94 protein-coding genes and 4 pseudogenes (1 of these 98 running past the window's edge) are annotated in these 115,343 nt (G+C 66.0%); 40 read left to right on the top strand and 58 right to left on the bottom strand.

The genetic code is table 11. From position 1 onward, the window contains the following. The 3 genes in view from ABIA30_RS21845 to ABIA30_RS21835 are tightly spaced (at most 26 nt apart) and all read left to right on the top strand, a layout consistent with a single transcriptional unit that may run on beyond the window. A protein-coding gene (locus tag ABIA30_RS21845; protein WP_370069250.1) for an FAD-binding protein crosses the window boundary here: on the top strand, positions 1 to 1,018 show its 3' portion. The gene continues 527 nt to the left of window position 1, outside the view; 1,018 of the gene's 1,545 nt are visible here — the last part of the coding sequence; its start codon lies off the left edge, out of view; its stop codon occupies positions 1,016 to 1,018. 26 nt (positions 1,019 to 1,044) lie between these two features. Continuing rightward, the gene (locus tag ABIA30_RS21840; protein WP_370069248.1) at positions 1,045 to 2,130 is read left to right on the top strand and encodes a 2,3-butanediol dehydrogenase; all 1,086 of its coding nucleotides are present in this window, start codon (positions 1,045 to 1,047) and stop codon (positions 2,128 to 2,130) included. Next, complete coding sequence (locus ABIA30_RS21835) at positions 2,127 to 3,248, top strand: Rieske 2Fe-2S domain-containing protein (protein WP_370069246.1); 1,122 nt, start codon at positions 2,127 to 2,129, stop codon at positions 3,246 to 3,248. Before ABIA30_RS21840 ends, ABIA30_RS21835 begins: the two co-directional genes overlap by 4 nt. Positions 3,249 to 3,309: 61 nt before the next feature. On the opposite strand, the gene ABIA30_RS21830 is transcribed toward ABIA30_RS21835, so the two are convergent. The 3 genes from ABIA30_RS21830 to ABIA30_RS21820 all read right to left on the bottom strand — a co-directional run bounded on the left by ABIA30_RS21830 (position 3,310) and on the right by ABIA30_RS21820 (position 5,140). Then, the gene (locus tag ABIA30_RS21830; RefSeq protein ID WP_370069423.1) at positions 3,310 to 3,777 is read right to left on the bottom strand and encodes a YkgB family protein; all 468 of its coding nucleotides are present in this window, start codon (positions 3,775 to 3,777) and stop codon (positions 3,310 to 3,312) included. A 132-nt stretch (positions 3,778 to 3,909) separates the two neighbouring features. Then, complete coding sequence (locus ABIA30_RS21825) at positions 3,910 to 4,800, bottom strand: LysR substrate-binding domain-containing protein (RefSeq protein ID WP_370069244.1); 891 nt, start codon at positions 4,798 to 4,800, stop codon at positions 3,910 to 3,912. Positions 4,801 to 4,885: 85 nt separating this feature from the next. Beyond that, positions 4,886 to 5,140 carry a hypothetical protein gene (locus ABIA30_RS21820; protein ID WP_370069242.1) on the bottom strand — a complete coding sequence of 85 codons (255 nt, stop codon included), beginning with the start codon at positions 5,138 to 5,140 and terminating at the stop codon, positions 4,886 to 4,888. Positions 5,141 to 6,205: 1,065 nt separating this feature from the next. Here ABIA30_RS21820 and ABIA30_RS21815 point away from each other — a divergent pair. Continuing rightward, on the top strand, positions 6,206 to 7,069 hold the full coding sequence (locus ABIA30_RS21815; RefSeq protein ID WP_370069240.1) for a Stf0 family sulfotransferase: 864 nt from the start codon (positions 6,206 to 6,208) through the stop codon (positions 7,067 to 7,069). 6 nt (positions 7,070 to 7,075) lie between these two features. Here the strand turns inward: ABIA30_RS21815 and ABIA30_RS21810 are convergent, their stop codons facing one another. The 3 genes from ABIA30_RS21810 to ABIA30_RS21800 all read right to left on the bottom strand — a co-directional run bounded on the left by ABIA30_RS21810 (position 7,076) and on the right by ABIA30_RS21800 (position 9,981). Further along, positions 7,076 to 8,161 (bottom strand): SDR family oxidoreductase, encoded by a 1,086-nt coding sequence (locus tag ABIA30_RS21810; RefSeq protein ID WP_370069238.1) that lies wholly within the window; start codon positions 8,159 to 8,161, stop codon positions 7,076 to 7,078. Positions 8,162 to 8,200: 39 nt separating this feature from the next. Further along, the gene (locus ABIA30_RS21805) at positions 8,201 to 8,947 is read right to left on the bottom strand and encodes an SDR family NAD(P)-dependent oxidoreductase (protein WP_370069236.1); all 747 of its coding nucleotides are present in this window, start codon (positions 8,945 to 8,947) and stop codon (positions 8,201 to 8,203) included. Positions 8,948 to 9,066: 119 nt separating this feature from the next. Then, positions 9,067 to 9,981 carry an alpha/beta hydrolase gene (locus ABIA30_RS21800; RefSeq protein ID WP_370069234.1) on the bottom strand — a complete coding sequence of 305 codons (915 nt, stop codon included), beginning with the start codon at positions 9,979 to 9,981 and terminating at the stop codon, positions 9,067 to 9,069. Between the two features lie 124 nt (positions 9,982 to 10,105). Here ABIA30_RS21800 and ABIA30_RS21795 point away from each other — a divergent pair, with 124 nt between their 5' ends. Next, positions 10,106 to 11,593 (top strand): amino acid permease, encoded by a 1,488-nt coding sequence (locus tag ABIA30_RS21795; protein WP_370069232.1) that lies wholly within the window; start codon positions 10,106 to 10,108, stop codon positions 11,591 to 11,593. A 69-nt stretch (positions 11,594 to 11,662) separates the two neighbouring features. Further along, on the top strand, positions 11,663 to 13,021 hold the full coding sequence (locus ABIA30_RS21790) for a wax ester/triacylglycerol synthase family O-acyltransferase (protein WP_370069230.1): 1,359 nt from the start codon (positions 11,663 to 11,665) through the stop codon (positions 13,019 to 13,021). Here ABIA30_RS21790 and ABIA30_RS21785 read toward each other — a convergent pair. Together ABIA30_RS21785 and ABIA30_RS21780 are read right to left on the bottom strand one after the other, a co-directional pair. Then, positions 13,018 to 14,286: a septum formation family protein gene (locus ABIA30_RS21785; RefSeq protein ID WP_370069228.1), complete on the bottom strand. Its 1,269-nt coding sequence runs from the start codon at positions 14,284 to 14,286 to the stop codon at positions 13,018 to 13,020. The genes ABIA30_RS21790 and ABIA30_RS21785 overlap by 4 nt on opposite strands. Before the next feature lie 151 nt (positions 14,287 to 14,437). Further along, a complete protein-coding gene (locus ABIA30_RS21780; RefSeq protein ID WP_370069226.1) occupies positions 14,438 to 16,630 on the bottom strand; it encodes an acyl-CoA dehydrogenase in 2,193 nt (730 codons plus the stop codon). Positions 16,631 to 16,720: 90 nt separating this feature from the next. On the opposite strand from ABIA30_RS21780, the gene ABIA30_RS21775 reads away from it, so the two are divergent. Both ABIA30_RS21775 and ABIA30_RS21770 read left to right on the top strand, forming a co-directional pair. Further along, a complete protein-coding gene (locus tag ABIA30_RS21775) occupies positions 16,721 to 17,944 on the top strand; it encodes an alpha/beta hydrolase fold domain-containing protein (protein WP_370069224.1) in 1,224 nt (407 codons plus the stop codon). Between the two features lie 24 nt (positions 17,945 to 17,968). Beyond that, positions 17,969 to 19,390 carry a wax ester/triacylglycerol synthase family O-acyltransferase gene (locus tag ABIA30_RS21770; RefSeq protein ID WP_370069222.1) on the top strand — a complete coding sequence of 474 codons (1,422 nt, stop codon included), beginning with the start codon at positions 17,969 to 17,971 and terminating at the stop codon, positions 19,388 to 19,390. 9 nt (positions 19,391 to 19,399) lie between these two features. Here ABIA30_RS21770 and ABIA30_RS21765 read toward each other — a convergent pair whose 3' ends face one another. The 4 genes from ABIA30_RS21765 to ABIA30_RS21750 are packed head-to-tail and all read right to left on the bottom strand — an operon-like array spanning position 19,400 to position 24,360. After that, positions 19,400 to 20,815: an FAD-binding oxidoreductase gene (locus ABIA30_RS21765; protein ID WP_370069220.1), complete on the bottom strand. Its 1,416-nt coding sequence runs from the start codon at positions 20,813 to 20,815 to the stop codon at positions 19,400 to 19,402. Beyond that, a complete protein-coding gene (locus ABIA30_RS21760) occupies positions 20,785 to 22,011 on the bottom strand; it encodes an alpha/beta hydrolase fold domain-containing protein (protein ID WP_370069218.1) in 1,227 nt (408 codons plus the stop codon). Before ABIA30_RS21760 ends, ABIA30_RS21765 begins: the two co-directional genes overlap by 31 nt. Continuing rightward, on the bottom strand, positions 22,001 to 23,605 hold the full coding sequence (gene fadD12 / locus ABIA30_RS21755) for an acyl-CoA ligase FadD12 (protein ID WP_370069421.1): 1,605 nt from the start codon (positions 23,603 to 23,605) through the stop codon (positions 22,001 to 22,003). Before fadD12 ends, ABIA30_RS21760 begins: the two co-directional genes overlap by 11 nt. Positions 23,606 to 23,616: 11 nt before the next feature. Next, entirely contained in the window at positions 23,617 to 24,360 is a 744-nt protein-coding gene (locus tag ABIA30_RS21750) for a lysophospholipid acyltransferase family protein (protein ID WP_370069419.1), read from the bottom strand. A gap of 157 nt (positions 24,361 to 24,517) precedes the next feature. Here ABIA30_RS21750 and ABIA30_RS21745 point away from each other — a divergent pair, with 157 nt between their 5' ends. After that, positions 24,518 to 25,297: a crotonase/enoyl-CoA hydratase family protein gene (locus tag ABIA30_RS21745; RefSeq protein ID WP_370069216.1), complete on the top strand. Its 780-nt coding sequence runs from the start codon at positions 24,518 to 24,520 to the stop codon at positions 25,295 to 25,297. Between the two features lie 7 nt (positions 25,298 to 25,304). Here ABIA30_RS21745 and ABIA30_RS21740 read toward each other — a convergent pair whose 3' ends face one another. From ABIA30_RS21740 to ABIA30_RS21725, 4 genes and pseudogenes are all read right to left on the bottom strand, one after another. Further along, complete coding sequence (locus tag ABIA30_RS21740; RefSeq protein WP_370069214.1) at positions 25,305 to 25,763, bottom strand: hypothetical protein; 459 nt, start codon at positions 25,761 to 25,763, stop codon at positions 25,305 to 25,307. Positions 25,764 to 25,805: 42 nt separating this feature from the next. After that, positions 25,806 to 26,288: a hypothetical protein gene (locus ABIA30_RS21735; protein WP_370069212.1), complete on the bottom strand. Its 483-nt coding sequence runs from the start codon at positions 26,286 to 26,288 to the stop codon at positions 25,806 to 25,808. 101 nt (positions 26,289 to 26,389) lie between these two features. Continuing rightward, a pseudogene (locus ABIA30_RS21730) lies at positions 26,390 to 26,833 on the bottom strand (acyl-CoA dehydrogenase family protein); the annotation flags it as partial. A gap of 573 nt (positions 26,834 to 27,406) precedes the next feature. After that, positions 27,407 to 28,525: pseudogene (locus ABIA30_RS21725) on the bottom strand (acyl-CoA dehydrogenase family protein); the annotation flags it as partial. An 86-nt stretch (positions 28,526 to 28,611) separates the two neighbouring features. On the opposite strand from ABIA30_RS21725, the gene ABIA30_RS21720 reads away from it, so the two are divergent. Beyond that, entirely contained in the window at positions 28,612 to 29,139 is a 528-nt protein-coding gene (locus ABIA30_RS21720; protein ID WP_370069417.1) for a dihydrofolate reductase family protein, read from the top strand. Here ABIA30_RS21720 and ABIA30_RS21715 read toward each other — a convergent pair. Further along, complete coding sequence (locus ABIA30_RS21715; RefSeq protein ID WP_370069210.1) at positions 29,136 to 29,762, bottom strand: TetR/AcrR family transcriptional regulator; 627 nt, start codon at positions 29,760 to 29,762, stop codon at positions 29,136 to 29,138. The two genes, ABIA30_RS21720 and ABIA30_RS21715, sit on opposite strands and share 4 nt — an antisense overlap. Continuing rightward, positions 29,762 to 29,896, bottom strand: a complete 135-nt coding sequence (locus ABIA30_RS21710) for a hypothetical protein (protein ID WP_370069208.1) — start codon at positions 29,894 to 29,896, stop codon at positions 29,762 to 29,764. The genes ABIA30_RS21715 and ABIA30_RS21710 overlap by 1 nt, the downstream gene beginning before the upstream one ends. Positions 29,897 to 30,049: 153 nt before the next feature. Here ABIA30_RS21710 and ABIA30_RS21705 point away from each other — a divergent pair, with 153 nt between their 5' ends. Then, a complete protein-coding gene (locus tag ABIA30_RS21705; RefSeq protein WP_370069206.1) occupies positions 30,050 to 30,838 on the top strand; it encodes a crotonase/enoyl-CoA hydratase family protein in 789 nt (262 codons plus the stop codon). 60 nt (positions 30,839 to 30,898) lie between these two features. Here ABIA30_RS21705 and ABIA30_RS21700 read toward each other — a convergent pair whose 3' ends face one another. The 3 genes from ABIA30_RS21700 to ABIA30_RS21690 form a co-directional block, all read right to left on the bottom strand. After that, positions 30,899 to 31,120 (bottom strand): hypothetical protein, encoded by a 222-nt coding sequence (locus ABIA30_RS21700; RefSeq protein WP_370069204.1) that lies wholly within the window; start codon positions 31,118 to 31,120, stop codon positions 30,899 to 30,901. A gap of 150 nt (positions 31,121 to 31,270) precedes the next feature. Continuing rightward, complete coding sequence (locus ABIA30_RS21695) at positions 31,271 to 32,743, bottom strand: aldehyde dehydrogenase (RefSeq protein WP_370069202.1); 1,473 nt, start codon at positions 32,741 to 32,743, stop codon at positions 31,271 to 31,273. Positions 32,744 to 32,846: 103 nt separating this feature from the next. After that, a complete protein-coding gene (locus tag ABIA30_RS21690) occupies positions 32,847 to 33,629 on the bottom strand; it encodes a class I SAM-dependent methyltransferase (protein WP_370069200.1) in 783 nt (260 codons plus the stop codon). 33 nt (positions 33,630 to 33,662) lie between these two features. On the opposite strand from ABIA30_RS21690, the gene ABIA30_RS21685 reads away from it, so the two are divergent. Further along, a complete protein-coding gene (locus ABIA30_RS21685; RefSeq protein ID WP_370069198.1) occupies positions 33,663 to 34,850 on the top strand; it encodes a glycosyltransferase family 4 protein in 1,188 nt (395 codons plus the stop codon). Positions 34,851 to 34,882: 32 nt separating this feature from the next. Here ABIA30_RS21685 and ABIA30_RS21680 read toward each other — a convergent pair whose 3' ends face one another. Beyond that, positions 34,883 to 36,526 (bottom strand): hypothetical protein, encoded by a 1,644-nt coding sequence (locus ABIA30_RS21680; RefSeq protein ID WP_370069196.1) that lies wholly within the window; start codon positions 36,524 to 36,526, stop codon positions 34,883 to 34,885. A gap of 35 nt (positions 36,527 to 36,561) precedes the next feature. Continuing rightward, positions 36,562 to 37,767 (bottom strand): DUF3068 domain-containing protein, encoded by a 1,206-nt coding sequence (locus ABIA30_RS21675; RefSeq protein WP_370069194.1) that lies wholly within the window; start codon positions 37,765 to 37,767, stop codon positions 36,562 to 36,564. A 218-nt stretch (positions 37,768 to 37,985) separates the two neighbouring features. Between ABIA30_RS21675 and ABIA30_RS21670 the strand changes: the two genes are divergently transcribed. Next, entirely contained in the window at positions 37,986 to 39,095 is a 1,110-nt protein-coding gene (locus tag ABIA30_RS21670; protein WP_370069415.1) for an acyltransferase family protein, read from the top strand. Here ABIA30_RS21670 and ABIA30_RS21665 read toward each other — a convergent pair. Next, on the bottom strand, positions 39,061 to 43,227 hold the full coding sequence (locus ABIA30_RS21665; protein ID WP_370069413.1) for an alpha-(1->3)-arabinofuranosyltransferase family protein: 4,167 nt from the start codon (positions 43,225 to 43,227) through the stop codon (positions 39,061 to 39,063). The genes ABIA30_RS21670 and ABIA30_RS21665 overlap by 35 nt on opposite strands. 13 nt (positions 43,228 to 43,240) lie before the next feature. Next, positions 43,241 to 43,414, bottom strand: a complete 174-nt coding sequence (locus tag ABIA30_RS21660) for a DUF2613 domain-containing protein (RefSeq protein WP_370069192.1) — start codon at positions 43,412 to 43,414, stop codon at positions 43,241 to 43,243. 93 nt (positions 43,415 to 43,507) lie between these two features. On the opposite strand from ABIA30_RS21660, the gene ABIA30_RS21655 reads away from it, so the two are divergent. Both ABIA30_RS21655 and ABIA30_RS21650 read left to right on the top strand, forming a co-directional pair. Further along, positions 43,508 to 44,683 (top strand): glycoside hydrolase family 3 N-terminal domain-containing protein, encoded by a 1,176-nt coding sequence (locus tag ABIA30_RS21655; RefSeq protein ID WP_370069190.1) that lies wholly within the window; start codon positions 43,508 to 43,510, stop codon positions 44,681 to 44,683. 25 nt (positions 44,684 to 44,708) lie between these two features. Further along, on the top strand, positions 44,709 to 45,323 hold the full coding sequence (locus ABIA30_RS21650; RefSeq protein ID WP_370069188.1) for a TetR/AcrR family transcriptional regulator: 615 nt from the start codon (positions 44,709 to 44,711) through the stop codon (positions 45,321 to 45,323). An 82-nt stretch (positions 45,324 to 45,405) separates the two neighbouring features. Here the strand turns inward: ABIA30_RS21650 and ABIA30_RS21645 are convergent, their stop codons facing one another. After that, positions 45,406 to 46,242, bottom strand: a complete 837-nt coding sequence (locus tag ABIA30_RS21645; protein WP_370069186.1) for a MaoC/PaaZ C-terminal domain-containing protein — start codon at positions 46,240 to 46,242, stop codon at positions 45,406 to 45,408. A 2-nt stretch (positions 46,243 to 46,244) separates the two neighbouring features. Further along, the gene (locus tag ABIA30_RS21640; protein WP_370069184.1) at positions 46,245 to 47,633 is read right to left on the bottom strand and encodes a 3-oxoacyl-ACP reductase; all 1,389 of its coding nucleotides are present in this window, start codon (positions 47,631 to 47,633) and stop codon (positions 46,245 to 46,247) included. A 111-nt stretch (positions 47,634 to 47,744) separates the two neighbouring features. Here ABIA30_RS21640 and ABIA30_RS21635 point away from each other — a divergent pair, with 111 nt between their 5' ends. Beyond that, the gene (locus ABIA30_RS21635; RefSeq protein ID WP_370069182.1) at positions 47,745 to 49,046 is read left to right on the top strand and encodes an acetyl-CoA C-acetyltransferase; all 1,302 of its coding nucleotides are present in this window, start codon (positions 47,745 to 47,747) and stop codon (positions 49,044 to 49,046) included. Between the two features lie 103 nt (positions 49,047 to 49,149). Here the strand turns inward: ABIA30_RS21635 and ABIA30_RS21630 are convergent, their stop codons facing one another. Further along, positions 49,150 to 49,956 (bottom strand): alpha/beta fold hydrolase, encoded by an 807-nt coding sequence (locus ABIA30_RS21630; protein WP_370069180.1) that lies wholly within the window; start codon positions 49,954 to 49,956, stop codon positions 49,150 to 49,152. A gap of 121 nt (positions 49,957 to 50,077) precedes the next feature. On the opposite strand from ABIA30_RS21630, the gene ABIA30_RS21625 reads away from it, so the two are divergent. After that, positions 50,078 to 50,656 (top strand): TetR/AcrR family transcriptional regulator, encoded by a 579-nt coding sequence (locus ABIA30_RS21625; protein WP_370069178.1) that lies wholly within the window; start codon positions 50,078 to 50,080, stop codon positions 50,654 to 50,656. On the opposite strand, the gene ABIA30_RS21620 is transcribed toward ABIA30_RS21625, so the two are convergent. Continuing rightward, a complete protein-coding gene (locus tag ABIA30_RS21620; RefSeq protein WP_370069177.1) occupies positions 50,650 to 50,985 on the bottom strand; it encodes a DUF488 domain-containing protein in 336 nt (111 codons plus the stop codon). The two genes, ABIA30_RS21625 and ABIA30_RS21620, sit on opposite strands and share 7 nt — an antisense overlap. Then, positions 50,982 to 52,097 carry a TDT family transporter gene (locus ABIA30_RS21615; RefSeq protein ID WP_370069175.1) on the bottom strand — a complete coding sequence of 372 codons (1,116 nt, stop codon included), beginning with the start codon at positions 52,095 to 52,097 and terminating at the stop codon, positions 50,982 to 50,984. Before ABIA30_RS21615 ends, ABIA30_RS21620 begins: the two co-directional genes overlap by 4 nt. A gap of 82 nt (positions 52,098 to 52,179) precedes the next feature. Here ABIA30_RS21615 and ABIA30_RS21610 point away from each other — a divergent pair, with 82 nt between their 5' ends. Continuing rightward, entirely contained in the window at positions 52,180 to 53,097 is a 918-nt protein-coding gene (locus ABIA30_RS21610) for a TIGR03564 family F420-dependent LLM class oxidoreductase (protein WP_370069173.1), read from the top strand. Between the two features lie 60 nt (positions 53,098 to 53,157). After that, positions 53,158 to 53,871, top strand: a complete 714-nt coding sequence (locus ABIA30_RS21605) for a VIT family protein (RefSeq protein WP_370069171.1) — start codon at positions 53,158 to 53,160, stop codon at positions 53,869 to 53,871. A gap of 3 nt (positions 53,872 to 53,874) precedes the next feature. Here the strand turns inward: ABIA30_RS21605 and phaZ are convergent, their stop codons facing one another. The 3 genes from phaZ to ABIA30_RS21590 are packed head-to-tail and all read right to left on the bottom strand — an operon-like array spanning position 53,875 to position 57,918. Further along, positions 53,875 to 54,708, bottom strand: a complete 834-nt coding sequence (phaZ, locus tag ABIA30_RS21600) for a poly(3-hydroxyalkanoate) depolymerase (protein ID WP_370069169.1) — start codon at positions 54,706 to 54,708, stop codon at positions 53,875 to 53,877. Beyond that, positions 54,705 to 56,393 (bottom strand): PHA/PHB synthase family protein, encoded by a 1,689-nt coding sequence (locus ABIA30_RS21595; RefSeq protein WP_370069167.1) that lies wholly within the window; start codon positions 56,391 to 56,393, stop codon positions 54,705 to 54,707. Before ABIA30_RS21595 ends, phaZ begins: the two co-directional genes overlap by 4 nt. 1 nt (position 56,394) lies before the next feature. Beyond that, the gene (locus ABIA30_RS21590) at positions 56,395 to 57,918 is read right to left on the bottom strand and encodes a long-chain fatty acid--CoA ligase (protein ID WP_370069165.1); all 1,524 of its coding nucleotides are present in this window, start codon (positions 57,916 to 57,918) and stop codon (positions 56,395 to 56,397) included. Between the two features lie 111 nt (positions 57,919 to 58,029). Between ABIA30_RS21590 and ABIA30_RS21585 the strand changes: the two genes are divergently transcribed. Further along, a complete protein-coding gene (locus ABIA30_RS21585; RefSeq protein WP_370069163.1) occupies positions 58,030 to 59,229 on the top strand; it encodes a PucR family transcriptional regulator in 1,200 nt (399 codons plus the stop codon). Positions 59,230 to 59,282: 53 nt separating this feature from the next. Here the strand turns inward: ABIA30_RS21585 and ABIA30_RS21580 are convergent, their stop codons facing one another. Together ABIA30_RS21580 and ABIA30_RS21575 are read right to left on the bottom strand one after the other, a co-directional pair. Next, positions 59,283 to 61,118, bottom strand: coding sequence for an acyl-CoA dehydrogenase (locus ABIA30_RS21580; protein WP_370069161.1), 1,836 nt, complete (start codon positions 61,116 to 61,118; stop codon positions 59,283 to 59,285). Positions 61,119 to 61,480: 362 nt separating this feature from the next. Next, positions 61,481 to 72,487: a type I polyketide synthase gene (locus ABIA30_RS21575; RefSeq protein WP_370069159.1), complete on the bottom strand. Its 11,007-nt coding sequence runs from the start codon at positions 72,485 to 72,487 to the stop codon at positions 61,481 to 61,483. A 329-nt stretch (positions 72,488 to 72,816) separates the two neighbouring features. Here ABIA30_RS21575 and ABIA30_RS21570 point away from each other — a divergent pair, with 329 nt between their 5' ends. The 3 genes from ABIA30_RS21570 to pe all read left to right on the top strand — a co-directional run bounded on the left by ABIA30_RS21570 (position 72,817) and on the right by pe (position 78,428). Further along, positions 72,817 to 74,229, top strand: a complete 1,413-nt coding sequence (locus ABIA30_RS21570) for a condensation domain-containing protein (protein WP_370069157.1) — start codon at positions 72,817 to 72,819, stop codon at positions 74,227 to 74,229. A gap of 93 nt (positions 74,230 to 74,322) precedes the next feature. Continuing rightward, the gene (locus ABIA30_RS21565; RefSeq protein ID WP_370069155.1) at positions 74,323 to 77,301 is read left to right on the top strand and encodes an RND family transporter; all 2,979 of its coding nucleotides are present in this window, start codon (positions 74,323 to 74,325) and stop codon (positions 77,299 to 77,301) included. Continuing rightward, a complete protein-coding gene (gene pe / locus ABIA30_RS21560; RefSeq protein ID WP_370069153.1) occupies positions 77,298 to 78,428 on the top strand; it encodes an acyltransferase PE in 1,131 nt (376 codons plus the stop codon). Before ABIA30_RS21565 ends, pe begins: the two co-directional genes overlap by 4 nt. Positions 78,429 to 78,481: 53 nt before the next feature. On the opposite strand, the gene ABIA30_RS21555 is transcribed toward pe, so the two are convergent. Together ABIA30_RS21555 and ABIA30_RS21550 are read right to left on the bottom strand one after the other, a co-directional pair. Continuing rightward, on the bottom strand, positions 78,482 to 79,117 hold the full coding sequence (locus ABIA30_RS21555; RefSeq protein ID WP_370069151.1) for a GAP family protein: 636 nt from the start codon (positions 79,115 to 79,117) through the stop codon (positions 78,482 to 78,484). Between the two features lie 11 nt (positions 79,118 to 79,128). Then, positions 79,129 to 80,841 (bottom strand): AMP-binding protein, encoded by a 1,713-nt coding sequence (locus tag ABIA30_RS21550; protein WP_370069149.1) that lies wholly within the window; start codon positions 80,839 to 80,841, stop codon positions 79,129 to 79,131. A 153-nt stretch (positions 80,842 to 80,994) separates the two neighbouring features. Between ABIA30_RS21550 and ABIA30_RS21545 the strand changes: the two genes are divergently transcribed. The 8 genes from ABIA30_RS21545 (at position 80,995) to ABIA30_RS21510 (ending at position 86,192) form a co-directional block, all read left to right on the top strand. Next, the gene (locus ABIA30_RS21545; RefSeq protein WP_370069147.1) at positions 80,995 to 81,297 is read left to right on the top strand and encodes a WXG100 family type VII secretion target; all 303 of its coding nucleotides are present in this window, start codon (positions 80,995 to 80,997) and stop codon (positions 81,295 to 81,297) included. 2 nt (positions 81,298 to 81,299) lie between these two features. Then, a complete protein-coding gene (locus tag ABIA30_RS21540; protein ID WP_370069145.1) occupies positions 81,300 to 81,587 on the top strand; it encodes a WXG100 family type VII secretion target in 288 nt (95 codons plus the stop codon). A gap of 108 nt (positions 81,588 to 81,695) precedes the next feature. Further along, entirely contained in the window at positions 81,696 to 84,068 is a 2,373-nt protein-coding gene (locus ABIA30_RS21535; RefSeq protein WP_370069143.1) for a hypothetical protein, read from the top strand. A gap of 1 nt (position 84,069) precedes the next feature. Then, on the top strand, positions 84,070 to 84,333 hold the full coding sequence (locus tag ABIA30_RS21530; RefSeq protein ID WP_370069141.1) for a hypothetical protein: 264 nt from the start codon (positions 84,070 to 84,072) through the stop codon (positions 84,331 to 84,333). 39 nt (positions 84,334 to 84,372) lie between these two features. After that, a complete protein-coding gene (locus ABIA30_RS21525; protein ID WP_370069139.1) occupies positions 84,373 to 84,543 on the top strand; it encodes a hypothetical protein in 171 nt (56 codons plus the stop codon). Between the two features lies 1 nt (position 84,544). Continuing rightward, positions 84,545 to 85,006, top strand: a complete 462-nt coding sequence (locus ABIA30_RS21520) for a hypothetical protein (RefSeq protein WP_370069137.1) — start codon at positions 84,545 to 84,547, stop codon at positions 85,004 to 85,006. A 34-nt stretch (positions 85,007 to 85,040) separates the two neighbouring features. Continuing rightward, positions 85,041 to 85,640 (top strand): maleylpyruvate isomerase family mycothiol-dependent enzyme, encoded by a 600-nt coding sequence (locus tag ABIA30_RS21515; RefSeq protein WP_370069411.1) that lies wholly within the window; start codon positions 85,041 to 85,043, stop codon positions 85,638 to 85,640. A gap of 66 nt (positions 85,641 to 85,706) precedes the next feature. Continuing rightward, positions 85,707 to 86,192 (top strand): flavin reductase family protein, encoded by a 486-nt coding sequence (locus tag ABIA30_RS21510; RefSeq protein ID WP_370069135.1) that lies wholly within the window; start codon positions 85,707 to 85,709, stop codon positions 86,190 to 86,192. Positions 86,193 to 86,233: 41 nt separating this feature from the next. On the opposite strand, the gene ABIA30_RS21505 is transcribed toward ABIA30_RS21510, so the two are convergent. Next, the gene (locus tag ABIA30_RS21505; protein ID WP_370069133.1) at positions 86,234 to 86,665 is read right to left on the bottom strand and encodes a CGNR zinc finger domain-containing protein; all 432 of its coding nucleotides are present in this window, start codon (positions 86,663 to 86,665) and stop codon (positions 86,234 to 86,236) included. A 133-nt stretch (positions 86,666 to 86,798) separates the two neighbouring features. Between ABIA30_RS21505 and ABIA30_RS21500 the strand changes: the two genes are divergently transcribed. Further along, on the top strand, positions 86,799 to 88,220 hold the full coding sequence (locus tag ABIA30_RS21500) for an MFS transporter (protein ID WP_370069131.1): 1,422 nt from the start codon (positions 86,799 to 86,801) through the stop codon (positions 88,218 to 88,220). Positions 88,221 to 88,233: 13 nt separating this feature from the next. Here the strand turns inward: ABIA30_RS21500 and ABIA30_RS21495 are convergent, their stop codons facing one another. The 5 genes from ABIA30_RS21495 to ABIA30_RS21475 form a co-directional block, all read right to left on the bottom strand. Next, the gene (locus ABIA30_RS21495) at positions 88,234 to 88,392 is read right to left on the bottom strand and encodes a hypothetical protein (protein WP_370069129.1); all 159 of its coding nucleotides are present in this window, start codon (positions 88,390 to 88,392) and stop codon (positions 88,234 to 88,236) included. A 182-nt stretch (positions 88,393 to 88,574) separates the two neighbouring features. Next, complete coding sequence (locus ABIA30_RS21490; RefSeq protein WP_370069127.1) at positions 88,575 to 89,327, bottom strand: succinate dehydrogenase/fumarate reductase iron-sulfur subunit; 753 nt, start codon at positions 89,325 to 89,327, stop codon at positions 88,575 to 88,577. 3 nt (positions 89,328 to 89,330) lie between these two features. After that, positions 89,331 to 91,235 (bottom strand): fumarate reductase/succinate dehydrogenase flavoprotein subunit, encoded by a 1,905-nt coding sequence (locus ABIA30_RS21485; RefSeq protein ID WP_370069125.1) that lies wholly within the window; start codon positions 91,233 to 91,235, stop codon positions 89,331 to 89,333. Positions 91,236 to 91,287: 52 nt separating this feature from the next. Beyond that, positions 91,288 to 92,115: a hypothetical protein gene (locus ABIA30_RS21480; protein ID WP_370069123.1), complete on the bottom strand. Its 828-nt coding sequence runs from the start codon at positions 92,113 to 92,115 to the stop codon at positions 91,288 to 91,290. 112 nt (positions 92,116 to 92,227) lie between these two features. Beyond that, positions 92,228 to 92,515 (bottom strand): hypothetical protein, encoded by a 288-nt coding sequence (locus tag ABIA30_RS21475; protein ID WP_370069121.1) that lies wholly within the window; start codon positions 92,513 to 92,515, stop codon positions 92,228 to 92,230. A gap of 111 nt (positions 92,516 to 92,626) precedes the next feature. On the opposite strand from ABIA30_RS21475, the gene ABIA30_RS21470 reads away from it, so the two are divergent. The 4 genes from ABIA30_RS21470 to nirD all read left to right on the top strand — a co-directional run bounded on the left by ABIA30_RS21470 (position 92,627) and on the right by nirD (position 96,941). Further along, positions 92,627 to 93,385 (top strand): isocitrate lyase/phosphoenolpyruvate mutase family protein, encoded by a 759-nt coding sequence (locus tag ABIA30_RS21470; protein ID WP_370069119.1) that lies wholly within the window; start codon positions 92,627 to 92,629, stop codon positions 93,383 to 93,385. Positions 93,386 to 93,434: 49 nt separating this feature from the next. Next, positions 93,435 to 93,842, top strand: a complete 408-nt coding sequence (locus tag ABIA30_RS21465; protein ID WP_370069117.1) for a hypothetical protein — start codon at positions 93,435 to 93,437, stop codon at positions 93,840 to 93,842. A gap of 189 nt (positions 93,843 to 94,031) precedes the next feature. Next, the gene (nirB, locus tag ABIA30_RS21460) at positions 94,032 to 96,542 is read left to right on the top strand and encodes a nitrite reductase large subunit NirB (protein ID WP_370069116.1); all 2,511 of its coding nucleotides are present in this window, start codon (positions 94,032 to 94,034) and stop codon (positions 96,540 to 96,542) included. Between the two features lie 9 nt (positions 96,543 to 96,551). Continuing rightward, positions 96,552 to 96,941, top strand: a complete 390-nt coding sequence (nirD, locus tag ABIA30_RS21455) for a nitrite reductase small subunit NirD (RefSeq protein WP_370069114.1) — start codon at positions 96,552 to 96,554, stop codon at positions 96,939 to 96,941. Between the two features lie 37 nt (positions 96,942 to 96,978). Here nirD and ABIA30_RS21450 read toward each other — a convergent pair whose 3' ends face one another. The 11 genes from ABIA30_RS21450 to ABIA30_RS21400 form a co-directional block, all read right to left on the bottom strand. Next, complete coding sequence (locus tag ABIA30_RS21450; RefSeq protein WP_370069112.1) at positions 96,979 to 97,797, bottom strand: hypothetical protein; 819 nt, start codon at positions 97,795 to 97,797, stop codon at positions 96,979 to 96,981. Positions 97,798 to 97,809: 12 nt separating this feature from the next. After that, positions 97,810 to 98,493: a sirohydrochlorin chelatase gene (locus tag ABIA30_RS21445; RefSeq protein WP_370069110.1), complete on the bottom strand. Its 684-nt coding sequence runs from the start codon at positions 98,491 to 98,493 to the stop codon at positions 97,810 to 97,812. Further along, positions 98,490 to 99,638 carry a uroporphyrinogen-III synthase gene (locus ABIA30_RS21440; RefSeq protein ID WP_370069108.1) on the bottom strand — a complete coding sequence of 383 codons (1,149 nt, stop codon included), beginning with the start codon at positions 99,636 to 99,638 and terminating at the stop codon, positions 98,490 to 98,492. The genes ABIA30_RS21445 and ABIA30_RS21440 overlap by 4 nt, the downstream gene beginning before the upstream one ends. Positions 99,639 to 99,701: 63 nt before the next feature. Next, the gene (locus tag ABIA30_RS21435) at positions 99,702 to 100,268 is read right to left on the bottom strand and encodes a GNAT family N-acetyltransferase (protein ID WP_370069106.1); all 567 of its coding nucleotides are present in this window, start codon (positions 100,266 to 100,268) and stop codon (positions 99,702 to 99,704) included. Between the two features lie 46 nt (positions 100,269 to 100,314). Further along, on the bottom strand, positions 100,315 to 101,208 hold the full coding sequence (locus ABIA30_RS21430; RefSeq protein ID WP_370069104.1) for a 5-oxoprolinase/urea amidolyase family protein: 894 nt from the start codon (positions 101,206 to 101,208) through the stop codon (positions 100,315 to 100,317). Then, on the bottom strand, positions 101,205 to 101,864 hold the full coding sequence (locus ABIA30_RS21425) for an allophanate hydrolase subunit 1 (RefSeq protein ID WP_370069102.1): 660 nt from the start codon (positions 101,862 to 101,864) through the stop codon (positions 101,205 to 101,207). Before ABIA30_RS21425 ends, ABIA30_RS21430 begins: the two co-directional genes overlap by 4 nt. A gap of 74 nt (positions 101,865 to 101,938) precedes the next feature. After that, positions 101,939 to 102,625 (bottom strand): queuosine precursor transporter, encoded by a 687-nt coding sequence (locus ABIA30_RS21420; RefSeq protein WP_370069101.1) that lies wholly within the window; start codon positions 102,623 to 102,625, stop codon positions 101,939 to 101,941. Between the two features lie 127 nt (positions 102,626 to 102,752). Next, a complete protein-coding gene (locus ABIA30_RS21415) occupies positions 102,753 to 103,730 on the bottom strand; it encodes an ABC transporter substrate-binding protein (protein WP_370069099.1) in 978 nt (325 codons plus the stop codon). A gap of 61 nt (positions 103,731 to 103,791) precedes the next feature. Next, positions 103,792 to 104,445, bottom strand: a complete 654-nt coding sequence (locus ABIA30_RS21410; RefSeq protein WP_370069097.1) for a hypothetical protein — start codon at positions 104,443 to 104,445, stop codon at positions 103,792 to 103,794. Positions 104,446 to 104,490: 45 nt separating this feature from the next. After that, positions 104,491 to 105,825: an aldehyde dehydrogenase family protein gene (locus ABIA30_RS21405; protein ID WP_370069409.1), complete on the bottom strand. Its 1,335-nt coding sequence runs from the start codon at positions 105,823 to 105,825 to the stop codon at positions 104,491 to 104,493. Positions 105,826 to 105,836: 11 nt separating this feature from the next. After that, positions 105,837 to 106,925, bottom strand: a complete 1,089-nt coding sequence (locus ABIA30_RS21400) for a phenazine antibiotic biosynthesis protein (protein ID WP_370069095.1) — start codon at positions 106,923 to 106,925, stop codon at positions 105,837 to 105,839. A gap of 695 nt (positions 106,926 to 107,620) precedes the next feature. Between ABIA30_RS21400 and ABIA30_RS21395 the strand changes: the two genes are divergently transcribed. Next, the gene (locus ABIA30_RS21395) at positions 107,621 to 108,190 is read left to right on the top strand and encodes a hypothetical protein (RefSeq protein WP_370069093.1); all 570 of its coding nucleotides are present in this window, start codon (positions 107,621 to 107,623) and stop codon (positions 108,188 to 108,190) included. Between the two features lie 168 nt (positions 108,191 to 108,358). Next, positions 108,359 to 108,775, top strand: a complete 417-nt coding sequence (locus tag ABIA30_RS21390) for a DUF732 domain-containing protein (protein ID WP_370069091.1) — start codon at positions 108,359 to 108,361, stop codon at positions 108,773 to 108,775. Between the two features lie 3 nt (positions 108,776 to 108,778). Here the strand turns inward: ABIA30_RS21390 and ABIA30_RS21385 are convergent, their stop codons facing one another. Then, positions 108,779 to 109,822: a patatin-like phospholipase family protein gene (locus tag ABIA30_RS21385; RefSeq protein WP_370069089.1), complete on the bottom strand. Its 1,044-nt coding sequence runs from the start codon at positions 109,820 to 109,822 to the stop codon at positions 108,779 to 108,781. A gap of 302 nt (positions 109,823 to 110,124) precedes the next feature. Between ABIA30_RS21385 and ABIA30_RS21380 the strand changes: the two are divergent. Both ABIA30_RS21380 and ABIA30_RS21375 read left to right on the top strand, forming a co-directional pair. Further along, a pseudogene (locus ABIA30_RS21380) lies at positions 110,125 to 110,889 on the top strand (L,D-transpeptidase); the annotation flags it as partial. A gap of 154 nt (positions 110,890 to 111,043) precedes the next feature. Further along, complete coding sequence (locus ABIA30_RS21375; protein WP_370069087.1) at positions 111,044 to 111,265, top strand: hypothetical protein; 222 nt, start codon at positions 111,044 to 111,046, stop codon at positions 111,263 to 111,265. 147 nt (positions 111,266 to 111,412) lie between these two features. On the opposite strand, the pseudogene ABIA30_RS21370 reads toward ABIA30_RS21375, so the two are convergent. The 3 genes and pseudogenes from ABIA30_RS21370 to ABIA30_RS21360 all read right to left on the bottom strand — a co-directional run. Beyond that, positions 111,413 to 112,268, bottom strand: a pseudogene (locus tag ABIA30_RS21370) (endonuclease domain-containing protein). A gap of 110 nt (positions 112,269 to 112,378) precedes the next feature. Further along, positions 112,379 to 115,258, bottom strand: a complete 2,880-nt coding sequence (locus ABIA30_RS21365; RefSeq protein WP_370069085.1) for an RND family transporter — start codon at positions 115,256 to 115,258, stop codon at positions 112,379 to 112,381. After that, positions 115,255 to 115,343, bottom strand: an 89-nt coding sequence (locus tag ABIA30_RS21360) for an MmpS family transport accessory protein (RefSeq protein WP_370069407.1), incomplete at its 5' end; no start/stop codon positions are given. The genes ABIA30_RS21365 and ABIA30_RS21360, both read right to left, overlap by 4 nt.

Below are 115,343 nucleotides of genomic sequence, written 5' to 3'. Positions count from 1 at the left end.
GATCGCCCGGTTCCTGGTGGCACTGCAGCAATACCCCTCGGCCACAACCGAACTCAATACCGCGCTGGTCGAGTTGGTCACCGAGGGCGGTCGGGTGGTCGGTGCGATCGTCGAGACCGACGGTCAGCGCCGGGCCATCAAGGCGAACAAGGGCGTACTGCTGGCAGCCGGTGGCTTCGAGGGCAACGACGAGCTGCGCCGTAAGTACGGGGTGCCCGGTGAGGCGCGAGACACCATGGGGCCGTGGGGAAACCTGGGTCAGGCCCATGAGGCCGGCATCGCCGTCGGCGCCGACACCGACCTGATGGAGCAGGCCTGGTGGTCGCCCGGCATGACCCATCCGGACGGCCGGAGCGCGTTCGCACTGTGGTTCACCGGCGGCATCTTCGTCGATCAGGACGGCAAGCGGTTCGTCAACGAGTCCGCCGCCTATGACCGGATCGGCCGGATCATCGTCGACCGAATGGCCACGGGCGAAATGACGTTGCCGTTCTGGATGATCTACGACAACACCGACGACGGTGTGCCCCCGGTCAAGGCCACCAACGTTTCGATGGTGGAAACCCAGAAGTACCTGGACGCCGGCTTGTGGCACAGCGCCGACACTCTGGAGGAGTTGGCCGCCGAGATCGGGGTGCCCGCCGATCAACTCGTCGCTACCGTCAAGCAGTTCAACGAGTACGCCGACGCTGGATCCGACCCGGATTTCGGTCGCGGCGACGAGGCCTACGACCGCGCCTTCTCCGGTGGCGCCTGCCCGATGGTCCCGATCGACAAAGCCCCGTTCCACGCCGCCAAGTTCGGCATCTCCGACCTGGGCACCAAGGGTGGTCTGCGCACCGATGTCACCGGCCAGGTGCTGGATACCGCCGGCAACCCGATCCCCGGGCTGTACGCGGCGGGCAACACCATGGCCGCTCCGAGCGGATACGCCTATCCGGGCGGCGGCAATCCGATCGGCACCAGCATGGTGTTCTCCCATTTGGCCGTGCTCGACATGGTCGGCCGGCCCACGTGACCGTGAAGAGCGTGAAGAGGTAGACGATGCGAGCGTGGCGCTTACACGGTGCGGCCGATGCGCGACTGGACGAGGTCCCCGAGCCCGAGGTCGCCGCGGGCACGGTCAAGATCCGTGTCGCGTGCAGTGGCATCTGCGGATCGGACCTGTCCCTGTACGAAACCGCGCCGGTGCTGGTGGACTGGCCGCATCCGCTGGTCGGGCAGCCCGGCCCGCACATCCTCGGTCACGAGTTCGCCGGCTATGTCACCGAGGTCGGTGACGGGGTCGACGGCGTGCCCGTGGGCGCGCTGGTCGCGGTGCAGCCGAGCTTCGAGGACGGCAGCTGCGCCGCGTGCCGGCGTGGGGAACCGAACCTCTGCGAGCAGTTCGGGTTCCTCGGGGTCAACGGCGGCGGCGGGGGCTTCGCCGAGTACGTGGTCGCCGCGGCCGACAAGGTGTTCGTGCTGCCCGACGGATTCACCCCGGAGACCGGTGCGCTGGTCGAGCCGCTGAGTGTCGCGCTGCACGCCGTACGGCTCAGCGGTGTCGCCACGGGCTGCAGCGCGCTGATCGTGGGCGCCGGACCCATCGGGCTCGGTCTGCTGCTGTGTCTGAAAGCGCAAGGAGCGCAACGCGTCATCGTCAGCGAAACCAGCCTGGTCCGGCGTGAGCTGGCGGCTGCGCTCGGCGCCGACGTCGTCGACCCGCGCGATGTCGATCCCGTCGGGTATGCGCGTGAACTGACCGGCGGCAATGGCGTGGACGCGTCCTTCGATGCGGCGGGAGCGGGCCAGGCGACATTCGACACCGCCCTCGATGCCCTGCGCAAGGGTGGCACCAGCATCGTGGTCGCGATGTACCACTGCGGCGTGGACGTCAACCCCGGGGTGTTCATGCTCACCGAGAAACGTGTCACCGGAAGTTTCGCGTATACCCGCGACGACTTCCGTACCGTAATCGACATGATCGCCGATGGTCGGCTGGATCCTGCGCCGCTGATCACCAGTCGAATCGAACTGGCCGACGCGCTCGAAAAAGGAATTCACGCCCTGCAGTCGACGGGCCGAGATACCGAGGTAAAGATCCTGATCAACCAGGGTTGGACGAATTCGGAAGGGACACAACGATGAATGAGGCAGAGGTCCGGCACATCGACGCCGGTGAGGCAATGACGCGGTTCGCCCGCGGTTGGCACTGCATCGGACTGGCCGAGTCGTTCCGCGACGGCGAGCCGCATTCGATCCAGGCCTTCGGCTCCAAGCTTGTGGTGTTCGCCGATTCGCAGGGTGAACTCAAGGTGTTGGACGGCTACTGCCGGCACATGGGTGGCGACCTGTCCCAGGGCACCGTCAAGGGCGACACCGTGGCCTGCCCGTTCCACGATTGGCGCTGGGGCGGCGACGGCAAGTGCAAGTTGGTGCCATACGCCAAGCGAACCCCGCGGTTGGCCCGCACCCGGGCCTGGCAGACCACCGAGGTCAACGGTCAGCTGCTGGTCTGGCATGATCCGGAAGGCTCGACCCCGGGTCCGGAGCTCACCCCGCCCACGATCGAGGGGTATGACGAGGGGAAATGGTCGCCGTGGCAATGGAATTCGCTCCACATCGAGGGGTCGCACTGCCGGGAGATCGTCGACAACAACGTCGACATGGCGCACTTCTTCTACATCCACCACGCCTACCCGACGTACTTCAAGAACGTGATCGAGGGCCATACCGCCAGCCAGTTCATGGAGTCCAAGCCGCGGCCCGACTATGCCACCCGCGAACTCTGGGACGGGACCTACTTACGTTCGGAGGCAACGTATTTCGGCCCGGCGTACATGATCAACTGGCTGCACAACGATCTCGCACCGGATTTCACCGTGGAGATCGCGTTGATCAACTGCCATTACCCGGTGACGCACGATTCGTTCGTGCTGCAGTGGGGCGTGGCGGTACAGAACAATCCGGCGCTGCCCGCGGAAAAGACCGAGAAGCTCGCCGCGGCATTGAGCCGCAGTTTCGGCGACGGCTTCATGGAGGACGTCGAGATCTGGAAAAACAAGACCCGTATCGAGAATCCGCTGCTGACGGAGGAGGACGGCCCGGTCTACCAGCACCGTCGCTGGTACCACCAGTTCTACGTCGACGTCGCCGACGTCCTGCCGGACATGACAGCGCGGTTCGAGCAAGAGGTCGACACCACGCACGCGTTCGGTCTGTGGAAGGAAGAGGTAGAGCGCAACCTCGCCGAGCGCACGCACTGATCGACACGCAGAAATGAGGGCCGGGTACGCGCGTACCCGGCCCTCAATTTCTGTCGGGCGGTCAGTCTCGCCGGTAGGCCGAGCGGATGGCGTCCGATAACGTCCAGAACGAGAGTCCCAGGAGCGGAACATCTTTCAGTAGAAACTCGCCCAGCAGCGAGATGGCTGGGAAGCCGCCGCCGGCGGGTTCACCGATGCCGGGCGTGCTGAACAAGAAGCTGATGGTGTTGACGAACAGCAGGATCGACAGCACGCTGCCCAGGATCGAGATCTTCGGGGCGAACGGTTTGACGGCCAGCAAGATGGCCGCGCTGACCTCGAAGAAGCCGAGCAACGTCGAGAACGTGCGCACCGGGAAGATGTCGTAGAGCCAGCCCATCAACGGTGCGTGCGCGACCAGTGGCTGGATCTGGTGTGCTTCGAAGTTCATGAATTTCAGGGCGCCGATCCAGCCGATGACAGTTACCAGGCCGTAGCGGCCCAACACGCTCGCGATGGTGTCGACGACGGGAAGCTTGGCGATCAACAGTTCCTTCTGAGTTGTCACGGTGCGGTCCTTCCGGTTCGGTGAATGTCCTGCACCGCAGAACGCCACCGTAACGACCGGAAATCCGGTGTGCCATCGGGTTTTCCGATGGACCCCATGCTCCGTGCCGATGGGTCAGAGTTCGCCGAATGCCGCGATGAAGGTGCCGATGTCGCGGCGGTGCGAGTTCGCAGGCCAGACCGCCCAGGTCCGCCGGATCAGCGGATGCCCGACGAGCGGTTGCCACACGACGGCATCGGGAATCGGATGCGACCAGTCGGGTGGGGCCAGCGAGAATGCCCCGCCGGCAGCAACGGCCGCGATCTTCACGTCGGCGATGGCCGCCGCGGCACCCGTCGTGCCGGCCTCGGGTTGCAGTCCGTGACTGCGGAAGATGGCGATGATCTCGTCGTACCAAGCTGGGCTGCCCGAGCGCGGGAAGCCGGTCCAGTCGAGTCCGGTCAATGCGTCGAGTCGTATCCCGGCCGACTCACCGTTGTGGGCGGCGAACTCGGCGGATACCAGCACGCCGAGCTGTTCGCGCGCCACCAGGAACGCGTCCAGCTCGCGATTGGTCGGGTGCTCACGCACCAGACCGACGTCGAGTTCCCCACGGCTGAGCGCGGTGAACTGATCGACGGTGGACAGGTGTTGCGGAAGAATGCGGGTTTCGGGATGCTCGGCGGTCAATGCCGCCAGTGGCGCGACCAGTAGATCAGTCGGTAGTTCCAGTGGAACACCAAGGCGCAGAGTGCAATCCGCTGATCCGGCGTGTCGGGCCAACGCGGCGATCGCCTGGTCGTGCCGTGCCAGTACAGCTCGGGCTTCGGTCATGAGAATGAGCCCGACTTCGGTGGGCGAGACTCCCGAGCTGCGCCGGGTGAGTAGCTGCACGCCGAGTTGGCGTTCCAGGCCGGCGATGGTCTGTGACAGCGCGGGCTGGCTGAGATGTAACCGCCGTGCGGCAGCGGAGAAGCCGCCTTCTTCGGCGACGGCCAAGAATGCGCGTAACTCCCGGATCTCCACGAGAGGATTATCGCGCTTGGTGGGCCGGTGACGGGGCCTACTGCGACCTCGTCACCGGTCGGCCCACCTCATTGTGGACGTGTGATCAGCGACCGGTGGGCGAGAGTTGCGGCACCGTCAGGTTCGAGGTGATGCGCCCCAGCTGGTCCAGGTTGGGGTAATTCACCGTCGTATCGCTGGAGAACGAGGGAATCACCGGGTTGGGCGGGTTGTCTTTGACAACGCCGAGCGTCAGGAACGCGGCTACGCCGAGGCCGGCGGCGGTCATGATCAGTGCCGCGGTCGAGCGACGGGCCATCTCTCGGGCGGGCCCCACGTGAGTGGTCGTGTTGGTCGTCACTGCGCTGCCCCTTTCTTCCGATATTTGCGACCGTCCGGCCGCCTGGCATGTTCAACAGCTTGCCCCTGCGGTTCCATCCCGCGCAAGTATTTAAATAAGCTATCAAAACTTCAAAAATAGTATCCCACCTGCGGAAACTTTGATTAGATTATATGCACTAAGTAACGAAGGTCACTGCCCGTTGGGGTCAGCGGCGGGATGGTCCGGCCCGGCGATGAATCTGCACGGTCGGCTGGGCGCGTCGGTCGGCCGTGGGTGGCGTCGGCGGCGCCGGTAGCGGGCGTCGGCGGGGAGGGGGGTCCGGCCGGCCGGTGCGAAGCTCCGAATCGATACACAGCGAATCCATATAAATTCCATATCGAAAAACAAGATACGGAATGTAAAAGTATTGAGGATAACTGTCGGATTCATCTCGTATTGAACGCAGGAATTGGTCGCCCGAATTAGGTCGAACCCGGTCTGGTAAAAGACTCCCCCGGTGCCGATAAGCGCCGAGATGGAATGGCGCTTGCGCCGCCGTTTCGTGCTGAATGTAAACCACGCATGCCGTCGTCGGTGTGGGCGATGATTCGGCTTCGGCGGCCGCGCGTCATTGCTAAAACCCTAGCCTAGCTGTGAAAACGCTATGGCAGTTCTCGGTCGACCGTGGGGTTTTCCCTAGCGAAGCGGGCCTGCTAGAGAGGCTGTTGGGTTGCTGAGGTGATCTGTGGTTCGTCGATGGCGATGGGCCATTGCTGAAGACTGCCTATGAATTGATAATTCAGCGAGGAACGCGATAGGCAATGTCCCGCATGGGTCGGTGCGGTACCGTCGACTTGCCGTCGTGACCGTGCGACTTTGCTGTCACAGCAATTTATATGGCCTGAACTGTGCGTAACACAGTAACCTCCGTTTTCCCGGCCAGGAGCCTGTGAGAATTGTCGGAGCGTGATACCATTGACAGCGAATTCGAATTATCGTAGACGCCGATATTGATTGCGCTACGGCCGATGTTCGCCAATGCACAGGTTGGCGCCGGACGTGCGCGCGCATGCGGAGTCGCGAGGCAAGGGATGAGATCGGATCGTGGTGACCGTAGCGCCGCTCATGTTCAGCCCGTGGAAGATGACCGCGGCCAAGCGACTGATCCCTGCTGCCGATCTCATTGATGCGCAATACGACACGGTCGGCGACGTTCCCACGACTGATGTGCTGGTCCTGCTGAGTACGCCGCGCAGCGGCAGCACCCTGCTCTGTGAACTGCTACGCCTCAACGACGGTTGTCTGGCGCACGAATATTTCCAGCCGTTCCAGTACATGCAGATCCTGGCCCAGCGGTGGGGGTGTGTCACGGGCGGAATCTTCAACGACGCGGCCTATGTTCGGGCGCTGCGCAAGCATCGGACGTCGCCGAACGGATGGCTGGGGATCAACGTGCACGGCAGCCACCTGAAGCATTTCGCCCGGATCTCGAAGCACTTCTCCGACGTGCGGTTCCACTACGTTCACCTGGTGCGTGAGGATCAGGTCGCCCAAGCGGTCTCGTATGAGATGGCCACGCAGAGCAAGCAGTGGAGCAGTCAGTTCGAGAAGCGGTCGCATGCCCAGTACTCGTTCCGCCGGATCCTCTCCAAGCTGCGGGTGATCCAGAACCAGAACGCCCTGATAAAGAGCTACCTGATCGCCTGCGGCGCATCGTCCCGGACCATCTCCTACGAGGACCTGGTCGGTGACACCGAGGGCACACTGCGGAGTTTCTCGTGTATCGCCCCCGACCGGGAACTCATCCTCACCCCGCCGCTGCAACGCCAGGCCAGCGACCGTTCCACCCGCTGGAAGGAACGGTTCGCCGCGGACGTCCTGGCCGACCAATCCGTGCCCGGGCTGGGCTGGCGTCCCACGGACCGACTCCGCAACGTAATGAATCTCCCACGGCTGCGGATCCGGTAACAGGCTTTAATTCGGCGTGGGTAAAAGGCCCTGAGCCATCATCGTCTGCAGAGCCCGCTGGAACGACCGCGCGGTGTCGACCGCGCCGGTGAATCCCGCCTGGCGCAGCTTCACCGTGCTCACGAAGGCGCGCGGGCCCTCGGGTGCGCCGTACGCGAAGGCGAAATCGGCATGCTGGTCGCCGGCTCCGACCAATTCGTCCAAGGTTCGCATGCGCAATCCGTGCTCGGCGGCGATCTTCTCCCACACCTCAGAGTTGGCGGCCAGATACTCGGCCACGCTCGTCGGTGCGTCGGATCCAATTGCGGCACCGAGGGTTTCGGCCAGGGCCGGCCACAGGTTGCGCCACTCGAAGACGTCACCGTTCGTCACGTTGAACGCCTGGTTGGCGGCCTGTGGTGACTGGGCGGCCCACACCAGTACGTCGGCGACCAGATCGGCGTCGGCGGCCTCCCAGACGAATGACGGGCCGCCGGGAAAGCTGAACGGCTCCCCCTTGGCACGTCGAACCGCGGCATAGGCGCCGATCGCGGCCAAGACGTTGAGGGCGCCGGGCGTCGGTCCGGTGACCAGTTGTGGTCGCAGCGCGGTGAAGCTGAACCCGTGCAGCGCGGCCATCTCGGTCAGGTAGTCCTGCTGGTCGTGGAAGAAGTTCGGGTGGTCGTCCCGGGGATCGTCCTCCCTGGCCGGAATCGCAATCGGATGCAGGTGCACGCCGTAGTACTTGGTGCCCTGCAGGATGCTGACGTGCCGGAGGCCCGGCGCGCTGGCCACCACCGGTTCGACGGTGTTGCGCAGCATGGCGTTGTTGATCGCGATCTGTTCAGGGTCTGACCAGCCGGCGACCAGATCGGCCTTCTCGTACAACGCCGTGTACACGATGTGCGTGACGTCGGTCAGCGTGCCCAGCGCCACGTGGGCCAGCCCGCGGTCGCGCAGATCCACCGGGACGAAGTCGAAATCGCGTCCGCTGGGCAACTCCGGCTTGCGCCGGGAGATGCCCACCACGTCCCAGCCGGCGTCGAGGAACTTCTCGATCGCTGCGATGCCGATCAGCCCGCTGGCGCCGGCGATCAGGACCCTTTGACTCATGTCGTCAATCCTTCGTATGAATATGGTTGTGGGACAGGGCTATACAGCGGTGCGGCCGCCGTCGACCGCCAGCACCACACCGTGGATGTAGCTCGCGGCATCGCTGGCCAGGAATGCGATGGCATTGGCGATCTCGTCGGCCTGGGCGGGCCGCCCGGCCGGGGCCGGGCCCACCAGCTGATCGAGGCCCTCGCCGAATGCGGCGGTGCCCTCGGTGTAGGTCGGGCCGGGGCTGACCGCGTTGACCCGGACGCCGCTGGGGCCGTATTCGGCGGCCCAGGTCTTGGTCAGAGATTCGACGGCCGCCTTGCTGGCGGCATACAAGCTGGTGCCGACGTTGCCGTAGGCGGCGACCATGGTGCTGAGGTTCACGATCGCGCCCTTTCCGGCGGCCGCCATCTTCGGTGCCAGCTCGGCGACCAGGAAGAAGCTGGCCCGGACGTTGACGTCGAAGACGGAGTCGAAATCGTTCTCGGTCATGTCTTCGGTGCGCCCGAACGGATAGACGCCGGCATTGTTGACCAGCACGTCGACATGGCCCAGCCGGCTGACGGCGGTGTCGGCCAGGGTCCGCGCCGAAGCCGCGTCGTGCAGATCGGCGGCGATGAATTCGCCTTTGACCCCAAGCGCTTCGATCTCCTCGACGACCTGGCGTCCGCGCTCGGCGTTGCGGCCCGAGACTGCGACGTCGGCGCCCAGGCGGGCCAGGGTGATCGCGGTGGCGCGGCCGATGCCGCTGGTGCCTCCGGTGACCAGTGCGGTGACTCCGGACAGTTCGTGTGTCATGGTGCTCGTTCCTTCCGATCGACGATGTTGCCGGGGTCAACGCCGTCGTCGTGGTGAGCACTTCCACCGGAACAGAGCAGGTACTTCTGGCCGCTATAAGCGTGGCTTAACGGCCGAGGTCACGCCCCAGCCGGCACCAGGACAGATCGCAGGAATGCCGCCTGGCTGTTGAAAAATGACTGGGCCACTGGGGTTTTCGGGGCGATCGCGTCGAATCCGTGGAACGCGCCGGGTACCACTTCCAGCTCGCACCGGACCCCGGCATCGCGTAGTCGTTCGCTGTAGGCGACATCCTCGTCGTGGAACAGGTCCAGCGTGCCAACCCCGACCCAGGCCGGTGACAGGCCGGACAGGTCTGTGCTCCGTCCGGGCGCTGCAATCTCGGGATTGGCGCCGCCGAGGTAGGACGACCAGCCGTATCGGTTCGACTTCTTGTCCCACAGCCGTTGGCCCGGTTGGTCGGGAGCGGCGCGGGTGGCCGACCGGTCGTCGAGCATCGGGTACACCAAAAGTTGTGCCTGCAGGGCGATCTCACCGCGGTCGCGGGTCAGCTGGGCCAGTGCGGCCGCCAGGCCGCCGCCGGCACTGGCACCTCCGATGGTGATCAGCGCCGGATCCACCGTCGGCAGCGTGGTCAACCACTTCAGCGCGGTGTAGCAGTCCTCCAACCCGGCCGGGTAAGGATTCTCCGGTGCCAGCCGGTACTTCACCGCAGCGACGGTGATCCCGAGATTCTCGGCGAAGCGTCTGCACTGCGCGTCGTCCTGGGCGGGGCTGCCGATCACATACCCACCGCCGTGAATCCACAACAGCGCGCCGCCGCGAGCGATGCCGGCCGGCGGACGGTGCAGCCGGATGCCAACACCGGAAGAGAGCGTCAGCGCCTCCGCGTCGCCCGGACCGCGCAGGCTCTGCAGCGCCTCGACCCGGCGAATCCACTTCAGTGACCGCGGGCCGACGACGGTGCGTGGGATGAAACGGGCCGCTTTGACCAGATCGGGGTGAATCGCGGAACTGTGAGCTTGGGTGGACACCTGTCCGACAATAAATCGTGATCCGGTGTCCCGTGAGGGTTTCGCTGGCCGGCACCGGCGGCCGTTGCTGTCTAACGTCGCGTTCCGATGCGCGAGTCGGCAGTGAGGTGTTCACTGAATCGCGATGACGAACACTTCGGGACCACCAACGAGTACGGCGGCACTCGCCGTAGAGGACCAGGGTTACCACAAGGGCCTCAAACCGAGGCAACTGCAGATGATTGCCATCGGCGGTGCCATCGGCACCGGCCTGTTCCTCGGCGCCGGCGGGCGGTTGCACAACGCCGGGCCCGGGTTGTTCCTGGTGTACGCGATTTGCGGGGTCTTCGTCTTCTTCATCCTGCGGGCGCTGGGCGAACTGGTGCTGCATCGGCCCTCGTCGGGCTCGTTCGTGTCGTATGCGCGCGAATTCCTCGGCGAGAAGGCGGCATTCGTCGCGGGGTGGATGTACTTCCTGAACTGGGCGATGACCTCGATCGTCGACTCGACCGCGATCGCGACGTATTTTCATTTCTGGTCGGCGTTCAAATCGATTCCGCAGTGGCTGATCGCGCTGCTGGCGCTGGCGCTCGTGCTGTGCGTCAACCTCATCTCGGTGAGCGTCTTCGGTGAGCTGGAATTCTGGGCGGCCCTGATCAAAGTTGTTGCGCTGGTGACGTTTCTGGTCGTCGGCACGGTGTTCTTGATCGGCCGGTTCAAGATCGAAGGCCAGACGACAGGGCTGCCCGTGATCGCGAACCACGGCGGGCTGTTCCCCACCGGACTGCTGCCGCTGGTGGTCGTCACCTCGGGTGTGGTATTCGCCTATGCCGCAGTCGAATTGGTGGGTACCGCGGCCGGGGAGACAGCTGAGCCGGAGCGCATCATGCCGCGCGCCATCAACTCGGTGATCTTCCGGATCGCACTGTTCTACGTCGGTTCGCTGGTCTTGCTCGGACTGCTGCTGCCGTACTCGATGTACCAGGCCGGCGAGAGCCCGTTCGTCACCTTCTTCTCCAAGGTTGGTGTGCACGGAGCCGGCACCATCATGAACGTCGTGGTGCTGACCGCCGCGTTCTCCAGCTTGAACGCCGGGCTGTATTCGACCGGCCGCATCCTACGGTCGATGGCCATGAACGGCAGTGCGCCGCGGTTCACCGGCGTGATGTCCAGACGCGGCGTGCCCTATGGCGGCATCTTCTTGACCGCGAGCATCGGCCTGTTGGGCGTGGTGCTCAACGGTGTAGTGCCCGCCCGGGCGTTCGAGATCGTGTTGAACGTGGCGGCGCTCGGCATCATCGCCTCCTGGGCGACCATCGTGATCTGTCAGATCCAGCTCTATCGCTGGTCCCAGCGTGGCTTGATGGAGCGCCCGGCGTTCCGGATGTGGGGAGCGCCGTACACCGGCTACCTGACGCTGGCCTTCTTGGCCGGGGTCCTTGTCCTGATGGCCTTCGACCCGCCGGTCGGCAGTTGGACGGTGGCCTCGCTGGTGCTGATCGTCCCGGCGTTGATCGCCGGCTGGCATGCGGTGCGGGGCCGCGTCTTGGCGATAGCCAACGAGCGGATGGGCTTCACCGGGGAGTTCCCGCTCATCGCGAACCCGCCCCCACCGGGCGAGCGGCAGCCCTGAGAGGTGACCCGAACCGCCCGGCGCGGCAAATGGCTGTGCGTGGCCGTCCGGTCGCGTATTACTTAGCCAGTGGAGATCATCTCGCCCACCGATGCGATGTTCCTGCTCGGCGAGTCCCGTGAACATCCGATGCATGTCGGCGGCCTGCAGTTGTTCACGCCGCCGGAGGGCGCCGGACCGGAATTCGTCCAAGAGATCTATCGGGACATGTTGTCCCACACGCACTTCAATCCGACCTTCCGCAAACGCCCGGCGCGCCTGCTGGGTGGAATCGCCACCTTCGGCTGGTCCTATGACGACGAGGTCGACGTCGACTACCACTTGCGACGCTCGGCGTTGCCCACCCCGGGGCGGGTGCGTGAGCTGCTGGAGCTGACCTCGCGCCTGCACACCAGCCTGTTGGATAGGCACCGTCCACTGTGGGAGACCTACCTGGTGGAGGGACTCGAGGACGGCCGTTTCGCGGTGTACTCGAAGTTCCACCATGCCCTGATCGACGGGGTGTCGGCGCTGCGTATGACCATGCGCACGCTGTCCGAGGATCCGACCGAGGTGGACATGCGCGTGCCGTGGGATCTGCCGTCCCGCAAGCGCGATGCGGCATCCTCCTCATTGATCGGTTCGGCGCTCGGTGCCGCCGGAGCGGCATTGGGGCTGGCTCCGTCGACCTTCAAAGTTGCCCGGGCCGCTTTGCTGGAACAGGAGCTGACCAGGACCTTCAGTGCTCCGAAGACCATGTTCAACGTCAAGATCGGCGGCGCCCGACGGGTGGCGGCGCAGTCGTGGCCGCTGACCCGGATCAAGGCGATCAAGCAGGCGGCCGACGGCGCCACCGTCAACGACGTCGTGCTGGCCATGTGCGCGGGGGCATTACGGGCCTATCTGTTGGAGCAGAACGCGCTGCCCGACGCGCCGCTGATCGCGATGGTCCCGGTCAGCCTGCGCGCGGAGTCCGAGGCGGACGCGGGCGGCAACCAGGTCGGGGCGATCCTGTGCAGCCTGGCTACCGACGTCGAAGACCCGGCGGATCGGCTCCGCGGCATCGCCGCGTCGATGCGTGGCAACAAGCAGGTGTTCGCCGGGCTGTCGAAGGTCGAGTCGATGGCGTTGTCGGCGCTGCTGCTGTCGCCGATCGCGCTGGCCACGGTGCCGGGGTTTATCGCCGCTACGCCGCCGCCGTTCAACATCGTCATCTCCAATGTGCCGGGGCCGCGCGTACCGATGTACTGGAAGGGTGCGCAGCTCGACGGCAACTACCCGCTGTCGATCGCGCTGGACGGGCAGGCGCTCAACATCACGCTGGTCAACAACGCCGGCAATTTGGACTTCGGGCTGGTCGGCTGTCGGCACAGCGTGCCGCATCTGCAGCGACTGCTCGGCCATCTGGAGGACTCGCTGGCCGCGCTGGAGCTGGCGGTCATCGGCTAGGGGGCTAGCGGGACCGGGCCGTTGTCGGGTGCTTCGGGCATGACCGGAACCGTGACCGGGGCCAGCCCGGGAATCTGGATCACCTCGTGCGCGGGGGCCTGGGGACCGGCGGGGATTTGGCTGACCACGGCCGGACCGCCCGGCGCCGACTGGCCCTCCGGCCCACCTGCCGTCGTGGCGGTACCGGAAGTCGTTGCCGTGCCTGATGTTTCCGACGGCTGCGAGGCATGGGTGATCGCGGGCTCCGGCTCGGGCTCGGCGGAATGCCCGTGGGAGGCTTCGATCCTCGGCGTGGATTCGCTTGGTGCCGAGTCGCTTTCATCGACGGCCGGGTGGTAGGACTTGGCCGGCCCGGAGATCGGTCCCGGCGTCTTCGCGCCCAGGGAACACACGGCCTGCCTGCTGCCTGCGCCCCAGCTGGTCGGGTTGATGGCGTGGTACTCCACCGCCAAGCCGGTCGACATCACGGTCTTGGGCGCGAGGTAGGCGGCGGCCAGGTGGTCGCACTCGCCGCGTAGTTCGGTGGTCTGGTCGGCATCGTCCGGTAGGGCCCCGTGGAACCGGGCACCGAGATCGACCGCGCCGATGACTTCGACGGCGTGCGGTGCAGCGCAGTCGATCACCGTATCGGTGGCGACCGAGGTCTTCGGATCGATGCCCAGACAGGTGCCGGGCGGCCACACCTTGGACTGGTCGGTCTCGGCCACCGACCCGCGGAAGGGGATGAGATGACCGTCGGGTCCGGACAATTGCAGGCCGCACAACGCTTTTCGACTGCCGCCGGCGGATTGGTCGGAGAGGGACAACTCACCGGGGCGAAACTTGCTGTTCGGATCGAAGTGGTCGCCCAGATAGTGGCGTACCGCAAGATCGCACGGCTCGTTGGCAGCGGAATCGATGGCCTGGGCCACCTCGAACATGTGCGGCGTGGTGCATTGCACGAATGCCGGACGGTCTGGTGTTTCGGGTTGCCACACCAGGCAGCTACCCGGATGGGCGCTGAGGTAGACGTTGTCGGACGGGTTGTCCCCTGCAGCCTGCGGTCGTGACTCGGGATTGGCGGTGGCGACGGCGAGCGCGCCGCCGAACAGCAGTGCGCACAGTGTTACGCCGAGCAGGGTGCGGTGGGACGATCGCGGATGTCGCGCGCTGGTGGCCTGCCGGGGACCCCTGCCACGCAGGGCGGCCACCGCGGTGTCCAGATCCGCCGAATCACCATCGATGGGCGCGGCGGATGACGTCACAGAATCCGGGGTCGAGCTCACCGGTCTCGCCCCGGCAGCTTTGCCGGTGGGGCCGGACACGGCATGACCAGCCGTGAGCTGAGTTTGCTGGTCATGCCATCCAGCCTGACACAGCCGCCCCGGGGCGTGCCACGCCGCATGCCGATCGCTATCGACTCGTGACCCCCATCGGCTACTTCAGCAGCGGGTCGCGCGGCAGTCCGAGGATTCGTTCGGCGATGGTGTTCCGAGTGATCTCCGAGGTGCCGCCGGCGATGGTCATCGCGCGATATCCGAGGTAGGACTGTGTCAGCGCGGGCAGCTGACCGACCACTGCGGCCGGGCCCGCCAGCTCCATGGCCAACTCGGTCAGGCGCTGCCCCTGCTCGGCAACCACCAGCTTCGTCACGTTGCCCTCTGGGCCGGCCTCGGCGCCGGCGATGGCCCGGCTGATCCGACGCAGATTCAGCAATCGGAGGGTGTGTCCTTCGGCCAGTACCTCACCGGCTCGTCGCACGTAGCGGTCGCCCTCGGGCGTGGAGTCCAGCAGCGCGATCAGGTCGTCGGCGGTGAACCCGGTCTGCGCGCCCGAACCACCGCCGATCGACATGCGCTCGTTGCCCAGCGTCGCGCGCGCGACCAGCCAGCCCTTGTTCACCTCGCCCACCACATCGGAGTCCGGCACGAACACCTCGTCGAAGAACACCTCGTTGAAATGCGCGTGACCGGTCAGGCCCTTGAGCGGATTCACCGTGACACCAGGGGCTTTCATGTCGATCGCCATCATGGTGACGCCGGCGTGCTTGGGGGCGTCGGGGTCCGTGCGGACCGTGGCCAGGCCCCACTGGCAGATGTGCGCCAGGCTGGTCCACACCTTCTGTCCGGTCACCAGCCACCCGCCGTCGACCTTCTTGGCACCGGTGCGCACCGCGGCGGCGTCCGAGCCCGCGCCTGGTTCGGAGAACAACTGGCACCACATGATCTCGCCGCGCAGCACCGGTTCGACCCAGCGCTGCCGCTGGTCGTCGTTGCCGGCCTGGGCGATAGTCAGGGTGACCCAGCCGGTGATGCCCAGGTCGGGCCGCTGCGTGGCTTCGCGGTCCCCCCCGCTCGCCACGCTCGTGCCCCCTGGGCCGAACTCCTCTTCGATGGCCAGCTGTTCCAGCACGCCGGCGCCGCGACCCCAGGGGGTGGGCCAGTGCGGCACCAGATACCCCGAGTCGACGAGGTAGTCGCGGCGTCGGTCCTCCGGCAGTGCGCGCAGCGCCGCCACCGCCTCGCGGGCCGCGGCCCGATATTCCTCGGCCTCGGCCGGGAGCGCGAACGACGCTCCGTGGGCTTGCCCGGCGCGCTGGGCCTCGACGACGTCGATCAGTGGGTCAGCCCCGGCGGCGGTCACCGCGGCCAGGGTGCGGGCCCGCCGCAGGTACAGGTGCGCGTCATGTTCCCAGGTGAAGCCGATGCCGCCGTGCAGCTGAATGTTGTTCTCCGCGTTGAAGATCTGGGTCCGAATGGCATGTGCGGCGGCAACCGCCGCACCGAATCGCGCGTCCTCCAGATTGTCGGCGCGGGCTGCATCCCAGACGGCGGCGGTGGTCAGCTCGGCGTTGACCAGCATGTTGGCGGCGTGGTGCTTGACCGCCTGGAAGGTACCGATGGTACGGCCGAACTGTTCACGCACCTTTGCGTATTCGACCGCCATGTCCAACGCGGCCCAGCTGACCCCGACCGCTTCGGCGGCAGCCAGGATGCGAAATGCGGTGTGTGCCTTGGCTGCAGCCCCACGAAGCACCGCGACGGCAGTGGCGCTGTCGAGCGCCACGCTGCCGATGCTGCGTGTGGTGTCCATCGAGTCCAGTGCCGTGATGCTGACCCCGGGGTCCGCGGCGTCGACGATGACGACGTCGTCACCGGCGACCAGGACCAGCAGCGCGGCATCCGGTGCGCCCAGCACCGCGGGGCTCTTGCCGAACACGGTGTCGCTGTTGATGTGTATGTGGCCGGACAGCCCCAGCGCGGCCACCGTGCTGCCCGCCGCCAGTCCCGGAAGTAGTTGGGCGCGTAGCGATTCCGGCGCACATTCGGTGATGACCGTGGCGGCAGCCACGGTCGGCAGGAAGGGGCCGGGGCACAGCTCGCGTCCCTGGGCCTCCAGCACCACGGCCAGCTCCGGTAGCCCGAAGCCGGACCCGCCGTACTGCTCGGGGATGGCCAGCCCCTGCCAGCCAAGTTCGGCCGCGGCGGTCCACAACTTCTCCGGGTGGGCAGGCGCGCCATCCAAGGTGGCGCGGGCGGCGGCCCGACTTCCGGCCCGGTGCAGTAGGCCGACGGCGGCGTCGGCCAGATCGCGGTGTTCGTCGGTGATTGCCAGCGCTGAGGTGCCCACGGCTCTAACTGTAAACACGACGGGAAGGCCCTGGTTGGGACCTCCATGGCTGTGAGATGGTTCACAAAGGGCCGGGTGTACGCTCGCGCAATGACGGCTCGACCGGACAACGGCTACCCCGCCCCGACGCTGGCCACTCGGCTTCGCTGGTTTATGCGGGCGCGACCTTCCGACCACATGTTGGCCATGAGTGTCGCGGCGGCGAACTTGCCGGTGATCGGCAAGCACCTCCAACCCCTGGGCGGGGCCACCGCAATGACCCTGTGGGGGATGCGGCACGTGCCGGGCTTCTGGGCCTCGACGACGCATTCACTGTTCACTCCTGGCGTGGCCGAACTCCGCCAGCAGGAACGGGACTGCACCAACGAGGTGACCCGCGCCGCACTGCACGGCGTGGTGCCCGATGAGGCGCTCGACATCGAGTGGCCCGAGCCCGAGCGCACCCCGCCGTTCTGGAAGGCGTTCGAGCACCGGCGCAACGTCTACCGGACGTCGGTGCAGTACGGCGACAGTCCGTCGCAGTTGCTGGATGTGTGGCGCTCGGCCGAATTGCCCAACGAGCCGGCACCGGTACTGATCTACCTGCCGGGCGGGGCCTGGGTGCACGGCAGCCGGCTGCTGCAGGGTTATGCGCTGATGAACCACCTGGCCGAGCAGGGTTGGGTGTGCTTGTCCATCGACTACCGCGTGGCGCCGAATCACCGTTGGCCGCAGCACCTCACGGATGTCAAGAGCGCGATCGCCTGGGCCCGGGCCAACGTCGACAAGTTCGGCGGCAACCGTAACTTCATCGCCATCTCCGGCGGCTCGGCCGGTGGGCACCTAGCCGCTCTGGCTGGGCTGACCCCCAATGATCCGGAGTTGCAGGCCGATCTGCCGGCCGGTTCGGACACCTCCGTCGATGCGGTGGTCGGCATCTACGGCCGGTACGACTGGGAGGACCGTTCCACCCAGGAGCGGGCGGACTTCGTCGACTTCCTGGAGCGCGTCGTGGTCCGGCGCAGCATCGACAAACATCCGGAGATCTTCCGGGCCGCCTCGCCGATCGCCCGGGTACACCGGGATGCGCCGCCGTTCCTGGTGATCCACGGCAGCGGCGACACCGTCATTCCCGTGCAGCAGGCCCGCGACTTCGTCCAGAAACTCAGGTCGGTTTCGGAGTCCGCGGTCAGCTATGTCGAATTGCCCGGTGCGGGTCACGGTTTCGACATGACCGACGGCGCGCGGACCGGAACGATGGCCACTGCCATAGGGTTGTTCCTCAGTGAGGTGCACCGTAACCAGGCTGAGCAGTCTGTCGAAGCCGCTATCTAGCCTCTCCAGTAGGGGGTTCTGCCTGTGAAGCGACTGAGTGGCTGGGATGCGTTCCTGCTGTACACGGAAACGCCCAACGTGCACATGCACACGCTCAAGATCGCCGTCATCGACGTCTCCGCGATGGGTGACCGCAAACTCGGGATCGACGAGTTCCGAGGGGTCATCGCCGATCGGCTCTACAAGCTGGACCCGTTCCGCTATCAGCTGGTGGACATCCCGATGAAGTTCCACCATCCGATGTGGCGGGAGAACTGCGACGTCGACCTGGAGTACCACATCCGGCCGTGGACGCTGCCCGCGCCGGGAACCCGGCGTCAGCTCGACGAGGCCATCGGTCAGATCGCCAGCACTCCGCTGGACCGCAGCCGACCGTTGTGGGAGATGTACTTCGTCGAGGGCTTGGAGAACGGCCGGATCGCCGCCGTCGGCAAGGTCCATCACGCGCTGGCCGACGGCGTTGCCTCGGCAAACCTGTTGGCGCGCAGCATGGATCTGTGGGACGAGGGCCCGGAGACCGACGACCACTCGTATGCGACCGACCCGGCGCCGTCTAGCGGTGAGCTGATCCGCTCGGCGTTCGCCGACCACATGCGGCAGATCAAGAAGTTCCCGGGACTGATGAAGTACACCGCCGACGGTATGGGCCGGGTGCGCAAGAGCAACCGTAAGCTCTCGCCGGAACTGACCCGGCCGTTCACCGCGCCGCCGAGTTTCATGAACCACGTACTGACACCCGAACGACGTTTCGCCACAGCGACTTTGGCGCTCGCCGATGTCAAGGAAACCAGCAAGAAACTGGGCGTCACCATCAACGACCTGGTGCTGTCGATGTCCTCGGGTGCGCTGCGCGAACTGCTGCTCAAGTACGACGGCGTGGCTGACCATCCACTGCTCGCGTCGGTGCCGATGGCCTTCGACTTTTCACCAGATCGTATCTCCGGCAACAGGTTCAGTGGTGTGCTGGTGGCGTTGCCGGTCGACGTCGACGACACCGCCGAGCGGGTTCGGCAGGCACGGCGTGCAGCCGACCTCGCCAAGGAGGGGCATCACCTGGTCGGCCCGGAACTGGTGGCGCGGTGGGCGGCGTACATGCCGCCCGCGCCGGTGGAGGCGATGTTCCGGCGGCTGTCGGCGCTCGACGGGCAGAACAAGGTGCTGAACCTGAACATCTCCAACGTCCCCGGGCCACGGGAACGTGGTGAGGTCGGTGATGCGGTGATCACCGAGATCTACTCGGTGGGACCGCTGACCGCGGGCAGTGGGCTGAACATCACGGTGTGGAGTTACGTGGACCAGCTCAACATCTCGGTGCTCGCCGACGGTGCCACCGTCGACGACCCACACGAGGTGACCGACGCGATGATCGCCGATTTCAAGAAAATCCGTTCTGTGGCAGGACTTTCCGATGAGCTGACGGTCGTCGAGACCGCCATGGCGCAGTAGCGGCCGGTGTCAGCGTAGGACGGCGCCGGGGTTCAGGATGCCAGCCGGATCCAGCGCATCCTTGATCCGGCGGGACAGCGCGATCACTTCATCGCCGACCTGTCGGGGCAGCCAGTCGCGCTTGAGCCTGCCGACCCCATGCTCGCCGGTAATGGTGCCGCCCAACGTGATTGCCAAGCCGATGATCTGGTCGAATGCCGTCTGGGCGCGTGCGGTCAGGGCCGGATCGTTCTTGTCGTACACGATCACGGGGTGGGTGTTGCCGTCGCCGGCGTGCGCCACGACGCCGATGAGGACCTGGCATTCGGTGGCGATGCGGTTCACACCGGTCAGCATCGCGGGCAGTGCCGGCAACGGGACGGTGACGTCCTCCAGGAGGTAGTCGCCGAGTGCCATCAATGCCGGGCCGGCCAGTCGCCGGGCCGCCGTGAAGGCCTGCCCTTCATCGGCGTCGTCGGTGGCAAAAACCTCTGTGGCATGGCATGTTTCGCAGGCTGTGACGATGTGCTGCACCTCTTCGGCAGCCGCTCCGGGTGCATCGGACTGAACCAGCAGCAGCGCCGCAGCGGTGCGGTCCAGGCCCATACTGCGGTAGTCCTCGACGGCGTTGATGCAGGTGCGGTCCATCAGTTCCAGCATGGACGGGCGAAACCGGCCGGAGATCATGACCACGGCATCGGCAGCGTCCTGTACCGAATTGAACAGTGCGACAACGGTGGAGGCCGGTGGCCCCGTCGGGATCAGCCGCAGGGTGACTTCGGTGATCACCCCGAGCACGCCCTCTGAGCCGACGAACAGTTTGGTCAGTGACAGTCCCGCAACGTCTTTCAGTCGCGGGCCGCCGAGCCGCACCGCCGTCCCATCGGCCAGTACCACCTGCAGCCCCAGCACGTAGTCGCCGGTGACGCCGTACTTGACGCAACACAGTCCGCCGGCGTTCGTCGCTGCGTTACCGCCGATCGATGAAATGTCCACCGACCCGGGATCCGGCGGGTACCACAGGCCGTGCTGTGCGGCCGCCCGCTTGACTTCGGCATTCATGACCCCGGGTTGCACCACTGCGGTTCGGGTGGCCGGGTCGATGCAAATCCCTTGCATCCGTTCGGTACTCAGGATCATCCCGCCGTCGACGGCGGTGGCTCCACCGGACAGCCCGGAACCGGCGCCGCGCGGCACGACGGGGATGTGATGGACGCTGGCCCACCGCAGCACCGCCTGGACGTCCTCGGTGCTGCCGGCCCGGATCACGGCCAACGGCCGGCCGGCATTCGGATCGGCGGCGGCGTCGCGGCGATACGCTTCGACCAGGTCGACATCCGTCAGGACCGTGCCCTCAGGCAGTTGGCCGATCAACTCGACCAGGCGGGAGTCCTCGGCGTGCCCGGCCACCGCGGTCAGCTTTCCGCCCGGCCCGCCCGCACCCATTCCAGAAAACGTCCGATCGCCTGGGCGGTGTAGTGCCCGTGTGCCGAACCGAACACGTCGAAGGCGTGCTGGGCGTACGGAATCTCCGCGTACGCCACCGGAGCCTTGGACACCTGGCGCAGGGCGGTCACGAAATTACGCCCTTCCTCGACTGGGATCAGCGTGTCGTTGGTGCCGTGGAGCACGAAAAACGGTGGGGCGTCTGGGTTCACCCGCGAGATCGACGATGCGTCCAAGAAGGTTTGCGGGTCGGCGGAATATTTCTTCTTGACGATCAATCGCTGCAAGACGTGCATCATTTCCTTGCGGCCGACGCCGTCGAAGCTGAACCAGTCGTACCGGCCGTACACCGGGACCGCGGCGACCACCGAGGTATCGGCATCCTCGAAACCGGGCTGCCACTGGGGATCTCCGGGCGTCAGTGCCGCCAGCGAGGACAGATGGCCGCCTGCCGAGCCACCGGTGATCGCCACGAAGTCGGGGTCGCCGCCGTACTCGGCGATGTGTTCTTTGACCCAGGCCAGCGCCTGCTTCACGTCGATGATGTGGGCCGGCCAGACATGCTTCGGGCTGACTCGATAACCGATCGACACACAGATCCAGCCCCGCTCGGCCAGATGACTCATCAAGGGGTACGCCTGCGGTCGGTGGTTGCCGAGCATCCAGCCGCCACCGGGCACCTGCAACAGCACCGGCGCCTTACCGTCCCGCGGTAGATCGGGACGGCGCCAGATGTCGGCGACGTTGGCCTTGTGCGGGCCGTAGTGCACGGTGTCACGGACGTAACTGCGTCTGGTCAGGGTGGTACGCACCACGCCGCCCGGGCGGGGCGCCTTGGGGTCGGTCAGTCCGTGATAGCCGTCGCCCATCAGTTCGCGCAAGGGCTCTTCGAAGGCGGAGCGTGAGCGCCGGCCCCGGTTGATGATGAGCAGCAGGATGGCCCAGGCAATTGCGGTGATGCCCAAGGAAATCCGGCCGCTGGTGCCGGTGAAGGCGCCGCGCCGGCCACGGCGCACGGCGTCGAGCGCGGACGCACCCAGCACGACGTTGGCGGCCTCACTGGTCGGCCAACCGTAGGCAAAGACATACAGGCCAAGAGTTCCCGAGCGGCTCAGCGGTGCGGCCGCGTTGATGGCGTTGACCAGTTCGGCAACGGCGCGCAACAGGGTGAGGCGCCCGGAACGCTTACGCGCCATCGGCCAGTGCCTGCAGTTCGCGGCGGTCGATCTTGCCGGTGCTGTTGCGAGGAAGCTCGGGCAGCACTGTGATTGACCGGGGCACTTTGTAATTCGCCAGATTTTCCCGTACGTAGGCCTTCAGTGCGTCCGGTGTGGTGTCACCGGACAGCACGACGAATGCCGCCAGGCGCTGGCCGTACTGCTCGTCGTCCACACCCAGCACGGTAGCCTCGGCCACATCAGGGTGGGTGGACAGGGTCTTCTCGACCTCTATCGGGTAGATGTTCTCGCCACCGGAGACGATCATCTCGTCATCGCGGCCCACCACGAACAACCGGCCGGCGGCGTCGAGATATCCGACATCGCCCGAGGACATGTAGTCGTGGTGGAAGTCCTTTGTGGCGCCCGAGGTGTAACCGTCGAACTGGGTCGAGTTACGCACGTAGATGGTGCCGACCTCGCCGGTGGGCAGCTCGTGGAAGTCGGCGTCCAGGATCCGGATGTCGGTGCCCTCGGCGGGGCGGCCCGCGGTGTCCGGGGCGGCCCGCAGATCGGCTGGGGTCGCGGTGGCGATCATGCCGGCCTCGGTGGCGTTGTAGTTGTTGTAGATGACGTCGCCGAACTGGTCCATGAACGCGATGACCACGTCGGGGCGCATCCGGGAACCGGAGGCCGCGGCGAACCGCAGTGAGCGTCCGCTGAAGCGACCCCGCACCTCGTCGGGCAGTTCCATGATCCGGTCGAACATCACCGGCACCACACACAATCCGGTGGCCTGATACTTGTCAACCAGGGCCAGCGTGGCCTTCGGGTCGAACTTGCGCCGGGTGACGATGGTGCATGCCATCGAGGCGGCGAACGCCAGTTGCGAGAAGCCCCAGGCGTGGAACATCGGCGCGACGATCACCGTGGTCTCCTCGGCGCGCCACGGCGTGCGATCCAGGATGGCCTTGAGAGTTTCCGGCCCGCCGCCGGAATGCTTGGCGCCCTTGGGGGTTCCGGTGGTTCCGGACGTCAGCAGGATGACGCGGCTCTTGATCCCGGAGCGCTTGGGTGTGAGGCCGGCGTATTCGGCGATCAGGCCTTCGACTGTGTGGCCGTGGTCGTCACGGTCGGTCCAGGCGACGATCCGGGTGACCCGCCTGCCCTCTACGGCGCGGTCGACGGTGGCGGTGAACTCTTCGTCGAAGATCACCACGTCGACGTTTTCGCGGCTGACCACCTCGGCCAGTGCCGGACCGGCGAAAGAAGTGTTGAGCAGCAACACATCTGCGCCGATACGGTTGGCCGCGATCAACGATTCGACGAACCCGCGGTGGTTGCGCGCCATGATGCCGATGACCTTGGCCGACGGCAAGGACTGCAGCGCCGCAGCCAATGCGTCACTGCGCCGGTCGATCTCGCTCCAGGTCAGGGTGCCTAACTCGTCGATCAGTCCCGGACGGTTCGGGCAGCGCTGTGCCGCACTGGCGAAACCCGAGGTGATGCCCATGTTTTCCCGGGCCATCGCCGCGGCGATGCGCAGATACTTGTCCGGCCGTAGCGGAGCGATGATGCCCGCCCGGGCCATGGTGCTGACCAGACCGGCAGTCGTGGAGAGTCGGTCGACGATGGCCACGGTCGTCAGCCCACCACTGGGAAACGACGTTCTTCGGCGAGTGCGTCGAGTGCCTCCTGCATGACGGCACGGACCTTGGCGTCGACCGCATCGATGTCGGGGTCCTCGCCGAACTCGGCCTCGATGTCGATGGGCGGCAGCACCTGCATGACGATCTTCGAGGGCAGCGGCACGTTGAAGGGGAGTACCGCAGACAAGCCGAACGGCAGGCCGAGGGACAGCGGCACGACCTTGGTGCGGGCGGCCCGGGCGATCGGGCCGAGGGCCTTGGCGATGCCCTCGCCGCGGGTCAGGAACAGCTGGGTCTCCTGGCCGCCGATGCCCACCATGGGCACGATCGGGACGCCGGCGTTGATCGCGGCCTTCACGTAGCCCTTGCGCCCGTCGAAGTCGATCTTGTTGGCGTCGACCGACGGCCGGTAGGAGTCGTAGTCCCCGCCGGGGAACACCACGACCAGACCGCCCGAGCGCAGCGATTCGTCGGCATTCTCATGGCTGGCGAGGATGAAGCCGGTCTTGCGGAAAAAGTCGCCGGTGGGGCCAACCATCAGCATGGCGTGGCTGAGGGTGTAGACCGGCCGCTCGTAGCCGTACTTCTCGTAGAAGTCGGCCGCGAATATCGGTACGTCCATCGGCAGCATGCCGCCGGAATGGTTGCTCACCACCAGGGCGCCGCCCAAGGGAACGTTCTCCAAGCCACGCACCTCAGACCGGTGATAGGTCTTCAGGAAGGGGCGGAGAATTCCCATGACCTTCTCAGTTAGACCCGGGTCGAATTTGGTGATTTCAGGTAGCTTGACCACGGGTTTCCTCCAAGAACTCGGTCAGAACTAGAACACGTTCTAATTTAGCCATGTTATCGGGCTGACGGACGCTGATCAGCCACGAGTGACTAGCATCACCGCGGTGACTGAAGAAGCCAACCGCGACGACGCTGTTCTCGTTGAACAGCGCGACCGCATATTGATCATCACCATCAACCGCCCGGAAGCCAAGAACGCTGTCAATTCAGCGGTCAGTCAGGGCTTGGCGGCCGCCATGGACCGCCTCGACGAGGACCCGACGCTGTCGGTCGGCGTGGTGACCGGAGCGGGCGGTTCGTTCTGCGCGGGCATGGACCTGAAGGCCTTCGCCAAGGGCGAGAACATGTTGGTGCCGGGCCGTGGCCTGGGCTTCACCGAACGCCCGTCGGTCAAGCCGCTGATCGCTGCCGTCGAGGGCTACGCCCTGGCCGGGGGTACCGAGCTGGCACTGGCGACGGACCTGATCGTGGCGTCGAACGCATCGGCGTTCGGTATCCCCGAAGTCAAGCGCGGCCTGGTGGCCGGCGGCGGTGGCCTGCTGCGACTACCGCAGCGCATCCCGTACGCCATCGCCATGGAGCTCGCCCTCACCGGTGACAGCCTGACCGCCCAGCGCGCTCACGAGCTGGGCCTGGTCAATGTCCTCACCGAGCCCGGCGCCGCGTTGGAAGGCGCACTGGCGTTGGCGGAGAAGATCACCGCCAACGGCCCGCTGGCGGTGGCTGCCACCAAGCGGATCATCGTGGAGTCCCGTGATTGGTCCGACGAGGAGAAGTGGACCAAGCAGATGGCCATCCTCGGGCCGGTCTTCATGTCCAAGGACGCACGGGAAGGCGCCGTGGCCTTCGCCGAGAAGCGCGCCCCGAACTGGATTGGCAGCTGACGCCGATCTATACCGGGCAGACCTTTTCCACCCAATTGTTGATCGTCTTGCTGTAGTCGTTCTTCTTCGGGTCGGTCTGCTTGAGGCCGCCGGTGCTGACGAAGTGCTCGACCGCCTCCCGGACGTTGTCGGGGGGACTGAAGCTCTCGATGGTGTCGGCGGCCTTGCGGTTGTCGTCACTGTTGGCGCCCGACACCAGGTTGAGGGTGGCGCCGGTGAGTTTGAGGCAGTCGCCGCCGCTCAGCTGCCCGGGTCCCGGTGGCGGCGGAGGTGCCGGCCGGGTGGCGGAGATCGACGGCGGGGACGCCGCATCCGTGGGGGCGGTCTGCGCCGGTGTCGGGGCCTGGCTCGGACTCGCGGTGTCCGGTGGAGTCGAGCTGGGCGCGGTTGGGTACTTGTTGCCGGAGCAGCCGGCCAGTAGGAGTGCGGCCAGCGCCGCTGCGGTGATCTTCGCCCGATGGGACATGTGCTTTTTCTACCGGGTGCGGGCCGGGCTCGGCCAACAGGGTCAGACGGCCGCGATGAAATTAGTGCTGTAGAACTCCCGCGGCGCCTGCGAATGCGCCGACGGTCGATCGACCGCGATCCACATGCCGGTGGTGCCGGGGGCGATGGCGGTCTGCAGCGTGGTGCTGCCGACGCCCATCTCGTCGGTGTTCAATGCACTGCTGGTGATGCCTGGGTCGCCGGTCCCGCAGCCCAGCGCGGCGTACGGCGCGGGAATCAGTCGGACGATGTACTGCGCATTGACGGTGCCGGCGGTCATGTCGACGCGCGCCACGGCGGTATGGCCGTCAGAGGTGATCTCGGCAGCGAGCGGTGAGGTCATGCCGGCGAACTTCGCGTATTCGACCTGTTGGAAGCTGCAGCTGCGCATGTTCGCGAACAGGGTCATCCGGTGGGTTTGCGCTGCGGAAGCGGGGGCGGCGAGCGCTGTTGGAACGGTGGTGCAGACAGCGAGCGCAGCGATCGCGCCGCTCAATTTAGACATGTGTCGAGTTTTCCCTGGTACGGCCGGTACCGCAGTTGCCGCCGTCACAAGTCGGCGCATCACACGTTTGCGTCAGATAATGACTTAGGTCACAACACCTTTCATACTCGGCCCACCGTCACATCCCACGGGTCTGCCGCCGTCACCAACTCTGCCAATCGGCGCGCATGCCACCGGGTGCTGCCGAATTCCCCGGCCCAACTGCGGGCGGCCATGGTGGACCGCCACAGCGGATGCTCGGCGGTGGTCCCGATGGCGCCGTGCAGTTGGTGGGCGATGGTGGTGACCGGAGCGACGGCGCGGCCGACCGCGACCTTGGCTGCGTGCACCGCGTAGCTGGTGCGGGGGTTGGCGAAGCCGTAATCATCCGCCGCAGTTGTCGCCAATATAGTTGCCGCACGGGCATATTCGATCTCACCGAGCATCGCGGCCAACGAATGCTGGACGGCCTGGAACGCTTCGAGTGGACGGCCGAACTGTTCGCGGGTACCGACATGTGCGACGGTCCGCGCGGCGGCCGCATCGAACGCCCCGACGATCTGGACGCAGCGGGCCCACGCCCCGCGGATCTGCAGTTCGTCGGCCACGGCAAGGGCCAGTTCGGACGTGTCTGCGGTATCGAATTGCATGGTGGCACAGGGTTCGCCGGCGAGATTGACGTGGTCGGCGGTGATCCGGCCGGCGTCCAGGAGCGCGACGTGCAGCGTGGTCGATCCGCGGGCCGCCAGCACCACCGGACCGCAACGGGGCCAGCGGACATCCGTTGCGAGGCCTGAAGATCCGTCGGCGATCGCGACGGTCAACGGTCCGGCTTCCGGGACGGTCAGCCCGGCTTCGGTCGCCAACCAGCTTGCCAGTACATCAGTTTCGGCCAGCGGTACCGCGGCTGCGTGTCGGGCGAGTGCGCCCAGCACCACGGCGGAGGCGGCGGGGCCGGCGTCCTCGGTGCTGCTGAGCCGGGTCAGTCCGGAGTTCTCGAGGTTGCGCCACACGGTGTCGTCGAATGCGACCGGACGGGTGCGGTTGTCCGATCCGCGTTGACCGATCTGGTCGGCAAGCTCGTACAGTTCGAGGTGCGTACCGGAAATCGGTTGTCCAACTGCTGATTTCGCCGCGTCCTTGGCGACGATGCCGCGCAGCACCTCGTTGGTCCCGCCGCGCAGGGTGAACAACGGCGCGTGCACCCGCGCGGTGTCGAGCAGAGCCAGCAGCCGCGGCCGGTCGGGGCCGTCGTAACAGTCCAGGAGGTCAGCGGCGATCTCGACGGATTCTTGCTCGAATCGGGTGCCCAGGTCTTTCACCTGTGCGGCGCGGGCCGCGGCATCGTGACCTGCGGTCAGGTCTCGGGCGACCGACACCGACAATTGTCGCAGGGAGATCAGCCGCGCCACCAGTGCGCCGATCTCGGCGTCGGCTGTGTTGCGCAGTGCCTTCGTGACGGCGAAAAGCATTGTGGCAGTCGATAGGAAGCGCTCAGGCCCGCTGCGCTCGTAGCCTAGCTCGGAGGTGACCTGATGCCATCCGTCACCGACGTTGCCGAGCAGATCCGCGTCGGTCAATTGGACGTCGTCGAACATCACCTCGTTGAAGTGGTGCTCGCCGTTCATCTGGATGATCGGGTCGATGGTGATACCTGGCGCGTCTGTCGGCACGATGAACTGGCTGAAACCGGCGTGCCGGTGCTTGGGGTCCGATGCGCTGGTGCGGGCCAGTACCACGATCTGATGGGCGAGATGGGCGCCGCTGGTCCACACCTTGGTGCCGCCCAGGATCCAGCCGTTGTCGGTGCGGGTGGCGCGGGTGCTGATCGCGGCCAGGTCTGATCCGGCGCCGTGCTCGCTCATGCCGATCGCCGAATAGAGTGTGCCGGAGGCAATTCGGGGCAATAGCCGACGGCGCTGGTCCTCGGTTCCGTAGGCCAGCAGGCCCGGCGCCACCTGGCGGTCGGCGATCCAGTGCGCAGCGACCGGCGCGCCGTGGGCGAGCAGTTCCTCGGTCACCACGTAGCGGTGCAGGTGACTCAGTCCGTGTCCGCCGTATTCGGTCGGGATGGTCAGCCCGACGAAACCGGCCCCGGCCAGGCGGACGCTGAAATCGGCGTCCCACCGGGACAGCCAACAGTCCACCTCGGGATGCCAGCCGAACTGGTCGGCGTCGTCGGCCAAGAACTCACGTATCCGGTCCCGCAACCGGGCGAGATCGCCGTCATCGGCCCGCAATACGTCGAAATCGGTCACGGAGCGACAGTAGTCGTGAGTGGCCCGAACTGTCGGGGGGTCACGGCATACTCGCGTGGATCGATCGTATGGAAAGGCAAGTGTCAGTGGCGACCGTCTATTACACCGCTTCGAGCCTGGACGGCTACATCGTCGACGCCGCCGGCAGCCTGGATTGGCTGCTGTCGCGGGATATCGACGCCGATGGTCCGTTCGGCTACCGCGCATTTCAGGAATCCGTGGGCGCTCTGGTCATGGGGTCGGCCACCTACGAGTGGATTGCCACCAACCAACCCGGCGACTGGCCTTATGAGCAGCCGACGTGGGTGCTCACCAGTCGGCCCGACATCACCGCGGCGGGGCACCCGGTGCAGACCTTCAATGGTGATGTCGCACAGTTGCATCCGGAGTTGGTGGCGGCCGCCGCGGGTCGTGATGTGTGGGTGATGGGCGGTGGGGCCGCCGCGGCGCCTTTCGTGGCAGCCGGGCTGGTCGATGAGCTGGTGGTGTCCTACGCGCCGTGCACGTTGGGCGCCGGTTCTGCGGTACTGCCCGTGCGTTCGGAATGGCGGTTGGTGGAGTCGGTTGTCAACGGCGACTTCGTGTGTGCGCGCTGGGCCCGGGCCGGCGGCTAACCACGGCCGGTGGGCACGCCGTTGCGATGGACGAATTCCTTTGCCTTGATGAGGAATTCGAGCTGGCCGGCGACGTCGTACAGCGGTTGCGCGGTGCGCGTCGACCGGCACAGCACCACCGCGCCCTCGAGCGCGGCGAGGCAGGTCACCGATACTGCTGCGGCGTCGACGGCGTCGAACCCTTCGCCGGTGAAGGCCCGCGAAAGTGCCTCGCGCCAGCGGTCGAAGATCTCCCCGGCCACCGGCGTCAAAGCGTGGGCTTCATCGGCCGAGCCGATAGCCGCGGCGACGACGGGACAGCCGGCAGTGAAATCGCTTTCAGCCAGGGCGTTTTCCCAGAATTCGACGAATCGTCGAACCAGTGCGATACCCCCGCCCGCTGCGGCGTCGTCGATCAGTGCGGTGATCGATTCGCCGGCGAATTGCAGTGCTTCGAGCAACAGCTGGCTACGGCCTTCGGGGAAATGGTGATACACCGATCCACGCGGGGCGCTGCTACGGGTGAGCACTTCGTCGATCGTGACGCCCGCGGCGCCGCGCTCGCGTAGCACCCGAGCGGCGCTGCGCACCATGCGCGCGCGGGTGGCGCCTCGCTTGTTGGTCGGCTTATCGGCCGAAGCCATCAGTTGGCGGTCCGATGGTGCCGGAGGCGGTCGAGCTGGTGTGCCGCATCGCGGGCGACCGCCCTCAGGCGCTCGGCGCCCAGCAGCTGGTGGGTGAAGCGATGGCCTTTGACGTTGAGCTCAACGACCCACATCACAACCTCCTTGTTATGCCTTCGAGCATAAATCTTGGGCCACATTCGACCAAGTCGTGTGGCTCAGATCACCCGATTGAGCCCGTTGGGCAGGACACCGGGCCAAAAATATGCCCTCTTGCATAATTTCATGATTGCGCGTTCACTGCCTTCATGACCACGGACCTCGATACCGTCACCTTGCAGCGTGACGGTCACGTGCTGGTGATGGGCCTCAACCGTCCCGAGAAACGCAACGCCTTCAACCGGGCGATGCTGACCGACCTATCCCGGGCCTACGGACTGCTGGAATCCGACGACACGTTGCGGGCAGGCGTGCTGATCGCCCACGGCGACCATTTCACCGCCGGCCTGGACCTGATCGACGTGGCTCCCGCCATTGCTTCCGGGCAGGACCTGTTCGCCGAGGGCGGTCGCGATCCCTGGCGTCTGGACGGGCACTGGACAAAGCCGATCGTCGCGGCCGCCCAGGGGCGCTGCCTGACCTTGGGCATCGAACTACTGCTGGCGGCCGACATCAGGATCGCCGCGGCCGACACCCGGTTCGCCCAGATCGAAGTGCTGCGCGGTATCTACCCGTTCGGAGGGGCCACGCTGCGGCTGCCGCAGGCCGCAGGCTGGGGTAACGCCATGCGCTGGCTACTTACCGGCGACGAGTTCGATGCCGCCGAGGCGCACCGGATCGGTCTGGTCCAGGAGGTCGCGGCCACGGCAGCCGACGCTGCGGCCCGGGCCCGCGTGATCGCCCACACCATCGCCGACCAGGCCGCCCCTCTCGGCGTGCGGGCCACACTGGAGTCGGCGCAACTGGCGCTCACCGACCAAGCCGGCGCCATCGACCGACTGCGGCCCGAGGTCAGCCGACTGTTCGCCACTCAGGACGCCGCCGAGGGGGTGCAGTCGTTCGTCCAACGCCGGGCCGCGCAGTTCCACGGAAGGTGAGTCGAAAAATCAAGGGGCCCTGGGCGTTTACGCACCCAGGGCCCCCGTGGCGAGCGTGAACTAGCCGGCGTTCTCCAGCGCGACCAATGCGGCAGCCAGCTTGAAGAACTTGTTCGACCCCAGATCCCGGATCGTCTTGACGTGGAACGACTCGGCCAAGATCTCGGCGTGCTTGTCGGTCAGGCCCGCCAGTGCCGCGGGCGACGCGTCCAGGATGTCCTTGAGCGACTTTTCCTCGAACGCCTTGTCGAGCGACTTCTCCAGATCCACTGATACGGCCATGGGTTACCTCCCAGAATATTTGCCAACGACCTTCGGACGGGCGCGAGGCTACCAGCGTTCTCCTTCGGTGCACACGGAAACGAAAACCATTGATTTGAAAGGCAAATGGCCACCTGCGTGGACGCAGGTGGCCATTCGGTGAAGCAGGGGTTACTCGGGGGTGTAGCCGAAAGGCATGAGGACGCTCTTTTGCTGACAGTAGGCCTCGATACCCTCCGGCCCGTTCTCCCGGCCGATGCCCGAGTTCTTGTAACCGCCGAACGGGGCGCCCGGGTCGAATGCGTACATGTTGACCGCGTAGGTGCCGGTGCGGATCTGCGAGGCGATCTTCATCGCCTTCGGGATATCAGTGGTGTAGACGCTGCCGGCCAGGCCGTACACCGAGTCGTTGGCGATGCGGATCGCGTCCTCTTCGGTGTCGAACGGGATGATCGACAGCACCGGGCCGAAGATCTCCTCCTGCGCGATGGTCATCGAGTTGTCGACGTCGGCGAACACCGTGGGCTGCACGAACCAGCCGGAGTCCAGACCCTCGGGACGGCCGCCGCCGGCGGCGATCCGAGCACCTTCCTCGACACCCTTCTTGATGTAGCCCTCTACGCGCTCGCGCTGCTTCTCGCTGATCAGCGGGCCGATCATGGCGCCCGGATTGTCGGGCAGGCCACACTGCATGGCTGCGGCACCGGCGGCCACCTTCTCCACGACCTCCTCGTAACGCGACCGTGGAGCCAGGATGCGGGTCTGGCCCACACAGGCCTGGCCGGCGTTCATCAGCCCGGAGAACAGCAGCATCGGCAGCGTGGAATCCAGGTCGGCGTCCTCGAGGATGATCGCCGCGGACTTACCGCCCAGCTCCAGCGTGCAGGGCTTGAGCCGGTCGGCGGCGACCTTGCCGATCTCCTTGCCGACCGCCGAGCTGCCGGTGAAGGTGAACTTGTCGATCTCGGGGTTGGCGGTCAACGCCCGGCCGGTCTCGGGGCCACCCGGCACGATCGACAGCACTCCCTCGGGCAGGCCGGCGTCGGCGAACGCCTGCGCCATGGCGAACACCGACAGCGGGGTTTCAGCGGCAGGCTTGAGCACGATGGTGCAGCCGGCCAGCAGCGCCGGACCCAGCTTGTTGGCGGCCAGGAAGAACGGCACGTTCCAGGCGGCGACGGCGGCGACCACGCCGATCGGCTCGCGGGTCACCAGGCTCTGGCCGTAGATGCCGTCGCGGATGTCGCTCCACTGGAACTTGTCAGCGGCGCCGGCGAAGTAGTTGAACGACGACATCGCAGCGCCGTACTGCATCATGTCGACGATCATCATCGGCTGGCCGGTCTCGGCGGCCAGCAGGTACTTGAATTCGTCGGCGCGCTCGGTCATCAGCTTGGATGCCTCGGCGAGCACGGCGGCGCGGTCAGCGGGCGACATCTTGGGCCACGGGCCCTCGTCGAAGGCCTTGCGGGCGGCTGCGCAGGCGGCGTCGACGTCGGCCTTGCTGGCCAGCGGCACCTTGCCGACGAGTTCACCGGTGGCCGGCGAGTGCACCTCGATGACCTCACCGGTTGCCGGGGCCGCCCACTTACCGCCGATGAAAAGCTGGTCCCACTCGGTTCTGAAGGCAGTGCTCTGGGTCATGCGTGTGCTCCTCGCGTGCTCTCGTCATGCGTCTGTTCCTCGCGTGCGCATGTCATGCACGTCACACTACCCAGATTCTGCAAAAACGAGAACCTGTTGCAGTTCACCGCTGGAGAACAACCACCAAGTTACTCGTCAGGAACTCCCGCAACCCTGGTATGCGTAGTACCCACCAGGCCCATCGCGGGTGGTAGCGAGGGAATGCGGCCAGCAATCTCCCCGTGCTGCGGGCCCAGTTCAGCCCCGCGGCGGCGGACACGGCGAACAATGACGAGCCGTAGTCGTTCTTGGGTCTGTGGCCGTGCTTTCGGGTGTACATCTGGGCTGCGCGCCGGCCGCCGAGGTAGTGCGTCAACCCCATCTCGTGCCCGCCGAACGGGCCCAGCCACACGGTGTACGACAGGATCACCAGCCCGCCCGGCCGGGTGACCCGCAACATCTCTTCGCCCATCAGCCAGGGGTCGCGGACATGTTCGGCGACATTGGAGGACAGGCAGATGTCGACGCTGGTGTCGGCGATCGGCAGGGCCATGCCGGAAGCCCGCACGAATGCGCCTGAGCCGCCGCGGCCGGCCGGACCCGCGTGCATCTCGCGGGGGTCCGGTTCCACGCCGATGTAATGCATGCCGTGGGCCGCGAACTCGGTGGCGAAATAGCCGGGGCCGCCGCCGACGTCCAGCACGGTCGCGTTCGCCGATGACGTGCCGTGGGTGTCGCGCCAGAGCGCCTCGACCAGCTCGACGGTGTCGGTGGCCAGCGCGCCGTAGAACCGGGCGGGGTCGGGTTGTTCGTATCTGAACTCGCGCAGCAGCCGCACCGAGCGAGCCAGGGTAGCCCGTCGAGCCGTCCGGGCCGAGGTGGCCCGTCGGACCACAGCGCTGTGCATCCGGCAACCGTACTGGCCGGTACCCTTCATGGGATGCCTGACCGCCCCGATCAGCTGACCGGACCTCGTGCCGAGATCCGGTCTGTTCTGCTCCTCTGTTGGCGCGACACCGGCCATCCGCAGGGCGGCGGCAGCGAGACGTATCTGCAGCGCATCGGTGCCGTCCTGGCCTCCTCGGGTGTGGCGGTCACCTTGCGCACCGCGCGCTATCGCGGTTCGGTGCGTCGTGAAGTGGTCGACGGGGTGCAGATCAGCCGCGGTGGTGGCCGGCACTCGGTGTACATCTGGGCCGGTTTGGCCATGGTGCTGGCCCGTATGGGCCTGGGCCCGCTGCGCGGAGCGCGCCCCGACGTGGTGATCGACTCCCAGAACGGCATCCCGTTCCTGGCCCGGCTGGCCTACGGTCGGCGCTCGATGATCCTGGTGCACCACTGTCATCGTGACCAGTGGCCCGTGGCCGGCCGATTGATGAGCAGATTCGGCTGGTTCGTCGAATCCCGATTGTCGCCGCGGCTGCATCGGCACAATCAGTACGTGACGGTGTCGCTGCCCTCGGCGCGTGATTTGGTGGACCTGGGTGTCGAAGCGTCCCGGATTGCGGTGGTGCGCAACGGCGTTGACGCCGCGCCCACGGGTTCGCTGGCGTTGGAGCGTTCGGCTGGGCCGCGGGTGGTGGTGTTGTCCCGACTGGTGCCGCACAAGCAGATCGAGGACGTGCTGGACGCGGTCGCCGGGCTGCTGCCGTCGATGCCGGACCTGCGTCTGGACGTGGTCGGCGGCGGTTGGTGGTCCGACCGCCTGGTCGCCCACGCCGATCAACTAGGTATCGGCTCCGCTGTGACCTTCCACGGCCACGTGTCCGAATCGGTCAAACATGAACTGCTGCAACAGGCGTGGGTGCATGCCCTGCCGTCCCGCAAGGAGGGCTGGGCGCTGGCGGTGATCGAGGCCGCCCAGCACGGGGTGCCGACAGTCGGTTACCGGTCGTCGGGCGGACTGACCGATTCGGTGGTCGACGGTGTCACCGGGCTGCTGGTCGATGACCACCGCGGTTTGGTCGCGGCTTTGCAGATGCTGCTGACCGATCCGGTGTTGCGTGAGCAACTGGGCGTCAAGGCGCAGCTGCGATCGGCTGAATTCTCCTGGCCGCAAAGTGCTTCGGCCATGCTGTCCGTCGCTTCGGCGGTGCGGGACGGGGAATTCGTCAGCGGGATCGTCTGACCCCTGCCGCGTCGGGGAGGTGAGTTGCCGCCTCAGCGCGGTTCCGGGCCGGGGTGGCGGGAAACCCGAGCCCACGTCATGCCCGCCAGTCCGCCGACCAGCAGCCCCAACCACACCAGGTGCGCGGCTATCAACAAACCACGGCCGGCGGCCGCCGGGGCTGAGCCGCCCACCCGATACAACGCAATATCCTTGTCCTGGTAGACGGTTGGCAATTGCAAAGCCGGCGCATGGCCTTCGACCACCACCCAGCCCACTCCCGCCCTGGCCAACCGTTCAGCGTCCGCGCCGCGGATCAGCATTTCCTGCACGGCCCGGGCCCGAGCTCCCTCGCCGGGCACCGTCCGCCCGTTGATCACCAGATCGCCGGTGGCGAGCACGTCGGCGGACACCCAGCGGGGGAGTGGATCGAGCACGGGTGCCGTTCCGGCCCAAGGAAATTGGCGGATCACATCGGGTGGCAGTACGGCCACCGGCCGCGGATCGGCGTTGACCTGAGCCGCGACCGCGGACCAGCCGGCCGGATACTGCACCGACCGCAGCTGACCGCCGACCCCCCACACCAGGTCCGGTAGCGCGATCAGCACCACCAGGCAGCATCCGAGTGCGGCGTAAACCGAAGGCAGCCAACGTTGCAACGCCGGAACCGCTGACGCTGCCGCCAGTGCGTAGCCCGGCATGGCCAGGGCCACCCACTTCTGGCCATCGCGCAGCACGCCGGTACCCGGAGCCAGCCGGATCAGCCAGTCCAGAAACGCCAACCCCGGCGCCGTCGCCAGCAGTGCGGGCGTGACCACCGCGACGACGGCCAGTACCAGCAGCGGCCGGGCGTCGGCGGCGTCCCAGGCCCGCCGCGCACCCGTGCCGACCACGGCCAGTAGCGCCACCGTCCCGACCACGGCGAAAAGTGTGGTCCGAGAGGCCGGTACGGTATCGCCGTTCCAGATGCCGCCGAGTCCGGCCAGGCTGCCCAACGTTCCCAGGCCCGGCTCCGCGCGCGCCGCGAACGCCGGAACGCCCGCGCTGGCCACCGGCAACACCGAGCGTGCCACCACGGTCGCCACCAACCACGGCAGCGCCGATCCGGCAGCCGCCGCAAGGGCCACCGCCAGCACGCGCGAGGACCGGCAGCACACCAACGCTACGACCAAGGCGAGCAGTAGTCCGGTCGGCGTCAGCCCGGCCAGCGCGATCCAGAACACCAGATTCGGGAGCGCGCCGCAGCGCGCGCCGAGACGAAGTGCGCCGAAATTGCCGGCACGCAGCGCCGAGAGGGCGACCCAGGGCAGACAGCCGTAACCGACCAGCAGGCTCCAATGCCCCTGCAGCAGGCGCTCGGCGACGTACGGATTCCACGCGGCCACCGTGCACGCCACCAATTGCCCGCCAAGGCCCGCGTCCAGTGCCGCCGCGGCCAACCGCGCCGCGCCCCAACCGGCGAGCCACAGCCCGCCGATCGTCAGCGCTTTGACCACTACGCCGCCGTCGACCACATGCGACAGCACCGCGACCAAGAAGTCCTGCGGAAGTGCCCGCGGCGCCGCCTCGGACAACCCCAGCGCCGCGTCGGACAGATACGACCGCGGGGTGGACACCGCGTCGCGCAACAGCAGATAGCCGGGCGCCAACAACGGCGCCGTTACCGCAAGCGTCAGTACCAGCGCGTACGCCGGCACCGCCCAGTGACGGAACCTGAAGGGACGGAGCTCGATCAGACCGGCCGGTCCGGCGGCAGATCGCTGGGCCGCTGGATGGTCAGCTTCTCGGTGGCGGCCTCAGCAGCCGGCATCGGCCCGGTATCGGTGGGCCGTCGGCCGAAGAATCCGCGTCCCGACTCTTCCAGGGACGGATCGATCAACGCGGCCTGCGAGCTCAGGCCGTACCAGGCCAGTGCCACGCCGCCGACCAACGTCACCAGGCCCAGCGCGACGAAGGTGATCGGCAGGATGCGGTCCCACAGCGCCAGCTTGTCGCGTTCGGCGTGGGCGGCCGACACCTGCGACTCGACCGTGGACTCGGTCGAGGTGACGGTGTAGTCGGCGAACGTCACCTCGGGCTTGAGGGCGTCACGCGAGTAGTAGTGGAAGCCGTGGTCCTTCTGCTTCAGGATGGTGCCGGACACCGGATCGACCCAGAAGGTGCGCTGCGCGGCGTAGTAGCGCTGCATGGTGATCGGCTCATCGGGATCACCCGGCAGCCCCCACAGTGACGCCCGGGCGGTCACCTGGCTGTCCTCGCCCTTCTCGAACAGGGAGGCGTACTTGACCGGTTCGACCAACTTGCCGTCGGCGTCATAGCCGACGTTCTGGGTGAACTTGTAGGCACTGAGCCCGTTGACGTCCTCTTCGCCCTGGAAGTTGGCGTCATAGGTCTTCTGGGCGATCGGATCGAAGAACGGGTACGTCTTCTTCTCGGTGTCGAACGGGAAGCGGTAGGTCAGACCCTGGTGCGCCAGCGGGATCGGGGTCGGCACGCTCTGGTCTTCCATGGTGCGGGGCTTCTGCACCGAACCGCCGGGGTTGTTGTCCGAGGACACCGCCATCGCGGTACGCCGATTCATGGTGACGGTGTCGACGAGCGCCAGCAGCAGACCGTTGTCCTGCTGCTTGTCGGTACGTCGCACGGTGCTGCCGACCTGAAGGGTCACCACATCGGCGTTGGCCGGGGACTCGACACTGATCTGCTGCTGCATGGCCAGCGGCACGTTCTTGTTGACGATGAACTTCTCGCCCAACAGGGACGCGGGATCCAGTGCCGTTCCGGTGCCATTGCTGACCAGCGTGGTGTCGATGTCCAGCGGGACCTTGGCGATCCTGCTGGAGGTGTAGGTCGTCAACAGCAGCGAAGCAATCAGCAGGGCGGCACCGAGCCCCATCAAAACGCAGGCCGCAATACGCAACCCCACAGCGCGGTTCAAACCGTGCTCCTTACTTCCTCTACCAGCCTCACAGCAACCCGCTTGACCCTAACAGCAGAAGGTAAGGCGAGCGCCCAGACCATGAGGCCCGGACGCCGTGGCGCCGGCCGGCGGATTCGGAAGTCTGCGCCGGGCCCGGCACACTGGAGGCTGTGGACAGCGGGACCGACGACACAGGAGTCAGCGGCACCCGCAGCTTTTTGCCCGCGGTCGAGGGCATGCGAGCCTGCGCGGCGATGGGTGTGGTGCTGACCCACGTGGCGTTCCAGACCGGGAACAGCAGCGGCTGGTATGGCCGGCTGTTCACCCGATTCGACCTGGCTGTCGCGGTGTTCTTCGCGCTGTCCGGCTTTCTGCTCTGGCGCGGTCATGCGGCAGCGGCGCGCGGTCTGCGCCGCCGCCCGCCGACCGGGCACTACCTGCGGTCACGGCTGGTCCGGATCATGCCGGCGTATGTGGTCGCAGTTGTGGTGATCCTCACGCTGCTGCCCGACGCCGATGCCGACCTGACGGTGTGGCTGTCGAACCTGACCCTCACGCAGGTCTATGTGCCGCTGACCCTGACCTCCGGACTGACCCAGATGTGGAGTCTGGCCGTGGAGGTCAGTTTCTATCTGGTGTTGCCCATCCTGGCGCTGCTGGCGCGGCAGTTGCCGGTGCGTGCCCGGATTCCGGTCATCACGGCCCTGGCGGTGGCCAGCTTCGCCTGGCCGGCGTTGCCGTGGCACCTGCCGTTCGGGGTGAATCAGATGAACTGGCTGCCTGCGTTGTTCTCCTGGTTCGGCGCCGGCATGGTGCTGGCCGAGCTGACCGTCGAGCCGGTCGGCCCCGTGCATCGCCTGGCGCGTCGGCGGTGGGTGATGGCGGCGATCACCGTGGCCGCATTCGTCATCGCCGCGACACCACTGGCCGGCAACATCGGCCTGGCCCCCGGCACGGTCAGCCAGGTGGTGGTCAAGACCTCGATGGGCGCGGTGGTCGCGGCGACACTGCTGGCGCCACTGGTGCTCGACGCGCCGGGCACCAGTCACCGCGTGCTGGGCAGCACGCCCATGGTGACGCTGGGCCGGTGGTCCTATGGGCTGTTCATCTGGCACCTCGCGGCGCTGGCGATGGTGTTCCCGGTGATCGGCGAATTCCCCTTCAACGGGCACATGCCGACGGTGCTGGCGCTGACGCTGGTGTTCGGCTTCGCCATCTCCGCGGTCAGTTATGCGCTGATCGAATCGCCCTGTCGCGAGGCGCTACGCCGTTGGGAATCCCGCAGGGCCCCGGTCGTTTTGGACAGCTCGATCACGGATCTTCCGGAGCCGGCCCCGGCCCGGTGAACACAGAAGCCGCGACGGCCGCCACCGAGATCAGCGCCAACAGCTGAACTCCCCACTCGTGGCCGATATAGCCGTCGACGGACCGCCACGGGTAAACGCTGAGGATCGCGCCGGCCAAGGTGAGGCCGGACGCGGCGGCGCCGATGGTCAGGCCGTCGAGCAATTTCGGCCGGTCGCGCAGCAGGTAACGCAGTCCCATCATGGCGGCCATCACACCGGCTCCGGCTGCCCCGGCGATCAATGTCCCGATCGCGAGCAGCGCAGCGCCAACGACCACTGGCGGCGGTTGCCACGGACGCGACGGGGCGTCCGAGGACGGCCGTCGGGTCGGCCACAGCGCCAGCAAGGCCACTACCGGCAGCAGCGCCAGCCCACCGAACACTCCCACGCGATATTGCACGTTGGAAGCGAATTGCATTGTCACCGTGCCTGATAGGCCCGCGGGCAGGATCCAGCCCTGCTGCCAGCCGTTGACGGTGACCGGGGTCAGCGACGTGCCGTTGGCGGTGTGCGCGGACCAGCCCGGGTTGATGCTTTCGGGCACCACCAGCACCCGCTGCACCGGTGACGGCGGCAGCCGCACCTCGCGATGATCGGCCGTCCAGGCGCCGAGTGCCGCGGGAGTTGTTGTGGCGCGGTGGATCTGGTCCGCCAACGGGGTGGCGAGCTGTACCCCGAAGAGGGTGAACACCGAGCCGGGGCTGATCACCAGTTCTTGTTGGCCCGCGGGCAGCTGCAGCGGTGCCGCCTGACACGGCTGGGCGGCGATCGGCGCGCTGTCCATCAGGGCGTCGACGGTGGTGTGTACCGAGGTCTGCAGGAACTGGCCGGCTACCGCGATGATCGGTCCCTTGCCGCACGGTAGATCGATCGTGCGCTGACGATTCTTCGCGGCATCGGCCGGTGCGATCGCCGCCCCGTGCGGGTCGAGCGCCGTGACCTCGGCCAGCCCGGGAGGTTTGACCTGATCGAAACCCAGTGAGGTGCGGTCGATCACGTCACGCCAATCCAGGATGGACAGCTTGATGGTGTCGGTCACCGCGGGCTTGAAGGTCAAGGTCTGCGGGCCGTCACCGGTGAGTCGACGAACCTCTGGGCCGTTGCCGAGGTCGACCGCGACCATCGTCGGGTGCGCGGGCAGATCCGATGCACTCGGAGCCAGGCGTAGCCCACCGACCATGGTTGCCGTCGGCAGGTGCACGGTGAGGTTCGCCGCATCGCGGAACTGAACGATGCCCTGCGGGGCGACCCAGGCGGTGCGAGGATCGCCGTCGGTCGCGGCGTAGGCCGAGCCCAACACATCGATGACGTCGGAATCGCCGGTGGCCCGGGTGGTTCCGGGCTGAACGATCAGATCGGCGAGCATCGGACCTTGGCGGGCTTGCACCCACACCGTCGGGGTGACCGTGGTGGGGGCCGGCACCGTCAGGGTGCGGCTCATGTTGATGGGTTCTTCCGGCGACTGCGCCATGGCCGCCGAACACCGCACGCCGGTGGGGCTTTCGGCGCAGCCGGGCCGGCCGAGCTGATCATTGCCCAGATCCCACTGTGCCACGGCAGAACCGGCGGGCGGTCCGGGCACCGCGACGGTGTGCCGCAGGCTCACCGGATGCGCGAAACCTGATGCGTCGTACTGGGTTATCGAGAAATCGGTGATGCCGAACTGGACACCCGGAGATCCGTCATCGGTGCCGACGGCGGTGAACCGGACCCAGGACGTCTCGCCGTAGGGCAGGGCCGCGGTCAACGGCTTGCCAGGTTGATCGAAGCGAATCGTGCTGGTGCCGTTGGCCGTAGCCAGTTCGATGCGGCGGACCTGGGCGCCCACCGCGGTCGCACTGGGGGTCAGGGTGACCACGGCGTTGGTGATCGGATGATCCAGGTCCACCTGAAGCCATTGGCCGACAGCGGCCTGCAGCGAGCTGGACACCCAGGCCGTGGACGGGTCTCCGTCGATCGCGGCCACCGGTCCCGCTGCGGTCGAAACATTGGGCAGTGCAACGGAATCCGACGATGAGCTGGACGCGGTCACCCGTCCTCCGGGCCATTGGCCGTACACGGTCGTCGCGCCCGGGCTGGGGTAGTCCATCACCCGGTTGAAGGTGTGCCGGGGGTCGCCGTGGGCGCGGATGGCCGAGGAGTGGTCGTCGACCCGGCCGTAGTCGGTTTCGCGGGCCAAGGGGGTGTCGGTGATGGTGACCAGCGGTGCGGGTAATCCGGCTTGCCGGGCATCGGAGGTCAAAATCATTGGGCCCAACGGGCTTTGGCCGAGCAGTCGGCGCCGTTCGTCGAGGCGCAGCAATGCTTCCGGCCCGCCGTCGACACGGGCCATCGACTCGGCGTCGGTCAGATACGGGCGAGTGGTCGCCGCGCCGTCGACCTGATAGATCTGGATGGCCGGGTAACGCGGCCGCAGTCCGCTGTCGGTGATGAATCCGGCCACCTTGCCCGGTCCGACCGGATCTCCGAACTCGGCCACAAGGGTGAGCCCCCCGGATCCTTCCAAGGCCCGGTGCACCAGCAACGGCCGGGCCGAACGTGAGTTGTCCGGATCCAGGTCGTTGCGCAGGACGATATGGGAAATGCCCTGGCGGGCAAGGGTATCGGCGAGTCCGGCGGATGGCCGTCCAGTGGCGAACAGGCGCTGCACCGAATCCAGCGCGCGGATGGTCTGCGGCGGCGTCAACGGAATCGAGTCGCGCACGCCCCACGCACTGTGGCCGAGCACCTGCAGAGGTTCATCGTGGGTATTGCCCCAGCCCTGGTTGGCGAACGGGGCCCCCGGGGCCACCAGCACCCGCCCGGTGTCGTGTTCATCGAGCCAGTCGGCCGCCTGATGCCAGTACGCCGGGATGGCACGGTAGGCCCCGGGCGCCGCGAGCCGTCCCGTCCACGCCAGCGAGGTGCCTGCGGCCAGGGCGGCGAGCAACACCATGGTCACCGCGATCCGCTTGTCGCGCTCGGGGTGCGCGAATGCGGACAGCCACTGTCGAAGCGGAACGGTGCCGGGCAACGGAATCCGGCCCAGTAGATGAGCCAGGCCCAGTGTGAGTGGCAGGCGCAGCACCGGCTCGAGCTTGTGCACATTGCGCAGCGGGGTGCCCGCAGCGTCCAGGAAGGTCTGTACCTGGTGTGCGATCGGCGAGCCCAGCCCGCCGGAGTAGGCCACTGTGAGTAGCACCAGCCCGACCAACAGCATGCCGATCAGCCGGCCCCGAGCGGGCATGGTGCGCATGGACAGGCCGGCCAGCCCGCCTGCGGCCACCAGAGTGGTGGCCAACACGGCAACCGAACCGGTCACCAGGGAGGATCCCGCGGTGGCGTTGGTCGCGACGAATGCGGTCCAGCCGTAGGTGCCGCGCAGCACCTCGGTCAGCGACAGCCACTGGGTGGTCACCCCGGAGGACTCGATGAAGTCCAGGAACGGCGGGCTGATCCGGCCGAGCAGCAGCAGCGCCACCACCCACCACAGGATCGCCAGCAGCGTGCAGCCGAGCCACCAGCCGGTGAACTTCCACCAGCGCCGGTTGGGTCGGTGCGAAGCCCACCACAGGATGGCCGCCAGACAGCCGGTCAGGCTGGCCACCGCGTTGACCGCACCCATCAGCGCGACGGCTACCGCCGACCGGGCGGCCAGCTGACGGATCCGTGGGTCACCTTGAAGGACCAGGATCACCGGCAGCAACACCCACGGCGCCAGCACCATCGGCAGCGTCTCGGATGAAATCGCGCCCAGTGTCGTCAGTACCCGGGGGGACAGGGTGAAGGCCAGCGCGGCGATCACCCGGGACGACGTGCTGCCGATGCCCAACGCCTCGGCCACCCGCAGCAGCCCCCAGAACCCGACGATCAGCAGCAGCGCCCACCACAGCCGTTGGATCACCCAGCCGGGCAGACCGATCAGGTCGCCGGCCAGAAAGAAGGCGCCGTGCGGAAACAGGTAGCCGTAGGCCTGGTTCTGCGCCTGCCCGAACGGTAGGTCGCTGTTCCACAGATTGGCCGCCCGCGCCAGGAAACGCGCGGGGTTGGCGGTCAGATCGAGCTTGGTGTCGGGCGAGACCCGGCCCGGTGACTGGGCGAACGTCAGGACCAGGGCGGCCGCACTGACTACCCACAACCAGCGCCGCGACAGCGGCGTGGCCGGCTTAGCTGCGGTTGCCGTATTCGACCCGGTTGAGTACCGAAGACGCTGGATCGCCCGATTGCAGCGCCGGCTTGGTGTCTTGCTGAAGCATCAGCGTGGTGCCGAAGATCGCGGCCGCTCCCAGCAACAGGCCGACCACGATGCTGGCTCCGGCGGGCACGAGGAAGCGGTCCATGCGGCCCAAACTAGCACGTCCGGCTGGCCGGACCTGCTTACCGGCAGCGCCGTCGGTCAACTCAGCCGGAGACGCCCACTAGGCTCGGAACCCATGTCTCTGCCCCGAACTCTTGGCGCCCTGGCACTGCTGTCCGGATTGGTGGTGGGATGTTCGCACTCGTCCAGCCACCCCGCTGCCGCGTCATCGCCGAGTTCGTCCAAGGCGGCGCCGTCGGGTAAGCCGATGGACGCGGCCGCGCCGACTGCTCCGCCCTGTGACCCGCAATCGCTGCTGAGCGCCCTGACCCTGCGCCAGAAGTTGGCACAACTACTGATGGTCGGCGTCAAGGACACCGCGGACGCCAAGGCGGCGGTCACCGATCAGCAGGTCGGCGGGATCTTCATCGGTAGCTGGACCGACCAGTCGATCTTGTCGGACCTCCCTGCCCTGCAGGCCGCCTCCGGGGCATTGCCGCTGTCGGTCAGCACCGACGAAGAAGGTGGCCGGGTGTCCCGGCTGGCCAAGAAGATCGGCAAACAGGATTCGCCTCGCGTGCTGGCCAACACCAAGACGCCCGAACAGGTCCACGACATCGCCAAGGAACGCGGTCAGAAGATGCATGACCTCGGCATCACCGTCGACTTCGCGCCCGATGCCGATGTCACCGACGAGCCCGACGACGAGGTGATCGGGGACCGCTCCTTCGGATCCACGCCGGACAAGGTGACCGAATACGCCGGGGCGTACGCACAGGGCCTGCGTGACGCCGGGCTGTTGCCGGTGCTCAAGCACTTCCCCGGACACGGCCACGGTTCGGGTGATTCGCACACCGGTGGCGTGGTGACCCCGCCGCTGGATGCGTTGCTGACCAACGATCTGGTGCCGTACCGAACGTTGACCACTCAGGGACCGGTGGCCGTGATGGTCGGCCATTTGCAGGTACCGGGTCTGACCGTCGGCGACTTGCCGGCCAGCCTGAGCAAGCCAGCGTATGACCTGCTTCGCTCCGGTGGCTATGGCGGTCCGGGCTTTGCGGGTGTGGTGTTCACCGACGACCTCACCGGAATGGCCGCGATCAGTGCGCATTACGGTGTCGCCGATGCCGCGCTCAAGGCGATGCAGGCGGGTGCGGATGTGGCGCTGTGGGTGACCACCGACGGCATCTCAGACGTGCTGGACAAGCTGGAGAACGCGGTGAAGTCCGGCGAACTGGCACAAGCGCAGGTCGACCAGTCGTTCCTGCGGGTGGCGGCCATGAAGGGTGCCAGCCCGAAATGCGTGAAGTGAAGCCTCTGTTGCTTACCCTGGTCTGATGGCGGGTGGAACCAAGCGGCTGCCGCGTGCTGTCCGCGAACAGCAGATGCTCGACGCCGCAGTGCAGATGTTCTCGGTGAACGGCTATCACGAGACGTCGATGGACGCGATCGCGGCGCAGGCCGAGATCTCCAAGCCCATGTTGTACCTGTACTACGGCTCCAAGGAAGAGTTGTTCGGCGCCTGCCTGGACCGTGAGCTCAACCGGTTTGTCGAAACCGTCCGTACCGACATCGATTTCACGGTGGCGCCGCGGGATCTGCTGCGCACGGCAGTGCTGTCGTTCATGAACTACATCGACGTGCACCGGGCGTCGTGGATCGTGTTGTACACCCAGGCCACCAGTTCGCAGGCCTTTGCCCACACGGTCCGTGAAGGCCGGGACAAGATCATCGATCTGGTCGCGCGGTTGCTCAGTACGGGCACCCGAAACCCGGACCCGGACAGCGATTTCGAGATGATGGCCGTCGCCCTGGTAGGTGCGGGTGAGGCGATCGCCTCGCGGGTCAGTGCCGGGGACACGTCGGCCAACGATGCTGCCGAGTTGATGATCAATCTGTTCTGGCGTGGCCTGAAGGGCAAGCGCTCTGGCCCGCCGGACGCGTCTACCTAGGCCCAGTGCTCTCAACGAAAGTGATGCCTGTGCACAAGAATCCATCGATTCTCGTGCACAGGCATCACGCTCGTGAGGCGGATTAAGACACCGTGGCCGTCAGGTGCGGGTAGCCCTTGGACAGGTTGCGCAGCGCCAGGCCCCACCCCTCGGGGGTCTGGTCGACGTACAACCCGACCTTGGCCGGCAGCAGAACTGGCTTGCCGAACTTCACCGAGTACTTCACCGCATCCGGCAACTGTCCCTCGATATTGGCCAGAACGGCTGCCGCGCTGAACATTCCGTGCGCGATCGCGGTCGGGAAGCCGAACAGCTTGGCGCCGATCGAGCTGGTGTGGATCGGGTTGTGATCGCCACCGACGTCGGCGTAGTGCCGGATCTGACCGGGCGTGATGCTCAGCACCGCGTTGGGTGGCGGCAGTTTGGGTTGCTTGACCGGCTCAGGCTTGGGGCCGCCGGACAGGCTGGTGCGCTGCTGGTGCAGGAACGTGGTGACCTGGCTCCACACCAGATCGTTGCCGACCTTGATGTCCGTGATCAGGTCGACCAACAGGCCCTTGCGATGTTCACGCAGGTTCTCGGCGTGTACTGCGACATCCAGCACGTCGGTCACCTTGATCGGCCGGTACTGGGTGATGTGGTTCTCGGTGTGCACCGAACCCATTGCGGCAAAAGGAAAATCGAAGCCGGTGACCAGCGACATCATGGTCGGGAAGGTCAACGCGAACGGGTAGGTGAGAGGCACCGTGTCGCCGAAGCGCAGTCCGGTGACCGCGGCGTACTCGGCCACATTGGTCGGGTCGATCGTCAGACCGGAGACCTTGACGGTACGGTCCGGCAGCGTGTTGCCGCGTGACACGAACGGCAGCGCACCGACCACCGCACGTGCCATGTTCAGCAGGCCGTTGGGCTGAGTCATTGTCAAGCTCCCAGGAGGGCTTGGCCGCAGACCCGAATCGTGTTGCCGGTCACCGCGTTTGACGCCGGGCTGGCAAAGTATGCGATCAGCTCGGCGACGTCGACCGGCAATCCGCCCTGGAACAGCGAGTTGAGCCGGCGGCCCACCTCACGGGTGGCCAGCGGGATGGCGTCGGTCATCTTGGTCTCGATGAAACCCGGTGCGACGGCGTTGATGGTGACGCCCTTCTCGCCGAAAACCGGTGCCAGCGCGTCGGTCATCCCGATCATGCCGGCCTTGGTGGCGGCATAGTTGGTCTGACCGCGGTTGCCCGCGATACCGGCCATCGAGGACAGGCCGATCACCCGGCCGCCGGATCCGATGGTGCCGCTGGACACCAGGCCCTGCGCCAGGCGTTGCGGCGCAAGCAGATTCACTGCGACGACCGAGTTCCACCGGGCATCGTCCATGTTGGCCAGCAGCTTGTCGCGGGTGATACCGGCGTTGTTGACCAAGATGTCTGCCTTGCCGCCGTGGTGATCGTTCAGGTGCGCCACGATCTGGTCGACGGCGTCATCGGCGGTGACGTCCAGTGTCAGTGCGGTGCCACCGACGGCGCCGGCGGTCTCGGCCAGCGCGTCAGCGGCGGCCTCGACGTCGATGGCGACCACGGCTGCGCCGTCCCGGGCGAATACCCGGGCAATTTCGGCGCCGATGCCGCGGGCGGCGCCGGTGACCAGCGCGACCTTGCCGGCGAGCGGCTTGTCCCAGTCCGCTGGGGCCTCCGCATCGGCGGCGCCCACGTGGAACACCTGGCCGTCGACATAGGCCGACTTGCCGGACAGCAGGAAGCGGACCGTCGACTCCAGTCCGGTGGCGCCGGTGTTGGCGCCGGCGGACAGGTAGACCAGGCCGACGGTGGCGCCGCGCTGCAGCTCCTTGCCGAGCGACCGCGTGAAGCCCTCCAGCGCGCGCTGCGCGATGTGCTCGTCGATGTCGGAGATTTCACCGGGGGTGGTACCGACGACCACGACGCGGCTGTTGGCGGCCAGGTTCCGCAGTACCGGCGTGAAGAACTCGTACAGCGCCTTGAGCTGCTCGGGCTTGGTGATGCCGGTGGCGTCGAACAACAGGCCACCGAAGGAGTCGGCCCAACGTCCGCCCACGTTGTTGCCGACGACGTCGTAGTCGTCGGCCAGGGCTGCGCGCAGCGGCTCGGCGATGCGGCCTTCGCCGCCGATCAGCAAAGGACCGCCCAGGGCGGGTTCGCCGGCTTTGTAGCGCCGCAGCGGTTGTGGTTGCGGAACGCCGAGTTGCTTGGCCAGGAACGAACCGGGACCGGAAGTCAGGACTTGGGAGAGGACGTCAGCCACTGCGAGCCTTTCTAATGCGGACGTGATTTCGCGAGGCATTGTTGCCGTCGGAGCCGTCTTGTCGAGGACGAACTTACTCCAGAGTAAGAACCGTGGGTAGTATGCCCTTCGACACTCCATCCTTCCTTGCATGAGAACGGGAGCAAAGCCGTGGCCGACAACAACAGCCGCCGCCGGGTAGCAGTCCTCGGTGGTAATCGCATTCCCTTCGCGCGATCCGACGGCGCTTACGCCAACGCCTCCAACCAGGACATGTTCACCGCAGCTCTGGACGGTTTGATCGACCGGTTCAACCTCAAAGGTGAGCGCCTCGACATGGTGATCGGCGGCGCTGTGCTCAAGCACAGCCGTGATTTCAATCTCATCCGCGAATGTGTGCTGGGCACTTCGCTGTCGCCGTACACGCCGGCGTTCGACCTGCAACAGGCCTGTGGCACCGGTCTGCAGTCGGCCATTGCGGCCGCTGACGGCATCGCGGCGGGTCGCTACCAGGTGGCCGCGGCCGGTGGCGTGGACACCGCCTCGGACGCGCCGATCGCTTTCGGCGACGACCTGCGCCGGGTGCTGTTGAGCCTGCGCCGGGCCAAGTCCAACATCGACCGACTGAAGCTGGTGGGCAAGCTGCCGGCCGCGGTCGGCGTCGAGATTCCGGTCAACAGCGAGGCCCGCACCGGGCTGTCGATGGGCGAGCACGCCGCCATGACCGCCAAAGAGATGGGCGTCAAGCGCGTCGACCAGGACGCCCTCGCCGCCGCCAGCCACCAGAACATGGCCGCCGCTTACGACCGCGGCTTCTTCGACGACCTCGTCTCCCCGTTCCTGGGCCTGTACCGCGACAACAACCTGCGCGGTGACTCGTCGACCGAGAAACTGGCCAAGCTGAAGCCCGTGTTCGGGGTCAAGTTGGGTGACGCCACCATGACAGCGGGCAACTCGACCCCTTTGACCGACGGCGCCTCGGTGGCGCTGTTGTCCACCGACGTGTGGGCGGCCGAGCACGACATCCCGGTGCTGGCCTACTTCGTCGACTCGGAGACCGCCGCAGTCGACTACGTCAACGGCTCCGACGGCCTGCTGATGGCGCCGACCTACGCGGTACCGCGACTGCTGGCCCGTAACGGCCTGAAACTGCAGGACTTCGACTTCTACGAGATCCACGAGGCGTTCGCCTCGGTGGTGCTGGCCACGCTCGCGGCGTGGGAATCCGACCAGTACTGCAAGGAGCGCCTCGGCCTGGACGGTGCGCTGGGCTCGATCGACCGGTCCAAGCTCAACGTCAACGGCTCGTCGCTGGCCGCGGGTCACCCGTTCGCCGCGACAGGCGGGCGCATCGTGGCTCAGTTGGCCAAGCAGCTCGCCGAGAAGAGGAAGCAGACCGGCCAGCCGGTCCGTGGCCTGATCTCCATCTGCGCCGCCGGCGGGCAGGGCGTCACTGCGATTTTGGAGGCCTGATCCTCGGCGGGTGTAACACCACCCGCCGGCCTGCCGATACCCCAAGTGCCTCGTGTTTCCGTCAGACCCCGACCCGACGGAAACACGAGGCACTTTTCGTTTGTCAGCCGATGCGCTCGCGAATGGTCGCCAGGAACGGCTGCACCGCGGCCAGGAATTCGCCGGGCGCGGACGAGAACGAGACATGGCCGGTGTTCAGCATCGTGAACTGGGAGCCAGGGATCGCGGCATTGGCGGCACGGCCGGCGGCCTTCGGGATGGCGACGTCACGGCGACCCCAGATGATCAGCGTCGGCGCGGCTATTTGTGCCCCGCGGGATCGCAGATCGTGCTCGGGTTCGGCGAAACTGCGCCACAGCGCGGCCCCTTGTAGGCGACCCGCAGCCGTGCGTTCGAGCTCCCTGGTGCGCTCGGCGATCTCATGGTCCAGCGCGGTCTGAGGCTTCATGTAGGCACTGATGAACAGTGGCGCGACCATCTTGAACACCGCAGGCGTGCCCATCGTCCGGCAGAACAGCCGGGACGCCGCGTTCATCGGCATGAACCCGCCGGTCTGAACCAACACCAGCCCGGCCACCAGTTCCGGCCGGTTGATCGCCAGTCGTGCAGCGGCGAACCCGCCCACCGAATTGCCGATCAACACCACCTTCGATACGCCCAAGTGGTCGACCAGGTCTTCGAGGGCGTCGGCGAACAGAGGCGCGCTCAAGTTGGCCGGATCCGCCGGCGGCGCCGACTCGCCGCAGCCGGGCCAGTCGAGGGCAATGACGCGGTGGTCGCGCGCCAATGCGGGGGCGATGGCGTCGAAGTCGTGGTGGCTGTGCAGCGTGGCGTGTAACAGGATCAAGACCGGGCCTTCGCCGTGGTCCTGATACGTGAGAGCTCCTGCTCGGGTCTCGACTATGGGCATGTGCCGATGTTAGCCATTGATCGACCGGTCGGTCAATGAATACGCCAGAATAGACCATCTACATGGCGATTCGCGTAATATCACCACTGACCAGTCGGTCACCGAGAGTGAACAGGATGTCATGACGACCGGAATATCGCGGGCCGCAGCCAAGGAACGAACCCGTGAAGCGCTGCTGGACATCGGCTTTGCACTTGCCGAGACCACCGGGTTGGACAGCCTGAGTGTCAACGCCATCACCGGGGCCGCCGGGGTGGCCAAGGGCACGTTCTTTCATCACTTCGGTGACCGCACCGCGTACCTGGTTCAGCTGCACCGGCGGTTTCATGATCGGATCCTGGCCGACGTGCAGCACGCCGTTGCGGGTCTGCCGTCGGGTCGTGAGCGCTTGGCGGCGATATCGACCACCTATCTGGACGCCTGCCTGAGCCAGCGTGGTGTCCGTGCGCTCATCCTCGAAGCCCGCGCGTTGGTACCGATCCAGGATGAGATCACCCGGCGCAATGAAGCGACGGTGACTCTGCTGACCACCGACTTCGTCGCCCTTGGCTGGTCGGCACCAGCCGTCGCGGCACGGCTGTGGATCGGGGCGACCGTCGAGTGCGCACTGCTGGAACTCGGGTTGGGTCACGCCGACCGGCAGGCCCGTGCCACCCTCGTCGACTTCGCGACCGCACCAAAGCCGGGTTCGTCTCACTGAGACGTGGTCTGCTCCAGGAATTCCGCCAGTACGGGCACGTGGCTGTGCTCGATCTCCCGGGCCGCCGTCACCAGGGTGACCGGTGCCCGCAGCTGTGCCACCGAATCGGAGTCGGTCAGCTCTTCGCGGTAGCGGGCCACGAAGTCGTCGTAGCGGTCCGGGTGGGCGTGGTACCACTTGCGCAACTCGGTCGATGGCGCAATTTCCGGCAGCCAGGTGCCGACGCGTGGGTCGTCCTTGTGAATTCCCCTGGGCCACAACCGATCCACCAGTACCCGGGGTGGCCGTGCCGGGTCGATGGGGTCGTACACCCGAGCCGTCGCGATCATTTCGGGTCTTTGTGGATCGGCGCCGGAGGCGGCGCCGGGGCGAACAGGCTGCCTCCGACGCTGCCGCGCAACGTACGGACCGCCACCAGCGCCCAGGTGGAGAGCAGACAGCCATAAGCCACTACCGCCGCGACCCGGAACATCGGCAGCCCGGTATGAGCGGCCAGTTGCGAGGTACCGGTCACGAAGGTGCCGACGGGGAAGGTCAGGCTCCACCAGGTCAGCGCGAACGACATGCCGCGGCGCAGCGTGCGAACCGTCAGCGCGGTCGCCAATCCGATCCACAGCACTGCGAAGCCCCACACCGGCACCCCGAACAGCACCGCGAAAACCTGCATACCGGAGGCTAATTCGGGCTTGACCGCCAGTGCCGCCACGGTTCCCAGCAGGCCGGCCGCGGTGATGCCCTGTCCCAACGGTCCTAGCACGATCCACAGCGTCGGTACCCGGGCGGAGCCCGAGGTGCCGTAGTGCGCCAGCCGGCTCCAGATCAGCGTGATGATGATCAGCGCGGCGATCAGCGACAGCCCGAACATCGCGAAGCAGCCGTAGAACATCGTGGCGCGGCCCGTACCGGGCGGCAGGTGTGGAATGAGCAGCGCACCCGACGCCGCTGCGACCATCGGCGGCACCACCGGCATCAGCCAGCCGCCGAAGGCCGCGTCGGGCCCGACCTCCAGTTGAGTGAACATCAGGTACGGGATGGTCATCGCGGTGAACAGCCCGCCGACGGTGCCCGCGCTCCACAGCACCCAGTCCACGTCGACCGCCAGCCGCATGCCGATCAGATCACGGCCGATCAGCACGGCGCCGGTACCCACGGTCAGCAGGGCCATCGGTGCCGCCCCGTAGAAGTGCGTCATCTGCGGATTACGCACCTGGCCGCGGGCCACTTTGGGGTGACGCACCCACTGCACCGTCACCGCGACGATCAGCAGCACCAGCAGGACCGCGGCGATCACCCACACCACTTCGGCGAAAGCTCGCAGTCCCGGGAACTGCACGGGCAAGGAGGCGGCGGCGGTGGCCACGATGCCGGTGCCCATCACCGAGGCGAACCAGTTCGGCCCGAAATACTGCAGCCGGGCAGTCTCCGCGGTCTCGGTGCTCATGCGCGATCCGCCTTCGCTACTCGCTTGCCGGTCATGCTTCGATATTCAACAGGTCACCTAACCCGGTCTGAAGGAGCGTCCCATGCAGATCAGCATTTTCGGTTCATTGAGCGGCCTCGGTTCCCCGGTCGACGACACCATTGCCTACCTCACCCAGCTGCGAGACGAGGGTTTCCGCCGGGTCTGGTTCGCCCAAATGCCTTATGAGCCAGACCTTCTCACCGTCCTGGCGGTCGCCCTGCACCAGGTCGACGGGATCGAGGCCGGCACCGGCGTGCTGCCGATCCAGAATCAGCACCCGATGCTGCTGGCCCAGCGAGCCCTGACCATCAGCAAGATGTCCGGCGGGCGGCTGTTGCTGGGCCTCGGTATGACGCATCAAGCCGTCACCGAAGGCATGTGGGGCATCCCGTGGGACAAGCCGGTGCGCCGGCTGAGCGAGTACCTCGACGGGCTGCTGCCGCTGTTGGCCGGAGAACAGGCCAACGCCATCGGTGAGACGGTGACCACTCGCGGCTCGCTGATGATTCCGGGTGCCCCGACCCCACCGGTCTACATCGCCGCGCTTGGCCCGCAGCTGCTGAAGGTCGCAGGTCGGCGTACCGCTGGGACGGTCACCTGGATGACCGGACCCAAGACGCTCAGTGGTCACATCGGCCCGACGCTGCGCCAGGCTGCCGCGGACGCCGGCCGGGCCGACGAGGTTCGGGTGGTCGCGGCGATTCCGATTGCTGTCACCGACGACGTCGACGGCGCCCGTAAGCAGGCCGCCGAGCAGTTCGTCATGTACGGGCACTTGCCGTCGTACCGAGCCATGCTCGACCGCGAGGGCTACGCCGGTCCGGAGGACATCGCGATCATCGGTGACGAGCAGGTGGTCCGGGACCGGTTGGCCGAACTGCGGGCAGCCGGAGTCGACGAGTACGTCGGCGTGACGTTCGATCCGTCGGCCGAGGGCCGGGCCCGCACCCGGTCAGTGCTCAAGGCACTGGATTCGTAGCGGGTTTGGCTAGCCTTCGATTGCTGGCGGATCGGCGCTGCGCCGTTTAGCGTCTCGGGCATGGCGTTCGAGTCCCACCCTGCCGAGCCCCATGTGGGTTCTGTTGCGTCCAAACTGAATTGGTTGCGTGCCGGTGTACTGGGCGCAAACGACGGCATCGTCTCGACTGCGGGCATCGTGGTCGGCGTTGCTGCCGCCACTGTGGACCGTGGGCCGATCTTCACTGCGGGTGTGGCCGGACTGGTTGCCGGTGCGGTGTCGATGGCCCTCGGCGAGTACGTGTCGGTGAGCACCCAGCGCGACACCGAATGCGCACTGCTCGAAAAGGAACGCCGCGAACTGCACGAGGATCCGGCGGCCGAGCTGGACGAGTTGGCCGGGCTGTTGGAAGGCAAGGGCATGTCGGTGGCGACCGCCCGCACCGCGGCCGAGGAGCTGACCGATCACAACGCGTTCGCCGCGCACGCGGAGGTCGAATTGGGCATCCAACCCGGTGATCTGGCCAACCCCTGGTCGGCGGCCGCTTCCTCTGCGGTGTCGTTCACGGCCGGGGCGCTGTTGCCGTTGATCGCGATTCTGCTGCCGCCGGTGACCGAGCGTGTCCCGGTGACCGTGATCGCGGTGCTGTTGGCACTGGCGATCACCGGCGTGGTGTCCGCCCGGCTCGGCGGCGCTCCGGCTGGTAAAGCCGTGGCGCGCAACGTGATCGGAGGTGCCCTGGCATTGGCGGCCACCTACCTTGTCGGGCACCTGGTCGGCGGCGTGATCAGTTAGTGGTCACGGCCGCTCCCCGGGCTCGTTGAGGAACTGGCTGATGACGGGCGCCAGTACGGCGGCGTTGGTGATGAGGTCGACGTGACCGCCGTCGTGCAGATACATCTGTGAGTGCGGCATCAGGCAATTCATCATCCTGGCGTTGATCACCGGGACGATCGGGTCATCGGTACCGGCCACGATCAACGTCTCCTGCCGGATTGCCGGCAGTGCGTGCAGACTGGTCCACACCGCGCCGGCCAACAACTGGTGCAGGTAGCCGACTTTCGAGCCGGCGTGCAACTGCTGCAGAAACAACTTGGCGACGTCCTCGCCGTGTTCACGGACCTTGCCGCCGTACAGCTCTCCGGCAACCGATGCGGCATAGCTGGTGTCCGAGAAACGCTTTGGTGTCAGCATTTTTGCCAGTACTCGGGGATGTCCGGGCACCATCACCGCTCCGGTTCCGGTGGCCACCAGGACCAGACGGCGGCAGCGCCGCGGATTCTGAAACGCGAACTGCTGTGCCAGCGCCCCGCCCCAGGACAGGCCCAGGATGTCCACCACGCTGTAGCCGAGCTTGTTCAGCATCCGTCCGAGCACCCAGGCCAGGTACGGAAATCCGTACGGGGCGAACGACACCGGTGAACCACCGGTGCCGGGCACGTCGAACCGGATCACCGTGGTCTGCGGTAGGAGGTGCTCGACGAAGGGGTCGAGCACCTCCAGGCTGGCGCCAATGCCGTTGCACAGCACCAGCGGGACCGCGCCGGCGTCGTTGCCCCGGTCGACTCGCACTCGCAGCCGCTGTCCGCCGACCGAAACGTAACGTTCAAGCGCTACCTCGTTGTTTGTCATTTCTGCAGCACGTACGTTCCGGGTGCCGGGCCGATCGCGGTGAAGCCCTCGGCTCCCAGTGTCACGGGTGCGTCGATTTCGTCGCCGCTGCGCTCGGCCAGCCACGCGACGTAGTCGGGCCACCATGAGTCGCTGGACTTTTCGGCGGCGGCCAGCCACTCGTCGGGCGTCTCGTCGGCGACTTGACCACCCCGATAGGAGGCCTTCGGATTGCCTGGCGGGTTGACCAGGGCTGCGATGTGGCCGCTGGAGGACAGCACGTACCGATTGTCCTTGCTACCAAGCAGTTTGGCGCTGCGATAGGTGGCCTGCCACGGTGAGATGTGGTCGGCGATGCCACCGATCACATAAGCGTCGCACGTGATGTTGCCCAGATCGACGGGGGTGCCGAGCATGCTCGCTTCCCCTGGTGTGACCAACGAATTGTGCACACCCATCAGCACCATGTCGCGGTGCAGTGCGGCGGCCATCCGGGTGGTGTCGGCGTTCCAGAACAAGACGTCGAAGGCGGCCGGAGACCGGCCCTGCACATAGTTGTTCACCCAGTACCGCCACACCAGATCGGTGGGACGCAGCCAGGCGAACATCTCGGCCATCGCCTTGCCGTCCAGGTAACCCTTGCGTGCCGAGGTGGCGATCGCGGCCTGCGCGGCGCGGTCGCTCATCGCGGCCGAGGCGAACCCGGCGCGGTCCTGATCCAGCACCGTCACCGCCAGGGTGAGGCCGGCGATCTTGTCGCCCTGACCCGTTGCGGCCAGATGCGCCGCGGTCATGGCCGTGATGATGCCGCCTGAGCAGCTGGCCATCACATGGGTGCCGTCCGAACCGGTGATCGCACGCACCGCGTCGATCGCCTCGACCAGGGCGCCGCCGTAAGCATCCAGTCCCCAATCCTTGTGTCGGGCCTGCGGATTGCGCCACGAGATGGTGAACACCTGCTGGCCCTGCTGGACGAAGTACTCGATCATGCTGCGGCCCGGGGCTATGTCCATGACGTAGTACTTGTTGATCACCGGCGGCACCATCAGCAGCGGCACCGCACGGACCTTCGGCGTCTGGGGCACGTACTGGATGAGTTCGAACATCGGGGTCTGCAGCACGACGGCGCCTTTGGTGACCGCGAGGGTCTCGCCGACGGCGTAGGCGTCGGGTTCGACCATGGCCGGCACCCGCGGCTGCGACATCATGTCGCGGGCGAAGGCCCGCAGCCCGCGCACCGCGCTCAGACCACCGGTGTCGATCAACGCTTTCCAGCCCAGCGGGCTGATCAACGGGTTGTTGGTAGGTGCCAGTCCCTCGACGAGGTTGTCCAGGACGAAGCGCATCCGGGCCTCGTCCCGCCAATCCAGATCGGCGTCGTCGAAAAGCCTTTCGGCGGTGTCGGAAGCGGCCAGGTAGGCCTGCATGATCCGGTGTAGTGCCGGGTTCTGTTGCCACGCAGGGTCACTGAAGCGTTTGTCGGCGCGGTTCGGGGCGAGGTCGCAGTCGCCGAGGGCGATACTGCCCAGCTCGCGGGCCAGTTCGGCGCCGCGGTCGAGCACCGTGCGGGGTTGCTTGGCCAGGTTGGCGCCCATCCGCAGCCAGGTGGCATCGGGTGTCATGCGGCGGACGAAGGGCCGCGTGGCACTGGTCAGCAGCAGGTCGAGCGGAACCGCTAGTTCGTCGGGAGCAATGCGGGTAGACATATCACTTCGTGCTTTCTGTTGTCGGAATGGTGATTTCGCGGCGCAGGAGCTTGCCCGTCGGACCCTTGGGCAGGGAGTCGACGAACCAGATGCGGCGCGGGTACTTGTAGGCGGCCACCTGGCTTTTGACGAACTCACGCAGTTCGTCGACCGTCACGGCGGCGTCCGGCTTGAGGGCGACGGCGGCGCCGACTTCCTCGCCCAGGGATTCATGAGGCATACCCACCACGACCGCCTCAGCGACGTCGGGATGGGCGTACAGCACCTCTTCCACCTCGCGTGGGTAGACGTTGAAACCGCCGCGGATGATCAAGACCTTCTTGCGGTCGACGATGTAGTAGTAGCCGTCCTCGTCGATCCGGCCGATGTCGCCGCTGGCGAACCAGCCCTCGGCGTTGATCGCCTCTGCGGTCGCCTCGGGCAGGTTCCAGTAGCCCTTCATGATGTTGTGGCCGCGAATCTGGATTTCGCCGGGTTCGCCCTGGGGCACCGGCATCCCGTCATCGGCGACCACGCGCATCTCGACGCCCTCCACCGGGGTGCCGACCGAACCCGGCTTGCGGGGTTTGTCGGGGTGGTTGAAGGAGGCGACAGGGGAGGTCTCGGACAGGCCGTAACCCTCCAGAATTGCGCAGCTGAAGGCGTTTTCGAAGTCGTGGATCACCTGGACCGGCATGGCTGCACCGCCCGATGCGCACAACCGGAGGGTGGCGGCGCCGGCTTTCACCCGGTCGTCGGGCAATTCGGCTGCGGCAGCGAGCATGGCCGAGTACATGGTCGGCACACCCTCGAAGATGGTGACGCGGTCGCGCTCGATGACCCGGAGCGCCTTGGCCGCATCGAACCGCGGAATCAAGGTCAGAGTGGCCCCGGCGAGCACCGCGCTGTTCAGCCCGCAGGTCAGGCCGAAGACGTGGAAGAGGGGAAGGCATCCCATGATGACGTCGTCGGGTCCGCCGTGGAACAGGGTCCGGACGCAGACGTCGGCGTTGCGGCCCAGCCCGCCGTGGGTCAGCTCGGCGCCCTTGGGTTGGCCCGTGGTCCCGGAGGTGTGCAGAACCACCGCGGTGTCGGTGTCGGCGCGCTGCTCCGGAGCGGTGTATTCGGTTTGGCCGGCAAGCAACTCCAGCAGGGCCGCATCGTCCACCAGGACGCACTGCGCTTCGGCTGCCGTGGCGCCGGCGCGGGCAGCGTCGGCAAAGGTCGGGGTGGCGAACAACGCCTTGGCGTCGGTGTTGGACAGGTAGAACTCGATCTCTCGGGCACTCAACAGCGGATTCATCGGCACGGCGACCGCGCCCCGGTACATCACCCCGTAGAAGACGATGGCGAAGGCCGGGGTGTTCGGGAGCATGATGCCAACGCGATCGCCGGGCTCGATGCCGAGGCGTTCGAGCAGGGTTGCCATCCGTGCGGCGGCGCGGTGGAACTCGTCGAAGGTGTAGGTCTGATCGTCGCAACGCAGGGCCGGGTGGGCCGGGCCGCGCTGCGCTGAGGCGGTGAGGTTGGTGGCGAGGTTGGTCATATCTCAAGGGTGATCCGGCGCCATTGCCGAAGCGATGGTGACGGGAACAACGCTGGTGCCCGTGGAATGTGATCGCCCACAACAGGCCGGGTGCTGGCCTATGGTTGGGCCATGACCTCGGCGCCCGCTTCTGCCGTCGACCGGTACATCGTCGACCTGAGCCGGCTGATGCTGGAGCGCATCGACCAACTCGGCGAACAATTGGCCGACCGGATCTGGGCCGAGATCGACGGCTATCGGACGTTGCCCCCTGCCGCCCGGGACAATGTGCGCGAAAGTTGTGTCGCCAACATGACTTTCGTGTTCCACTCGCTGACCGGCGATGGGAGCGCCGACCTGTCGCCGGCCATGGCCACCGGTCGGAATCGGGCCGTTGAAGGTGTCCCGTTGGCATCGGTGATGACGGCGTACCGCATCGGCTTCCGGTTGATGTGGGAGAAGACCGTGGCGACCGCACGTGAGATCGGTGTGCCCTCCGAGTCGATCCTGGCGGCCAGCGCCCAGATCTTCCTGAGCCAGGACGAGTTCACCCAGGCGATGACCGGTGCCTATCGCGAGCAGCTCACCAGTCAACTGGTGGATCGCGAGGAAGAGCGGTCGGCACTGGTCGAGGCCGTGCTGTTCGGCCGGATCACCGACCACCAAAGTCTCTGGGAAGCAGCCGATCTGCTGGGGCTTCCGACCGGCGGTCCGTATGTCGTTGCGGCAGCGGAGATTCCGGCGATCGGCAAGCTCGGGCTGCCGGAGATCGCCAACAAACTGGCGGCGCGGGACATTCGCTCGGTTTGGCGGCTGCTGCCCGATCTGCAGGTCGGCGTGGTGCATCTGCGGCAAGGCGCGACAACCTACGGCGCACTGACCGATGTGTTGCGCCGGGTGGCCACCGCGCGCGTCGGTCTGAGCCCGGCGTTCGACAGCCTCGCGGAGACGGGCGACGGATTGCGGCTGGCGCGCCTCGCCGTGGTGGGTCGACCGAGTACCGACGAGTTGGTGTGCGCCTTCGACGACGCCCCGCTGGCGTTCGCCGCGGTGAGCGCGCCCGAGGTGATGTCCCGTATCGAGGAGTCAGTACTCGGCGGCCTCAACGACTTGCCCGAAGAGGAACGGGCGATCCTGGTCGAGACCTTTCAGGCCTGGCTGGATGCAGGCGGCTCAGCCAATGGTGCCGCGGCCGCGATCTTCTGCCACCCGAACACCATTCGGCACCGGCTGCACCGTATCGAGGAGCGGACAGGGCGGTCGCTGGCGCGTCCCCGGGATGTCGCCGAACTCTGCCTGGCCTTCGAGATCGGCCGGCGCCTGCCCGACTAGGCCAACGCAAACGGCCCCCGGCGAGAGCCGAGGGCCGTTCACGTTGAAGGTGCCTAGAAGGCGGCTTCGTCGAGCTCCATGACCTCGTTGTCGATCGTGTCGATGACGGTGCGGGTGCTGGTGAGCAGCGGCAGCATGTTCTTGGCGAAGAACGACGCGGCCGCGACCTTGCCCTCGTAGAAGGCCTTGTCCTCACCGGTGGCGCCGGCGTCGAGCTTCTCGATCGCGACGGCTGCCTCGCGCTGCAGCAGCCAGCCGACCACCAGGTCGCCGACGGACAGCAGGAAGCGGACCGAACCCAGGCCTACCTTGTAGATGGCCTTCGAGTCTTCCTGAGCGGCCATCAGGTAGCCGGTCAGCGTGGCGGCCATGCCCTGGACGTCTTCCAGCGCGGTGGCGAGCAGGGCACGGTCGGCCTTCAGGCGGCCGTTGCCGGTCTCGGCCTTGATGAACGAGTCGATCTGGCCGGCCAGGTAGGCCAGGGCCTGACCCTTGTCGCGGACGATCTTGCGGAAGAAGAAGTCCTGCGCCTGGATGGCCGTGGTGCCCTCGTACAGCGAGTCGATCTTGGCGTCGCGGATGTACTGCTCGACGGGGTAGTCCTGCAGGAAGCCCGAACCACCGAAGGTCTGCAGCGACTCGGTCAGCTTGGCGTAGGCGGTCTCCGAGCCGAAGCCCTTGACCACCGGCAGCAGCAGGTCGTTGATCCGCAGTGCCAGTTTCTCGTCGATGCCGTGCAGGGCCTGGGCCACCTCGGGGTCCTGGAACGTCGCGGTGTACAGGTACAGCGCGCGCATGCCCTCGGCGTAGGACTTCTGGGTCATCAGCGAGCGACGGACGTCGGGGTGGTGGGTGATGGTGACGCGCGGGGCGGCCTTGTCCATCATCTGGGTCAGGTCGGCACCCTGCACGCGCTCCTTGGCGTACTCCAGGGCGTTCAGGTAGCCGGTCGACAGGGTGGCAATGGCCTTGGTGCCCACCATCATTCGAGCCTGCTCGATGACGTCGAACATCTGGGCAATACCGTTGTGCACCTCGCCGACCAGCCAGCCGATGGCGGGCTTGCCGTGCTGACCGAAGGTCAGCTCACAGGTGGCCGAAACCTTCAGGCCCATCTTGTGCTCGACGTTGGTGACGTAGACGCCGTTGCGCTCGCCCAACTCGCCGGTCTCGTGGTCGAACAGGAACTTCGGCACGAAGAACAGCGACAGACCCTTGGTGCCCGGGCCGGCGCCCTCGGGGCGGGCCAGCACCAGGTGCGCGATGTTCGGGAACAGGTCGTCGGCCTCGGCGGAGGTGATGAAGCGCTTCACACCGTCGATGTGCCAGGTGCCGTCGGCCTGCTGAACGGCCTTGGTGCGGCCGGCGCCGACGTCAGAACCGGCGTCCGGCTCGGTCAGCACCATGGTGGCGCCCCAGTCGTTGTCGGCGGCGATGGCCGCCCACTTCTTCTGCTCTTCGGTGCCGTTGTGGGCGAAGATCTGCGCGAAGCCGGCGCCGCCGCCGTACATCCAGACGGCCGGGTTGGCACCCAGGATGTGCTCGTTGAGGGCCCACAGCACTGCCTTGGGGGCCGGCATGCCGCCGAGCTCCTCGTCCAGGGAGACCTTGTTCCAGCCACCCTCGATGTAGGCGCGCACGGAGGCCTTGAAGGACTCGGGCAGCTTGACGGTGTGGGCGTTGGGGTCGAAGACCGGGGGGTTGCGGTCACCGTCGGCGAACGATTCGGCGATCGGGCCCTCGGCCAGGCGCGCCATCTCGTTGATCATTTCCTTGACGGTGTCGACATCCAGATCGGCGAACGATCCGGCACCTAGCGCCTTGTCCAAGCCAAGGACGTCGAACAGGGCAAAGACCTGGTCACGGACATTGCTCTTGTAGTGGCCCACAATTTCTCCTCGATGAGATGGAAGCTGTCGGTTGGGTACTCAGGGCTAAGTTACCCACCAGTAACTGCGGGCAACTATACCGTCGGGTAACTTCGATTCAAAGCAATCGTGAGCAAATTCTTCGTAGCTAACCAACCAGGCGGTTGGGTGACCTGGTTTTGGCGAGTATTTAGGGCTTCTGACCTGCAGTTTAGACCCAATGTGATGTCCGCCACCGAAAACATTCGACACTGGTGAGAAACGCGCAAATTGAGGTTTTTGGGACGCGTGTGGTGCGCTGCCCGGGGGTGGTCGGCAAGTGTGAGGGTTGGGTACGCACACGGGGTAATTTGCGTGCACAACCCTCACACTTGCGGCGATTTTCAGCTCTCGGCAGGCTCCGGCGCAGGCTCGGTCTCGCTCGGCGGCTCCGATGGTGAATCAGACTCGGGCAACTGACTGGCCAGGTGTTCTGCCAGGGATCCGAGCGTCGGATAGTCGAAGATCGCCGTCGGGCTGATCTCGAACTTGCCGCCGAACTGCGAGAACAACCTGTTGCGTAGTTCGACCGCCATCAGTGAATCGGTACCCAGGTCCAGGAACCGGCTCGACGCTGCGGGCGGCTGGGCCAGACGCAGGAAGCCCTGTACTTCGCGCTGCAGGAACTCGGCGATGAAACCGGCCCGTTGTGAATCGGGGATCTCCTGCAGTTGGCGGAGCAACTCGCTGTCACCGGCGGCCGTCGCCTGGTCGTTGGGCAACACATAGTCGAGCAGCGGCGGACGGATACCGGCCAGCATTTTCGCGGCCCGCTGCCAGTTGGCCTTGAGGACCGTGGCCTGTCCCGTTCCGTGTCGGATGACCTCGCCGAGCGCCGACAAGGCAGCGGACGGCTCCAGCGGCATCATGCCCAGCGCACCGAGATTGGCGGCCGCGGCCTGCGAACTGGCCATACCGCCGCTGCCCCACGGGCCGAAGTTGACCGCGGTCGCGGGCAGACCCTGCGCCCTGCGATGCGCGACCAGTCCGTCGAGCAGCGCATTGGCGGTGGCGTAGTTGGCCTGCGCGGGCGAACCCAGCACGGCAGAGGCCGACGAGAACACGATGAAGAACTCGAGATCGTCGTCCTTGGTCAACCGATGCAGGTGGTGGGCGCCGTAGGCCTTGGGGCCCAAGGTCGTCCGGAACCGTTCGATGGTCTGCTTTGGCAGCAGCCCGTCGTCGAGGACGCCGGCCAGGTGGGCCACGCCGGCCAGCGGCGGCAACTCGGTACGGATCCGGCCCAGCAGCGTGGCCAGTTCGGCCTCGTCGCCGACGTCGGCCGAGAAGACGTGCACCCGGCAGTGGTAGCGCTCGGTGATGGCGTCGATGGCGCGTTGCGCATCGGCGTCCGGTGCCCGACGGCTGGTCAATACGATGTCGCCGGCGCCCAGCTGGGCCAGGTAGGCCGCTGTGTGCAGACCCAGTGCGCCGAGACCACCGGTGACCAGATAGCTCCGATCACCCCGCGGCTGCAGCGGTTTGGGCATCTGGACCACGATCTTGCCGATGTGCCGAGCCTGCTGCATGCGCCGGAACGCGGTCTTGGCCTCGGTCAGCGGGTAGACCTCGGCAGGCACCGGTGTCCACTCGCCCTTGGCCATCCCGTCCGACAGTTCGGTCATCAACCGCTGGATGTGGTCGGGGTCGGTCATCATGGTCACGTCCAGCGCGACGATCTCGTAGTCGATGTCGGGACGCAGCGCGGCCATCTGCTCGGCGGTCCAGATATCGCGCTTGGCGATCTCGGCGAACCGGCCACCCTGGGCGGTCGCCCGCACCGTCGCCTCGATGAAGCCCTCGTTGGTCAGGCTGTTGAGCACGACGTCGACGCCGGCACCGTCGGTGTCCGCGAGGATCTGATCCGCGAAATCCGTTGTGCGCGAGTCGTAGACGTACTCCACGCCCATCTTGCGTAGCGTCGCACGCTTGTAGGCGCTCGCGGTGGCGAAGACGGTTGCGCCGTGGTGGCGCGCCAACTGGATCGCAGCCAGGCCCACACCACCGCTGGCAGCGTGGATCAGCACCTTGTCACCGGGCTTCAGCTGGGCCCAGTCGAACGCGAGCCGGGCGGTGAGCGCGGCAGCCGGAAGGGTCGCCGCACCGACCGGGTCGAAGCCGCTCGGCACCGGCGCCAGCAGCGGCGCCGGGACGTTCAGCCGGCTGGAGAACGCGCCCTGCATGGAGCCGAAGACCCGCTGCCCGACCTCGAATCCGGTGACGTCCGAACCCAATTCGGTGATGATGCCGCACAGATCACCGCCGATGGGGCCGGGATCGCCGGGGTACAGGCCCAGCACGTTGAGCACGTCGCGGAAGTTCAGCCCCGCGGCCTCGATGCGCACCTGGACCTCGTTTGCCTCGGGCGGGGTCACCTCCGCCTCGATGAGCCGCAGGTTGTCGATCGCACCGCGTTCCGTGGGCGCCAGTGCGTAGTCGTCGGAGCGCGGCATCGGCAGATGCCCGCTGCGCGACCACGGCTGCAGCCGTGACACCAGGAATTTCCCTTGCCGCACGGCCAGTTCCGGCTCGACGACCGGCGTACCCAGTGCGCCGGCCAACCAGTCCGCCGGCTCGGCGGGGTCGCGGTCCACCAACCGGCAGCGCAGCGTCGGTTGCTCGGCGATGATGGTGCGTCCGAGGCCCCAGAGGGCGGCCTGCACGGGATCGACCGGCTCGCCGGGCTCGGTCGCCACGGCCCGCTCGGTGATGATCCACAGCCCGCCGGGCAGGCTCAGCTTCTCCTGGGCCAATGCGGTGTGCGCGGCGTCGAGCAGCGGGCTGATCTCGGCCTCCAGCCGCGCCGTGAGTTCGGCGGCCGATACGTCGGCACCCAGTTGACCGATGCTGTGCCAGACGATCCCGCTCACCGGTGCGCCGCTTTCGGCGGCTTCGGCGAACGCCTGCTGCCAGGCGTCGGCATCCGCGGAGCGGTCGATCACCACCGCGCCCGGAACTTCGCCGGCCAACTCGTCGGACCCTGCGATCAGCCAGGTTCCGGTGGCGGCGACCTCTGCGGCCGGCTCCGGGGCCACGCCCTCGTGCCAACCCAGGGTGTAGAGCAGCCGGGTGGTGTTGCCGCCCAGCCCGCGCAGCAGGGCTTCACGGGGTGCGCGTTTCACCGTGAACTCGGTGATGCCGCCCAGTCGGCGACCATCGCGATCGACGAAATCGATGTCGAAGACCTGGGTTTCGTTGTCGATCTCGCTGGCGTGCCAGCGGGCCCGGCAGTAGAACCGCCGCGGCATCCGGTCCTGCAGCTCCACCTGCCCGTACCGCAGCGGTAGGAACAGATCCGTCATGCCCTGCTCGGCGGCCAGCAGCGCCGGGAAGGCCGGGAAGGCCACACCGGTGCACAGGTCCAGCAGGACCGGGTGGATCGGCTCGCTGCCCAGGTGTTCGCCGAGTTCGTCGCCGACGGATACGTCGCCGATCGCCTCGCCGTTCCCGACCCACAACGACTTGAGCGATGTGGACCACGTTGGGCCCCAGGCCAGTTCCATATCGCTGAAGGTTTCGAACAGCTGCTGCGGGCGCAGGCGCTCCAGCTTTTCGACGACCTCATCCATGGCGCCCGGTGTGGCGTCGGTGACCGGCCGCTCGTCGGCGCCGCTCAGGAGGGTGCCGTCGGCGTTCAACGACCACTCGGCCTCGCGAACCCCGTAGGGACGGCTGTGCACCTGGAATTTCCAGCCGCTGCCGTCTTCGAGCGGACGCATGGTCAGCTGCGTCTCCCGAGAAGCCTTGTCGGGCAGGATGATCGGCTGGTAGAAGAAGACTTCCTTCACTCGTGACGGGGCACCGGCTGCGGCCAGCGCCATCGCCGCGTACGTGGCACCCGGTACGACGACGGTGCCGTAGATGACGTGATGCGACAGCCACGGCTGGGTCTTGACCGACAACACATTGGTGTAGATCGTGTCGCCGGAGGCCAGATCCTTTGCACTACCCAGGATTCCGGAAAGCTGTACGCCGTCGGAACCCCCGCTTCCGAAAGCGGACGCCTTGGGCCAGTAGCGCCGGCGCTGGAACGGGTAGGTGGGCAGCTCGAGCCGGTGGCCGCGCTGGCGCCCGGCGGCGGCGAAGTCAGGACGGTGTCCGACGATGTACGTCGTGGCGAGGGCATCGGCGATCTGGCGTCGGGCATTGGCGCCCTTGCGCAGCGACACGATGGCCCGCGGAGCGTCCGACGATTCGGGCCAGATGCCGAGGGCGGCAGCGGTCAGGATCGGTTGCGGGCCGATCTCCATCAGCACCGAGCAACCCAGCGCCGCCACCGTGCGCACACTCTCGGTGAACTGCACCGGCTGGCGAGAATGCCGCCGCCAGTACAGGGCGTCCAGCGGCGTTTCGGCCGTCAGCACGGTACCGGTCCGATTGCAGACCAGCGGCAGTGTCGGCACGGCGAAGTCGAATTGCTTTGCGAACGACTCGAATTCGTCGAGCACCGGATCGAGCAGCTCCGAGTGGAAGGCGTGGCTGGTCTCCAGCCAGGTGCAGCGCGCACCGTCCTCGCTGCAGGCCGCGACGATCAGCTCCAGATCCTCACCCGGTCCCGACAGCACGGTGTTGCGCCCGTTGTAGGCACCGACAGAGACTCGGCCGAATCCGTCGGCGGCGCGCTCCACGTACTCGGGGTCGGCGAACACCGCCACCATGCGACCGCCGGCCGGCAGGCTGCCGAACAGCCGGCCGCGTTCGGCGATCAGCCGCGCGCCGTCTTCGAGGCTGAAGACCCCGGCCACGCACGCCGCCGCGTACTGACCCACGCTGTGGCCCAGTACCACGTCCGGCTCGATGCCCCAGGACTGCCACAACCGGGCCAGACCCATCTCGACGGCGAAGATCGCCGGCTGGGCAAAAGAGGTGTGGCGCAACGTCTCCGCGCTGTCGCGGTCGGTGCTGTACATCGCCTCCAGCAGCGGGCGCGGCAGCATCGGGTCGACGGCCTGCGCGCACCGTCGCACCGTGTCGGCGAAAACCGGCTCGCTGTCGAACAATTCGCGTGCCATGCCCGGGTACTGGCTGCCCTGTCCGGGGAAGAACCACGCGGTGGTCGGCGGGTCCGTGCACTCGCCGCGGAGTACCCCCGGCCGCAGCCGGTTCGCGACCAGATCCTCCAGCAGCACCTTGGCCTCGTGGACGGACGTCGCCACCACAGCACCCCGGTGTTCGAAGTGGGAGCGTCCCGCTCCGGCGGTGAAGCAGACGTCGGCGATCGAGGCCTCGGGGTTCGCCTCCAGCCAGGCTCCGTAGCGCTGCGCCAGCGCCACCAGCCCCTGCGATGACCGCGCGGACAGCGGCAACACGTTGACCGATTCCGGTCCGGCGTCGACGACGGGCGTGGGGTCCGGCGCCTCGTCGGCCACGGGCTCGTCGACGGCCGGCGCTTCTTCGAGCAGCACGTGTGCGTTGGTCCCGGTGAAGCCGAAGGAACTGACGCCGGCGCGGCGCGGTCGGCCGTCGGCGTGCCACGGCGTGGCCTTGTCGACGACCTTGACCGGCAACGTGTCCCACGGAATGTGCGGCGATGGGTTCTGGAAATGCAGGTTCTGCGGCAGCATTTCGTGCTGCAGCGACAACACCACCTTGACCAGACCCGCGACGCCGGCTGCGGACTCCAGGTGCCCGATGTTGGTCTTCGCCGTGCCCATCAGCAGCGGCCGGCTCGGATCGCGACCGGCGCCGTAGGCGGCCGCGGCGGCCTGGACCTCGATCGGGTCACCCAGCGGGGTGCCGGTACCGTGCGCCTCGAGGTAGTCGACGTCGCCGCCGGTCAGGCCGGCGCGAGTCAGCGCGGTGTTGATGAGGCGTTGCTGCGCACCACCATTGGGCACGGTCAAGCCGCTCGAGGCGCCGTCCTGGTTGACCGCGCTGCTACGGATGATCGCGCAGATCTGATCGCCGTCGCGCTGCGCATCGCTGAGCCGCTTGAGCACCAGGACGCCACAGCCCTCACCGCGGACGTAGCCGTCTGCGGCGGCATCGAAGGTCTTGCACCGGCCGTCCGGCGCCAGCATCCGGGCGCGGGAGGCGGCGACTGTGGATGCCGGGCTGAGCAGGACGTTCACCCCACCGGCCAGGGCCATGTCGCAGTCGCCGGAGTGCAGGGCCTGGCTGGCCTGGTGGACGGCCACCAGCGACGAACTGCAGGCGGTGTCCACCGCCATCGCCGGCCCTTCCAGGCCGAGGGTGAAGGACACGCGGCCCGCGATGGCGTTGAGTGCGTTGCCGGTGATGAAGTGGGGTTCGAGGTTTTCCACCGAACCGCCCGAGAGCAGGTGGGAGTACTCGTTGGCGCCGACGCCGATGAAGACGCCGGTTCGGCTGCCGCGCAACGTCGCCGGGGCGTATCCGGCGCGTTCCAGGCTCTCCCAGGCGATTTCGAGCATCAGCCGCTGCTGCGGGTCCATCCAGACCGCCTCGCGCGGCGAGATGCCGAAGAACTCCGGATCGAATCCGTCGACGCTTTCCAGGTAACCGCCGGACCGGGTGTAGATCTTGCCCGGCATCTGCTGATCGGGGTCGTAGAACTCATCGACGTCGAAGCGGTCCTCGGGGATCTCCCGGATCGCGTCCACTCCGCCGGACAGCACCTGCCAGTAGGCATCGGGATCCGGTGAGCCCGGGAACCGGCAGGCGACCGAGATGATCGCGATCGGCTCGTCGGCCGCTGCGAGCGACGTCGGCTGGGCCACCGTCTTGACGCCGGCCTTTTCGTTGAGGTTGAGCACCTCGCCGAGCAGGTAGTCGGCGACGTCGGTGAGGCGTGGATAGTCCATCGCCAGGGTTGCGGGCAGCTCCTTGCCGAAGGCCTGTTCCATCCGGCGCCGCAGTTCGACGGCCATCAGTGAATCCATGCCGAGGTCGAAGAATCCGGCTTCCTCGCGGATCTCCGAGGCGTCGATCCGGGTCACCTCGGCGACGGCGTCCCGCAGGTACTCCAGGACGAGTTTCTTGCGCTGCTGCACGGGGGCGGCGGTGAGTTGTTCGACCAGACGCGTGTTGCCTGACGATCCGGTGGCTGCGGCCACCGAATCTGGTACCTCTGCGGCCACCTCGGCCAGCAGCGAGCGCGCACCGGCCTGCAGGTAGATCGGCAGGAACCGGGCCCAGTCGATCCGCGCCACGACGGCCTCGGCCGGCCCGTCGGCGGCGGCCCCGACCATGACGTCTGCCATCCCGGCCAGGGCGTCGGCGGGCGGCAGAGTTCGGACCCCCCGGCGGTCCAATTGTGCGCGGGCATCCGGGTCGGCCATGCCGGCCGCCCAGGGGCCGAAGTTGACGCTCATGCCCGGGACACCCTGCTCACGCAGGTGCCAGGTCAACCCGTCGAGGAAGGCGTTGGCGGCGCTGTAGGCGGTCTGACCGTAACTGCCCCACACCGAGGAGATGGACGAGGTGGACAGGAAGAAGTCCAATTGCAAATCCGCGCAGGCCCCGCTCAGATACCAAGCGCCCCAGACCTTTCCGGAGAACACGCGGTCCAGTTCGGCGGCGTCCAGGGAACTAAGCGGGGTGGTGCTGTTCTCGCCTGCGGCATGCACGATGCCGGCCAACGGCGGCAGCTCGGAGCGCACGGTGGTCAGCAGGCGCGCGACGTCATGCGGATTGGCGACATCGGCCGCGACCGCCCGGACCTGGCAGCCGTACTGTTCCTGCAACGCGTCGATGCGACGCTGCGTGGCCTCGCCGGGAGCGCGGCGACTGGTGAGCACCAGATTCCGGGCGCCGTGCGCGGCCAGGTACCCGGCGATCTCCAGCCCGAGTGAACCCAGTCCGCCGGTCACCAGATACGTTGCACCGGAGCGCAATTCGAGCGCCGTCGGGTTCGGCTGACCGCTACGGCGAACCAGCCTGGGCACATGGAGCGCGTGCTCACGCAGCGCCAGTTGGTCTTCGCCGCGCCCCGCGGCGACCATCTGGGTGATCAATCGCGACCAGTCGTCCACGCCGGCGGCGGCAAGATCCGCCAGTCCGCCCCACACCTGCGGGTATTCCAGTGCCGCTGCGCGGCAGAACCCCCACAGGCTGCTCTGTGCCGGCGACACCGTATCGGTGTCGATAACCCGCCATGCGCCCCGGGTTACCACCCAGATGGGGGCGCGCAGGTCGGCGTCGGCCGCCGCGCGGAACAGTCGCTGCGTGCCGCCCAGGATGTGGTGCTGCATCCGCAACAGGGACTGCATCGACGGTTCGCTGTCGGATTCGAGGGCCGCGACATGCAGGATGCGCAGCGTGGGCTCGTCCTCGACGGCTGCCCGCAGTTGCGTTGCCAGCTGTTGTTCGTCGGCGTCCGATGTCGGCAGGCCGAGAATCCGGTGCCGATGGCCGCCCCGGGTCAAGGCGTCGACCAGGGCTGCCGACGCGTCGGACTCATCGCCGATGAGCAGCCAGGCGGAGCCTTCGCCGGCTCCCGCTGCGGTGGTCGCGGACTTCTCCCAGCGGATCTGGTAGCGGGCATCGGCGATGGACTGGGCGTCGCGTTGCCGATTATGTTGTGCCGCAAGCTTGTTCAGAACATCGGTGGTGGCCGAACTACCGCTCGTACCGTCGAGCAGGGCAGCGAGTTCGTCGATCCGGCCGTCTTCGAGAAGCCGGACAGCCTCGGTGCGCGCACCGTCGGTCTGAGTCGGCTGGACCCTCTTGTCGCGGAACCAGAACTGCCGACGCTGGAATGGATAGGTCGGCAGGTCGAACTTGTGTGCCGAGCCCGGCCGGACCGCTGCGAAGTCGACCAGGTGGCCGGCGACGTAGGCGCCAGCCAGGGCTTCGGTGATCTGGCGATGGTCAGCGCCCTTGCGGCGCAACGACGCAATCGCCTGCGGTGCGGTCGCGGGGTCGGGCCAGGCGCGCAGCGCGGCTGCGGTGAGCACCGGCTGCGGGCCGACTTCCAGCAGCACTGCGCAGCCGAGCTCGGCCAGCGTCGCCACGCCTTTGGCGAACTCGACCGGCTGGCGCGCGTGCCGGCGCCAGTAGCCGGCATCGAGCTTGGCGTTGCGGCCGAGGGTGGCGCCGGTCCGGTTGCACACCAGGATCCGTTGCGGGGCGCCGAACGTGAATTTGCTTGCGTACGACTCGAATTCGTCCAGCGCCGGGTCGAGCAGCGCCGAGTGGAAGGCGTGGCTGGTGTCCAGCCAGTCGCAGCGGATACCGTCTCCGGTCAGTCCCGCGACGGCGCGTTCCAGATCGGCGCCGGGGCCGGAGAGCACGGTGTTGGCGCCGTTGTAGGCCGCGACCGACAGGCTCGGGTACTCGTCGGTCAGGCGCTCGACCCGTTCGGCGGCGGCGAATACCGCCGCCATCCGGCCGCCCGCGGGCAGATGGCCGAACAGCCGGCCGCGCTCGGCGAGTAGCTTCGCGCCATCCTCCAGGCTGAACACCCCGGCGACGCAGGCCGCGGTGTACTGACCGACGCTGTGGCCCAACACCACGTCGGGTTCGAAACCCCATGACTGCCAGAGCCGGGCCAGGCCCATCTCGACGGCGAAGATCGCCGGCTGGGCGTAGCTGGTCTGCCGCAGGGTTTCTTCGGCGCCGGGACCGTCGTCGAAAATGACGTCCAGAAGCGGCTTTTCGGTATATTTCCCGTCGCTTCGCTCGCCCCTGCCCGCACCGGCGACTGCATCGGCACACCGGGTCATGGTCTCGGCGAACACCGGCTCGGTCTCGAACAGCTCCTTGGCCATACCGGCGAACTGGCTGCCCTGGCCCGGGAAAAGCCACGCGGTCTTCGGCTTGTCGGCCGACTGCCCGCGCACCAGGCCCGGCGCCGGCCGATCGTCGGCAAGTGCGCCGAGCAGCTCGCGGGCAGATTCGATCGAGTTCACCACCAGCGCGGCGCGCTGCTCGAAGTGGGCGCGTCCGGCCCCGGCGGTGACGCACACGTCCGCAAGCGTTGCGTCGCTGTTCTCGGCCAACCAATTGCGGTAGTTCTCGGCCGTCTGCACCAGCGCCGCGGGGGTACGTGCCGACAGCGGCAGCACCATGAAGCGTCGCTCGTCGAACTGCTCGGACGGGGCTTCCTCGGCCACTGGCGCGGGGGCTTCCTCGATGAGGACGTGTGCATTGGTGCCGGAGAAGCCGAATGAACTGATGCCGGCGACTCGGGGCCGGTCGCCCCGTTCCCATGAGGTGGCCTCGCTGACCACGCGCACCGGAATCCGGTCCCACGGAATATGTGGCGACGGGTTCTGGAAGTGCAGGTGCTTGGGCAATTCCTGATGTTCGAGCGACAGGATGACCTTCATGACACCGGCGATGCCGGCGGCCGCTTCCAGGTGGCCGATGTTGGTCTTCACCGAGCCGATCAGCAGCGGTTGGGTGTCGTCGCGTCCGGTGCCGAATGCGGCGGCCGCAGCCTGGACCTCGATCGGGTCGCCCAGTGAGGTGCCGGTGCCGTGCGCCTCCAGATAGCCGACTTCGCCGGGCTTGAGGCCCGCGCGCTCCAGCGCGTCGGCGATAACTCGTTGCTGCGCAACACCATTGGGCACGGTCAGGCCGCCGGATGCGCCGTCCTGGTTGACCGCGCTGCCACGGATCACGGCCCGGATCCGGTCGCCGTCGCGAATCGCGTCTTCAAGACGCTTCACCACGATGACGCCACACCCTTCGCCGCGCACATAGCCGTCGGCGGCCGCGTCGAAGGTCTTGCACCGGCCATCGGGGGCCAGCATGCGCGATTGTGAGAAGGCGATCATGGTCGCCGGACTGAGCAGGACGTTCACACCGCCGGCCAGGGCGAGATCGCATTCTCCGAGCTGCAGCGCCTGGCAGGCCTGATGGATGGCCACCAGCGACGAACTGCAGGCGGTGTCGACGGTGACCGCCGGACCCTGCAGGCCCATTCGGTAGCTGATCCGGCCGGCGGCGGCCGCACTTGAGGTGCCGATCGCCAAGTAGGCCTCGATCTCGGGATACGTCAGCCCCGACGAGATCATGCCCAGGTAGTCATGGGTGGCCAGGCCGATGAACACGCCGGTGCGGGTCTCCGACAGAGCCGACGGCGCGGTGCCCGAGTGCTCTACAGCGCGCCATGCGGTCTCCAACAACAACCGCTGCTGGGGGTCCATCATCTTGGCCTCGCGGGTGGACACCCCGAAGAAGGACGCATCGAAACTCACGGCGTCATCGAGGAAGCCGGCCCGACGGGTCACGATCTTGCCGCGCGCCTCGGGGTCCGCATCGAAGAATTCGTCGACATCCCACCGGTCTTCGGGAACCTCTGACACCGCGTCGCGACCGTCGCGCAGGACCTCCCAGAACGCGTCCGCATCCGAGGCCCCGGGAAAGCGCGCTGCATAGCCGACGATGGCGAAGCTGGACGCTGTTGGGCCTTCGGTTGTTGTCATGAGGTTGTCCTCCCGCATTGGCCGGTGATCAGTCGATCCCACGCAGGAGACCGCGTTCAGCGCCAGATTTATCTTCCGAACGGCCACGGGCCCGTTGCAGTTCCGAACGGCCTCCGCCAGTTCATCTTCCGAACGGCCACGGCCAGCTCATCCTCTGCACGCCAGTATTGCACGTGCATTGCTGAATCTAGCGGTTTCCGTACCGCCGTGGTTGCCCGCCGGTGGGCCCTTCGCCCGGGCGGTACAGCGACCGAGCCAAGCCGCGAGGGTATGTTGATGTGGCCACCGGTTATGCCGGACCGCAGCCGGCCAGACCGGGGAGGAAAGATTTGCGCATCGGGAAGTTCACGATCGGCACGATCGATGATTGGACGCCGACCTCAGGAGCGTTGACCTCCTGGCACCCGACAGACGCAACCCGAGAGGCGGCTGGGCAAGCACCGGTCAGCCCGGTACCGGTCAGCTACATGCAGTCGCAACACATCCGCGGCATCTACAACCGGACGAGTCGGGGACTGGATTATTCCCGGCAGGTCATAGCTGCCTGTGAAGTTCCTGGTCAGTGTGATGTCTCGGCGATGAATCAGGCGCTCAACGCCTACCTGCGCACACACGACACCTTCCGCAGCTGGTTCGAGTACGACGGCGTCGGCGACATCGTCAGGCACACCATGAGTGATGCCGCCGATATCGAATTCGAGCCGGTCGCCCACGGTGACATGGCGGTCGAGGACATCCGCAGCCACGTGGTGAACATCCCGACTCCAATGGAGTGGGGCTGCTTCACCTTCGGGACCATCCAGGGCGCGGACTCCTTCACCTTCTACGCCAGTGTCGATCATGTGCACGGGGATGCGGCGCTCATCGGAATGACGATGTTGCAGGCGCATGCCGGGTACACGGCATTGGCGGCCGGGGGAGGCGAATTCGAGCTGCCGGAAGGCGGAAGTTTCGATGACTTCTGTGTCGGCGAGCGCGAGTACACGTCCTCGCTCACCGCCGACAGTCCCGAGATACGCTCCTGGATCGAGTTTGCTGAGAACAACAACGGGAGTTTGCCGGAATTCCCACTTCCGTTGGGAAATTCGGACGAGGCGACGGTCAGTGTGATGACTGGCGGCGAAACTCTGCTGGACCCGGAACAGACCGCGAGATTCGAAGCGGCCTGTGTGGCGTCGGGTGCGCGCTTCGTCGGTGGCTTGTTTGCCTGCATCGCACAGGTGGAGCACGAGTTCACCGGTGCGGCGACCTACTACGGGCTCACTCCCAGGGACAATCGCCGCACCTCAGACAACTTCATGACCCAGGGCTGGTTCACCGGCCTGGTTCCGATCACCGTTCCGATCGCTGCGGCAACGTTCGGTGAGGCGGCATGGGCCGCACAGGAATCGTTCGATTCGAGCCTGACAATGGCGCGGGTTCCCTATGACCGGGCAGTGGAATTGGCGCCGTGGCTGGCTGGGCCTGGCCCGAATTTCCCGGTGGCGAATTTCCTGCAGGGCGATGCCGCACCGCTGAATGCTGTGCTGGCGGCGACCGAATTGGGCTTTGCGAACAACATCGGGATCTATGGCGACGGACGCTATTCCTACCAGCTGAATATCTACATCTTCCGCTATGCGGGCGGCACGTTGGCGGAGATCATGTTTCCCGACAACCCGATCGCCAAGAAGTCAGTGGCCCGATACCTGACCGCGTTGAAGTCGGTGTGTGCGCGGGTCGCCGATGGTGGTCAGTGGTGACGTGTTTTGTTGGTGCGGCAGGTATTACGCGACTTGCCGAGGTGACCATGGGCGTCGGGGCCCCCGACTGCGAAAACCAGAGGTGACGGCAACGTGCGACGGCTAGCCGAATTCACGGTGCGTTGGCCTTGGGCGGTGATCGGGCTCTGGGTTGCGCTGGCGGTTGCGCTGCCGATGTCGTTCCCGAGCCTGAATGAGATGGCCCAGCGCCATCCGCTGACCATGCTGCCCGCCGATGCGCCGTCTAGCGTCACCGCCCGGCAGATGGCCGAAGCATTCCACGAATCGGGCACAGACGACCTGCTGCTGGTGGTCCTGACCGACGAGCGAGGGCTCGGCAAGGCTCACGAAGCCACCTACCGCAAGCTGGTGGACGCCCTGCACGACGATCAGCACGACGTCGTGACGTTGCAGGACTTCGTCGGAACACCGCCCCTGCGTTCGTTTTTGACGAGCAAGGACAACAAATCCTGGGTGCTGCCGGTGGGTCTGGCCGGTGCGCTTGGCACCCCGCAGTCGTATGCCTCCTATAACCGGGTGGCCGAGATCGTCAAACAGACCACCGCGGGAAGCCCGCTGACGGTCCATCTCGCCGGACCTGCTGCCACTGTCGCCGACCTGACCGTCGCGGGTGATCACGATCGTCTGCGGATCGAGCTGGCGATCGCGATCCTGGTGCTTCTCGTTCTGCTGGTGGTGTATCGCAACCCGGTCACCATGTTGGTGCCGTTGGTCGGGATCGGGATGTCCCTGGTGATCGCGCAGTCGGTCGTCGCTGGGGCGTCCGACCTGACCGGCCTGGGTGTTTCGAATCAGGCCATCATCCTGTTGAGCGCGATCATCTTCGGAGCGGGAACGGATTACGCGGTCTTCCTGATCAGCCGTTACCACGATTACGTGCGGTTGGGTGAAAGTTCTGACGACGCTATCCGGCTGGCCCTGCACTCGGTCGGCAAGGTGATCACCGCTTCGGCCGCCACCGTCGGACTCACCTTCGTCGGCATCAGCTTCGCCAAGATGGGTGTCTTCTCCACGGTAGGTGTGTCGTCCGCAATCGGCGTGGGGGTGGCATTTCTCGCCGCGCTGACGTTGTTGCCCGCCATCTTGGCGGTTGTCGGACCCCGCGGCTGGGTCAAGCCACGGCACGAGCTGACTGCGTCGTTGTGGCGGCGTTCGGGGGTCCGCATCGTGCGCCGGCCGCGGGTTCACCTGGCAGCCAGTGTGTTGGTGCTGATCCTGCTCGCCAGCTGTGCGGCGTTTGCACGCTTCAACTACGACGACCGCAAGGCAGTGGCGGCGTCGGCTCCGAGTTCGATCGGATATGCCGCGCTCGCACAACATTTCAATCTCAATCAATCCATCCCGACCTACGTCTTGGTCCGGTCGCCGCATGACCTGCGCAACCCACAGGCGCTAGCCGACCTCGAGCAGATGGCCGGCCGGATCGGCCAACTGCCGGACGTCGCCATGGTCAGCGGCATCACCCGGCCGTTGGGCGAGGTGCCACCGGAATTCCGGGCCAGCTTCCAGGCCGGCATCGTCGGCGACCGGCTGGCCGACGGTTCGGCGATGATCGGCGACCGGTCCGCTGACATCAGCCGACTTGCCAAGGGCGCCAATACCTTGGCGGTCAACCTCGGCGATGCGCGCGGCCAGGTTACTCAGATCACCAGCGGGCTCCAACAGGCGGTCGACGCGCTCACTACGATCAGAGGCCAATACGGCGGCGACAAGCTGGTGAAGAACGTTGAAACCGCGGCCAGGCTCATCGACGCGGTCAGCCAGCTCGGTAATGAATTGGGCCTCAACTACACCGCCGCCAAGGACATGTTCGCGTGGGTGGGTCCGGTATTGGCGGCACTGCAGGGCAACGTCACCTGCGACCTCGATCCCTCGTGCGCCGAAACCCGCGGTCACTTCCAGAACCTGGAACAGGCGCGTCGGGACGGCACCCTTGACCGGATCAACCAGCTGGCCGGACAACTGCAAGCGTTCCAGGACAAGCAGACCCTGAACTCGGCCGCGAAACAGCTCAACGCCGCGCTGGCGAGCCTTGAGAAGGTGGCGAACACCATGGGGATGGACAAGCCCGGTGGTGCGCAAGCGAACCTGACCAAGCTCCGGCAAGGAGCCGAGCAGTCGGCCTCCGGGAGCCGGCAAGTGGCCGTCGGAGTGGATGAAGTCGTCGGGCAGATCAAGCTGATGCGTACCGGGCTGGACGAGGCGTCGAACTTCCTGCTGTCGATCAAGAGCAATGCTGCGGGACCGTCGATGGCGGGCTTCAACATTCCGTCGCAAGTCCTGGAGTTGGACGCCTTCAAGAGCGCAGCCAGGACCTTCATCTCCCCCGACGGGCACTCGGTGCGCTATCTGGTGCTGACCAAACTCGATCCGTTCAGCGCCGCGGCGATGGACCAGGTCAACACCATCAGGGATACCGCCAAGGGGGCCCAGCCGAACACCACGCTGTCGGATGCCTCGATATCGATGGGCGGGTATCCGGTCGCGCTGCGGGACACCCGCGACTACTACCAGAAGGACATCCGATTCATCGTCGGTGTCACCATCATCGTGGTGCTGCTGACCTTGATGCTGCTGCTACGCGCGGTCATCGCGCCGTTGTATCTGGTTGGTTCCGTGGTGCTTTCGTACTTTGCGGCGCTCGGTATCGGCGTGATCGTCTTCCAATACCTGTTACATCAGCAGTTGCACTGGACCGTGCCGCCGTTGGCCTTCGTGGTGTTGGTCGCGGTCGGCGCCGATTACAACATGCTCTTCGTTTCGCGAATGCGCGACGAGTCTCCGCATGGCATGCGTTACGGCGTGATCCGGACCTTGACCTCGACCGGTGGCGTCATCACCGCGGCCGGGTTGATCTTCGCCGCGTCGATGTGGGGCCTGCTGTTCTCCAGTATCGGTACGGTGATCCAGGGCGGATTCGTGATCGGCGCCGGGATTCTGCTGGATACATTCTTGGTGCGGACCATCACAGTGCCCGCCATGGCTACGCTGGTCGGCAAAGCGAACTGGTGGCCATCACGACCGACACCGCAGGGGAGCGAACAGGCATGAAGAAGCTGGTAGCGGCGGTGACTGCGTTGGTGACTTTCAGCGCCACCGGGCCTTTCGGTGCTGGGAGCGCTATCGCCGACGATGGCGCGACGGACGGGACCAATGTCGACGGGACGTCGCGGCTGGGGACGCCGGGCCGGGCGTACGCGCTGGGCGGCGCGCACGTGCTGGGCATCCCTTACGACGAGTACATCCGCCGCACCGGTGCTGACTGGTTCCCCGGACTGGACCGCCAGATCGTCCACTACCCCGCCGGACAGGTTCAGGGTCACGTGCTGGGGCGGTTGATCCCCGGTATCGACAAGCTCGACAAGCAGTTGCCGGGCGTGGGTCTGGACGGGCCGAGCATTGGTGAGTCGGTCGACGTCGGAGAGGACAACGTCATCTCGGCGATCCACGACGGTGGCCCGGGCACAGTGATCGGTCTTTCCGAGGGCGCCATGGTGGTGCACGCGGTGCAGAACCGGCTTGCCAACGATCCGTCCGCGCCGCCGCCCAATGAGTTGTCCTTCGCCACCTACGGTGACCCGCTGGGTGTCAACCCGTGGACCCAGAGCTTCCTGACGCAGGACTTCCCGGTTGGCAGCGTCGTGCCCGCGTTGGACTTCAAGATGCCACAGCCGCAGGAAAGTCAGTACAACACGTATCAATTCGTCTCTGCCTACGACAGCATCGGTGACTGGCCCGACCGGCCGGACAATCTGATGGCGCTGCTGAACGCCGTCGTGGGTCTGGCGACCGGTCACACCGCGGTGGCGTTCACCAACGCGAGCATGGTGCCGCCGCAGAACGTCGTAACGACCTACAACTCCAAGGGCGCCAAGACCACGACGTTCCTGATCCCCGAGCAGCACCTACCGGTGGTACAGGCGTTCAAGTACCTCGGGATGTCCGAAGCCGACATGCGTTACCTCGACGGGGTCATCAAACCCATGGTCGATGCCGGCTATTCACGCAACGACGATCCGGCCACCGCGCCGGTGGAAGTCGATCCGGTACACGGCTACGACCCGGCGGCCGTTACGGCACCGGCTACGCAGGCAGCGTTCGGTGGCGGGTCGGATCCAGCGTCGCAGCTGATGTCGGGCATCAACTACGTGCTGAGTCACGGCCCCAGCGCGAACTGATCGAATCGGCACGCTCGATGTGACGCGGAAACCGCGTCATCAGCGTGGTGCGCTCACACCCCGATAAGCCCCGCCGCCAAGAGCACCACGCCCACGACAGCCAGGAGTGCGGCGACCTCATGCCGGCGCCGTGCGCGGATCCAGTCGTTCAGCGAGAGCATCGCCGCACGCGTGGGCGCAGGAGCGAATAGGTAAGCCAGCAGCGGGATTTCGACGAGCGCGAAGGCCACCACATTGAATGTGAGCAGTGCGCCGAGCCGTTCAGTGGGGTCGAGGCCGGCCGCTGCGATGACGGCCAACACCGCCAGATAGTCGACCGAGGGCAGGGCGATACCCAGCCCTGCCACGCCGGCGATCCACAGCGATTCGCCCAACAGCATGCGGCTGAGCCAGCTCGGCAGGGTTCGATCACTACCCTTGGTGGCTGCCACGATCGCCGCGGCCAATAGCGCCAGCAGGCCGATGGCGATCTGCACCCTCGGCAGGGTGAAGTGTGCCGATTGCAGTAGGCGCGGTGGGATCGCGTACAGCACCACGGCGCCGACGGACAATCCCATCACGAAGCCGCAGCACAGGAAGACGGCGAGCTGCAGGTGCGGGCGTGGCCGGTTGAGCATGAGCACCGTCATTCCGATGCGAAACGGCTCCAGACTGACCGCGACAGCCATCACCAGCAGGGTGATCCACATGGGAGCGCTAGCTACGCATCCAGCCGTACAAACTGCCCTTGCCGGTGTTGCTCGACGCATGCCGCCCGGCGGATCTTGCCACTGGTAGTGGTCGGGATCGCCCCTGGCTCCACTAACACGATGTCGGAGACCTGCAGACCGTGCGCACGCGAAATCGCTGCGATCACATCGTTTTTCAACGTCATCAGTTCATCAGAGGTGCCACTTGTCTTGAGCTCGATGACGGTGACGAGCTTTTCGGACTGACCATCGGACACCGCAATGGCCGCGACGCGGCCGCGCGTGATCCGCTGCACCGTCGCTTCGATGTCATCGGAGTAGTGGTTGCGACCCCGCACGATCAGCATGTCCTTGATGCGCCCCACGATGAACAGCTCGCCGTCGGAGATGAAGCCTTGGTCCCCGGTGCGCAGCCAGCCCGTCTCGGGGCTGTCAGCTGGTGGGTCCGCCAGCGTTGCGTCGAATGCGGACCCGGTCTGCTCGGGTTTGCGCCAGTACCCGGCGGAGACGTTCTCGCCATGGGTCCAGATCTCGCCGACGGTGCCATCGGGGCACGACCGGCAGGTGTCGGCGTCGACGATCCGCACCAGCGGCGAGGTCGGCAGCCCGTACCGCAGCAGCGGTGATCCGCCCGGACTGCGGACGGCGGTGCCCTCGGTCAGTTGTTTGGCATCGAACTCGACGACTTCGGGCACCTGGTCGTTGCTGCCGCTGGCCACGTAGACGGTTGCCTCGGCCAGACCGTAGGAGGGCAACACCATTTCGGGCCGGAAACCGACGGGCCGGAAGCGTTCGTTGAACTGGACCAGCGTGACGGGGTGAATGCGTTCGGCTCCGTTGATGATGCCGAGGACACCGCTGAGATCGAGGCTTTCCATTTCGGCGTCGGTGGTGCGCCGCGCGGTGAGGTCGAACGCGAAGTTGGGGGCGGCCGAGAATGCTTTCGGATGCCGGGACAGGGCCTGCACCCATCGCGCCGGGCGGGTCAGGAACGCGAGTGGACTCATCAGATCGGCGTGATTCCCGGCGAATATCGGTGCCGCGATCCCGAGCATCAGACCCATGTCGTGGTAGAACGGCAGCCACGAAACCAGGCTGGACTCGGGCGGAAGCGCGCCGCCGTGGTGTGACATGTAATCAGCGATCAACTGTTCGTAGTTCGCCTGCAGATTGCGGTGCGAGATCATCACGCCGGCCGGCAGCCGGGTCGACCCCGAGGTGTATTGCAGATAGGCGATATCCGGGCCGGCGGGCATTTCGGTGCTGACGGATGTCTGCGCGTCGAGGTCCAGGGTGTCCACGGTGATCACGGCGGTCATGGAGGCGCCGTCGTCCACGTTCTGCGCGGCGACTTCGAAGACCGCTGCGGTGGTCAGCACCACCGCCGGCGAGGTGTCGGTGACGACCGCACTGACGCGCTCGTCGTGTGAGCCAGGGACCGGAACCGACAGTGGGACAGCGATGAAGCCGGCCTGCATGGCGCCGAGGAACGCGACGATGTAGGCCAGCCCCTGCGGAGCGATGATCAACGCCCGGTCTCCGGGCACTCCGTGCTTGCTGACCTCGCTGGCTACGTTGAGGGTGCGACGGTACAGCTGTGACCAGGTCAGGCTTTCGGCGTTGCCGTCCCAGTCCCGGTCATAGTCGGTGAACGTGAAGGCGACCTCGTCTGGCGTCAGCCCGGCGCGTTCGCGCAGCACGGACAGGACGGAAGCGTTCGGCATGGCGCCAGGCTACTCAACAACTATTGGTGCGAGTCCGCGGTGGTGGGGCGGAGCGACGCCGGTTTGCCGGTGTTTGTCTCCGCATCACCCGACCGAATTGTTGTCCGGACTGACCCGCCTGGCGCTCTATTCTGGTTCGGGGAGGGAGGCTCGATGGCTGAGTTGCGTGTGACGCCCGAGGTGCTGGCTCATGTGTCGTTCGAATTCAGCGCGGCGGAGCGGCAATTGCGTTCCGGCCTGAGCGCACTCGATGACGAGGTTTCGCGTGCGTTGGGGTCGAGCTGGACCGGAGGAGCGTCGTCGGCGTACGACGGGGTCTGGCGTGAATGGCATGAAGGAAGCGCGAAGGTGCTGCAGGGGCTGTCCACCATGTCGGACCTGTTGAACGCGGCGGCATCGCGGTATTCGGGCACCGACCATTCGGGTGGCGCGATGATTGACGGGTCGGGGGTCTAGATATGCCGGCGTTCAAGGTTGATCCGGCGGTGCTCTTGGCGGTCTCCGAGCGGATGTCCGGGTTCGAACAACACGTGGAACAGGTGCTGGCGCAATTGGAAGCCGTTGAGCATCAACTCGGTACCGCGTGGGACGGTGCAGGGGGACAGGCTCAAGCGGCCGCCCAACAGCAGTGGCGTGACGGTGCCGTCGAGATGCGCCAGGCGTTGGCAGATCTGCGCAAGGCTGCCGAGGGTGCGCACGAGAACTACCACGGCGCAGCGCAAGTGAACATGCGCAACTGGAGCTAGCTCGTGGGTGGATACGAGGTTGATCCGGTGCAGCTGGCTGCGTCGGGGAAATCTGTTGTAGCACAGGGTGATTCTTTGATCACGGCGCTGGGTGCGCTGGAATCGGTGTTGACCGGGTCCGGGTTGATGTGTGGCACGGACAAAGCCGGGCTGCAATTTTTCCAGGATTACCGCAAGGGCGGCCAGGCGGCGATCTCGGCGGCGGAGTCCGCGGTGAACGCCTTCCGGAATGTGGGCTACGGCGTTGAGGTTTCGGCATTCAACTACGCAAGTGTCGAGGCGAGATCGACGGTTGGCGGCGCGGCTCCCTCTGTTCCGATCCCGACCAAGCCGGACAAGTATTCGGCATCGGCTGTGCCGGGCCAGTCTGGACCTGAAATTCCGGAACCGGGTTTGTGGGCGGTGGTCGCGGCATTCGTTGACAGCCCGTGGCCCAATGGCAACCCGTCAACCATTCGTGCGGTAGCCGCTGGGTGGCGCGCGTTCGGGGCATCGATTTCCGCTGCGTCCGATGTGGCCGGCGGTGTGTCGGGCCACGACATACCGGAGCTGGACAACATCACCACGGCTCTGACCACGTTGACCAATGGGACGCATGACCTTGCTGGACAATGCAGTTCGCTTGCATCGTCGCTCGATTCGTTCGCCGGAGAAGTGCAGAGTTCGCAAGACTCGATCCGTGACCTGCTACACCGGCTCAGCGTGTCGGGGATTCTCGGCGAATTGGGGAAGATCTTCAGCGGGCACAACCCAATCGACGATCTGAAGAAGATCGGTCACGACATCTCGGAGATTCTGCATACGCTCAGCCGTGAATTGGATGCCGCAGCGTCGATGATCCAGTCGGCGATCGATGACATGGACGGCTTGGTCCGCGAATTCGAGGCGTGGGACCGCAAGGAGTTCGTCCACTTCTTCGGCAATGAGGTCGGCAATGTTCTGGCCAATGTCGTCAACGGTTATGCGGACATCGAAGAGGGCGTCGCCAAGTCGCTGGGGGAAGTCGTCGAGTCGGTGCCCACGATGCTGGCGCATCCGGTCGACACCCTGAAAGGCATAGGGCAGCTGGACAAGGACCTGTTGGAGGTCGCTACGCCGCTGGGTTTGGTTGATCCGCAGGGGGCCAAGGAGTCCAGAGAACATCTCCTTGATGTAGGTAAAGGCCTGATCGACTACAAGGATTGGTCCAGCGACCGTCCGTTGGTCGGGTTGGGCGACAACATCGGCAACATCGCGCAGGTGCTGATTCCCGGCGCAGGCGAGGCGAAGGCCGGTCTGACTGCCGGCAGGGCGGGTGAGGAGGCGGCCCAGATCGCCCGCGCCGAGGGCGCCGTGGCGCGCGGTGGACTGCGTGCTCTCGGCGAGGGCGGCGGTAAGGAGATCGCCGAGCAGGCCGGCAAGGTAACCAAGGATCTTGATGGCCTGTCCGTCAAACCGACAGAGGTACCGAAGGCTCCTGATGCTGCGGCGCCGCGACCTGCAGAACCGGGGCCCGGTGCACCGACGAAGCCAGCGGACGGCGCGGCCGCGGGCAACACCGGGGCAGGAAAGGCTCCGGTTGATGCTGGGGCTCGGCCTGCGGGTGAGTCGGCGCCGGCAGCGCCGCACGGTACCGAACCGCCCGCGGGTGGTCATGGGGCCGGCGAACCGGCCCCGGCGACTAATGGTGCGCCGCATGGTGCGGGCGACGGTCCGCACGGATCAGCGCCAGCGCACGAGTCAGCGCCGACGCATGCCGCAGAAGCGACTGCCCCGGGTGGCGGCTCTCCACACGAGGTTCCCGCGCCGCACGAGGCACCGGCGCCGCGCGAGATGGCCGAAGTCCACAGCGGAGGGCACGAGGCTGGCCATGGGGATTCGGGCGGTGGCTCGCACGGCGGTGGCGGTGACCACGGCGGTGGCGACTCGCACGGTGATGACCAAGGCGGCGGGGACCACGGTGGAGGTGGTGACCACGGAAATGATGCATCGCAATGGGATCACAATATTCTCAGTGAACAACAGCAGCATGAGATTATGGAGATGGAAAAAGGTAGTCGACCCGATCCCTCAGACTACCTGCCGCAAGAATTTATTGATCATCATCTATCGAAATTCGACGAGGGTGCGACTCGATTCATGATCAACGACAACTTAGATATGTATGGTATCGGCCAACGGGACGGTACAACTTTCGTTATGCCGACTAGCGAAGTTGACGGATTGATGGAGACGACCGGAGGGAATCCGCGCGCATTGGAGAAGGAATTGGGGCTACCTGATGGATACTTCAGCGACTATCACGTGGTTCGCGTCGACGTTCCTGAGGCGCGAGATTACGATTTGCGCGTGCCGTCCGGCAATGAAGCGGGCGCAAATGATCAGTGGATACCGGGAGGGTTCCTGCCCAGGGGCGTATCTGAGGCTGTAATTGACGGGCGGGGCGTACCTGGTGGAGGTATGACGGTGAGCGATATGGAATGGCCAGCGGGTAAGGGATGAAATGAAATTTGAAAATACTTATATGTCCAGAGAACATCGCTATTGGTTGGGGATTGAGCAAGATACCGGAAGGCCGTATGCGGCAATACCCGTCGCAAATGGCATGATTGACTATATTGAGAGCTATTGGATAACGGACGTACAGTATCGGGAATTTCTCAATGATCAATCGGCGGCTTTGGTGTTCATCGAGGCGTGCCGCCGCCGTGAGCATGACGACCTGTTAATTCTCAAGCCGGGTACTGACCGAGGTACGCCCGTATAGGGAAATGAAATGATGGTCATATCAGACTGGGTTTCGCTAATGACTGAAGCAGGAACAGTCGAGCTGCTTCTGCTATCCGATGACCCGGCTGGTGCGGAACGAGTAGGAGCTGGCCCCGTCGAGGCTGGAATTTACGAACTGATTGTGGATGCGCGTCGGTTGGTCAACCTGCGCGGCATCGAGAATCAACTGGTCCCTGAGGCGGTTTGAAATGGCAGGTTTTGTCATCGCGGACGTCGACTACGACCAGTTCGGCGGCGGCGTGTTCCCGGCCGTCGAAGAGCTGCGGCAACAGCTGCCAGTTGCGGGCACTCTATGGCGGCAGATAGCCGGACCTGATCGGCCTGATTACGCGCTTGCGGGCTTGCAACGGCCAATCAAATATCACCCGGTCGACGGATTCGACTGGGGGAGGTGCCAACCGGAGTTCATCGGCACTGACGAGGGCGGACGCTTTGTGTCGATCTACGCCGTGATCATCGCCAGTCTCATGGCGGGGGCTCAAATACACGCCGGCATGCGCGGTTTTCCGGTGCGGTTGGCGTATGTCATCGACAACACCGTTGGTCGTGATGCTCAGCTCGAATTCGCCAAGTGCGACTACATCTCGTACGCGATGATCAATGATCTGCCCGATGAACCCGAGTCTTCTCAGTTGAACTCGCAGGGATGAGCTGCATCCGGTTCGCGCTATGACTCTCAATGACATGTTGGCCGCCGAACGGCGTGAACTCCTCGAGCTGTTGCACGACCTGTCTGCCGACGAATGGACGACGCCATCGTTGTGCGCCGGGTGGACTGTCCGTGACGTCGTGGCCCATCTGCTGTGGGACACCGTCACGGTCCGCCAATACGTCGCAGTCGCGGCGAAGTACCGCTCGCCTGACCGGATCAATCAGCACTACGTCGATGAAGCGCGCGACTCGGACACCGACGATCTCCTGTCGCGCTTCGAATCGATTCTCGACGGCGGTTGGCTCAGCAGCATCATGACCGGCGGCATGTTGGCCGATCTTGTTGTGCACCAGCAAGACATCCGCCGGCCTCTGCGTCGTCCCCGCGTCATAGAGCAGGCTCGGCTGCTACACACCCTGAACCATCCGAACCGTTGGGTGTATCCGCGGCGCGTCATGAAAGGGCTGCGTCTCGTCGCCTCCGATGTTGACTGGACACACGGCGCGGGAGCCGAGGTGAAGGGCACGGGCGAGGCGCTTGCGTTGGCGGTCGCCGGGCGCGGGATCGTCCTGAATGAGCTTGAAGGCGATGGCGTCGCGATCCTGGCCGGCCGCATAGCGCAGACAGCCTGAGGCGGCATCCGCACAGTGGGACCGGCCTCGCCTCGCACCGGCGGCGCGTGTGAATATGGACGGACTATGAGCGATGCAGATCTGAGCCCGGCCTCGTTGCGTGAGGCATTCGGTTGTTTCCCGATCGGCGTCATCGCCATCGCCGCAGAAGTCGAGGGCGTCAAGGTCGGCCTGGCCGCCAGCACCTTTGTGCCGGTCTCCCTCGATCCGCCGCTGGTGTCGTTCTGCGTGCAGAACACCTCGACCACCTGGCCCAAGCTCAAGGATCTGCCGGCGCTGGGAATCAGCGTGCTGGGCAAAGAGCACGACCAGGCCGCGCGCACGCTGGCCGCCAAGACCGGCGATCGCTTCGCCGGCATGGAGACAGAGTCCCGCGACAACGGCGCGCTGTTCATCCACGGCACCAGCGTCTGGCTGGAGACTTCGATCGCACAACTGGTGCCGGCCGGCGATCACACCATCGTGGTGTTGCAGATCAGCGACCTGGTGGTGAACCACGACGTCGAGCCGATCGTGTTCCACCGCAGCGCATTCCGTCGTCTGGAAGCCTGAGTATTAGTCGCCGAGCGCGTCTGCCGCACTTGCGGTGGTGCTCAGGCGCGTCGTTGAGTGGTGGGTCCTGACGTCGCACGGTGTCGACGGACGGCATCGCGGTTGGCGCAGCCATGAGTGCAGTACTTCTGGGTCCCTGGTCGGCTGAAGTCGACGAAGGCATTGGTGCAATCGGTGAGCGCGCATCGGCGAATGCGATCCATGCCCCGTTCGGTGAGATATTGAGCGGCGGCGGCACTGGTGGCGCCGGACAACGTGGCGGCGAATTCGGCGTCCGGGTCGCGATAGTGCAGATGCCACCCGCTGCCGTCGTGATCGGTGATCGAGGGATGCGTCGTATGGCGCGCCAGCAACAGGTTGAGAACACGGACTCGGTCATGGTCGGTCGGCGCATCAACCACCGCCTTCCATTCGCGCAGAAATCCCGCTACGCGACGTAGATCCTCGGCGGTTGCGTGGTGTTGAGTGGGCATTCCCCGTGTGGTCCAACGATCTTCGAGCTCTGCGGCAGCGGTTGCAGGCCGGTTGAGTAAGTCGGTCGCGTTCCGCAGCAGCGGCTCGACGTAAGGGTTTACACGCACAAGAGCATTACATCAACGTTGCATCGTGCCTTCAAGATCTTGCGTATCGAAACCTACTCAACCCGCCGCGGCGACGAATCAGAGCACCGACTGGCGTCCGCTGCTCGTGTGTTGCACCGCGACCTTCCTCCTGCTGGTCTACACGACCGTGGTGACGGTCAGCGTCTCCACCATCGCCGCCGAGCTCGGGGCAGGTTTCACCGTCTCGCAGTGGATTGTCGACGTCTACACCCTGGTCTTGGCTGCCCTCGTTTTGGCGATGGGAACCCTGGGAGATCGTCTCGGGCACCGGCGACTTTTCCTGATCGCCCTGGCTGCGTTCGGCGCAGCCTCAGCGGCGTGTGCCGTATCAGCCTCCGGCGGCCTACTGGTCGGGGCCCGCGCTGCTCAAGGAATCGGCGGCGCGGCAATCTTCGCGACCGCGGTGCCGCTGCTGACGCAGTGCTACGTGGGACGGACCCGCGGGATCGCATTCGCTGTGTGGGGTGCGGTCGCCGGAGCGGGCAGCACCGTAGGGACCCTCGCAGGCGGGGCGGTCACCGAGTTCGTCAGCTGGCGCTGGTTGTTCATCGCGGCGACGCCGGTATGTGCCGTGGCCATGGTCCTCGGCGGTATCGCGCTGCCACGTGAATCCCACCGCGGTGGCCGTGTCGACCTCGCGGGAACCGCACTGATCACCGGCGCGATGACCGGGGTCACCTTCGCGATGATCAACGCCGGAGAAAACGGGTGGACGTCGCTTGGCACCGTCGCAAGTGCAGTGGCGGGCCTGGGGGCGGCGGGTGCGTTCGCCCTGGTCCAGGGTCACGCTGCGCATCCGGTATTGCCTGCCGGACTGTTCGCCACCCGGGGCTTCGCCGGCGCGCTCGTCGTGGCTTTCACCTACTACTTCGGCGCATTCGCCGCGTTGCCCGTGCTGTCGCGGTGGCTGCAGGGAACTGCCGGCATGAAGCCGCTGCAGGCTGCGTTGATCCTCACCATCCAGCTCATTGCGTTCATCGCGATATCGCTGACGTGTAGTGCTCGACTGCACGATGCACCGCGAAGCTGGGTGCTCGGCGGCGGTACCGTCCTGACGGGTCTGGCGTGCTTGTCGGCCGTTGCGCTGATCGCTCGACCGGACTGGACGACGCTGATCGTCGCGTTGGTGGGCACCGGTATCGGTGCGGGGATCGTCTCGCCTGTGTTGCCGGCCGTGGCGACGACGTCAGTGCCGCCCGCGCGGTCGGGGACCGCGGCTGCCGCTGCCAACGCGGCCCGCCAGCTCGGTCTGACCATAGGCGTCGCACTCTGCGGCGCCTTGGCTCAGACGAGCGACCCGGCGGCCGGTATCTCAACGGGTGCACTCACGGCCGCCCTCATCGCCTGTGGAATTGTCGCGCTGGGAGGTGGAGCGATCAGCATCGGATTGCTTCGCGACACCGATGGAGCGGTACGGCGAATGTGACCAGCAGCCCAGCTCAAGGTTTGGCGGCCAGCTCCTGCCGATACCCGTCGACCCGCTGTTCGAGCTCGACGGCGTCGTGGGGCCGGCCCTCTTTACGAGCGAGTTCCGCCCGTGCCGAAAGCTCACGGATCGCGGTCCGGATTTCGTTGACGCTCTTGGTTTCTTGGCTCATGCGGCTGCCTTTCGCAAACTAGATTGGCTGCACTTGAAGCACTCCCGAGCGTACGCCGATCATCTGCAGACCGACCCCGGCAATGTGAAACGGCTGTGAGAGTCAATGACTCTCACAGCCGTTTCGGGCACGACGGCAATCCTCCGAGAACTACCGTCGACTAAGCCTGATGCTTCCGGGGCTCATCGCTTGAAGAGCTTGTTGCCCAGCCAGACCAGCGGGTCGTACTTGCGGTCGACCACCCGTTCCTTCATCGGGATCAGCGCGTTGTCGGTGATCTTGATGTGCTCCGGGCACACCTCGGTGCAGCATTTGGTGATGTTGCAGTAGCCCAGGCCGAACTCGTCCTGCGCCATGTCCTTTCGGTCCAAGGTGTCCAGCGGATGCATGTCCAACTCGGCCACCCTCATCAGGAAACGCGGACCGGCGAACGCCTGCTTGTTCTCCTCGTGGTCACGCACCACGTGGCAGGTGTTCTGGCACAGGAAGCACTCGATGCACTTGCGGAACTCCTGCGACCGCTCGACATCTTCCTGCTGCATCCGGTACTCGCCGGGCTTGAGGTCCTTCGGCGGTGCGAAAGACGGGATCTGGCGCGCCTTTTCGTAGTTGAACGACACGTCGGTCACCAGGTCCCGCATCACCGGGAAGGCCCGTAGCGGGGTGACGGTGATGGTCTCGGCCGGGTCGAACGTCGACATCCGGGTCATGCACAGCAGCCGTGGCCGACCGTTGATCTCCGCTGAACACGAGCCACACTTGCCGGCCTTGCAGTTCCACCGCACCGCCAGGTCGCCGGCCTGGGTGGCCTGGATGCGGTGGATGATGTCGAGCACCACCTCGCCTTCGTTGACCTCGACGGTGAAGTCGTCCAGACCGCCGCCGGTATCGTCGCCGCGCCACACCCGCATGTGGGCTTGGTAGCTCGTGCTCATCGGCTAGCTCCGTTCCGGGTGGGTGGCCAGTTCGGCGTCGGTGTAGTACTTCTCCAGCTCGGACAACTCGAAGCACGCCTGCAGCTCGGCCGGCATCGGCAGCTGCTGCTCCGGAGTGACGGTCACGTTGGGGACGACCGGGTCGCCCCCACTCGCTCGGCACACCAGCAGGGTGTTGCGCCAGTCGGCGTTCATGTCCGGATAGTCGTCGCGGGTGTGGCCGCCACGGCTTTCGGTGCGGGCCAGCGCCGCCTGCGCGACGCACTCGCTGACCAGCAGCATGTTGCGCATGTCGACGGCCAGGTGCCAACCGGGATTGAACTGCCGGTGCCCCTCGACGGTGATGTTGTGCATCCGGTGCTTGAGCTGATCGAGCTTCAGCAGCGCCTGCTCGATTTCGTCCTTGGTGCGGATGATGCCGACCAGATCGTTCATCGCCTGTTGCAGTTCGGTGTGCAGCGTGTACGGGTTCTCTGCACCGGGGTGTTCGTCGAAGGGCGCCAGCGCTTCTCGGGCCGCAGTGGACAACGCGTCGTCAGATACCGCCGGACGCTCCGGTAGTGCTTTGACGTACTGGGCCGCGCCCAGACCGGCCCGCCGGCCGAACACCAGCAGGTCGCTCAGCGAGTTGCCGCCGAGGCGGTTCGAGCCGTGCATGCCGCCGGAACATTCGCCTGCGGCGAACAGGCCCAGCGTGGTCGCCGCACCGGTGTCCGGGTCGACCTCGATGCCGCCCATCACGTAGTGGCAGGTCGGGCCGACCTCCATATCGTCCTTGGTGATGTCGACCTCGGCCAGCTCCATGAACTGGTGGTACATCGACGGCAGCCGCCTCTTGATCTCCTCGGTGGGGATGCGCGAAGCGATGTCCAGATACACACCGCCGTGCGGGGTACCGCGGCCCGCCTTCACCTCGGAGTTGATGGCTCGGGCCACCTCATCGCGGGGCAGCAGGTCAGGAGTGCGCCGGGCCGAGTCGTTGTCCTTGAGCCACTGGTCGGCTTCTTCCTCGGTTTCGGCGTACTGCCCCTTGAACACCGCGGGGATGTAGTCGAACATGAACCGCTTGCCCTCGGAGTTCTTCAGAACACCGCCGTCACCGCGCACACCCTCGGTGACCAGGATGCCCTTCACGGAGGGCGGCCAGACCATGCCGGTCGGGTGGAACTGGATGAACTCCATGTTGATCAGGGTCGCGCCGGCGCGCAGCGCCAGCGCGTGGCCGTCGCCGGTGTACTCCCAGGAGTTCGACGACACCTTGAACGACTTGCCGATACCGCCGGTGGCCAGCACCACCGCGGGCGCTTCGAACAGCACGAATCGGCCCGACTCGCGCCAGTAGCCGAACGCCCCGGCGATCCGGTCGCCATCTTTGACCAGCTCGGTGATGGTGCACTCGTGGAACACCTTGATCCGGGCCTCGTAGTCGCCGGTCTGCGCGAAGTCCTCCTGCTGCAGCGAGACGATCTTCTGCTGCATGGTCCGGATGATCTCCAGGCCGGTGCGGTCACCGACGTGTGCCAGCCGCGGGTAGGTGTGACCACCGAAGTTGCGCTGACTGATCCGACCGTCCTTGGTCCGGTCGAACAGTGCGCCATAGGTTTCCAGCTCCCACACCCGGTCCGGGGCCTCCTTGGCGTGCAGCTCGGCCATCCGCCAGTTGTTCAGGAACTTGCCGCCGCGCATGGTGTCACCGAAGTGCACCTTCCAGTTGTCCTTCTCGTTGGCATTGCGCATCGAAGCGGCGCAGCCGCCCTCGGCCATCACTGTGTGGGCCTTACCGAACAGCGACTTACACACCACCGCAACGCGCAGACCCTGTTCCCGGGCCTCGATGACGGCGCGCAGTCCCGCCCCGCCGGCTCCGATCACGACAACGTCGTACTCGTGCCGTTCGAGTTCAGCCATGAAATAACTCCAGATAGTTGTGAATAACGTTGGAAATCAAGATGTTTGGGGGTCAGCCGATGAATCGCAGGTCGCTGATGGTGCCGCTGGAGACCAGTGCGATGTATGCGTCGGTGAACATCAGGGTGCCCAGGGTGATCCAGGCGTACAGCTTGTGCCGGGTGTTGAGCTTGCTGACCTGGGTCCAGATCCAGTACCGCACAGGGTGTTTGGAGAAGTGCTTCAGCCGGCCGCCGGTGACGTGCCGGCAGGAGTGGCAGGACACGGTGTAGACCCACAGCATCACGACGTTGCCGACCAGGACGATGTTGCCGAGGCCGAACCCAAAACCGGTGGGGGACTGGAAGGCCACGATTGCGTCGTAGGTGTTGATCAGCGAGATGATCGCCGCGGCATAGAAGAAGTAACGGTGGCTGTTCTGAATGATCAGCGGAAGCCGGGTCTCGCCGGTGTATTTGGCGTGCGGTTCGGCGACGGCGCAGGCGGTGGGGGACTGCCACACCGTGCGGTAGTAAGCACCGCGGTAGTAATAGCAGGTCAGCCGGAAGGCGAGCAGGAACGGCAGGGTCAGCGCGGCATACGGGATCAACGACAGCGGTCCCGTTGCGGGCAGGATCTGGGGCCAGAAGTCGCTGGCCTCACCACATTTGACGCTCAGACACGGTGAATAGAACGGCGTCAGGTAGTGGTAGTCGGCGACGTAGAAATAGTTTCGCTGGAACGCCCGGAACGTCGCGTAGATGATGAACGCGGCGAATCCCAGATCGATCAGGATCGGGGACTTCAGCCAATTGTCGGTACGCAGGGTGCGCTGTGGAATCTGCGCACGCGTCGGGGAGAAGACGCCGGTACCAGGACGGTTGGCGGCGGGTGCGCTCACGAAAATGGCCTCGATTCCGGTTGCGGTCGGGCTGACCTGTGCAGTTAGCAGTCCGAGCTCTTGGGTGGTGGATCGGTGGGCGCAACGGACCGGCTGCGCCCACCTGAAACTTTCAGCCTCCGACACCGCCGTCGTGGTCGTGCCAGAACTCGCTGGAGTAGTCGTTCTCGGGGATCACGATCTTCTCCTTGGCGGGAACCTGCTGTTTGATCCCGCGGCTGAATTCCAGTTCTTCGGTGTCGATATCGAGCCGGTCGATGTCGTTGAGCAGGCGTTCAGCGTCGTTCGCGATGCGCCGCGTGGCAGGGGAGTCCCCGTACTTCGCGGCCAGCGCGCCGACGCAGCGACGCAAACTACCGATCAGGTCGTGCAGTTCGGAAAGCTCAGTTGTGGTGGACATCGGGCGACCTCCTTGGGCTGAAGGGTGTCATGGATCACATTACGACACCGGATGGTAGTCATATCCGGAGTTAAAAGTGAGACAGGTCACGTTCGCCGCTACCGTATGGGCATGTCCGATGAGGTATTGGCGCAGCGCGCCGCGGCACTGTTGGCACTGCATCGGCCTGGAAATCCGGTGGTCCTGCCGACTGTCTGGGATGCCTGGTCGGCGACGGTGGCGGTGTCGGCCGGGTTCTCGGCGTTGACTGTCGGCAGTCATCCGGTGGCCGACTCGGTGGGCAAGCCGGACGGCGAAGGCATGTCGTTCGAGGATCTGACGACGCGAGTCGGCCAGATCACCTCGGCGGTGTCGGTGCCGATATCGGTGGACGTCGAATCCGGTTACGGCGAAGCCCCGTCCCGCATCATCGACGGGCTGCTGGCGGCCGGCGCCGTGGGTCTGAACATCGAGGACACCGTGCACAAGGATGGTGGGCGGCTGCGCGACCCCCAGGAACACGCCGACCTGGTGGGTGAATTGCGAAGGGCTGCAGACGAGTCTGGAGTCCACGTGGTGATCAACGCCCGCACCGATCTGTTCCTGCGTCAGGTCGGTGACGAGGGCGACCGCTTCGAGCGTGCCGTGCAGCGGCTCAAGCTGAGTGCACAGGCGGGTGCGGATTGCCTGTACCCGGTGGGTCGCCACGATGGCGACACGTTGCGCCGGTTGGCCGCGGAGCTGCCGCTGCCGATCAACGCAATCGCCATCCCCGAGCAGGACGATCCGGCCTCATTCGGTCCGCTGGGCATTGGACGGATCAGCTTCGGGCCATTCCTGCAGCGCGCGCTGTCGGCCCGCACCGAGCAGATTCTGGCGCGCTGGCGGTAATTCAGGCTGGTGGCTGGTTGAGGCGACAACGCTCGGTACCATCCAGACGGTGAGCAATGACGACGGCCAGGAGAACTACACGTTGTGGTGGGCCGGCGGCATTGCCGCGGGAATTCTCTTGATCATCCTGATCTATCAGGTGATCCAAACCTCTGGCGATGCCGATCAGCCCTCGGGGCCGGTGGACTTGCCGCCGGTCGTGTCGCATTCCTCCACGACCACCACCCAGCCTTCGACGACCTACCCGACGATCACCACGACCACGACGACCACCACCACGACGACCACGGATACGTCGGACACCGAAACGCCGACGACCACCTCGGATACTCCTCCTTCGTCCGATACGTACATCCCGTCGTCCACGGCCGGCTACGGGACGACGCCGGCGACCTCAACAACGATCTACAACCCGTACGCGCCGGTGCCCGCGGCCCCGCCGGCCGGCATCGGCTGAGTTTTGCCCGCTGAAACAGATAGGCGGGCGGCAAAACGCGAGAAGATTCGGCGAATGTCGACCCGTGCGCACTGACGTGAGCAGGGCCACCCAGTTCACGAAAGCCTTCCCCCGCATGTGAGAACAGCGTGACGGCCGGTTCACACGCGGCGCCATAAACCGCAATATCGACTTCCTACCTTTGCGGACATGGAGGCGAAGAACCTGGTGGTCGTGGGCCACGGCATGGTGGGACACCGATTCGTAGAGGCGTTGCGCTCGCGCGATACCGCCGGGCAGTGGCGCATCACCGTGCTGTCCGAGGAGGCCGACGCCGCCTACGACCGGGTCGGCCTGACCGGATACACCGAACATTGGGACCGCGCCCGAATGGCCTTGCCCGGCAACGGCTACGACGGCGACGAGCTGGTCGAGCTGATTTTGGGCGACGCGGCAGCGACGATCGACCGGTCCGCGAAGACGGTGACTACCCAAGCGGGCCAACAGATCAGCTATGACGCCCTGGTGTTGTCGACTGGTTCGTATGCCTTCGTGCCGCCGGTCCCCGGACATGACCTGCCCGGCTGCCACGTCTACCGCACTCTTGATGACCTCGACGAGATCCGGGCCGGCATGTTGGATGCCGCCGGTGCGCCCGGCGTCGTCATCGGCGGTGGCCTGTTGGGGCTGGAAGCGGCAAACGCCTTGCGCCAGTTCGGTATGGAGGCGCACATCGTGGAGCGCGCCCCGCATCTGATGAACCAGCAGCTCGACGCCGCGGGTGGCGCCTTGCTGGTGCGGATGGTTTCCAAACTGGGGATCGCAGTACACACTGATGTCGGCACCGACGCGATCGAACCCCTGTCGAACGGGATCCGGGTACTGCTGAGCGACGGCACCTTGATCGACGCGGGTCTGGTGGTTTTCGCCGCGGGCGTCCGTCCCCGCGACGAACTGGCCAGGGCCGCGGGCCTGGAGATGGCCGACCGGGGTGGTGTGCTCACCGATCTATCCTGTGTGACAAGCGATCCCAGCGTCTACGCGATCGGCGAGGTCGCTGCCGTCGAGGGTCGCTGCTATGGCTTGGTCGGGCCTGGATACACCACGGCCGAGGTGGTTGCCGACCGGCTGCTCGGGGGCGAAGCCGAGTTCCCCGAGGCAGACCTGTCCACCAAGCTCAAGCTGCTCGGCGTCGATGTCGCGAGCTTCGGTGATGCCCAAGGTGTTACGCCCGACTGCCTCCAGGTCGTGGTGAACGACCCGGTGAACCAAACCTACGCCAAGCTGGTGCTTTCCGACGATGCCCAGACGCTGTTGGGTGGCATCCTGGTCGGTGACGCCTCTGCGTATGGCGTGCTGCGCCCGATGGTTGGTGAACCGTTGCCAGGGGACCCGCTGATGCTGATCGCGCCGGCTGGATCTTCGGACGGTGCAACGCAACTCGGTGTCGGTGCACTCCCGGACGCGGCGCAGATCTGCTCCTGCAACAACGTCACCAAAGGTGACCTGTGCGGCGCGATCGCCGGCGGCTGCTCCGATGTGGCGGCCCTCAAGAGCTGCACCAAGGCCGGAACGTCCTGCGGTTCGTGCGTGCCGCTGCTCAAGCAGCTGCTCGAAGCCCAGGGCGTGGAGCAGTCCACCGCGCTGTGTGAGCACTTCGGCCAGTCGCGCGCCGAGCTCTTCGAGATCATCTCGGCCACCGAGATCCGCACCTTCTCCGGTCTGATCGCCAAGTTCGGGTCCGGAAAGGGTTGCGATATCTGCAAACCCGCGATCGCGTCGATCCTGGCGTCGACCAGCAGCGGGCACATCCTGGACGGCGAGCAGGCCGGCCTGCAGGACTCCAACGACCACTTCCTGGCCAACATCCAGAAGAACGGCAGCTACTCGGTGGTGCCGAGGGTCCCGGGCGGTGACATCACCCCGGAGCAGTTGATCCTGATCGGTGAGATCGCCAGGGATTTCGGGCTTTACACCAAGATCACCGGAGGCCAGCGGATCGACATGTTCGGTGCGCGGGTTGATCAGCTGCCCGAGATCTGGCGTCGCCTGGTGGACGGCGGCATGGAGTCCGGGCAGGCCTACGGCAAATCGCTGCGCACCGTCAAGAGTTGCGTGGGCAGCGACTGGTGCCGCTATGGGCAACAGGATTCGGTGCAGATGGCCATCGATCTCGAATTGCGGTACCGCGGGCTGCGATCCCCACACAAGATCAAGATGGGTGTCTCGGGCTGTGCCCGGGAGTGCGCCGAAGCCCGTGGCAAGGACGTCGGCGTCATCGCCACCGAGAACGGTTGGAACCTCTACGTCGGCGGTAACGGCGGTATGACGCCGGCGCACGCGCAGTTGCTCGCCGGAGATCTGGACGACGAAACATTGATCCGGTACATCGACCGGTTCCTGATGTTCTATATCCGCACCGCCGATCGGTTGCAGCGCACCGCGCCGTGGGTCGATTCGATGGGCCTGGACCATGTCCGCGACGTCGTGTGCAACGACTCCCTGGGCCTGGCAAGTGAATTCGAAGTTGCCATGGAGCGGCACGTGGACGGCTACTCATGTGAGTGGAAAGGCGTGCTCGATGACAAGGAGAAGCTGACCCGCTTCGTGTCCTTCGTCAATGCTCCCGGCGTGGCTGATCCGACCATCGAGTTCACGCAGCGCAACGGTCGCAAGGTACCGATCGGAATGCCGACCATCCGCACCGCAGAAGCAGATTAGGAGACCGTGATGACGCTTGACCTCGCCGAAACCGTTAAATCCCACAATGATTCGCCGTGGACCGCAGCCTGCGCTTACCACGGCCTGGTACCTGGCCGCGGTGTCGGGGTGTTGATGCCCGACGGCAGTCAGGTGGCGTTGTTCCGCCTGCACGACGGGTCCATCCACGCGGTGGGCAACATCGACCCGTTCTCCGGTGCGGCCGTGATGTCGCGTGGCATCGTCGGTGACCGCGCCGGACGGCCGTGCGTGCAGAGTCCGATCAAAAAGCAGGCCTTCGCTTTTGACGATGGCAGCTGTTTGGACGATCCGGAGGTTCGACTGCCGGTCTACCGGGTTCGGGTCTGGGGCGGGCTGGTCGAAATCAGGCAACTGGGGTTGGACGAATTCGCGGCCTGAGCGCACGCACCGATCGAATCGGCGGGCGCTGAGCCGGTCAACGCGTACAGCTGTTGTCCTGGATGGTCTGCACCACCCAGTAGGCGGCAAACTCGAAGATCAGCGCGGTCTCGACCACGAGCACGGTGTGGTTGAAGTTGTCCAGCAGCAGGTGCACGGCGACCGTGGCGATCAATGTGGCGGCCATGGCGATCGAAATGGCCTGGTAGACACGGCGGTAGCCCGCGCCACACAGCGACGCCGGACTGCCGAACGCGGTGTTGAACACCGTCAGCACGATGGCTCCGAACATCGACGCCGCCGCGATCCCGTGACCGTTGGCCCGGAACCAGTCGGGAGCCGCGGCCAGTATCACCACGCCGATGCCGAGCAAGGCGCGCTGCACCCATATCGCGGTGCCGGCCAGTGGGCTGCGCGTCCGCCCAGCGCGGTCGAACAGCCACCACGACGCGACACGCGACAACGCGAGTACCACGGCCACCGTCCAGATGTTGTACAGCGTCGCCGGACCGGCTGTACTGATGACGGGATCCGCGCTGCTGCAAAGCAATATCGGGCGGGTGGTCGGCACCGTCGCGATCACAAAGCTCAGTACTCCGGCCAGATTCAGCAGGGTGTTCTCGGTATCGCTGGTGCCCTGGTACACGATCAGCATGGCGCCGACGGCGTACAGCGCTCCGATGAAAACCGTGTGCGCGGTGGTGAAGTAGTACGCGCTGATCGAGGTCTGCCAGCAGGTCGCGTGCCACCGCTCAGCCACCAGTGCGCCACCGAGCAGCACCACCATGACCACCATGCCGCCGCGCAAGAACCGGTAGGTGGTCAAGGCCACGGAGTCAGCCGGCTGATCGGCCATCCCCCGAGTATGTCAGGCGGCGAGCGAGACCCGCGCCAAGCGGAACCGAGACGCGATCAATTTCGCGACCCCGGGATGGCCACCCAGTGGTGCCGTCACCAGGTCCGCTCCTGATGACTGCAGGCGGTCCTGAAAGAGACCGTCGGCCAACAGGTATGACGCCACCATCACCCGACGGGCGCCGCGGCCGCGCAGCGCGGCGACTGCGTCGCCGATCCAGTGCGAGCCGTTGATCGCGTAGGCCAGTTCCACCCGGCTGCCCAACGCTGCCGACAGCATGGCCGCGGTCCGGCGCAGATCACTCAAGGCCCGAGGATCGGAGGTACCGGCAGCGCCCAGCACCACCGAATCGGTCGGTTGCCAACCAGATTCGAGCAATCGATCGGCCAACACCCGCACGATCTCCACCGACGGACCGAGGGCCGGCGTCACCGTCACGTCGAAGTGGCCGCTGGCGGCGATGCCGGCCGGGATGTCCACGTGCACGTGATAACCCGACGACAAGAACGCGGGTACCACCACCGCAGGCCCGAACGGAAGCGCCGCGAGCACGTCGGCCGGGGTGGGGCCCAGGACGTCGACGAATGCAGTGTGCACCTCGCGGCCCAGCAGTTCTCCGACTTGTCCGGCCAGATCATTGATCATCGCCACGCCGGAACCCTTGCGGGTGCCGTGCGCGACCAGTATCGGGTTCATGCCACACCTGCCGGAAAGTCGTCAACCGCCAGTCGGTAGCCGCGTTTGACCACGGTCGACACGATGTGCTTGTCGCCCAACGCGGTTCGTAACCTCAGTACTGCGGTCTCGACGGCGTGCGTATCGGAACTGCTGCCCGGCAGCGCGGCCAACAGTTCGCGCCGGGACACCACGGTGCCTGGCCGCGCAGCCAATGCCCGGATGGTCGCCATCCCGGCCGGCGACAACTCACGTATCTGGTCATCGACCACGACACAGGTGCCGCGGATCTCCAGGCTGTGGCCGGCCACGCGCAGCTTTCGCGACTGCAGCACCGGCAGTTCGTCGGCGATGTGCCGGGCCAGCGCACCCAAGCGCATGCGTTCGGGCGCCGAGACGGGCACGCCGAGCCGCACCAACGGTCGGGCGGTCACCGGTCCGACACACATCGCGTGCACCCGGTTGCGGAACGCGGACACCACAGCGTCGCCGACACCGAGTTCCACCGCCCGCATCAACGTGGCCGCCACCGCCGGTGCAGACGTGAAACTGACCGCGTCCAAACGCTGTTCGGCGATGTCGATGACGATCGAATCGAAGGGGCTGCCGGGCTCGGCCGGCTGCCAGCGATACACCCGGATCGGGATGACTTCGGCCCCGGCGTTGCGCAACTCGTCGAGGAATTCGGGGAACGGGTCCCAGTCGTCGGTGGCGCCATGCAGCTGTACGGCGATGCGCAGTCCGGCGATCTGGCCCTGCAACAGGTAACCCAGCACCTCCCGGGAGGATTCGGACTCCGGTGACCATTCCTCGGGCAGACCCGCGGCCCGCAGCGCTCCGGTTGCCTTGGGTCCACGTGAAACGATCCGCGCTTCGCTGAGCGATGCCAGCAGCGCGTCGGACACGCCCCAATCGTCGGCAGCCGAGATCCAGCCACGGAATCCGATACCTGTGGTGGCGATCAGGATGTCCGGCGGCCCATCGATCACCGCCTGGGTGTTGGCCTTCAGCTCATCGTCATCCGGCAGTGGCACCATGGCGATGGCCGGCGCAGCGATCACCGTCGCGCCGCGGCGGCGCAGCAACGTGCTCAGCTCGTCGGCGCGCCGTGCAGCGGTAACCGCTATACGGAACCCGGCCAGCGGTGCCCGATCGGGATCACTCATCCATTCAGTTAACGGATGACGTGTTTCCGGCCGGTTACCCGGCCATTGCCCAGCGGTGTCAGCTCACCAGACGTCGCCGTCGCGCCAGTCACAGGTGATCTCGGCGGCGGTATCGACCTCGACGGAGACCGGCAGCACGAATAACGACTGGTCGTCCTCGGGGGTGCGGCTCAGGCCTGCCGGCGCCAGCACCGAGGTAGTGCCCTTCCACGGCAGCCAACCACGCGCCGAATAGATGGGGCGGCCGGCGTCCGAGGAACTCAGCGCACCGAGTTGATAGGCCCCCCGAATGACCTGTTCGACGGCGTCGAGCACCGCGGTGGCCAGGCCCTGTGCGCGCCGGTCTTCGCGTACCGCGACTGCTTCCACGTAGCCGCAGCGCAGAGCCGTGTCCTGGTAGATCAGTCGGCGTTGCACCACCGCGCCGTGCGCGATGATCGCGCCGTGATGGCAGATCAACGCATGCATGCCACCCAGCGAGTGTTCCCAGTCAGCGGCGGTGAAAGAGCCGTCGTAGGCGTCGATCACCATCTGCCGGGCGTTGTCGCGCGTCTCGGCATCCAGATCGGAGGTGTGGACCAGCCGCGCGGTATATACCTCGCGCGTGCGCAGCGCATCCGGGGTGTACACCCTCTCGTTCTACCAGGATTGCCAGGCCTGCGCTGGCGCCCCGCCGCTATCCGCCGAAAGGCGACCTGGGTCGAGACCAGTGCATCCGCACGTGCTGGCCGGGCCGGATCTGGGCCACCTTGTCGATGTCCTGGTCGGCGACCACGCCGATCACCGGGTAGCCGCCGGTGACCGGATGGTCCGGGCCGAGAATCACCGGTAAGCCGTTGGGCGGCACCTGAATTGCGCCCCGGGTGGCACCTTCGCTGGCCAGTTGACGATCCGGCCAGCGCAGCTGCAGTGGACGACCGCTCAGCCGCACGCCCACGCGGTCGCTGCGGTTGGTGACGATCCATTCGGTGTGCACCAGCGCATCCGGGTCGATGAACCAGTCGTCCCGCGGACCGGGTACCACCAGCAGCTCCAGCAGGTTCGGCGCGATGGAGGCCACCGGTGCCTGATCCAGCTCCGGGAAGTCGTCAGTGTGTTCGCCGACGGTCAGTACATCGCCGGCCTGCAGCGGGCGCGGGCCGAGTGCCGACATCACGTCATAGCTGCGTGAGCCCAGCACCGGATCGGCCTGGATACCGCCGCGCACCGCAACGTAGCTCCGCAGTCCGGTGTGCGGGGCGCCCAGCGATATCACCTCGCCGTCGTGCGCGTAGTGGATACTGTTGGTGCCGAACGGGATTCCGTTGACGGACGGATCGGCGTCGGCGCCGGTCACCGCGACGGCGACGCCGTCTTTACCGCCGCCGTGGACCCGAACCGACAGGCCGCCGAACATCACTTCGATGGTCGCCCGATCGTGCGGGTTGGCTACCAGCCGGTTGGCCAGCGTGTGCGACCGCCGGTCAGCCGCGCCCGAACGGGTCACGCCGAGGTGGGCCAGCCCGGGGCGGCCGAGGTCTTCCAGCAGAGCGAGCGGACCGGTCTTGAGGATCTCCAGGGTCGCGGTCACTGGGCACCCCTCACGGCCCGGAACTGCACCCACATGCCGGGCGTCAGGAGCGCCGGCTGATCCCGATCGATGTCCCACATGACGGCGTCGGTACGGCCGATCAACTGCCAGCCACCGGGATTCTCTCGCGGATACACTCCGCTGAACTCGCCGGCCAGACCGACTGAACCGGCTGGGACTCGGGTGCGTGGATCGGTGCGCCGGGGTACCTGTAGCCGCGGATCGCCACCGACCAGATACGCGAAACCCGGTGCAAATCCGCCGAATCCGACCTGCCATGGCCTCGCGGTGTGTGCAGCGACGACCTCGCCCGCGCTCATCCCGGTGTGCCGCGCCACCTCGTCGAGATCCTCGCCGTCATAGACCACGTCGAGCACCACGTCGGGCTGGGGTGGAGCGGCGGCCTGTTCGGTGAACCAGTCCAGGCGCACCTGGGAGAGCCGGTGGCGGGTCGGCGCCAGGTAGCGCGGCCCAGCGAGTTTGACCAGCACCGTTCGGGATGCTGGGACGATATCGACTACGCCGGGTATTCCGGCCTCACGCAGCGTGTTGGTCCACGCCAAAACCTCGGCAGTGCTGTTGAATTCGAGCAGCAGTGCCTGGTCGCCATAGTCTCGGACTGTGCCGATGACCATCGTTTCCGCTGTCACGGTCATGACCCGAAGCTACTCGCGAGTAGCGACACCTGGCGGTTTCTTTAATACCTCGCCAGAAGAGCCTTAGCGAATGCTCAAACCGCGAGCCCGTAGGTGGGTTCGCCACGCTTGATATGGGCGATCAGCCGGTAGGTGATGGGCAGGAACACCACCTCGACGGCGGTCTTGTACAGCCAGCCCTGTCCGGTGTAGACCGCGAAATCCCGGAACGTACTGATACCGATCGCATGTGCCGCGATGGTGCAGAACACCAGGGTGTCGCCGAGTTGTCCGGCGAACGTCGAGCCGACCAGTCGGGCCCACAGGTGTTTCTCTTTGGTGCGCTCCTTGATCGCCACCACCACCCAGGCATTGATGGTCTGCCCGACGATGAAGCCGGCCAGGCCCGCGACGATCAGCTGGGTATATGCCGAAACCACATTCTCCAGATGAGCCTGGTTCGGGTAGAAGTCGGCGGCCGGTAGATATACCGTGGCCCAAAAGCTCAGGGCAGCAAGGATATTCATCGCGAAGCCGAGATAGATGGCGCGCCGCGCAGCTTTGAATCCGTACACCTCGGACAGTACGTCGCCGATGATGTAGGTCAGCGGGAAGACGATGAAACCGCCGTCGGTGATGATGGGGCCGAACGCCACGCCTTTGGTCGCGGTGACATTGGAGATGATCACCAATGCGGTGAACACCGCCACCAGCACCGGATAGTAGGTCGATCCGATCTGCGCGAAGCGGGCCTGCTGTCCGGGAACGTCTGGTTCGGTCACGGATGAATATCTTGGCAGGTGGGTTGCTTCCCCGTCGCTTCGCTCGCCCGGGGCATGCTTCCCCGTCGCTTCGCTCGCCCGGGGCATGCTTCCCCGTCGCTTCGCTCGCCCGGGTGGCCCGCGCGAGTTACCTGAGCGCTTTGGCCAGCAGCGGCGGCAGCTGGTCGGCCACTGCGGGATAGGACAGCACCGATGCGAACGTGACGGCCGCGGACAGATCCTTGTTGGGGAACAGGATCCGGTTGCTCTTGGCCAGATTCAGTTGCGCGACTGTGGGGTCGGCAGCAATCGCGGCGGGCTGTTGGTCGTCGTCGACAGTCCAGATCACGGCGTCGGCGTCGTCCAATACCGATGCCATCTGGTCACGCGGGATGAAGGCGTGCTGGCCATGAACGAATTGATCGAGTCCATTCGGGGTCCCGATGCCCATCTCGCCGAGGAACTCGGTGCGCCAACCGGCCGGGGTCACCGTCACCCCGGCAGGGGTCGGGGCACCGTTGACCAGAAACACCTTCCGACCACTGAACACCGGGTAGTTTTTGCCGGCAGCAGTGAACTTGGCGTCGACGGCGTCGATCAGTTGCTTCATCTCGTCGGCCTTGAAGACCGCCTGCCCGATGGCAGTCGCCTGGTCTTTCCACGGTTCGAAGAAGGCGTCCGGACCGGACTGGGCAACCGTCGGCGCGATGGCCGCCAGCTTGCTGTAGGTATCCGAGTCCAGTCCGGCGTTGGTGGCGATGATCAGGTCGGGATTGAGGGCGGCGATCTTGTCGACCTGAATTCCGTTGTCCAGGTTCAGTACCGCCGGTTGCGCAGTGCCGAGTTTGGGCTGCGCCCACGGCCATACGGCCGACGGCTGACCGCCGAACCACTCGGTCACCGCGATCGGGACGACACCGACCGCCAGCAGTTCGTCCTGCCCGGTCAACCCGGCGCTGACCACCTTCTTCGGCGGACCGGAAATCTTGGTCTGGCCGAAGGCATGATCGATGGTGACCGAGCCATCTTGGGCGACAGTGCCGGACGGTTGCGGCTTGCTGCATGCCGCGAGCAAGGCAGTACCGGCCGTCAGCGCCAGAAAGCTACGGCGCGAAAGTGCGTGCACTCGGGTGAGTGTGTCACTCCGGCCGGTACCGCGCCAGCGTGACGTCCCAGGCCACCGCGACCTAGCCGGCAGTTACGGCGACCTCGGTGTCGTATGTGTACAGCGGGGCCGCGGCGTCGGTGATCTCCTGACGGGCCCGGCTCACCACTGCGTCGACCTCCGTACGAGCTGCGGTGGCGCGGTCGACGACCTCGCCGCGTTCCCGGGTGAAGCCTTCACGGACGTCGCCGCCCTGAGCCGCGATACGGGCCAGGTTGAACGCCGCACCCACTGCCGCGTCGACTACCGAACCGCGGGCGCGGAGCACCGCGCCTGCGACGTCGGCACCACCGCTGACCACCGTGTTAGGGAGCACCGCTTGGGTGTTGACGTACTGCCCGACCGCGCTGCGGATCCGGCTGCCGGCCGCCCCGAGCTCATCGGCTAGGCCGTCACGGGTGGTGTGCAGCGCCTCGGGAAGGGTTGCACCGTCCTGGATTTCATTGATCACCGTGGCCGGCGAGTGCGCCAGCAGGGCGGAGATCTCGGTGGCGGCGCCGAGCAGTTCACCGGTGAGTCCCTGCCCGGCGTCGAGCTGACGGGTCAGGACCTGGCGGATCGCCAGAGTGCGTTTGGGCTCGGCGACCTCATCGATGCTGACCACCTCGGCGGTGATCTCGACGGGCTCGTCCCGGATGATCTCGGATTTGGCGTTGAGGGTGTCTGCTTCAGGCATATGAGCAGTCCACTCCGCGCAGACGTCACGCAGTCGGCGCAGAGGTTAGGACCGGATGAATCCCATGTTGCGCATCAGGAAGTCGGCCAGGAATCCCTCGTGCGGGACCTGGGGGTCGCTGCGGTAAGTGGTGTGTCGGCCCAGGTAGACATTGATGATTGTGGGCTCGGTCACGATGTCGTCGACCAGGGCGTGGTCCTCGGTGATGACGTTGAGCACCAAAGAGTTCCGCAGGGGTGCCAGCCCGTCGGCACGACGCCATTCGGCCACCCAGGCGCAGGGGAACGGCATTTCGACGTTCAGGATCGCCGGGTCCGGACCACGGAGCAGGTGCAACGCCGGACGCAGCACCGCGTACCCGTCACCGCGGTCGAGCAGCACCTGATCGGCGCCCAGCAGCGCGGTGGTGCCGACCGCCTTGTCGCGTAGATGGCGCACCAGCTGGTCAGCGGCGGTCCATGGGCTGCTGGGCAGTTCGGCCACCGGGATGGCCGCCAGCCGCTCGGCGATGGCCTGGGCAAGCTCGGCGGGGTCGCCTTCGTAGAGCACCGCGGTGGTGTTGACGCATGCCATGCCGGCCAGCCCGCCGATGGAATCGACGATGGTGTCGAGGTGCGGACGCCAATCTTGTTCTGCGGTGATCAAGATCTTGGTGCGCCCGGGCCCGTTGGTGAGCACGTTGGGGTTACCGGTGTAGCGGTCCACGACATCCTGACCGCCGTAGACCAACGCCAGGTCGCCGGCGGCGATCAGATGATCGGCCCCGGCGTAATCGGTAGGCAGGAACACCGCGTCGCTGTCGCGGAACCCGGCTTTGCGTAACGCCAGGATCATCCGGTGTGCGGTCAGTGGTTCCCGGCGGGACGGCCGCACCGCCACCCGCAGCCCCAGAGCCAATGCCTGCGGCCACAATCCGTGCACACCTGGGGCGTTGCCGGGAGCGTGGACTGCAAGCACTTCGCCGCGCCGGGCCCACAGCGCGCCGGCCGATTGCTCGGCCCAGTTCAATGTTGCTCCGCGGGGTTGCGCGGGCAGCACCGCGTCGAACGCGGTGCGCATGCCGTCGGCGGCTGCTTGGGCTCCGGTCGTCGCCACGGCACGAGGCAGGCCGGAGATCCGGCAGGTCAGATCCAGGTAGTCCTCGAAGTCCAGCCCGCCCAGCCGCTCGGTGGCGAAAATGCTTGCCGCGTGCAGCAGGCTCTGCTGCCGGTGCGGCAGCGGTAATGGCCGGGCCCGTCGTTGTGCCATGACTGCCCTGGTAACAAAAATCCTTGGTACCAAGCTCATCTCGGCGACTGCCGTGCCGCCGGTGTCGTAGATCGTCTCCTGCCGGTGGGTGCGGTATACGCCATCCGGGCCGAGTGCGGCAATGTCCGCCAAATCGGACATGGTCAGTACACGCCCTCGATCACCGGTTCGCCGCCGAATACCGCGACCGGGGCCACCTCGCTTACCGAATCACCTTGCTGCCCTTCAGGTCCCGGCCAGCGGATCGCGGTATCGCGTTCCAGATTGTTCGGGATGAACATGCCCTTGCTCAGATGATTCATGACCACTTGGCCGCGCTGCCCGTACGGCACCGGGTCGCCGGTGTCGGGGTCGACGACCCAGAACACCACGTACGGCGAACGCGGATCGAATACCGCGGTGTGCTCCACGATCCGGGTAGCGGCCTGCGACAGGATCATGGTGGAGCCGAAGACCAGGGCGATCTCGGTGTCGGGGAAGACGTTCCGCATCACGTCCAGAGTGTCGGGATCGACGTGGGCACCGCTGAGAAGTAGATACCGGATCTTGCTGTTCACCAGGTCGACGAGGGCGTCGTCGGCGGCCATTGCCTCGATCATCGGTGGGGTGGCGTGAAGGTTGGCCACATCCTGGGTACGCAGGATGAACCGGGCCTGGTCCAGGACGTGGTCGAGATACGCGTCGACCTGGCGGGTTTCGCCGCGCGCTGCGATCTTCTTGACCCAACGCGGATCGAGATCGATGGCATGGAAGATCGCGCCGAGCCGGTTGGCCACCGCCTGGTCGAAGTATCCGACGCCGTGTGGTCCCCCGGGCATGAGGCAGAGCAGCCCCCGGCCCCGCTGGAAGCCGCCGGCGCTGAAGTCTTCGACCTGCCAGCGGGTCACCTGCTCCAGCCAGTCCGGGAGTTGGGCAGTGCGTTTCGGTGCTCCGGTGGTGCCGCCGGACTCGAAGATCCTTGGAATCGGCGCCGGGGAACCGTAACCCGCGGGGATCAGATCCTCGACCGGTACATCGCGCAATTGATCGACCAGATTCGGGAATCTCCGTAGGTCGGCGAAGGTGTTGACTTCGGTAACCGGATCGAAGTCCAGCGTGCGGGCAGCGCGAAGCCAGAAGGGTGATCCGGTGTCGGCACCGAAATGCCAAGAGATGATCGCCCGCAGGTATTCCAGCGGATCGGGCATGGAGTCCCGTGGAACGTCGAGCAGGGAGAAGTCCGGATCGGCCACAGGGTCATCCTGTATCAATCGAGCGCGTGGAAGTGCTTGGCGCCAGGGAACTTTCAGTGTCGCGACGGGTAACTGAAGCCGTCTCGGTGGTGAACATCAAGGCGCTCGCGAACTCGGTTGTGGCGGTCGCGTCGGGTCTGCGGCAACTTTGAGATCGTTTGCCGAGCGGATTAATTGACGCAACTTCTGAGTGGTCGGCCCACTCTGACCCCTCGCGTCACTCGGGTTTCTAAATGTTTGCTGCAGAGGGCGTCTGCGGATCGAGAGGCGGTGTTGTCCGTGGCTTTCGGGTGGCTGTGAAGATGCCGCGTAGGGTAGATATGCGCAGCTCAAATAGGTAAATCACGACGTGCATAAAGAATTTGTCCGCTACCTGGGTGGCCTACATCACATTTGCTAGAATCTGTGTAGAATATATGTGCAGCCGCAGAAATTAGCCAGAGCGTCAGATCTTCTATCGAGAGACCGTCTATGGTGACCGTTCGCTGGGCTGCTCATAGGGGTTGAGAAGTTTGCTGAGTCGGTGATGCTCGGTGGCTGCGCACGTTGTTCCATCGCGGTTCGCGAAGGGGCCGGCGCAGACGGCACATCGGTTTGGTGTTGCGGGAAAGGCGGTTTCGGGCATGGGGCAGTCAACGCCTGGGCGGTCGTCGGCGCGTCAATGTCTGCGGCCCGATCGGCGTAAACGTGCCGACGTGGTTGCGGCCTCGGCGCACTTGCCGGCCGTGCTCATCGGCTTGCGGTGGCTGTACGACACCGTGCAGCCACCCCAGTCCGCGATCGATCCGCGTGGTCACAGCCTGCCTTCTGCGAGGGGAAGTCGGAGTCTGCGGTTCGACCCGGTGGGTCGTTACGGCCTGGCAGTGGTGGAGATCTTCGGTAGTGCCCGAAGTGAATCCGGGGACGGCGCATTGGCCACCGCCGAGATTGCTGCGTTCGGAGACCTGGTGGATGGTCTGGGTGAAGAGGTCATTGCGACCTGGACCGGCACGGGCAACGTGATCGGTGGTTTGGCGTTGGCCCGGTCCGCACATCCGTCACTACTCGCCGCGGTCGCCCGGTTCCGCGAACACGGCCTGGCCGAAATGGAAGACGCGATCGACCTGCGAGCGGTGCAGTGTGCCGTGCTCGACCGGGCGCTCTCCTTGCAGCCGTTCGTCGGCCCATGGCCGGAGTCACTGGACCCGTCGGGGGTATTGCGGCGATTGGCCGGAGGCGCGGTGGCCAAGTTCTCCTCAGGGCAGGGCGGCGTCGGCCGACGCTGATGTCCCCGAGTTGACGTGCGCGTCAGTTCATTCGGTGTTACGGATCTCGAGTTCAGATATCGCATTTGGTCCTGAATCCTTATCATTTCGGTATGGCAACGCTATGCGCGGCCGGTGCGAGCGGCCGGAGCGCGTGATCGGGCCATCGGGTGACTGAAAGGGGGCGGCGTGTCCTTCCTGCGAAGGTCTGTCGGTCCGTTGCTTGCGGCGTTGGTTACCACGGGATTGCTGGGTGCCGGACCTGCCGCAGCTGATTCGGGCCCGGGCTTGTTGGGCTCGTGCGCCGAGCGCAACGATCCGCTGGAATGCGTGCCCATCAAGACGCCGGCCACGGCCTCTGAAGCTGCCTACCTCGACAATCTTCACGGCGTGGTCAAGACCAATGACGCTGACCTGCTTGCGGCCGGCCGCCGTACCTGCAACATGTTCGTGTACGCAGGGCAGACCACCGATCAGGCCACTGCCGCCATCGGTACGTCGCTCAAGTTGAATCAGGCGTCTGCGAGCGCCGTCATGCACAGCGCTATGACCTATCTGTGCCCCGGACTCACGGTCGGTCCGGACGGGGTGCCCCGGCCGATTTAGCCGTCACGTCCCGGTCGGGGCGGGGTGGAACCGTCGCAAGTATGCGGGCCAGTCCCAGTGGGTGAGGAATTCCTGCGCTGCCGTAAAACCGTTGGTGTACAACCTCGCTCGGTCTGATTGGGTGATATTGAAGTTCAAGTAGCCGATGCCCGCCGAGTCGACCGCTATGGTTCGGGCCGACACCGACGGCTGGCTGAGGTAGGTCTGGTCGTGTCCCAGCAGCGCGGTGTTGATCAAACCTTCGAGCAGGCGCGGTGCACCAGGCAAGTCGATCAGTGGCGCCAACCCGGGTTCGGGGTCGCCGTCACCTTGGGCCGGTCGCAGCGCCGTCACGGTGATACCGAAACTCGGCCAGCGTGGCGGCTTTCCGTCGATGCGGTCGAGTGAGTACATCGGGAAGTTCGACAGCAGCCCACCGTCGATCAAGGTCGACGTGACGCCCGCCGTACTGGTGATCGTCACTGGGCGAAAGAAGAATGGGATTGCCATCGAGGCGCTCACCGCGTCGGCGACCATTTGCTCGTCGGGGTCCAATCCGTAGAGACGGCGGTAATCCCAGGGCAATCGGACCAGGCGGCCCCGGGTGACGTCCGCGACCGTCACCACCAACCGGTAGCGCTGTTCGGGTGGCAGATCGGGGTCTGCCAACGCCAGATCGCCGAAGGTCCGCACGCCGAGATTGCTCAACTCGGCGGCCACCCAATCGTGAATGAAGTCGCCGCGGTACATCCCATGGCCGCGCAGTGCCGCCCATGCCATGCCAAGGAAGGGCAGATGGGCAGCCGGCACCGGATCGAGAAACTTGCGGTACGGCAACGACATTGCGAGGTTCTTGAGGTCGCCCCCGTCGAGTTTGTCGGCACCGGCGGCCACGATGGCGCCGACCAGTGAGCCTGCCGAGGTTCCCGATATCCGCCCGATTCGGTAGCCGGCGTCCATCAGCGCCACCACCGCACCCACCAGTCCGATGCCCTTCACCCCGCCTCCGGAGAGCACCAGGTCGGCCTTAAGCTGCTCGAGGCTGCAGTCGCCGTGACTCTGATCCATCGAGGTCGATGCTAGCTCCGAGGAGTGCGTCACCTGGTCGTTTGCCGGGAGCGGTCACAGTCAACTCATAACGTTCGGTCACCGTCTGCCCAGTGGGCGTCCGTAATCTCGGTGGGGCACATCGGATTTCGAGACGCAGAACGGCGGAGGTGAACAGTGGTGGGCCGAACAGTCAGTGTCGGGGCAAGCCGCCGATCGCCCGTCGGTACTGTGACCGAATGCTGTTCCTACGCGCGTTGGTCGTGTTTTTGTTCGCCTCGTTCTGGGCGCCGGTTGCGTTGGCATCCGCCGACGACGAGGACGTCCCTCCGGCCGGTCCGCCGCCGGCCTCGTTCACTATGACCTCCGGGGCCCCGATCCAGAACGGGGCTACCTACGGAGTCGGCACGGTGATCGTCGCTCACTTCGCAAAACCGGTCGGTGACCGCGCTGCCGCTGAGCAGTCGGTTGCGGTGCAGGCGAATCCACCGGTGGCAGGTTCGTGGCACTGGGTCAACAACCAGACCGCGCATTGGCGCCCGCCGCAGTATTGGCAACCGGGAACTATGGTTTCAGTCGGCTCCGGTCCGACGTTCACCATCGGCGCCTCCCATGTGGCGATCGCCGATGACAACACCAAGCAGGTCACTGTCTTTGACGGTGGGAAGCTTGTTCGCACCATGCCGACCTCGATGGGTCGCGGCGGCACCGACACTGTCAACGGCAAGACGTTGAGTTTCTGGACCCAGCCAGGGGTTTACACCGTGCTGGACAAGAGCAATCCAGTAGTTATGGATTCCTCCACGTACGGACTGCCCATCAACTCGCACCTGGGTTACAAGGAGACCATCCCGTACGCGGTGCGGATCAGCACCGACGGGATCTACCTGCATGAGCTCGATGCCACGGTGTGGGCGCAGGGCAAGACCAACACCAGCCACGGCTGCCTGAATCTGAATGGCGCCAACGCGCAGTGGTACTACAACTTCTCGGTTCCCGGTGACGTTGTCGAGATCCGGAATACCGGTGGCAAGCCGCTGCAGCTGTGGCAGAACGGGGACTGGAGTGTGCCGTGGGACCAGTGGTGATCACAGTGTGGTGACATCGGCACGTCGGTGTGACGTATTCCACAATTCTTTGGGTATCCTGATCAACGTCACCACTAAATGTCCTCGTCAGAGCTGGTAGTTAGTAGATAAAATAAACTGGTAACAGAGATCCAAGGTTCGGTCAGGAGTCATCGTGGGAGCAGTAGTCAAGTTGTCAGACCGGTCGCCTCAGTACCCCGACGCGTCCGGTGCCTCGATGTCTGAAGTGCTGTCGACATGTTCGGACATCATCGAGTCGACGTTCGCCGATCGCATGCGCCAGCTTGGCGGTAGCGAGTCGGACATCCACAAGCTTGCGTCGTCGGCGGCCTATGCAGTGTTCGCCTGGTCGGCCGGGCGCGGCTTCGCCAGTTAGCCAATACCTCAAGACTTCACGATCCCGCCGGCCGGCACACCTTCGTGGTGTGCCGGCCGGCGGGATTTCTGCACTATTGCCGCCCGGCACTACGGTTTCTGATGAAAATCAGCCGAATTCCGTCAGAAACCGTAGTGCGACGGTCGGTTACCCGGGGCATCTGGTTGCCCGCAATGCGCGACGGATGCGAGCGATGACTTCCTCAGCCGATAGCGCAACTGGTCGCGGCTCACCCGAATGATCGTCCAGCCGCGTGCCGCCAGGAATTCCAATCGCTCGATGTCCTCGGCATGCTGGCGGGTGTCCGTCCAGTGCTGGTCACCGTCATACTCGACACCGACCAGCCACTCAGGCCAGCCCGTGTCGATGCGTCGTCGTACTCAGCGCGGCTGTCGGTGACCGGAATCTGGGTTTGCGGCCGAGGCAGACCTGCATTCACGATGAGCAGCCGCAGGCGAGTCTCCTGCGGTGATTCCGCACCAGCGTCGACGAATTCCAGGGCGGCGCGTAGCCGGCGAATACCGCGCGCACCCGGGTAGCGTTCGGCGATTGCCGTCACCGCGCCGACTGGACAGCCGGCGGCGTGTAGCAGTGCGTCGATCCGGATGACGGCCGTCTCGAAAGGTAGCCGGCGGCCAAGGTCGTATGCCGTGCGGGCCGTTGTGGTGCAGCGCATTTCGGTGACGCCGGTCAGCTCGTCTGCGGCGATCGCTCCAGAGTGAACGATGATGCCGTGGGGCGAGGGCTGGCGCAGGCGGCCGAGTTCGGCCGGTGCCGCGTCGGGGAGCCATCTACTGCCCAGGACTGCCGCGGCCGAATACCCGGTCAGTGTTGCTCTACGTCTGGACCACAACCACGCCGCGATGGCCCGGTGGTACGCGGTGAGCGTGAAATCTCTTGGCGCGTAGACGTTCTGATGGACCTTTGAGTAACTGGTGCGAAGCGTCTGCCGGGTGACCAGTCCCGTGGATATCGCTTCGCTGCCGATGATGATTTCCCCCACGCTTCTTTAGATGCGTGAGAGCGCCCATCGGTTCCATATCGGTCGTCGGCACTACGGTTTCTGACGGGAATTCCCCGCTATTTCGTCAGAAACCGTAGTGCCGGCGCCAGTTAGACGGAGGCGTGCTCGGCAGCAGCCGGTGCGGGCCAGGGCGACGGAACCGGGCGCTGACGCACGATTTGCGGCCACCAGAACCACTTGCCCAGCAGGGATGCGATCGACGGCATCATGAAGGACCGCACCACCAGAGTGTCGAACAACAAGCCCAGGCCGATGGTGGTACCCACCTGGCCGATGATGCGCAGCTCGCTGATCGCCATGGATGCCATGGTGAAGGCGAAGACCAGGCCGGCGTTGGTGACCACAGAGCCGGTGCTGCCCATGGCGCGGATGATGCCGGTGTTGAGTCCGGCATGGATCTCTTCCTTGAACCGGGCGACCAATAGCAGGTTGTAGTCCGCGCCGACGGCCAACAGGATGATCACCGACATCGGTATCACCATCCAGTGCAGCGGTAGGCCGATCAGGTACTGCCAGATGAGGATCGACATACCCAACGACGCGCCCAGTGAGATCGCCACCGTCGCCACGATCACCGATGCCGCCACCACCGCTCGGGTGATGATGAGCATGATGATGAAAATCAGTGCGAGAGCGGAGATTCCGGCGATCATCAAGTCGTAGTCAGAGCCCTCGGCCATGTCCCGGAAGGTTGCGGCACTACCGGCCAGATAGATCTTGGAGCCCTCGAACGGGGTGCCTTTGATCGCCTCCTTGGCGGCCTGCTTGATGGCATCGATGTGCGAGATGCCTTCGGGCGTAAGGGGATTTCCCTCATGTTGCACGATGAACCGCACCGACTTGCCGTCCGGCGAGATGAAGTTCTTCATGCCGCGTTTGAAGTCGGGGTTCTGGAAGGCCTCCGGCGGCAGGTAGAACGTGTCGTCGTTCTTGGCCTTGTCGAAGGCTTCACCCATGGCGCTGGAGTTCTTCGATCCCTCGGCCTGCTGTTCCTGCTGACCGTTCTGGGTGGCGTACATGATCTGCATGTACTTCTTCATGTTCTTCATGACGTCGATCTGCGGTGGCATCACCGCAACCAGTTGCGGCATCAGCGCATCCATCTTGTCCATGTCGGGCAGGATGCTCTGGATGTCGTCGGTCATGGTGTCGATGCCGTCGAGGGTGTCGAAGATGGACCGGATGGACCAGCACGACGGGATGTCGTAGCAGTGCGGTTCCCAGTACAGGTAGTTGCGGATCGGTCGGAAGAAGTCGTCGAAGTCTGAGATGTGATCGCGCAGGGTCTGGATGTCGTAGACCATGCCGTGCATCTTGGCGACCATGCTGTGCATCACGTCCGCCATCTGAACCGTGATGCCCTGCATCTTGGTCATGGTGTCGATGCTGGTCTGGATGTCGCCGATCTGCTTCTGCATATCGCGCATCATGTCCTGCTGGTACTTCTGATTCATGACCTGAGTGGTGCTCTGCATGCCCAGCTGGAACGGGATGGTCGAGTGCTCGATCGGGGTGCCCTGCGGCCGGGTGATGGCCTGTACCTGGGAGATACCCGGCACGGCCACAACGGCTTTCGCGATCTTGTCGATCACCAGGAAGTCCGACGAGTTCCGCAGGTCATGGTCGCTCTGTATGAGCAGCAGGTCGGGGTTCATGCGGGCCGGTGAGAAGTGCCTGTTGGCGGCCGCGTAGCCCTCGTTGGACGTCAGATCTGCCGGCATGTACTGGCGGTCGTCGTAGCTCGTCCTGTAGCCGGGGATGGCAATCAGACCGACCAGCGCCACCGCGATCGTGGCGACCAGGATCGGACCCGGCCAGCGAGTGATCACAGCGCCGATCTTGCGCCAGCCGCGCACCCGCATCACGCGCTTGGGTTCGAGCGTCTTGCCCAACTTGGTGACCACGGTGATGAGGGCCGGGCCAAGGGTCAGCGCGGCGAGTACCACGGTGACCATGCCGATGGCCAGCGGAATGCCCAGCGTCTGGAAGTAGGGCAAGCGGGTGAAATGCAGGCAGTACGTCGCACCGGCGATGGTCAGACCCGAACCGAGAATGACGTGCGCGGTGCCGTGGTACATGTCGTAGTAGGCGTCCACTTTGGACAACCCGGCGGTGCGCGCCTCCTGGTACCGGCCGATCAGGAAGATGGCGTAGTCGGTCGATGCTGCGATGGCCAGCATCGGAAGCAGGTTGGTGGCGAAGGTCGACAGGCCGATGACGTTGTAGAACCCGAGGACGGCGACCAGGCCGCGGGCTGCACCTACCAGCACCATCACGATCAACAGCTCGACCAACACAGTGACCACCGACCGGTACACCAGCAGCAGCATGATGATGATGACCGCGAACGAAACGGCCTCCATGACCTTCAGGCTGCGGTCGCCGGCGACGTTCATGTCGGAGGCCTGGGCTGCCGCGCCGGTGATATAGCTCTTCACACCGGGCGGGGCGGGGGTGTTCTTGAGGATCTTGTCGACGGCCTCGACGGAATCGTTGGCCAGCGATTCGCCCTGGTTGCCGCGCAGGTAGACCTGCACGTAGGCGGACTTGCCGTCCGCGCTCTGTGAGCCGGATGCGGTCAGCGGGTCACTCCAGAAGTCCTGGACGTGCTCGACGTGCGCGGTGTCGGCCTGCAGCTTGGCGACGATCTGGTCGTAGTAGGCGTGCGCCGCGGCGTCCAGCGGCTGTTGGCCCTCCAGCACCACCATGGCCGAGCTGTCGGAGTCGAACTCCTTGAAGTCGGAGCCGACCTGCTTCATTGCGATCATCGAGGGCGCGTCGTGCGGTGACATCGAGACCGAGCGCATCTTGCCGACCTCGTCGAGCGACGGGACGATCGTGCTGAGCACGACGACGATGCCGATCCAGACGAGGATCACCGGGATCGCCAGGGTGCGGATCAGCCGGGGGATCAGCGGCCTGTGAGTGGATGCCGGTTCTGTCTCGGCGGACATGGAATGGGTGCTCATGCGGATTTCACCAGGCAGAAGGTCTGGGCGTGCACGCCGGTGGATGTTCGGGTGTCTTTGAGTTCGTCGTCGACGTGGACGGTGC

Source organism: Mycobacterium sp. MAA66, assembly GCF_041261665.1.
Classification (GTDB): Bacteria; Actinomycetota; Actinomycetes; order Mycobacteriales; family Mycobacteriaceae; genus Mycobacterium.
This window is presented reverse-complemented; position numbering and strand designations above follow the sequence as displayed.

Excerpts from the sequence above, each read along its gene's own strand:
- ABIA30_RS21425 (WP_370069102.1), bottom strand. The coding sequence starts at position 101,864 with ATGACCGTGACAGCGGAAACGATGGTCATCGGCACAGTCCGAGACTAT.
- ABIA30_RS21655 (WP_370069190.1), top strand. The coding sequence starts at position 43,508 with ATGTCTCTGCCCCGAACTCTTGGCGCCCTGGCACTGCTGTCCGGATTG.
- nirB (WP_370069116.1), top strand. The coding sequence starts at position 94,032 with ATGGAGGCGAAGAACCTGGTGGTCGTGGGCCACGGCATGGTGGGACAC.
- pe (WP_370069153.1), top strand. The coding sequence starts at position 77,298 with ATGAAGAAGCTGGTAGCGGCGGTGACTGCGTTGGTGACTTTCAGCGCC.
- ABIA30_RS21510 (WP_370069135.1), top strand. The coding sequence starts at position 85,707 with ATGAGCGATGCAGATCTGAGCCCGGCCTCGTTGCGTGAGGCATTCGGT.
- ABIA30_RS21515 (WP_370069411.1), top strand. The coding sequence starts at position 85,041 with ATGTTGGCCGCCGAACGGCGTGAACTCCTCGAGCTGTTGCACGACCTG.
- ABIA30_RS21490 (WP_370069127.1), bottom strand. The coding sequence starts at position 89,327 with ATGAGCACGAGCTACCAAGCCCACATGCGGGTGTGGCGCGGCGACGAT.
- ABIA30_RS21470 (WP_370069119.1), top strand. The coding sequence starts at position 92,627 with ATGTCCGATGAGGTATTGGCGCAGCGCGCCGCGGCACTGTTGGCACTG.
- ABIA30_RS21740 (WP_370069214.1), bottom strand. The coding sequence starts at position 25,763 with ATGTCCCATCGGGCGAAGATCACCGCAGCGGCGCTGGCCGCACTCCTA.
- nirD (WP_370069114.1), top strand. The coding sequence starts at position 96,552 with ATGACGCTTGACCTCGCCGAAACCGTTAAATCCCACAATGATTCGCCG.
- ABIA30_RS21765 (WP_370069220.1), bottom strand. The coding sequence starts at position 20,815 with ATGGGTGCGGGCGGGCCGGGCGGAAAGCTGACCGCGGTGGCCGGGCAC.
- ABIA30_RS21550 (WP_370069149.1), bottom strand. The coding sequence starts at position 80,841 with ATGCCGAACGCTTCCGTCCTGTCCGTGCTGCGCGAACGCGCCGGGCTG.
- ABIA30_RS21620 (WP_370069177.1), bottom strand. The coding sequence starts at position 50,985 with ATGATCGCGACGGCTCGGGTGTACGACCCCATCGACCCGGCACGGCCA.
- ABIA30_RS21775 (WP_370069224.1), top strand. The coding sequence starts at position 16,721 with ATGACGGCTCGACCGGACAACGGCTACCCCGCCCCGACGCTGGCCACT.
- ABIA30_RS21585 (WP_370069163.1), top strand. The coding sequence starts at position 58,030 with ATGACCTCGGCGCCCGCTTCTGCCGTCGACCGGTACATCGTCGACCTG.
- ABIA30_RS21365 (WP_370069085.1), bottom strand. The coding sequence starts at position 115,258 with ATGAGCACCCATTCCATGTCCGCCGAGACAGAACCGGCATCCACTCAC.
- ABIA30_RS21715 (WP_370069210.1), bottom strand. The coding sequence starts at position 29,762 with ATGGCTTCGGCCGATAAGCCGACCAACAAGCGAGGCGCCACCCGCGCG.
- ABIA30_RS21760 (WP_370069218.1), bottom strand. The coding sequence starts at position 22,011 with ATGGCGCGTAAGCGTTCCGGGCGCCTCACCCTGTTGCGCGCCGTTGCC.
- ABIA30_RS21555 (WP_370069151.1), bottom strand. The coding sequence starts at position 79,117 with ATGTGGATCACCCTGCTGGTGATGGCTGTCGCGGTCAGTCTGGAGCCG.
- ABIA30_RS21735 (WP_370069212.1), bottom strand. The coding sequence starts at position 26,288 with ATGTCTAAATTGAGCGGCGCGATCGCTGCGCTCGCTGTCTGCACCACC.
- ABIA30_RS21700 (WP_370069204.1), bottom strand. The coding sequence starts at position 31,120 with ATGGCCGTATCAGTGGATCTGGAGAAGTCGCTCGACAAGGCGTTCGAG.
- ABIA30_RS21750 (WP_370069419.1), bottom strand. The coding sequence starts at position 24,360 with ATGGGAATTCTCCGCCCCTTCCTGAAGACCTATCACCGGTCTGAGGTG.
- ABIA30_RS21595 (WP_370069167.1), bottom strand. The coding sequence starts at position 56,393 with ATGTCTACCCGCATTGCTCCCGACGAACTAGCGGTTCCGCTCGACCTG.
- ABIA30_RS21685 (WP_370069198.1), top strand. The coding sequence starts at position 33,663 with ATGCCTGACCGCCCCGATCAGCTGACCGGACCTCGTGCCGAGATCCGG.
- ABIA30_RS21385 (WP_370069089.1), bottom strand. The coding sequence starts at position 109,822 with ATGGATCAGAGTCACGGCGACTGCAGCCTCGAGCAGCTTAAGGCCGAC.
- ABIA30_RS21530 (WP_370069141.1), top strand. The coding sequence starts at position 84,070 with ATGAAATTTGAAAATACTTATATGTCCAGAGAACATCGCTATTGGTTG.
- ABIA30_RS21670 (WP_370069415.1), top strand. The coding sequence starts at position 37,986 with ATGCGAGCCTGCGCGGCGATGGGTGTGGTGCTGACCCACGTGGCGTTC.
- ABIA30_RS21615 (WP_370069175.1), bottom strand. The coding sequence starts at position 52,097 with ATGAGCACCGAGACCGCGGAGACTGCCCGGCTGCAGTATTTCGGGCCG.
- ABIA30_RS21690 (WP_370069200.1), bottom strand. The coding sequence starts at position 33,629 with ATGCACAGCGCTGTGGTCCGACGGGCCACCTCGGCCCGGACGGCTCGA.
- ABIA30_RS21410 (WP_370069097.1), bottom strand. The coding sequence starts at position 104,445 with ATGCCTGAAGCAGACACCCTCAACGCCAAATCCGAGATCATCCGGGAC.
- ABIA30_RS21605 (WP_370069171.1), top strand. The coding sequence starts at position 53,158 with ATGGCGTTCGAGTCCCACCCTGCCGAGCCCCATGTGGGTTCTGTTGCG.
- ABIA30_RS21625 (WP_370069178.1), top strand. The coding sequence starts at position 50,078 with ATGACGACCGGAATATCGCGGGCCGCAGCCAAGGAACGAACCCGTGAA.
- ABIA30_RS21805 (WP_370069236.1), bottom strand. The coding sequence starts at position 8,947 with ATGACACACGAACTGTCCGGAGTCACCGCACTGGTCACCGGAGGCACC.
- ABIA30_RS21440 (WP_370069108.1), bottom strand. The coding sequence starts at position 99,638 with ATGAGTGATCCCGATCGGGCACCGCTGGCCGGGTTCCGTATAGCGGTT.
- ABIA30_RS21450 (WP_370069112.1), bottom strand. The coding sequence starts at position 97,797 with ATGGCCGATCAGCCGGCTGACTCCGTGGCCTTGACCACCTACCGGTTC.
- ABIA30_RS21590 (WP_370069165.1), bottom strand. The coding sequence starts at position 57,918 with ATGACCAACCTCGCCACCAACCTCACCGCCTCAGCGCAGCGCGGCCCG.
- ABIA30_RS21475 (WP_370069121.1), bottom strand. The coding sequence starts at position 92,515 with ATGTCCACCACAACTGAGCTTTCCGAACTGCACGACCTGATCGGTAGT.
- ABIA30_RS21795 (WP_370069232.1), top strand. The coding sequence starts at position 10,106 with ATGACGAACACTTCGGGACCACCAACGAGTACGGCGGCACTCGCCGTA.
- ABIA30_RS21505 (WP_370069133.1), bottom strand. The coding sequence starts at position 86,665 with ATGCCCACTCAACACCACGCAACCGCCGAGGATCTACGTCGCGTAGCG.
- ABIA30_RS21525 (WP_370069139.1), top strand. The coding sequence starts at position 84,373 with ATGACTGAAGCAGGAACAGTCGAGCTGCTTCTGCTATCCGATGACCCG.
- ABIA30_RS21660 (WP_370069192.1), bottom strand. The coding sequence starts at position 43,414 with ATGGACCGCTTCCTCGTGCCCGCCGGAGCCAGCATCGTGGTCGGCCTG.
- ABIA30_RS21840 (WP_370069248.1), top strand. The coding sequence starts at position 1,045 with ATGCGAGCGTGGCGCTTACACGGTGCGGCCGATGCGCGACTGGACGAG.
- ABIA30_RS21575 (WP_370069159.1), bottom strand. The coding sequence starts at position 72,487 with ATGACAACAACCGAAGGCCCAACAGCGTCCAGCTTCGCCATCGTCGGC.
- phaZ (WP_370069169.1), bottom strand. The coding sequence starts at position 54,708 with ATGACAAACAACGAGGTAGCGCTTGAACGTTACGTTTCGGTCGGCGGA.
- ABIA30_RS21610 (WP_370069173.1), top strand. The coding sequence starts at position 52,180 with ATGCAGATCAGCATTTTCGGTTCATTGAGCGGCCTCGGTTCCCCGGTC.
- ABIA30_RS21695 (WP_370069202.1), bottom strand. The coding sequence starts at position 32,743 with ATGACCCAGAGCACTGCCTTCAGAACCGAGTGGGACCAGCTTTTCATC.
- ABIA30_RS21640 (WP_370069184.1), bottom strand. The coding sequence starts at position 47,633 with ATGCCTCGCGAAATCACGTCCGCATTAGAAAGGCTCGCAGTGGCTGAC.
- ABIA30_RS21710 (WP_370069208.1), bottom strand. The coding sequence starts at position 29,896 with ATGTGGGTCGTTGAGCTCAACGTCAAAGGCCATCGCTTCACCCACCAG.
- ABIA30_RS21495 (WP_370069129.1), bottom strand. The coding sequence starts at position 88,392 with ATGAGCCAAGAAACCAAGAGCGTCAACGAAATCCGGACCGCGATCCGT.
- ABIA30_RS21705 (WP_370069206.1), top strand. The coding sequence starts at position 30,050 with ATGACCACGGACCTCGATACCGTCACCTTGCAGCGTGACGGTCACGTG.
- ABIA30_RS21520 (WP_370069137.1), top strand. The coding sequence starts at position 84,545 with ATGGCAGGTTTTGTCATCGCGGACGTCGACTACGACCAGTTCGGCGGC.
- ABIA30_RS21630 (WP_370069180.1), bottom strand. The coding sequence starts at position 49,956 with ATGCCCATAGTCGAGACCCGAGCAGGAGCTCTCACGTATCAGGACCAC.
- ABIA30_RS21835 (WP_370069246.1), top strand. The coding sequence starts at position 2,127 with ATGAATGAGGCAGAGGTCCGGCACATCGACGCCGGTGAGGCAATGACG.
- ABIA30_RS21445 (WP_370069110.1), bottom strand. The coding sequence starts at position 98,493 with ATGAACCCGATACTGGTCGCGCACGGCACCCGCAAGGGTTCCGGCGTG.
- ABIA30_RS21810 (WP_370069238.1), bottom strand. The coding sequence starts at position 8,161 with ATGAGTCAAAGGGTCCTGATCGCCGGCGCCAGCGGGCTGATCGGCATC.
- ABIA30_RS21650 (WP_370069188.1), top strand. The coding sequence starts at position 44,709 with ATGGCGGGTGGAACCAAGCGGCTGCCGCGTGCTGTCCGCGAACAGCAG.
- ABIA30_RS21545 (WP_370069147.1), top strand. The coding sequence starts at position 80,995 with ATGGCTGAGTTGCGTGTGACGCCCGAGGTGCTGGCTCATGTGTCGTTC.
- ABIA30_RS21485 (WP_370069125.1), bottom strand. The coding sequence starts at position 91,235 with ATGGCTGAACTCGAACGGCACGAGTACGACGTTGTCGTGATCGGAGCC.
- ABIA30_RS21645 (WP_370069186.1), bottom strand. The coding sequence starts at position 46,242 with ATGACTCAGCCCAACGGCCTGCTGAACATGGCACGTGCGGTGGTCGGT.
- ABIA30_RS21540 (WP_370069145.1), top strand. The coding sequence starts at position 81,300 with ATGCCGGCGTTCAAGGTTGATCCGGCGGTGCTCTTGGCGGTCTCCGAG.